Origin of the sequence: Cytobacillus purgationiresistens, from assembly GCF_030813235.1 — a bacterium.
Lineage (GTDB): Bacteria > Bacillota > Bacilli > Bacillales > Cytobacillaceae > Cytobacillus > Cytobacillus purgationiresistens.
Genome location: NZ_JAUSUB010000004.1, coordinates 1 through 115,343, shown reverse-complemented (window position 1 = coordinate 115,343; position 115,343 = coordinate 1). Strand labels below are relative to the sequence as shown.

General features: G+C 39.5%; 117 protein-coding genes, 1 other RNA gene, 1 pseudogene, 1 riboswitch and 2 other annotated features (1 of these 122 running past the window's edge). Of the genes and pseudogenes, 94 read left to right on the top strand and 25 right to left on the bottom strand.

Annotation, left to right across the window (positions count from 1 at the left end; translation table 11 throughout):
- Positions 1–641, top strand: partial view of a patatin-like phospholipase family protein gene (locus J2S17_RS06190; RefSeq protein WP_307472962.1) — the 3' portion only. The gene continues 247 nt to the left of window position 1, outside the view; 641 of the gene's 888 nt are visible here — the last part of the coding sequence; its start codon lies beyond the left edge, outside the window; the stop codon is at positions 639–641.
- 170 nt (positions 642–811) lie between these two features.
- On the opposite strand, the gene J2S17_RS06185 is transcribed toward J2S17_RS06190, so the two are convergent.
- Positions 812–1,198, bottom strand: a complete 387-nt coding sequence (locus J2S17_RS06185) for an SA1362 family protein (protein ID WP_370874965.1) — start codon at positions 1,196–1,198, stop codon at positions 812–814.
- A gap of 361 nt (positions 1,199–1,559) precedes the next feature.
- On the opposite strand from J2S17_RS06185, the gene J2S17_RS06180 reads away from it, so the two are divergent.
- From J2S17_RS06180 to ssrS, 5 genes are all read left to right on the top strand, one after another.
- On the top strand, positions 1,560–2,087 hold the full coding sequence (locus J2S17_RS06180) for a YqhR family membrane protein (protein ID WP_307472959.1): 528 nt from the start codon (positions 1,560–1,562) through the stop codon (positions 2,085–2,087).
- Positions 2,088–2,155: 68 nt separating this feature from the next.
- Positions 2,156–2,584: a type II 3-dehydroquinate dehydratase gene (gene aroQ, locus J2S17_RS06175; RefSeq protein WP_307472958.1), complete on the top strand. Its 429-nt coding sequence runs from the start codon at positions 2,156–2,158 to the stop codon at positions 2,582–2,584.
- Between the two features lie 18 nt (positions 2,585–2,602).
- Positions 2,603–3,664, top strand: a complete 1,062-nt coding sequence (locus J2S17_RS06170) for a M24 family metallopeptidase (RefSeq protein ID WP_307472956.1) — start codon at positions 2,603–2,605, stop codon at positions 3,662–3,664.
- Positions 3,665–3,690: 26 nt separating this feature from the next.
- Complete coding sequence (gene efp, locus J2S17_RS06165; protein ID WP_307472954.1) at positions 3,691–4,248, top strand: elongation factor P; 558 nt, start codon at positions 3,691–3,693, stop codon at positions 4,246–4,248.
- Positions 4,249–4,453: 205 nt separating this feature from the next.
- Positions 4,454–4,635, top strand: a non-coding RNA gene (ssrS, locus tag J2S17_RS06160) — 6S RNA.
- A 77-nt stretch (positions 4,636–4,712) separates the two neighbouring features.
- On the opposite strand, the gene J2S17_RS06155 is transcribed toward ssrS, so the two are convergent.
- Positions 4,713–6,080, bottom strand: a complete 1,368-nt coding sequence (locus J2S17_RS06155) for an alkaline phosphatase (RefSeq protein WP_307472952.1) — start codon at positions 6,078–6,080, stop codon at positions 4,713–4,715.
- Between the two features lie 176 nt (positions 6,081–6,256).
- On the opposite strand from J2S17_RS06155, the gene spoIIIAA reads away from it, so the two are divergent.
- The 22 genes from spoIIIAA to J2S17_RS06045 all read left to right on the top strand — a co-directional run bounded on the left by spoIIIAA (position 6,257) and on the right by J2S17_RS06045 (position 25,756).
- Complete coding sequence (gene spoIIIAA, locus J2S17_RS06150) at positions 6,257–7,180, top strand: stage III sporulation protein AA (protein WP_307472951.1); 924 nt, start codon at positions 6,257–6,259, stop codon at positions 7,178–7,180.
- Complete coding sequence (gene spoIIIAB / locus J2S17_RS06145) at positions 7,181–7,696, top strand: stage III sporulation protein SpoIIIAB (protein ID WP_307472949.1); 516 nt, start codon at positions 7,181–7,183, stop codon at positions 7,694–7,696.
- Between the two features lie 49 nt (positions 7,697–7,745).
- Positions 7,746–7,952: a stage III sporulation protein AC gene (gene spoIIIAC, locus J2S17_RS06140; protein ID WP_066201092.1), complete on the top strand. Its 207-nt coding sequence runs from the start codon at positions 7,746–7,748 to the stop codon at positions 7,950–7,952.
- A 15-nt stretch (positions 7,953–7,967) separates the two neighbouring features.
- Positions 7,968–8,357: a stage III sporulation protein AD gene (spoIIIAD, locus tag J2S17_RS06135; RefSeq protein WP_307473251.1), complete on the top strand. Its 390-nt coding sequence runs from the start codon at positions 7,968–7,970 to the stop codon at positions 8,355–8,357.
- A 68-nt stretch (positions 8,358–8,425) separates the two neighbouring features.
- Positions 8,426–9,652, top strand: a complete 1,227-nt coding sequence (gene spoIIIAE, locus J2S17_RS06130; RefSeq protein WP_307472944.1) for a stage III sporulation protein AE — start codon at positions 8,426–8,428, stop codon at positions 9,650–9,652.
- 12 nt (positions 9,653–9,664) lie between these two features.
- On the top strand, positions 9,665–10,306 hold the full coding sequence (gene spoIIIAF / locus J2S17_RS06125; protein ID WP_307472943.1) for a stage III sporulation protein AF: 642 nt from the start codon (positions 9,665–9,667) through the stop codon (positions 10,304–10,306).
- Positions 10,299–10,967 carry a stage III sporulation protein AG gene (gene spoIIIAG / locus J2S17_RS06120; RefSeq protein ID WP_307472941.1) on the top strand — a complete coding sequence of 223 codons (669 nt, stop codon included), beginning with the start codon at positions 10,299–10,301 and terminating at the stop codon, positions 10,965–10,967. The genes spoIIIAF and spoIIIAG overlap by 8 nt, the downstream gene beginning before the upstream one ends.
- The gene (locus J2S17_RS06115) at positions 10,968–11,498 is read left to right on the top strand and encodes a SpoIIIAH-like family protein (RefSeq protein WP_307472939.1); all 531 of its coding nucleotides are present in this window, start codon (positions 10,968–10,970) and stop codon (positions 11,496–11,498) included.
- Between the two features lie 440 nt (positions 11,499–11,938).
- On the top strand, positions 11,939–12,445 hold the full coding sequence (accB, locus tag J2S17_RS06110) for an acetyl-CoA carboxylase biotin carboxyl carrier protein (protein WP_307472936.1): 507 nt from the start codon (positions 11,939–11,941) through the stop codon (positions 12,443–12,445).
- Between the two features lie 17 nt (positions 12,446–12,462).
- Positions 12,463–13,818, top strand: a complete 1,356-nt coding sequence (gene accC, locus J2S17_RS06105; RefSeq protein ID WP_307472935.1) for an acetyl-CoA carboxylase biotin carboxylase subunit — start codon at positions 12,463–12,465, stop codon at positions 13,816–13,818.
- Positions 13,819–13,835: 17 nt separating this feature from the next.
- The gene (locus J2S17_RS06100; RefSeq protein WP_307472933.1) at positions 13,836–14,243 is read left to right on the top strand and encodes an Asp23/Gls24 family envelope stress response protein; all 408 of its coding nucleotides are present in this window, start codon (positions 13,836–13,838) and stop codon (positions 14,241–14,243) included.
- A 304-nt stretch (positions 14,244–14,547) separates the two neighbouring features.
- Entirely contained in the window at positions 14,548–14,934 is a 387-nt protein-coding gene (gene nusB / locus J2S17_RS06095; RefSeq protein ID WP_307472931.1) for a transcription antitermination factor NusB, read from the top strand.
- 217 nt (positions 14,935–15,151) lie between these two features.
- A complete protein-coding gene (xseA, locus tag J2S17_RS06090; RefSeq protein WP_307472930.1) occupies positions 15,152–16,492 on the top strand; it encodes an exodeoxyribonuclease VII large subunit in 1,341 nt (446 codons plus the stop codon).
- Positions 16,493–16,499: 7 nt separating this feature from the next.
- Complete coding sequence (locus tag J2S17_RS06085; RefSeq protein WP_307472928.1) at positions 16,500–16,733, top strand: exodeoxyribonuclease VII small subunit; 234 nt, start codon at positions 16,500–16,502, stop codon at positions 16,731–16,733.
- A gap of 4 nt (positions 16,734–16,737) precedes the next feature.
- Complete coding sequence (locus J2S17_RS06080) at positions 16,738–17,628, top strand: polyprenyl synthetase family protein (protein WP_307472926.1); 891 nt, start codon at positions 16,738–16,740, stop codon at positions 17,626–17,628.
- Positions 17,629–17,769: 141 nt separating this feature from the next.
- Positions 17,770–19,662 (top strand): 1-deoxy-D-xylulose-5-phosphate synthase, encoded by a 1,893-nt coding sequence (gene dxs, locus J2S17_RS06075; RefSeq protein ID WP_307472924.1) that lies wholly within the window; start codon positions 17,770–17,772, stop codon positions 19,660–19,662.
- 3 nt (positions 19,663–19,665) lie between these two features.
- A complete protein-coding gene (locus J2S17_RS06070) occupies positions 19,666–20,511 on the top strand; it encodes a TlyA family RNA methyltransferase (RefSeq protein WP_307472922.1) in 846 nt (281 codons plus the stop codon).
- 230 nt (positions 20,512–20,741) lie between these two features.
- Complete coding sequence (gene ahrC, locus J2S17_RS06065; RefSeq protein ID WP_307472920.1) at positions 20,742–21,191, top strand: transcriptional regulator AhrC/ArgR; 450 nt, start codon at positions 20,742–20,744, stop codon at positions 21,189–21,191.
- 17 nt (positions 21,192–21,208) lie between these two features.
- The gene (recN, locus tag J2S17_RS06060; protein ID WP_307472918.1) at positions 21,209–22,897 is read left to right on the top strand and encodes a DNA repair protein RecN; all 1,689 of its coding nucleotides are present in this window, start codon (positions 21,209–21,211) and stop codon (positions 22,895–22,897) included.
- Positions 22,898–23,008: 111 nt separating this feature from the next.
- Entirely contained in the window at positions 23,009–24,295 is a 1,287-nt protein-coding gene (gene spoIVB / locus J2S17_RS06055; protein WP_307473249.1) for a SpoIVB peptidase, read from the top strand.
- Between the two features lie 265 nt (positions 24,296–24,560).
- A complete protein-coding gene (gene spo0A, locus J2S17_RS06050; RefSeq protein WP_307472916.1) occupies positions 24,561–25,349 on the top strand; it encodes a sporulation transcription factor Spo0A in 789 nt (262 codons plus the stop codon).
- Positions 25,350–25,552: 203 nt separating this feature from the next.
- The gene (locus J2S17_RS06045; protein ID WP_307472915.1) at positions 25,553–25,756 is read left to right on the top strand and encodes a hypothetical protein; all 204 of its coding nucleotides are present in this window, start codon (positions 25,553–25,555) and stop codon (positions 25,754–25,756) included.
- Between the two features lie 162 nt (positions 25,757–25,918).
- Here the strand turns inward: J2S17_RS06045 and J2S17_RS06040 are convergent, their stop codons facing one another.
- Positions 25,919–26,155, bottom strand: coding sequence for a DUF2627 domain-containing protein (locus tag J2S17_RS06040; protein WP_307472914.1), 237 nt, complete (start codon positions 26,153–26,155; stop codon positions 25,919–25,921).
- A 170-nt stretch (positions 26,156–26,325) separates the two neighbouring features.
- Here J2S17_RS06040 and J2S17_RS06035 point away from each other — a divergent pair, with 170 nt between their 5' ends.
- The 18 genes from J2S17_RS06035 (at position 26,326) to J2S17_RS05950 (ending at position 47,735) form a co-directional block, all read left to right on the top strand.
- Positions 26,326–28,395 carry a sigma-54 interaction domain-containing protein gene (locus J2S17_RS06035; RefSeq protein WP_307472912.1) on the top strand — a complete coding sequence of 690 codons (2,070 nt, stop codon included), beginning with the start codon at positions 26,326–26,328 and terminating at the stop codon, positions 28,393–28,395.
- 161 nt (positions 28,396–28,556) lie between these two features.
- Positions 28,557–29,462, top strand: a complete 906-nt coding sequence (gene yqiS, locus J2S17_RS06030; RefSeq protein ID WP_307472910.1) for a phosphate butyryltransferase — start codon at positions 28,557–28,559, stop codon at positions 29,460–29,462.
- Between the two features lie 28 nt (positions 29,463–29,490).
- The gene (bcd, locus tag J2S17_RS06025) at positions 29,491–30,588 is read left to right on the top strand and encodes a branched-chain amino acid dehydrogenase (RefSeq protein WP_307472908.1); all 1,098 of its coding nucleotides are present in this window, start codon (positions 29,491–29,493) and stop codon (positions 30,586–30,588) included.
- A 119-nt stretch (positions 30,589–30,707) separates the two neighbouring features.
- Positions 30,708–31,817, top strand: coding sequence for a butyrate kinase (gene buk, locus J2S17_RS06020; protein ID WP_307472906.1), 1,110 nt, complete (start codon positions 30,708–30,710; stop codon positions 31,815–31,817).
- Positions 31,818–31,831: 14 nt separating this feature from the next.
- Positions 31,832–33,250 carry a dihydrolipoyl dehydrogenase gene (lpdA, locus tag J2S17_RS06015; RefSeq protein ID WP_307472904.1) on the top strand — a complete coding sequence of 473 codons (1,419 nt, stop codon included), beginning with the start codon at positions 31,832–31,834 and terminating at the stop codon, positions 33,248–33,250.
- A gap of 132 nt (positions 33,251–33,382) precedes the next feature.
- Positions 33,383–34,375, top strand: a complete 993-nt coding sequence (locus J2S17_RS06010) for a thiamine pyrophosphate-dependent dehydrogenase E1 component subunit alpha (RefSeq protein WP_307472902.1) — start codon at positions 33,383–33,385, stop codon at positions 34,373–34,375.
- A 16-nt stretch (positions 34,376–34,391) separates the two neighbouring features.
- Positions 34,392–35,375 (top strand): alpha-ketoacid dehydrogenase subunit beta, encoded by a 984-nt coding sequence (locus tag J2S17_RS06005; protein WP_307472901.1) that lies wholly within the window; start codon positions 34,392–34,394, stop codon positions 35,373–35,375.
- A 128-nt stretch (positions 35,376–35,503) separates the two neighbouring features.
- Entirely contained in the window at positions 35,504–36,856 is a 1,353-nt protein-coding gene (locus J2S17_RS06000) for a dihydrolipoamide acetyltransferase family protein (protein ID WP_307472899.1), read from the top strand.
- 168 nt (positions 36,857–37,024) lie between these two features.
- Positions 37,025–37,489: a hypothetical protein gene (locus J2S17_RS05995; protein WP_307472897.1), complete on the top strand. Its 465-nt coding sequence runs from the start codon at positions 37,025–37,027 to the stop codon at positions 37,487–37,489.
- A 212-nt stretch (positions 37,490–37,701) separates the two neighbouring features.
- Positions 37,702–39,546, top strand: a complete 1,845-nt coding sequence (locus J2S17_RS05990; RefSeq protein WP_307472895.1) for a methylmalonyl-CoA mutase subunit beta — start codon at positions 37,702–37,704, stop codon at positions 39,544–39,546.
- The gene (scpA, locus tag J2S17_RS05985) at positions 39,539–41,707 is read left to right on the top strand and encodes a methylmalonyl-CoA mutase (RefSeq protein WP_307472893.1); all 2,169 of its coding nucleotides are present in this window, start codon (positions 39,539–39,541) and stop codon (positions 41,705–41,707) included. Before J2S17_RS05990 ends, scpA begins: the two co-directional genes overlap by 8 nt.
- On the top strand, positions 41,708–42,829 hold the full coding sequence (meaB, locus tag J2S17_RS05980) for a methylmalonyl Co-A mutase-associated GTPase MeaB (RefSeq protein WP_307472891.1): 1,122 nt from the start codon (positions 41,708–41,710) through the stop codon (positions 42,827–42,829). It abuts the gene before it with no gap.
- A gap of 208 nt (positions 42,830–43,037) precedes the next feature.
- Entirely contained in the window at positions 43,038–43,475 is a 438-nt protein-coding gene (locus J2S17_RS05975; RefSeq protein ID WP_307472889.1) for a BrxA/BrxB family bacilliredoxin, read from the top strand.
- Positions 43,476–43,738: 263 nt separating this feature from the next.
- Positions 43,739–44,524 carry a transporter substrate-binding domain-containing protein gene (locus J2S17_RS05970; protein ID WP_307472887.1) on the top strand — a complete coding sequence of 262 codons (786 nt, stop codon included), beginning with the start codon at positions 43,739–43,741 and terminating at the stop codon, positions 44,522–44,524.
- 136 nt (positions 44,525–44,660) lie between these two features.
- Complete coding sequence (locus tag J2S17_RS05965; RefSeq protein ID WP_307473247.1) at positions 44,661–45,320, top strand: amino acid ABC transporter permease; 660 nt, start codon at positions 44,661–44,663, stop codon at positions 45,318–45,320.
- Positions 45,313–46,035, top strand: a complete 723-nt coding sequence (locus tag J2S17_RS05960; protein ID WP_307472885.1) for an amino acid ABC transporter ATP-binding protein — start codon at positions 45,313–45,315, stop codon at positions 46,033–46,035. Before J2S17_RS05965 ends, J2S17_RS05960 begins: the two co-directional genes overlap by 8 nt.
- 163 nt (positions 46,036–46,198) lie before the next feature.
- Complete coding sequence (locus tag J2S17_RS05955) at positions 46,199–47,191, top strand: aromatic acid exporter family protein (RefSeq protein ID WP_307472883.1); 993 nt, start codon at positions 46,199–46,201, stop codon at positions 47,189–47,191.
- Positions 47,192–47,222: 31 nt separating this feature from the next.
- The gene (locus tag J2S17_RS05950) at positions 47,223–47,735 is read left to right on the top strand and encodes a L,D-transpeptidase (RefSeq protein WP_307472882.1); all 513 of its coding nucleotides are present in this window, start codon (positions 47,223–47,225) and stop codon (positions 47,733–47,735) included.
- Positions 47,736–47,795: 60 nt separating this feature from the next.
- Here J2S17_RS05950 and prli42 read toward each other — a convergent pair whose 3' ends face one another.
- Positions 47,796–47,888, bottom strand: coding sequence for a stressosome-associated protein Prli42 (gene prli42, locus J2S17_RS05945; RefSeq protein WP_307472879.1), 93 nt, complete (start codon positions 47,886–47,888; stop codon positions 47,796–47,798).
- A 171-nt stretch (positions 47,889–48,059) separates the two neighbouring features.
- Between prli42 and mce the strand changes: the two genes are divergently transcribed.
- The 5 genes from mce to J2S17_RS05920 all read left to right on the top strand — a co-directional run bounded on the left by mce (position 48,060) and on the right by J2S17_RS05920 (position 53,280).
- Positions 48,060–48,473, top strand: coding sequence for a methylmalonyl-CoA epimerase (mce, locus tag J2S17_RS05940; protein WP_307473245.1), 414 nt, complete (start codon positions 48,060–48,062; stop codon positions 48,471–48,473).
- 3 nt (positions 48,474–48,476) lie between these two features.
- Positions 48,477–50,027: an acyl-CoA carboxylase subunit beta gene (locus tag J2S17_RS05935; RefSeq protein ID WP_307472877.1), complete on the top strand. Its 1,551-nt coding sequence runs from the start codon at positions 48,477–48,479 to the stop codon at positions 50,025–50,027.
- Between the two features lie 109 nt (positions 50,028–50,136).
- Positions 50,137–51,255: a tripeptidase T gene (locus J2S17_RS05930; RefSeq protein ID WP_307472875.1), complete on the top strand. Its 1,119-nt coding sequence runs from the start codon at positions 50,137–50,139 to the stop codon at positions 51,253–51,255.
- A gap of 199 nt (positions 51,256–51,454) precedes the next feature.
- The gene (locus J2S17_RS05925) at positions 51,455–51,946 is read left to right on the top strand and encodes a chemotaxis protein CheW (protein WP_307472873.1); all 492 of its coding nucleotides are present in this window, start codon (positions 51,455–51,457) and stop codon (positions 51,944–51,946) included.
- Positions 51,947–51,999: 53 nt separating this feature from the next.
- Positions 52,000–53,280: a DNA polymerase IV gene (locus tag J2S17_RS05920; RefSeq protein ID WP_307472871.1), complete on the top strand. Its 1,281-nt coding sequence runs from the start codon at positions 52,000–52,002 to the stop codon at positions 53,278–53,280.
- A gap of 108 nt (positions 53,281–53,388) precedes the next feature.
- Here the strand turns inward: J2S17_RS05920 and zwf are convergent, their stop codons facing one another.
- Positions 53,389–54,882 carry a glucose-6-phosphate dehydrogenase gene (gene zwf, locus J2S17_RS05915; RefSeq protein WP_307472869.1) on the bottom strand — a complete coding sequence of 498 codons (1,494 nt, stop codon included), beginning with the start codon at positions 54,880–54,882 and terminating at the stop codon, positions 53,389–53,391.
- Positions 54,883–55,112: 230 nt separating this feature from the next.
- On the opposite strand from zwf, the gene rnz reads away from it, so the two are divergent.
- Together rnz and J2S17_RS05905 are read left to right on the top strand one after the other, a co-directional pair.
- Positions 55,113–56,036 (top strand): ribonuclease Z, encoded by a 924-nt coding sequence (gene rnz / locus J2S17_RS05910; protein ID WP_307472868.1) that lies wholly within the window; start codon positions 55,113–55,115, stop codon positions 56,034–56,036.
- A gap of 128 nt (positions 56,037–56,164) precedes the next feature.
- Positions 56,165–56,392, top strand: a binding site (T-box leader).
- A gap of 171 nt (positions 56,393–56,563) precedes the next feature.
- Entirely contained in the window at positions 56,564–57,913 is a 1,350-nt protein-coding gene (locus J2S17_RS05905) for a sodium-dependent transporter (RefSeq protein ID WP_307472866.1), read from the top strand.
- Between the two features lie 208 nt (positions 57,914–58,121).
- Here J2S17_RS05905 and namA read toward each other — a convergent pair whose 3' ends face one another.
- Positions 58,122–59,141 (bottom strand): NADPH dehydrogenase NamA, encoded by a 1,020-nt coding sequence (gene namA / locus J2S17_RS05900; RefSeq protein WP_307472864.1) that lies wholly within the window; start codon positions 59,139–59,141, stop codon positions 58,122–58,124.
- A gap of 82 nt (positions 59,142–59,223) precedes the next feature.
- Positions 59,224–60,054, bottom strand: a complete 831-nt coding sequence (gene proC, locus J2S17_RS05895; protein WP_307472862.1) for a pyrroline-5-carboxylate reductase — start codon at positions 60,052–60,054, stop codon at positions 59,224–59,226.
- Positions 60,055–60,147: 93 nt separating this feature from the next.
- Positions 60,148–60,370, bottom strand: a binding site (T-box leader).
- Between the two features lie 211 nt (positions 60,371–60,581).
- On the opposite strand from proC, the gene J2S17_RS05890 reads away from it, so the two are divergent.
- The 3 genes from J2S17_RS05890 (at position 60,582) to J2S17_RS05880 (ending at position 62,612) form a co-directional block, all read left to right on the top strand.
- Entirely contained in the window at positions 60,582–61,547 is a 966-nt protein-coding gene (locus tag J2S17_RS05890; protein WP_307472860.1) for an MBL fold metallo-hydrolase, read from the top strand.
- Positions 61,548–61,565: 18 nt separating this feature from the next.
- Positions 61,566–62,360, top strand: a complete 795-nt coding sequence (locus tag J2S17_RS05885; RefSeq protein ID WP_307472858.1) for an SDR family NAD(P)-dependent oxidoreductase — start codon at positions 61,566–61,568, stop codon at positions 62,358–62,360.
- A 129-nt stretch (positions 62,361–62,489) separates the two neighbouring features.
- On the top strand, positions 62,490–62,612 hold the full coding sequence (locus J2S17_RS05880) for a hypothetical protein (RefSeq protein ID WP_307472856.1): 123 nt from the start codon (positions 62,490–62,492) through the stop codon (positions 62,610–62,612).
- 20 nt (positions 62,613–62,632) lie between these two features.
- On the opposite strand, the gene pdxT is transcribed toward J2S17_RS05880, so the two are convergent.
- Positions 62,633–63,217, bottom strand: a complete 585-nt coding sequence (gene pdxT, locus J2S17_RS05875; protein ID WP_307472855.1) for a pyridoxal 5'-phosphate synthase glutaminase subunit PdxT — start codon at positions 63,215–63,217, stop codon at positions 62,633–62,635.
- 1 nt (position 63,218) lies between these two features.
- Complete coding sequence (gene pdxS / locus J2S17_RS05870; protein WP_307472853.1) at positions 63,219–64,106, bottom strand: pyridoxal 5'-phosphate synthase lyase subunit PdxS; 888 nt, start codon at positions 64,104–64,106, stop codon at positions 63,219–63,221.
- Between the two features lie 124 nt (positions 64,107–64,230).
- Here pdxS and pdxR point away from each other — a divergent pair, with 124 nt between their 5' ends.
- Positions 64,231–65,634, top strand: a complete 1,404-nt coding sequence (gene pdxR, locus J2S17_RS05865; RefSeq protein ID WP_307472851.1) for a MocR-like pyridoxine biosynthesis transcription factor PdxR — start codon at positions 64,231–64,233, stop codon at positions 65,632–65,634.
- Between the two features lie 521 nt (positions 65,635–66,155).
- Positions 66,156–66,866, top strand: a complete 711-nt coding sequence (locus tag J2S17_RS05860; protein WP_307472848.1) for a response regulator transcription factor — start codon at positions 66,156–66,158, stop codon at positions 66,864–66,866.
- On the opposite strand, the gene sinI is transcribed toward J2S17_RS05860, so the two are convergent.
- Positions 66,843–67,013: a DNA-binding anti-repressor SinI gene (gene sinI / locus J2S17_RS05855; protein WP_307472846.1), complete on the bottom strand. Its 171-nt coding sequence runs from the start codon at positions 67,011–67,013 to the stop codon at positions 66,843–66,845. The two genes, J2S17_RS05860 and sinI, sit on opposite strands and share 24 nt — an antisense overlap.
- A 105-nt stretch (positions 67,014–67,118) precedes the next feature.
- Between sinI and J2S17_RS05850 the strand changes: the two genes are divergently transcribed.
- Positions 67,119–72,329 carry an ATP-binding sensor histidine kinase gene (locus tag J2S17_RS05850; protein ID WP_307472845.1) on the top strand — a complete coding sequence of 1,737 codons (5,211 nt, stop codon included), beginning with the start codon at positions 67,119–67,121 and terminating at the stop codon, positions 72,327–72,329.
- Positions 72,330–72,400: 71 nt separating this feature from the next.
- Here J2S17_RS05850 and J2S17_RS05845 read toward each other — a convergent pair whose 3' ends face one another.
- From J2S17_RS05845 to J2S17_RS05825, 5 genes are all read right to left on the bottom strand, one after another.
- Positions 72,401–73,183, bottom strand: a complete 783-nt coding sequence (locus tag J2S17_RS05845; RefSeq protein ID WP_307472843.1) for an energy-coupling factor transporter transmembrane component T family protein — start codon at positions 73,181–73,183, stop codon at positions 72,401–72,403.
- Entirely contained in the window at positions 73,180–74,850 is a 1,671-nt protein-coding gene (locus J2S17_RS05840) for an ABC transporter ATP-binding protein (RefSeq protein ID WP_307472841.1), read from the bottom strand. Before J2S17_RS05840 ends, J2S17_RS05845 begins: the two co-directional genes overlap by 4 nt.
- The gene (locus J2S17_RS05835; protein ID WP_307472839.1) at positions 74,831–75,439 is read right to left on the bottom strand and encodes an ECF transporter S component; all 609 of its coding nucleotides are present in this window, start codon (positions 75,437–75,439) and stop codon (positions 74,831–74,833) included. The genes J2S17_RS05840 and J2S17_RS05835 overlap by 20 nt, the downstream gene beginning before the upstream one ends.
- Before the next feature lie 6 nt (positions 75,440–75,445).
- Complete coding sequence (tenA, locus tag J2S17_RS05830; RefSeq protein ID WP_307472837.1) at positions 75,446–76,138, bottom strand: thiaminase II; 693 nt, start codon at positions 76,136–76,138, stop codon at positions 75,446–75,448.
- Positions 76,139–76,294: 156 nt separating this feature from the next.
- Positions 76,295–76,396: riboswitch (TPP riboswitch) on the bottom strand.
- A gap of 238 nt (positions 76,397–76,634) precedes the next feature.
- Positions 76,635–76,841: a YqzH family protein gene (locus J2S17_RS05825; RefSeq protein WP_307472835.1), complete on the bottom strand. Its 207-nt coding sequence runs from the start codon at positions 76,839–76,841 to the stop codon at positions 76,635–76,637.
- A gap of 313 nt (positions 76,842–77,154) precedes the next feature.
- Between J2S17_RS05825 and J2S17_RS05820 the strand changes: the two genes are divergently transcribed.
- Together J2S17_RS05820 and J2S17_RS05815 are read left to right on the top strand one after the other, a co-directional pair.
- Complete coding sequence (locus J2S17_RS05820) at positions 77,155–78,414, top strand: Y-family DNA polymerase (protein WP_307472834.1); 1,260 nt, start codon at positions 77,155–77,157, stop codon at positions 78,412–78,414.
- A 489-nt stretch (positions 78,415–78,903) separates the two neighbouring features.
- Complete coding sequence (locus J2S17_RS05815; RefSeq protein WP_307472831.1) at positions 78,904–79,239, top strand: YolD-like family protein; 336 nt, start codon at positions 78,904–78,906, stop codon at positions 79,237–79,239.
- Positions 79,240–79,263: 24 nt separating this feature from the next.
- On the opposite strand, the gene J2S17_RS05810 is transcribed toward J2S17_RS05815, so the two are convergent.
- Together J2S17_RS05810 and J2S17_RS05805 are read right to left on the bottom strand one after the other, a co-directional pair.
- A complete protein-coding gene (locus J2S17_RS05810; protein ID WP_307472830.1) occupies positions 79,264–80,088 on the bottom strand; it encodes a LysR family transcriptional regulator in 825 nt (274 codons plus the stop codon).
- A gap of 87 nt (positions 80,089–80,175) precedes the next feature.
- The gene (locus J2S17_RS05805) at positions 80,176–80,394 is read right to left on the bottom strand and encodes a CDGSH iron-sulfur domain-containing protein (RefSeq protein ID WP_307472827.1); all 219 of its coding nucleotides are present in this window, start codon (positions 80,392–80,394) and stop codon (positions 80,176–80,178) included.
- Between the two features lie 76 nt (positions 80,395–80,470).
- On the opposite strand from J2S17_RS05805, the gene J2S17_RS05800 reads away from it, so the two are divergent.
- Positions 80,471–80,800 carry an iron-sulfur cluster biosynthesis family protein gene (locus J2S17_RS05800; protein ID WP_307472825.1) on the top strand — a complete coding sequence of 110 codons (330 nt, stop codon included), beginning with the start codon at positions 80,471–80,473 and terminating at the stop codon, positions 80,798–80,800.
- 59 nt (positions 80,801–80,859) lie between these two features.
- Here J2S17_RS05800 and J2S17_RS05795 read toward each other — a convergent pair whose 3' ends face one another.
- Positions 80,860–81,774, bottom strand: a complete 915-nt coding sequence (locus J2S17_RS05795; protein ID WP_307472824.1) for an alpha/beta hydrolase — start codon at positions 81,772–81,774, stop codon at positions 80,860–80,862.
- 216 nt (positions 81,775–81,990) lie between these two features.
- Positions 81,991–82,896 (bottom strand): hydroxymethylglutaryl-CoA lyase, encoded by a 906-nt coding sequence (locus J2S17_RS05790; protein WP_307472822.1) that lies wholly within the window; start codon positions 82,894–82,896, stop codon positions 81,991–81,993.
- A gap of 154 nt (positions 82,897–83,050) precedes the next feature.
- Here J2S17_RS05790 and J2S17_RS05785 point away from each other — a divergent pair, with 154 nt between their 5' ends.
- The 5 genes and pseudogenes from J2S17_RS05785 to J2S17_RS05765 all read left to right on the top strand — a co-directional run bounded on the left by J2S17_RS05785 (position 83,051) and on the right by J2S17_RS05765 (position 87,078).
- Positions 83,051–84,256, top strand: coding sequence for an acetyl-CoA C-acetyltransferase (locus J2S17_RS05785; RefSeq protein WP_307472821.1), 1,206 nt, complete (start codon positions 83,051–83,053; stop codon positions 84,254–84,256).
- Between the two features lie 28 nt (positions 84,257–84,284).
- A complete protein-coding gene (locus J2S17_RS05780) occupies positions 84,285–84,974 on the top strand; it encodes a CoA transferase subunit A (protein ID WP_307472819.1) in 690 nt (229 codons plus the stop codon).
- A 20-nt stretch (positions 84,975–84,994) separates the two neighbouring features.
- Entirely contained in the window at positions 84,995–85,663 is a 669-nt protein-coding gene (locus J2S17_RS05775; protein WP_307472814.1) for a CoA transferase subunit B, read from the top strand.
- A 217-nt stretch (positions 85,664–85,880) separates the two neighbouring features.
- Positions 85,881–86,674 (top strand): annotated as a pseudogene (locus J2S17_RS05770) (carbon-nitrogen hydrolase family protein); the annotation flags it as partial.
- 158 nt (positions 86,675–86,832) lie between these two features.
- Positions 86,833–87,078: a YqkE family protein gene (locus J2S17_RS05765; protein ID WP_307472812.1), complete on the top strand. Its 246-nt coding sequence runs from the start codon at positions 86,833–86,835 to the stop codon at positions 87,076–87,078.
- 57 nt (positions 87,079–87,135) lie between these two features.
- On the opposite strand, the gene J2S17_RS05760 is transcribed toward J2S17_RS05765, so the two are convergent.
- The 3 genes from J2S17_RS05760 to mciZ all read right to left on the bottom strand — a co-directional run bounded on the left by J2S17_RS05760 (position 87,136) and on the right by mciZ (position 89,262).
- Complete coding sequence (locus tag J2S17_RS05760) at positions 87,136–87,693, bottom strand: GNAT family N-acetyltransferase (RefSeq protein WP_307472810.1); 558 nt, start codon at positions 87,691–87,693, stop codon at positions 87,136–87,138.
- Positions 87,694–88,133: 440 nt separating this feature from the next.
- Positions 88,134–89,045: an aldo/keto reductase gene (locus J2S17_RS05755; protein WP_307472808.1), complete on the bottom strand. Its 912-nt coding sequence runs from the start codon at positions 89,043–89,045 to the stop codon at positions 88,134–88,136.
- 61 nt (positions 89,046–89,106) lie between these two features.
- Positions 89,107–89,262, bottom strand: coding sequence for a Z-ring formation inhibitor MciZ (gene mciZ, locus J2S17_RS05750; protein ID WP_307472806.1), 156 nt, complete (start codon positions 89,260–89,262; stop codon positions 89,107–89,109).
- Between the two features lie 76 nt (positions 89,263–89,338).
- On the opposite strand from mciZ, the gene J2S17_RS05745 reads away from it, so the two are divergent.
- Positions 89,339–89,890: an NUDIX hydrolase gene (locus J2S17_RS05745; protein ID WP_307472804.1), complete on the top strand. Its 552-nt coding sequence runs from the start codon at positions 89,339–89,341 to the stop codon at positions 89,888–89,890.
- Complete coding sequence (locus J2S17_RS05740) at positions 89,890–91,056, top strand: endonuclease Q family protein (RefSeq protein ID WP_307472802.1); 1,167 nt, start codon at positions 89,890–89,892, stop codon at positions 91,054–91,056. Before J2S17_RS05745 ends, J2S17_RS05740 begins: the two co-directional genes overlap by 1 nt.
- A 66-nt stretch (positions 91,057–91,122) precedes the next feature.
- On the opposite strand, the gene J2S17_RS05735 is transcribed toward J2S17_RS05740, so the two are convergent.
- The gene (locus J2S17_RS05735) at positions 91,123–91,689 is read right to left on the bottom strand and encodes a GNAT family N-acetyltransferase (protein WP_307472800.1); all 567 of its coding nucleotides are present in this window, start codon (positions 91,687–91,689) and stop codon (positions 91,123–91,125) included.
- A 157-nt stretch (positions 91,690–91,846) separates the two neighbouring features.
- On the opposite strand from J2S17_RS05735, the gene spoIIM reads away from it, so the two are divergent.
- The 17 genes from spoIIM (at position 91,847) to J2S17_RS05650 (ending at position 107,584) form a co-directional block, all read left to right on the top strand.
- Positions 91,847–92,488, top strand: coding sequence for a stage II sporulation protein M (gene spoIIM / locus J2S17_RS05730; protein ID WP_307472799.1), 642 nt, complete (start codon positions 91,847–91,849; stop codon positions 92,486–92,488).
- A 508-nt stretch (positions 92,489–92,996) separates the two neighbouring features.
- On the top strand, positions 92,997–93,461 hold the full coding sequence (fur, locus tag J2S17_RS05725; protein WP_307472797.1) for a ferric iron uptake transcriptional regulator: 465 nt from the start codon (positions 92,997–92,999) through the stop codon (positions 93,459–93,461).
- Between the two features lie 334 nt (positions 93,462–93,795).
- A complete protein-coding gene (locus J2S17_RS05720; RefSeq protein WP_307472795.1) occupies positions 93,796–94,023 on the top strand; it encodes a YqzK family protein in 228 nt (75 codons plus the stop codon).
- 13 nt (positions 94,024–94,036) lie between these two features.
- Positions 94,037–94,930, top strand: coding sequence for a site-specific tyrosine recombinase XerD (gene xerD / locus J2S17_RS05715; protein ID WP_307473243.1), 894 nt, complete (start codon positions 94,037–94,039; stop codon positions 94,928–94,930).
- 295 nt (positions 94,931–95,225) lie between these two features.
- The gene (gene deoB, locus J2S17_RS05710; protein WP_307472793.1) at positions 95,226–96,410 is read left to right on the top strand and encodes a phosphopentomutase; all 1,185 of its coding nucleotides are present in this window, start codon (positions 95,226–95,228) and stop codon (positions 96,408–96,410) included.
- Positions 96,411–96,436: 26 nt separating this feature from the next.
- Positions 96,437–97,255, top strand: a complete 819-nt coding sequence (locus J2S17_RS05705) for a purine-nucleoside phosphorylase (protein ID WP_307472791.1) — start codon at positions 96,437–96,439, stop codon at positions 97,253–97,255.
- Between the two features lie 28 nt (positions 97,256–97,283).
- Positions 97,284–98,588, top strand: a complete 1,305-nt coding sequence (locus J2S17_RS05700) for a pyrimidine-nucleoside phosphorylase (protein WP_307472789.1) — start codon at positions 97,284–97,286, stop codon at positions 98,586–98,588.
- A 165-nt stretch (positions 98,589–98,753) separates the two neighbouring features.
- Positions 98,754–99,923, top strand: coding sequence for a D-alanyl-D-alanine carboxypeptidase family protein (locus J2S17_RS05695; RefSeq protein WP_307472787.1), 1,170 nt, complete (start codon positions 98,754–98,756; stop codon positions 99,921–99,923).
- 195 nt (positions 99,924–100,118) lie between these two features.
- Positions 100,119–100,469 (top strand): anti-sigma F factor antagonist, encoded by a 351-nt coding sequence (gene spoIIAA, locus J2S17_RS05690; protein WP_307472785.1) that lies wholly within the window; start codon positions 100,119–100,121, stop codon positions 100,467–100,469.
- The gene (spoIIAB, locus tag J2S17_RS05685) at positions 100,470–100,910 is read left to right on the top strand and encodes an anti-sigma F factor (protein WP_307472783.1); all 441 of its coding nucleotides are present in this window, start codon (positions 100,470–100,472) and stop codon (positions 100,908–100,910) included. It begins immediately after the preceding gene.
- Positions 100,911–100,921: 11 nt separating this feature from the next.
- The gene (gene sigF / locus J2S17_RS05680) at positions 100,922–101,680 is read left to right on the top strand and encodes an RNA polymerase sporulation sigma factor SigF (protein ID WP_307472781.1); all 759 of its coding nucleotides are present in this window, start codon (positions 100,922–100,924) and stop codon (positions 101,678–101,680) included.
- Positions 101,681–102,026: 346 nt separating this feature from the next.
- Positions 102,027–102,647 (top strand): stage V sporulation protein AA, encoded by a 621-nt coding sequence (locus J2S17_RS05675; RefSeq protein WP_307472778.1) that lies wholly within the window; start codon positions 102,027–102,029, stop codon positions 102,645–102,647.
- A complete protein-coding gene (locus J2S17_RS05670) occupies positions 102,637–103,059 on the top strand; it encodes a stage V sporulation protein AB (protein WP_307473240.1) in 423 nt (140 codons plus the stop codon). The genes J2S17_RS05675 and J2S17_RS05670 overlap by 11 nt, the downstream gene beginning before the upstream one ends.
- 63 nt (positions 103,060–103,122) lie before the next feature.
- The gene (spoVAEA, locus tag J2S17_RS05665; protein ID WP_307472776.1) at positions 103,123–103,707 is read left to right on the top strand and encodes a stage V sporulation protein SpoVABEA; all 585 of its coding nucleotides are present in this window, start codon (positions 103,123–103,125) and stop codon (positions 103,705–103,707) included.
- 44 nt (positions 103,708–103,751) lie between these two features.
- Positions 103,752–105,173 (top strand): spore germination protein, encoded by a 1,422-nt coding sequence (locus tag J2S17_RS05660; protein WP_307473238.1) that lies wholly within the window; start codon positions 103,752–103,754, stop codon positions 105,171–105,173.
- A 150-nt stretch (positions 105,174–105,323) separates the two neighbouring features.
- Positions 105,324–106,643: a diaminopimelate decarboxylase gene (gene lysA, locus J2S17_RS05655; RefSeq protein ID WP_307472775.1), complete on the top strand. Its 1,320-nt coding sequence runs from the start codon at positions 105,324–105,326 to the stop codon at positions 106,641–106,643.
- A 578-nt stretch (positions 106,644–107,221) separates the two neighbouring features.
- Positions 107,222–107,584, top strand: a complete 363-nt coding sequence (locus J2S17_RS05650; protein WP_307472773.1) for a GNAT family N-acetyltransferase — start codon at positions 107,222–107,224, stop codon at positions 107,582–107,584.
- A 53-nt stretch (positions 107,585–107,637) separates the two neighbouring features.
- Here J2S17_RS05650 and J2S17_RS05645 read toward each other — a convergent pair whose 3' ends face one another.
- Entirely contained in the window at positions 107,638–108,177 is a 540-nt protein-coding gene (locus tag J2S17_RS05645) for a DUF309 domain-containing protein (protein WP_307472771.1), read from the bottom strand.
- 238 nt (positions 108,178–108,415) lie between these two features.
- Positions 108,416–108,535, bottom strand: coding sequence for a YjcZ family sporulation protein (locus tag J2S17_RS05640; RefSeq protein ID WP_307472769.1), 120 nt, complete (start codon positions 108,533–108,535; stop codon positions 108,416–108,418).
- Between the two features lie 210 nt (positions 108,536–108,745).
- Between J2S17_RS05640 and J2S17_RS05635 the strand changes: the two genes are divergently transcribed.
- From J2S17_RS05635 to J2S17_RS05600, 8 genes are all read left to right on the top strand, one after another.
- Positions 108,746–109,498 carry a segregation/condensation protein A gene (locus J2S17_RS05635; RefSeq protein WP_307472767.1) on the top strand — a complete coding sequence of 251 codons (753 nt, stop codon included), beginning with the start codon at positions 108,746–108,748 and terminating at the stop codon, positions 109,496–109,498.
- A gap of 4 nt (positions 109,499–109,502) precedes the next feature.
- Positions 109,503–110,093 (top strand): SMC-Scp complex subunit ScpB, encoded by a 591-nt coding sequence (gene scpB, locus J2S17_RS05630; protein ID WP_307472765.1) that lies wholly within the window; start codon positions 109,503–109,505, stop codon positions 110,091–110,093.
- A gap of 193 nt (positions 110,094–110,286) precedes the next feature.
- Positions 110,287–110,676, top strand: a complete 390-nt coding sequence (locus tag J2S17_RS05625) for a hypothetical protein (RefSeq protein WP_307472764.1) — start codon at positions 110,287–110,289, stop codon at positions 110,674–110,676.
- Between the two features lie 103 nt (positions 110,677–110,779).
- Positions 110,780–111,268: a YpuI family protein gene (locus J2S17_RS05620; protein WP_307472762.1), complete on the top strand. Its 489-nt coding sequence runs from the start codon at positions 110,780–110,782 to the stop codon at positions 111,266–111,268.
- A gap of 267 nt (positions 111,269–111,535) precedes the next feature.
- Positions 111,536–112,426 carry a superoxide dismutase gene (locus J2S17_RS05615; protein ID WP_307472760.1) on the top strand — a complete coding sequence of 297 codons (891 nt, stop codon included), beginning with the start codon at positions 111,536–111,538 and terminating at the stop codon, positions 112,424–112,426.
- Between the two features lie 164 nt (positions 112,427–112,590).
- Positions 112,591–113,742 (top strand): D-alanyl-D-alanine carboxypeptidase family protein, encoded by a 1,152-nt coding sequence (locus J2S17_RS05610; protein WP_307472759.1) that lies wholly within the window; start codon positions 112,591–112,593, stop codon positions 113,740–113,742.
- Entirely contained in the window at positions 113,735–114,322 is a 588-nt protein-coding gene (locus tag J2S17_RS05605) for a nucleoside recognition domain-containing protein (RefSeq protein ID WP_307472757.1), read from the top strand. The genes J2S17_RS05610 and J2S17_RS05605 overlap by 8 nt, the downstream gene beginning before the upstream one ends.
- Before the next feature lie 6 nt (positions 114,323–114,328).
- Positions 114,329–114,862 carry a spore maturation protein gene (locus J2S17_RS05600; RefSeq protein WP_307472755.1) on the top strand — a complete coding sequence of 178 codons (534 nt, stop codon included), beginning with the start codon at positions 114,329–114,331 and terminating at the stop codon, positions 114,860–114,862.
- The last annotated feature ends 481 nt before the right edge of the window (positions 114,863–115,343 follow it).

Below are 115,343 nucleotides of genomic sequence, written 5' to 3'. Positions count from 1 at the left end.
GGCTCTTTCTCTATTGGAGTCTGGGCCTATATAAGGGAAATGAACTTGAAAAGTGGATTGAAGATAAGCTTGCGGCACGAGGGATAAGAACATTCGCAGATATACCGCCGCAATCATTACGTATTGTTGCTTCTGATTTAACGAATGGACGCTTAGTCATATTGCCAGATGATTTACCCAATTATCAAATTGATCCGGGCACTTTCTCAGTAGCAAAGGCAGTTAGGATGAGCTGCAGTCTCCCTTATTTTTTTGAACCGGTCAAATTGCATGGCCCTGGTCACACAACAAGTATTATCGTAGATGGAGGTGTTCTTAGTAACTTTCCAATGTGGTTATTTGATAAGGAGAATGTCAAAAAAACACGCCCGGTAATAGGGGTTAAATTGAGCCATAAAATAAATGAGCGGCCATCTATGAAAATAAAAAATGCGATTCAAATGTTTGAAGCCCTTTTTGAAACAATGAAGGATGCACATGATGCCCGCTACATCTCTAGGAGTCATGAGCAGAATATTATCTTTATTCCAACTGATGGTGTATTAGCAACTGAGTTCGAATTATCTCCTCAAGGAAAAACAGATCTATTATCCTTGGGAAGGGAATGTGCAAACGAATTTTTATCAAAATGGACGTACTAAGAAAAGCGCAGGCCCCTTTCTCAGCCAAGGCATAGCATAAGACGAGCCTCGCGGAAAGGTGTGCTTTACCTTTCTGGGTGGATTGGCCATAGACCATCGAGGGGCAGGCTGCTTGCGCCAGACATTTTTCTAACTTAAAAAATTTACTTTCTCATAAAAAAATCGGACTTCTATAGAGAAGCCCGATTTTTCTTTTTGCCTTTTTTGCCCTCAATCACAGTTAAATGTGTAGAAGAGTTTCTTTTTGTTTTCTTTATGGATGTTAGAGAGCCTGCTTTTGCTTTTCGGCTGCTGGCAGGACCTTGCTCGTTATTTTTAAACCGTCTTTTTGATTTTTTTGCTGCTTGTGCAAATGCTCGGTGCTCACGTTTACTGGGATTAGCTCGTGTCACTCGCTGCACGACGAAGTAAATAACAGCTGCGATAATAGCGATGATTGCTATGCTTTGGAAAAGACCGGTCGGGTTAGTAATAAGCTGAACGCCTAGTCCAAGGAATGCAAGCGTGATTAGTCCTAAGACAATATAAAAAGAAATCCGATTTTTCAAGAAAGCCACCTCCCTATGAGCATGATGAGCATTTTGTTCTGCTTTTAAACTTCCTTTTTAAAAAAATGATAAGCTTTCTCGTCTACTCTTCAGAGGTATCTTACCCAATTTTTTTAAAAAAAAGCAATAATTACTTAAGAAAAATATTATTCTAACATCCCTTGTACTATCAATATTAAAAAAAAAATAAAAAAGTGTGGATGAATGAAATCATTTTAAGTCATTTATTCAATTAAATTCTACCTTAAAGTCTTTAACACCTCCAAAATCATTAAAAAATGAAAGAAATAGAAGCCGGAAAATTAAATTTTTGTGAAAGATGCAATGGTTTGTTTGGCTTTGGACATAATAAAAGCGGAGGTGGATTAAAATGGGAGAAGAACATCAAGAATTAGAACAAAATGAACGAGAAAAACCGATGTCATTAATGACATTAACCGTATTAACTGGTTTCATAGGCGGGATATTATGGAGCGGTGTCGGTTATTTGTCTTATGTTCTTAATTTTACAGAAATCAGTCCAAGAGTGATTTTAGAACCGTGGACAATCGGAGAATGGAAAGATAGCTGGCTTGGAACAGTGATTGCAATTGGGTTGATGGGTGTTATTTCTATTGTTGCAGCATTGATTTATTATGTTACCTTGCGCAGGTTTACAAATATGTGGATAGGTGCGGGCTACGGCATTGTTATTTTTCTTCTCGTTTTCTTCGTTTTAAATCCAATTTTTCCAGGGATTTCAGCCTTTAGTGAGCTTAGTCGCGATACCATTATGACATCCGTTTGCCTTTATCTTTTATATGGTATTTTCGTCGGTTACTCTATCTCATATGAAACGAATGAGTTAAAAAAACAAAAAAAGATGGAGAAACAGACACAAACTGATACGCAATCGTAGTGAGTAAGAATTATTTTGTGATAGAATGTTCTTATTGAACATTCTTTTTTCACGGGAGTTAAAACAATATGAAAAAAATCTTGCTTTTAAACGGACCTAATCTAAACTTATTAGGTCAGCGCGAGCCAGGTATATATGGCTCTGAGACGCTGGAAGTGTTAGAGAGTCATGTGAAAAAAATAGGCAATACAAATGGTATTGAAGTGACATGTTTTCAATCGAATCATGAAGGAGCTTTAATAGATCAGCTGCATGAAGCGAATGCGCTTCGATTCGATGGTGTCATTTTAAATCCAGGTGCTTTTACGCATTATAGCTATGCGATCCGAGATGCGATTGCAGCGATAGATGTGCCGGTTATTGAAGTACATATTTCAAATGTTCATGCACGAGAAGAGTTTCGCCATCATTCTGTCATTTCTGCAGTGACGAGAGGCCAAATTGTTGGTTTGGGGATACGCGGTTATGAATTGGCCGTGTATGCATTAAAAGATTGATAAAGGGAGAGGATTTTAATGACAAAAATACAAAAACTACGATCAAATTTCGCAAAACTTGGAATTGACGGATTCCTTATTACGAGCCCTTATAATCGTCGCTATATGTCGGGCTTTACAGGTTCTTCAGGTGTCGTGTTAATCAGTGAAGAAAAAGCATTATTCATTACTGATTTCCGCTATACTGAGCAAGCGGCCAAGCAATGTGAAGGATACGAGATTGTTAAACATACTGGTTCAATCCCTGATGAGGTTGGTAAGGTTGTTAAGCAGCTTGGAATTAAAAAATTAGCTTTTGAGCAGGATCATGTAACTTTTTCGGCTCATCAAACTTTTAATAATGCAATTGCGGCAGAATTGGTACCAGTTTCAGGTGTGATAGAAAACTTACGCTTGATTAAGGATGAATCAGAGATTAAGATATTAAAGGAAGCAGCGAGGATTGCAGATGCTGCATATACTCACATTCTTGACTTTATACAACCGGGTAAAACGGAAATTGAAGTTGCGAATGAACTTGAATTCTTTATGAGAAAAGCTGGTGCTACATCATCTTCTTTTGATATGATCGTCGCTTCTGGCCATCGAGGTGCGCTTCCGCATGGTGTAGCAAGTGAGAAAGTCATCGAAAAAGGTGAGTTAGTCACATTGGATTTCGGAGCTTATTATGATGGATATGTTTCCGATATCACAAGAACACTTGCTGTAGGAAAACCTAATCCGAAGATGAAGGAAATCTATGACATTGTCCTAGAGGCTCAACTTAGGGGAATGAAAGGGATTAAGCCAGGCATCACAGGTAAAGAAGCTGATGCATTAACTAGAGATTATATCACTGAAAAGGGATATGGAGAGCATTTTGGCCATTCAACTGGTCATGGTATAGGTCTTGAAGTGCATGAAGGGCCTGGGCTTTCTTCGAAGTCTGATATCGTACTTGAGCCTGGCATGGTTGTCACTTGTGAACCGGGTATTTATGTCCCTGGCTTAGGCGGCGTGCGGATTGAAGATGATACGATCATAACAAAAGATCATAATGAATCACTAAATGATTCTACAAAAGAATTAATTATTCTTTGATGATTGATAATTAGGAGGATTTTTGCATGATTTCAGTAAACGATTTTCGAACAGGATTAACAATTGAAGTGGATAATGGCATTTGGCGTGTCATTGATTTCCAACACGTAAAGCCTGGTAAAGGTGCTGCATTCGTACGTTCAAAACTGCGTAATCTACGTACAGGCGCCATTCAAGAAAAGACTTTCCGTGCAGGTGAAAAAGTAGGGAAAGCTCAGATTGACAACCGTAAAATGCAATATTTATATGCAAATGGTGATCAGCACGTATTCATGGATACAGAATCATATGATCAAATTGAACTTCCTGCAACATCGATTGAATATGAATTAAAGTTCTTAAAAGAAAACATGGAAGTTTCCATCATGCTTTATCAAAGTGAAACTTTAGGTGTTGAGCTTCCCAATTCAGTAGAGCTTGAGGTTACTGAAACAGAGCCGGGTATTAAAGGAGATACTGCTTCAGGCGGAACGAAGCCTGCTATCCTTGAAACAGGTTTAAGTGTTCAAGTTCCTTTCTTTATTAACCAAGGTGATGTTCTTATCATCAATACAACTGATAGCTCTTATGTTTCACGTGCATAATAGCTAACGAAAGATCCCGGAAGCAGAAGCTTTCGGGATCTTTCACGTTTACTAGAAATCAATGGTTTAGCACCAAAACGAGATCTAACAACAAAAGGCATAAATATAATGCCTAAGAGGTGATGGACTTGCTAGTGAAACTTGAGTTCACTGAATGATATAATTCACTTGTCTTTCTGCTCATGTTATTGTAAGATAATAAACATCAAGGCTGCGTTGTTCGTTTGTATATGAAGTTTCACCTTTACGTATTTTTTGGGAGTTCGACATCATTGCTGGATTAACATGCCTGCTTCGTTCAGGACGCTTAGGATAGCAATTGAGAGCACCCACCTGGTGGAGCAGGTCTGAAACTCCATATAAATCGGCGGCAACAGCGGCTTACATACTTGATCAAAAAACATGCTCCGACCTAATGGTTGGCATGTTTTTTTTATTTGCGAATTTAGATAGCAGCTACGCCATTAAAGTTCATATCCCATCAATAGAGCGATTTTTTTTGGTATATCTGTATTATCAAGCACTCCGTGAAACTCTTCCTCACCTTTGCCGTAGGCCATGAGAATAATTGGGTTTCCTGTATGCCCTCCGGCTGAGCTTAGTGTTCGAATCTTACTTGTTACAATTCCTGCGTGATTCTTCTCTGCAATTAAGCTTCCAATTTCCCATGCTGCTTTGTTTTGTGGATAAACTTTTCCTCTCGAACTCATTATTCGATCATGTACATCCTTTAATTCTTCGTCTGTTAAGTCGATTCCCGCATATTCTTTCATTACGGTATGCATGGATGTCAAGTCATACCCCGTGCCATTTTTATCTTTCTTAAATTGCGAAACGATATATTCCGTTGAAGCCTTTATTGACTTTAAGGCTTTTATATTAAGCGGCTCTGTTCCGGATAAGCCCATCGTTTCATGATCAGCCAGGACGATAACCAATGTATTTTTGTCCTTTTCTGCCCAGTTTTTGGTATACTTGACTGCTTCGTCAAATTCGATTGTCTCCTTCCATACCCCTGCTATGTCAGCAGCGTGTGCAGCATGATCTATTCTTGCGCCCTCTATCATTAAAAAAAAGCCATCCTGTTTATTTAATAATTCAATTGCTTTTTTTGACATTAATTTTAAGGAGGGTTCTGAGCTTTGTATGTGTTTGCGGTCGGCCTTGAAGCTCATATGAATAGGGGCGAATAACCCGAGAAGCCTATCTCCCTTCATATTCACGAGTTCATTTTTACTTCTCACAAGCTTATAGCCATTCTTTCTAGCCTTTGCTAATAAATCTTCTTGAAAATAACTTTGTCCGCCGCCTAAGACAACATCAACCCCATTTTCAATTTGCTGTCTGGCAATATCTGCTTGGTTGGCCCAGCGATCAATTGCACTTGCTGTAAAGGCAGCAGGCGTTGCATCTGTTACTGAGTTTGTTGAAATAACCCCTGTTTTTTTGCCATCTTTCCTAAACAAATCTAAAATGCTATCGACTTCTTTTCCATTAGGATTGATGCCAATCATCCCGTTATTTGTTTTCTTTCCAGTAGCTAAAGCAGTCCCGGCAGCCGCAGAATCAGTTACGATTCCGTTGGCGGAATAGGTATGGACGAGTGCAGTCTGCGGGAGCGTTTCTAAAAACAATCGTCCGTTTTTGCCGTACTCCAGTTGTCTTGCGATTTCAATTTGACCTACTCCCATACCATCACCAATCATGAGAATCACATTTTTGGGCCCATTCACCTCCGCGGATGCTAAAGCTTGTGTTTCTGATAAACAGCTGTTTTCAACTAAAAAAACACAAAAAATTGTAATCAACACATAAAAGATTTTTACTTTCATCTTCCAATCCCTCCGTTATATCTATTTACGTTTATTGTTCCTTCTCTTGTTAGGATTATTTGAAAAAGAAATCAAAGTCATAATGTCGCAAAGTGGGCATACATTTTAATACAGGAGATGCTAGTCCTATATTGATGCTAACATCTAATCATTTTTTTAAAGGAGGAACTTTCGAGTTGGAACCCATTCTAACTTTTTTGCCGAAATCCATAACTGAAGTAATCATGCAACTGCCTTCTCGACAGTTAAGCAGTTTAGAAGAGATACGCGTGCGCATTAACCGACCATTGGAAATCGCTGATAAAGGAAAATACGTACTTTTGCCATATGTAGTCACGGCGGATGATGCTATTCATTTATTAAATAAAATTAGTCATTTTTCGATATATACACTCGAAGAAGAGTTGCGAAGAGGATATATCACTATAGAAGGTGGGCATCGTGTAGGGCTGGCAGGAAAGGTCATTCTTGAAGAAGGAAAGGTTAAAGCAATTAGGGATGTTTCATCCTTTAATATAAGGATCGCTAAAGAGAAAATTGGGATTGCTGAAAAACTTGTTCCGAATATTTATAGAGGTGACTGGCTTCATACAATGATCATTGGTGCTCCACAAACAGGAAAAACGACATTACTGCGTGATATCGCCAGAATCGTTTCTACAGGAGATGAGCATCATCATTTTCCAGCAAAGAAAGTGGGCATTGTCGATGAACGTTCAGAGATTGCAGGCAGTGTCGGCGGTATTCCGCAAATGACCTTTGGAGCAAGGGTGGACGTGCTTGATTCCTGTCCGAAGGCAGAAGGAATGATGATGATGATTCGCTCGATGAGTCCGGAAATTTTAGTAGTGGATGAACTTGGCAGCAAGGAGGACGTAGAGGCAGTCATGGAGGCTGTCAATGCAGGAATCAAGCTGATCACAACCACTCATGGCTATTCATATGCAGACATAAAAAAGCGGCCTATTCTGGAACCGCTACTGAACTTAGGGATTTTTGAGCGGTTTGTCGAGTTAAATCGGCGTGCCGGGCCCGGAAGTGTACAAGCAATCAGAAATGCTGATGGTAAAGAAGTTCTTCAACAAGTGAGGGTGCCATAAATGATTAAATTATTCGGTGCGGTGTTAATCATTGTTGCAACGACTTTAGTTGGATTTGAGTTTTCAAGGCATTTAAGTGAACGTCCGCGTCAGCTTCGATTATTAAAGTCAGCCCTGCAATCATTGGAGGCTGAAATCATGTATGGGCACACCCCCTTGCATGAGGCATCAAGGAGATTGGCGGCCCAGCTGGCTAAGCCCCTTTCAACATTCTTTCATTCTTTCTCTAAAAAGTTAACGGATACGGAAACAACGGTGAATGAAGCATGGGAGAAAAGTTTAAAAGAAATATGGAAATCAACTGCTTTAAAGCGTGGAGAATACGAGATTATGAAGCAGTTTGGCGAGACATTAGGAAGACATGACCGCATATCGCAGCAAAAGCAAATTCAGTTGACCCTGGCCCATCTAGAAAGAGAAGAAGCAGATGCATATGACAAGCAGGCCAAATATGAAAGGATGGCGAAAAGTCTCGGATTCTTATCAGGTCTTTTGCTCATCATTTTATTGATTTGAAACGAATAAAGCATTTCCCAAGGATGGAGAAGCTTAGGAGGAGAGAAGAATGGGCTTAGACGTAGATATAATCTTTAAGATAGCGGGTGTGGGCATTGTCGTTGCTTTCTTGCATACGATTTTAGATCAAGTAGGCAAGAAAGAATATGCCCAATGGGTCACATTATTTGGCTTTATTTATATTTTATTTATGGTTGCTTCCGTAGTGGATAACCTATTTCAGAAAATCAAATCCGTCTTTCTATTCCAGGGCTAAAAGGGGGGGTTCGCCATTGATATTCTAAAAATAGTCGGGATTGCTCTGATCGCTACCTTTCTCGCCTTAGTTGTCAAGGAACAGAAGCCTAACTTTGCCTTCCTGCTTGTTGTATTTGTGGGCTGCACTATTTTTTTATACTTGATTGATCAAATTTATATGATCATTCATATGATTGAAAAATTAGCTGTGAATGCCAACGTTAATATGGTGTATTTAGAAACCATTTTAAAAATTATCGGGATTGCTTATATTGCGGAGTTTGCCTCGCAAATCACCAAGGATGCCGGGCAAGGAGCCATTGCTGCAAAAATTGAAATGGCAGGAAAGATATTCATCTTGGCAATGGCTATTCCAATTTTGACCGTACTGATAGAAACAATCATTCAAATGATACCAAGTTGAACAATGTAATGCTGCTTAGTATAAAACCTCGATAGCCGCCTTTCTCATTTCAGTAAAGAGGTGTAAAGATGAAGCAAAATATCCGGAAAATACTGTTGTTATATTCGCTGTTCTTTTTCTTGTTTGTTGCAAATGTCCAAGCTGCAGAGGGCTCGAATGAACAAGGAGACATCACCGGGAAAGAGGATGCCACTGAAGTTTTTAGTCCGCAGGAAATAGTTGATTCCCAAATAGATACGCTTCATTTAGATGAATTGAAACAGTTTTGGGAGGATATTAGTAACGAATACGGCGGATTTTTACCAGAAAGTCAAAAAGGGAGTCTTTACGACTTTATAAAAGGTGAAAAAGAATTCTCTTTTAAACAATGGTCTACAGGGGCATTGAAATTTGCCTTTCATGAATTCATTGTTAACGGCAAACTGCTGGGTATGCTCATCCTTTTAACGATTTTCAGCATGTTTTTACAATCGCTTCAAAATTCATTTGAATCTAGCACTGTCAGTAAAGCAGCGTATGCCATCGTTTTTATGGTTTTAATGATCATTGCCCTTAATAGCTTTCATGTGGCCATGGAGTATTCGCAAGAAGCAATCCACAAGATGATTTCATTCATCATGGCATTGATTCCACTCCTATTAGCACTCATAGCTTCATCTGGTGGAATTATATCAGCGGCATTTTTTCATCCGGTTATCTTATTTTTGATGAATACGAGCGGGCTTTTGATTCAATATGTTGTTTTGCCTTTATTGTTCCTGTCCACCTTATTGCATATTGTCAGTGCCCTGTCCGATCAATATAAGGTAACTCAGCTGGCTAATCTGCTGCGAAACTGGAGCATCGGGCTGCTTGGGATGTTTCTAACGGTCTTTCTAGCAGTTATTTCTGTACAAGGTGCTTCCACTGCGATTACAGATGGTGTGACGCTTAGGACGGCTAAATTTATTACGGGCAATTTCATTCCTGTAATCGGTCGAATGTTTACAGATGCAACCGATACAGTTGTCAGTGCATCCGTTCTTTTGAAAAACACTGTCGGTATAGCAGGTGTCGCTATTCTTATGATTATAGTCGCTTTTCCTGCAATCAAAATTTTAATGATTGCGTTTATATATAAATTTGCGGCTGCCGTTTTACAACCATTAGGCGGAGGCCCGATTATTTCCTGCCTCGACATCATTAGCAAAAGTGTCATTTATATTTTTGCGGCGCTGGCGATTGTTTCTCTCATGTTTTTTCTTAGCATTACAGTCATCATCGCAGCAGGGAATTTAACGATGATGGTCAGGTAGGGAGGTGCTTAAATGGATTTTATAAAAGAGTGGATCACCAACATTATTCTATTTGTACTTTTAGCTACAGTGATCGATTTGCTATTGCCAAATTCAGCTTTGCAGAAGTATACGAAAATGGTAACAGGGCTCTTGCTCATAGCTATCATATTAACACCGATTTTTAAACTAGTATCGACTGACTTTGAAGCGGCCTTGTCATCTGCATCTGTTCCTACTTTAAAAGCATCTGGAGAAAAAAATATAGAAAATTCAATAGAATTGCAGAAAAAAGAAATACAAGCCTCACAGCATGCATATGCTTTAGAAGACATAACTAAAAGCCTTGAATTACAAGCGGAAGAGGAGTTGATGGAACAGTACGGATTAGAGATTACTAAGATTAAATTTATAGTAGATGAAAGGGCCAAAGCTGAATTCCCTGATAACCTTCAAAAGTTACTGGTAGAAGTGCGATCGATAGATGAGGAGAAAGAAGCTGAGGTAGTAGAAGTCGTACAAAGAGTAGAAGTGAATACTGGTAAACCTCTAACAACAAACGAAGTAAAGGATGCACCAAAGGAAGTTGCTTCTCTTCTTTCAAAGAGCTGGGAAATCGATGAGCAAAACATTGAAGTATTTACAGAAGGGGGGATTGCAAAAAAGGATGGATAAGGATAAAGGACCAATAACATGGATTAAAAATTGGCTTTCAAAGACTAACCAATCTGAAAAAAAGCCAGCTAAATACCAATACTTGTTGATCGTTCTCCTCTTTGGCGCTGCCATCATGCTAATCAGCAATCTCATGTTTAAAGATGATACTAAGCCGAATGACCTCTCCGTTTTTAATGGAGAGGAAAATAAAAATACAGAGGAAAAAGAAGTGTTTGGTCAAGGGGGATCTTCAGGGAATGGAACGATAGATGATTATGAAAAGGCGTATGTGGCTCAAATTAAAGACGCGCTTGATGCGATTGTTGGAGTAGAAGATGTAACAGTTGTTGTCAACGTAGATGCAACAGAGAAAAAGGTCTTAGAGAAAAATAAAACGACACAATCGCAAACGACCGATGAAATAGATCGTGAAGGCGGTAAAAGAGTCGTTGAGGACCAGTCAAAAGATGAGCAGCTTGTAATTATAAGAGATGGGGAAAAAGAGGTTCCTATAGTACTAGAGACAAAAAAACCTGTCATTAGAGGTGTGCTTGTCGTAGCAAAGGGAGCTGAAAATGTACAAGTTAAATCTTGGATCATTGAGGCTGTATCAAGAGTGCTTGACGTTCCGAGTCATAGAGTATCTGTTATGCCTAAAAAAACTAAGGGGGATTCATAGATGTTATTAAAGAAGCAAACAGTTTGGCTGTTGACAATGTTAAGTTTAGTGGTTGTTTTGTCTGTTTATTACGTGACATCGGATGGGAAGTCAAATTTAGCAACAACTGATCAGGAAGAAAGTAAAGCAGGCGAGGAAACAGCAAAAGGTGACGAGGATATCATTTCAAGTGTATCTGGAGATGAAGCCTTCGAAGAGAAAAGACTAACTCAAATGGATGAAAGAAGCAAGATGAGAGAAGATTTGACAGAAGTAGCAGGTTCAACTGACCTTCCAGCTGAGGAAATTAGTGCTGCTAAAGACCAACTAGATCAACTGGATGAAATTGCTCAAAAAGAAGAATTACTTGAAACAATGATTAAGGCGATGGACTATGAGGATGTCTTAGTGCAAGCGGATGGAAATAATGTGAAAATCACTGTCAAGGCAGATGAGCCTTCCAGAACACAAGCCAATAAAATCATACAAGAAGTGAAAAATGAGTTAGGCAAGTTAGAAGCCGTTGCAGTAGAATTTCAAGTGAAAAAATAAGGTGAAATGGTGAGCCAGATAGGTAGGGCTCACCATTTTTTTGGTTCTCTCGCTCATTCATCTTAAGTGAGCAAACGACAAAAATAGTTAGCAGAAATCGCTGGTAAACAGCATTCAGTTTGTACAAATCACCCCCATTTTATATGAATAAATGATAAAAATAAACAGTGGTATTTGCTGCATGCCAGGTAAGGTCATGCTTTATTTTGCTTTCGCAGTCTGAAAAATGATATTATAAGAATAATATTTCAAAACAATTAGAAAAATATTAAAATAATTATTATCTGATATAGAAAATATTGTGAGTCAATAAGATACTGTTGAACTTACATAAGGTCTTATCGTATGATTATAGTAGCTAGTCCTAAAATATAATTTATCGTACATACTAGCTTCACCGCCATTGGTGAATAGATGTAAAAGAGAACAGGGGTGTAAGGATGTTAAAAGTCCAAGAAATTCGAGAGCTGATTAAACTTGTCGATCAGTCAAATATTGAAGAATTTGTTTACGAACACGAAGGATCAAAAGTTGAAATGAAGAAAAAAGCAGGGATTGCAGTACCGGTTGCGGTCTCGCCATCCGTTCAACCAGTCGTGCAAGAGGTTGTACATATGGAGCAAAAGCCTGTGCAGACAGCAGCATTGCAAACGGAAACGAAACAAGAGCCGGCAGCTGCTGAAGCTGAGCAAATTGACACATCCAATTTGCATCAGGTGGTTTCTCCAATGGTTGGTACATTCTATCAGTCTCCTTCACCAGAAACTGACGCTTATGTTAAACAGGGGTCTAAGGTAACCAAGGACTCCATTTTATGTATCGTTGAAGCAATGAAGCTATTCAATGAAATTGAAGCTGAGGTTGAAGGTGAAATTGTAGAAATTTTAGTTAAAGATGGACAATTAGTAGAATACGGGCAACCATTATTTTTAGTAAAGCCTGAATAAGGAGGGCTTCTTCAATCATGATAAAGAAAGTTTTAATTGCAAATAGAGGAGAAATCGCAGTACGCATCATTCGGGCCTGCCGTGAAATGGGGATTGAGTCTGTTGCAGTTTATTCAGAGGGTGATAAGGAATCACTCCATGTGCAGCTCGCGGACGAAGCCTATTGCATCGGTCCAGTATCATCGAAAGATAGCTATCTGAACTTTACTAACATCATTAGTGTGGCTAAGCTAACAGATTGTGATGGGATTCATCCCGGTTACGGCTTTTTAGCGGAGAATGCAGACTTTGCCGAGCTATGCAGAGAATGTCATATTACCTTTATTGGCCCTACGCCGGAAGCGATTACAAAAATGGGGACAAAGGATATTGCCCGTGAGACAATGAAAGAAGCGGGTGTCCCGATTGTACCGGGCTCTAGCGGAATCATTAAGAATACTGAAGATGCGCTTGAACTCGTGAAAAAAATCGAATATCCTGTTATTATTAAAGCAACTGCTGGAGGCGGCGGAAAAGGAATTCGCGTCGCACGTAATGAAGAGGAATTGGTAAAAGGCATCAACATTACTCAGCAGGAAGCTTTAACTGCATTTGGAAATGCTGGTGTATATATTGAAAAGTACATTGAGGATTTCCGTCATGTAGAAATACAAGTGCTTGCTGATTCATTTGGTAATACGGTTCATCTTGGTGAAAGGGACTGTTCAATCCAAAGGCGTCTTCAAAAGCTTCTTGAAGAAACTCCATCACCTGCGTTAGATGGGGAAATTAGAGAAGAAATGGGCAACGCCGCAGTAAAAGCAGCAAAAGCAGTTGATTATACAGGTGCAGGCACGATAGAATTTATATATGATTATCATAACCGTAAATTTTATTTCATGGAAATGAATACTCGCATTCAAGTGGAGCATCCTGTTACAGAGATGGTAACAGGAGTGGATCTAATTAAGGAGCAAATTAAAGTAGCTTCTGGAGAGCGCTTAAACTTCAACCAACAGGATGTTACATATTCGGGCTGGGCAATGGAGTGCAGGATTAATGCAGAGAATCCAGAAAAAAACTTTATGCCATCAGCAGGTAAAATTACAATGTATCTACCTCCAGGAGGTCTAGGTGTTCGTGTAGATTCTGCTGCATATCCAGGATATACAATCCCGCCATATTACGATTCCATGATTGCGAAGGTCATCACTTATGGAGCGACTCGTGAGGAAACGATTTCAAGGATGAAGCGAGCTTTAAGCGAGTTTGTCATTGAAGGAATTCATACAACGATTCCGTTCCATTTGAAGCTTCTTAGTCATGAGAAGTTTGTAGAAGGTCAGTTTAATACAAAATTCCTGGAATTAAATGACGTTATGAAATCTGAATAAGAACTGGAGGTTTCTATATGAGCGATCAAAACATTCTTGAAATGAACCAAGAGGAAACTGGTTTAGGTAAGGTGGAAATTGCTCCTGAAGTCATTGAAGTCATTGCTGGAATTGCTTCCTCAGAAGTGGATGGAGTCGCGCAAATGCGCGGAAACTTTGCTACTGGAGTAGTAGAAAAACTCGGCAAGAAGAATCATGGTAAAGGTGTAAAAGTTGAACTAACAGATGAGGGTATAAAGGTTGATGTGTATTGCTTAATGAAATTTGGTATTTCTATACCGACGGTTGCACAGAAAATCCAAGACAATATTCGTCAAACTTTATTAAATATGACTGCTTTGGATACAAAAGAGATTAATATTCATGTAGTTGGCGTCCTATTTGAAAATCAAAAACATGAAATCGAGTATGACCAAGAAATTTAACTGAACTGACAAGCAGGCCAAAGACAACACCGTCTTTGGCCTGCTTTCATTTGTTTGGTATGGAAGAAATGTTTAAGAGTGGTTGCCTAGCCCCGAAGAGCCTCATCGCACCTGTCCACCTCCTGAGAATATCCATAAACTGACCAGTTAGCTGCAAAAAAATTGAGTATACAGTGCGAATCGTTAAGAGATATGCTATTATCTTCTTATGTGTTTTTTTATGAAGAAACGAAAAGGATTCAAATGATGAATCTATATTATAGATCATAAATGAAATTTCCTTATAAAGGAGTTAATGGATAAGATGAAAAGAAGAACAGCAAGAGAGAAAGCGTTACAAGCACTATTTCAAATAGACGTTAGTCAAACAGACATCGATGAAGCAATTGAACACGTATTAGAGGAACAGCCAAGCGATGATTATTTAAATCGACTCGTTAACGGCGTAATTGAACAGAAAGATGACATTGATCCAATGATTAGAAAACATTTGGAAAAATGGACATTAGAGCGTTTGGCAACAGTGGATAGGAACCTTTTGCGTTTAGCAATTTATGAGTTAAAGTATTGTGGTGAAGAGGTTCCGGCAAATGTTGTTATCGATGAAGCGATTGAAATCGCCAAACTATATGGAGATGACCACTCCAGCAAATTTATTAATGCTGTGCTGTCAAAAATAAAACAGCAATAATACAATGCTCATACAAGAATATCCAGAAAGGCAAAGCGTTTTTCTGGGATACATATATGCCTTATCCATTTTTAGCAAAGCTTACTTTACGTCGTTATACGTGACGAAAAGATGATCTAAACTTATAATGGAAGGGCAGTTTTTATGTTTTATGACAATAAACTTATGAGCAACAATAAAACGGCGAACATACCAGTGTGAAGAGAAGGAGATTGGGATGGAAGAAAAACGCTACTTATCAGTAAATGCTCTAACAAAATACATCAAGCGAAAATTCGATGCCGATCCTCACCTTCAAAATGTAATGGTAAAAGGAGAAATATCCAACTTTAAGCGGCATTCAAGCGGTCATATGTATTTTACATTGAAGGATGAGAAAGCACGCATATTGGCGGTCATGTTTTCAAGATATAATCAATCAATGAAATTCACACCTGAGAATGGAATGAAGGTTTTAGTTAGTGGGGATTTGACTGTATATGAGCCAAGCGGCCAATATCAAATCTACATTAAAGAGATGAAGCCTGACGGAATTGGTGATTTATACTTAGCCTATGAACAGTTAAAAGCAAAGCTTGAGAAGGAAGGGATATTTTCCGCCCAATCGAAAAAGGCAATTCCGAAGTTTCCGAAGACGATTGGATTAATTACTTCTCCAACAGGGGCGGCCATTAGGGATATGATTACTACCGTCAAAAGGCGATATCCAATTGCAAACATACTTATTTTTCCTGCGTTAGTTCAAGGAAACCAAGCGGCACCTTCGATAGTCAAAAGAATTACTGAAGCGAATACCGCAGACGAGGTCGACGTTTTAATCGTTGGTAGGGGCGGGGGCTCAATCGAGGAGCTCTGGGCTTTTAATGAAGAGGCAGTCGCACGAGCTATTTTTGCTTCGCATATTCCGGTGATTTCAGCAGTCGGACATGAGACGGACTTTACGATCGCTGATTTTGCAGCTGATCTGCGCGCGCCGACACCCACTGGCGCAGCTGAAATGGCCGTTCCTCATATTGAAGATTTGAGTGAAAGAATCTTCAATCGGCAATCCCAATTAATTCGTGCCATGAAGGAAAGGACGAGCTTTCAGAAGGAGAGACTTGTAAGGATTGAGAAATCTTATGCCTTCCGATATCCTCATAAGCTATATGAGCAGAAGCTTGAGCAAGTAGATAAAAGAACAGAACAGCTCGTTAAAGGAGCAAATCGTCTCCTGAAAAATAAACTAGAACAAACCGCGGAACTTCAAAAGCGGCTCAAGAGAAATCACCCTGAAGGCTTGCTTAAAGACGCTAAGCAAAATCATAGCAAAGTAAATAAGGAATTAAATAAAATGATTAAAGCGATTGCTGACGCTAAGCAAAAGGACTTCTCACACAAGATTTCCAAGCTTGAGGCATTGAGTCCATTAAAGATAATGGACCGGGGATATAGCATTATTTATTCTGCAGATGACAAAATGATTAAGACAGTGAAGCAAGTTGAAAAGGATGACGAGTTAAAAATAAACGTTACAGATGGAACGGTATACTGTCGGGTAACGGATGTAGAAAGGTGAGCCGAATATGTCATCAGATAAAAAGTTAACTTTTGAAGAAGCGATGGACCAACTTGAACTGATAGTGGAAAAACTTGAAGAAGGGGACGTCCCTCTTGAAGAAGCAATCAATATTTATAAAAATGGGATGGAGCTATCTAAACTTTGCCATGATAAATTAAAAAATGTTGAAGAACAGCTTACGCAAATCATAACAGAAGATGGTGGTAAAGAACCCTTCGCCGTCCTTGAGGAGGAATAGCATAATGCAGGAATCATTAAACTCGTTCACAGAAATGCATAAGCAGTTGCTAGTAGAAAAGATGAGTGAGAGTGTGAATCGGCTGGAAGCACCATCTGTAATAAAGGAATCTATGCTATATTCTCTAGAAGCAGGTGGAAAGAGGATTCGCCCGCTACTACTATTTGCTACCATAGCTGCTTTTGGACAAGAAACAAAAAAAGGTCTGAATACTGCGGCAGCACTTGAGATGGTACATACTTATTCACTTATCCATGATGATCTTCCAAGCATGGATGATGATGACTTAAGAAGAGGGAAACCAACAAATCATAAAGTGTTTGGCGAGGCGTATGCAGTCCTTGCTGGCGATGCACTATTGACATATAGCTTTCAGCTGATTGCTGATACAGACAGCAATCATGCTTCACCTGAAGTAAAACTTGCCTTAATTCAAGAGTTTTCTAAAGCGGCAGGAGCCGAAGGTATGGTTGGCGGTCAAGTAGCTGATATCGCTGGGGAAGAAAAGCAATTATCATTGCCTGAGCTTGAATATATTCATATAAATAAGACAGGAAAGCTACTTGCATTTAGCGTCATAGCTGGAGCAATTCTCTCCGGAGCTGATGAAGAGCGGAAAAAAAGTTTGACAGAATTTGCTACACACCTTGGACTTGCTTTTCAAATTAGAGATGACATTTTAGATCTTGAAGGTTCGGAAGAAATGATTGGCAAGCGAGTTGGAAGTGATGAGGTAAATAAAAAGAGTACATATCCCTCATTGCTGACAATGGCAGGAGCGAAGAAAGCATTAGAAGAACATACTAATCTTGCGAAGGAAAAGCTTGCAGAGACTGGTTTAGACACCTTCTTCTTAGGGGAAATTACAGATATGCTAGCAGTGAGAGACCATTGATAAATTATAACATTTGGCTTATCTCTGCTTTTAAGGTAATCTAGACATAATAACCTAAAAGTTTGAGGAACTTTTACAGATTGTTATAATTGATTCAATTAACATCAGATGAATAAGATACGAAAGTGAGTGGTCCTCCAAATGGATCTATTATCAATTAAAGACCCTACCTTTCTGAAGGGACTTTCTAATGAACAGCTTGAAGAGCTTGCACAGGAGGTTAGAAATTTTCTAATCGAAAAGCTATCAGCAACAGGTGGACATATTGGTCCAAACCTTGGCGTGGTAGAACTGACAATTGCCCTTCATAAATCTTTTGATAGCCCAACGGATAAACTTCTATGGGATGTTGGACATCAATCGTATGTCCATAAGATTTTGACAGGAAGAGCCGATCAATTTGACTCTTTACGACAATACAAAGGACTTTGCGGTTTTCCAAAAATGATCGAGAGTCCACATGATGTCTGGGAGACAGGCCATAGTTCAACTTCCCTATCTGCTGCAATGGGAATGGCCATTGCTAGAGACCTGAAGAAAGAAAAATCTCATGTCGTTCCTGTAATAGGTGACGGCGCATTAACAGGCGGTATGGCTCTTGAGGCGTTAAATCATATCGGACATGAACAAAAAAATATGATTGTCATTTTAAATGATAATGAAATGTCTATCGCGCCAAATGTTGGTGCTCTTCACAATGTCCTTGGGAGATTAAGAACGGCAGGAAAATATCAATGGGTAAAAGACGAGCTTGAAGCATTCTTGAAGAAAATTCCTGCGGTTGGCGGGAAAATTGCCTCAACTGCTGAGCGATTAAAAGATAGCTTGAAATATTTATTTGTCTCAGGCATGTTTTTTGAAGAGCTTGGTTTTACGTATTTAGGACCAATTGATGGTCATAATTATGATGAATTATTTGAGAATATTAATTATGCCAAGAAGATTGAAGGTCCAGTCCTTTTACACGTTATCACAAAAAAAGGAAAAGGTTATGAGCCAGCTGAAAAGGATACAGTAGGAACATGGCACGGTACTGGCCCATATAAAATGGAGACTGGGGATTTCTTAAAGCCAGTCATTACAGCCCCTGCATGGAGTAAATTAGTGAGTGAGACTGTTCGTGAACTTGCACGTGAAGATGAACGCATCGTCGCTATTACACCTGCAATGCCAGTTGGATCTAAGCTGGAAGGGTTTGCTAGTGAATTCCCAGAGAGAATGTACGATGTGGGTATTGCTGAGCAGCATGCCGCAACAGTAGCTGCAGGCCTTGCTACGCAAAACATGAAGCCGTTTCTTGCAATCTATTCTACATTCCTGCAAAGGGCATATGATCAACTTGTCCATGATATCGCAAGGCAAAATTTAAATGTTTTCATTGGTGTGGATCGTGCAGGGCTTGTCGGTGCAGATGGAGAAACGCATCAAGGTGTATTCGATATCGCTTTCTTAAGACATTTGCCGAACATGGTTGTAATGATGCCTAAAGATGAAAACGAAGGCCAGCATATGGTGAATACAGCTGTGAAATATGATGATGGTCCAATTGTAATGAGATTCCCTCGTGGCAACGGTTTAGGTGTACCGATGGATGAATCGCTTAAAACCATTCCAATTGGAACATGGGAAGTGCTGAAAGAAGGGCGAGATGCAGCAATCTTAACCTTTGGTACAACCATTCCGATGGCGATGGAATCAGCAATGTTGTTAGAAAAACAAGGTTATTCAGTTAAGGTCGTTAATGCTAGGTTTATCAAACCGCTAGATGAAGCAATGCTTGTTGAATTGCTGGGTGTGAATATGCCGATTTTAACGATTGAAGAAGCGGTTCTACAAGGCGGATTTGGCAGTGCGGTCCTAGAGTTTGCCCATGACCACGGTTTCCACCATGCGAAAATCGATCGTATGGGCATTCCTGATCATTTTATTGAGCATGGAAGTGTGAATGAATTATTGAAGGAAATCGGCATGACGACGGAAAATGTTGTAGAACGCATCAACCTCCTTGCTGAAAAAAAACAAAAAAGGGCTTAGATGATGAAGACAAAAAAAGAACGGGTAGATGTTCTTCTCGTAGAAAGAGGCTTGGCAGAAACGAGGGAAAAAGCGAAACGGGCGGTAATGGCAGGCCTCGTTTTCAGCAATGAAACCCGACTGGATAAGCCAGGTGAAAAAATTAATAGCGATATACCTTTAACGCTTAAAGGCAAAATGATGCCATATGTCAGTCGAGGCGGACTGAAGCTTGAAAAAGCATTGAAGGAATTTGATTTAGAAGTAAACGGAAAGGTCTTGCTTGATATCGGTGCATCAACTGGCGGTTTTACAGACTGTGCATTACAAAATGGAGCAAAAATGTCCTATGCACTTGATGTAGGCTATAACCAGCTTGCGTGGAAGCTAAGGCAGGATGAGCGTGTGGTTGTGATGGAAAGAACTAATTTCCGCTATGTAACATCGGTGGACTTGAGTGCGGATCTTCCTAACCTGGCATCCATCGATGTTTCGTTTATTTCACTTAAATTAATCCTGCCGGTATTAAAAACACTGCTGGTTGCAAATAGTGATGTTATTGCACTGATCAAGCCACAATTCGAAGCTGGTCGTGAGCAGGTAGGAAAAAAGGGAATTGTTCGTGATCCAAAGGTTCATAAACAAGTCGTTGATAAAATGATTGAGTTTTCCCTTGCCCAAGGTTATGATGTGAAGAATCTCTCTTTCTCACCAATCACGGGCGGCGATGGCAACATCGAGTTCCTTGTTCATTTATATTGGACTGGTGAATCTGAGCTGGGTAAGCTTGAATTGCAGAAAACATCAGAGCAAGTTGTAAATGAGGCACATAAAGAATTAAAATCAAACCGGACGAGTGAGGAGGAATAAGCATATGCTTGTTCCTTTTTTCTATTGAATGGACAAAGGGCTTTAATGTTATAGAATAATTAATGCTCGAATCGGGAAAATAATTGAAGATTATTGTAAAAATTTCTCGTTTTTGCTAGAAAAAAATTGTACAATATTGCAAAAATCAGCTAACATAATGATAGAAGATAAAAGGATAGCAAGGCGTCGTTTTAATGGGTGCTTTTGCTTTTTAACATGAGGTGAGGAAATTGAATAAAGGCCAACGACATATAAAAATTCGCGATTTAATTACTAATAATGATATTGAAACTCAAGACGAACTTGTAGATGAGTTAAGGAATGCAGGATTCAATGTAACTCAAGCAACCGTTTCAAGGGACATTAAGGAACTGCATCTTGTTAAGGTTCCTTTGCTTGATGGACGCTATAAATACAGTCTTCCGGCAGATCAACGGTTCAATCCTTTGCAAAAATTAAAGAGAAACTTAATGGATGCATTTGTACGCCTTGATGCGGCTGGGCATCTTCTTGTAATGAAGGTGCTGCCAGGAAATGCAATGGCAATTGGTGTGTTAATGGACAACCTTGATTGGGATGAAATTTTAGGAACCATTTGCGGAGATGATACTTGCCTGATCATTTGTAGAACACCTGATGAAGCTAAAGTGATTTCAGAACGATTTTTAGAAATGCTATAAGCTGAGGTGAACTGATTGTGTTAAATGAAATTTCGATTAGTAATTTTGCGATTATAGAAGCCCTTTCGATTTCTTTTGAAAAGGGCTTAACAGTGTTGTCTGGTGAAACTGGCGCCGGGAAATCAATTATTATTGATGCAGTCCATCTTTTGGTTGGTGGGAGAGGATCTGCTGAATTTGTCAGACATGGGGAAGATAAAGCAGAGATTGAAGGGCTTTTTCAGCTTGATGATTTAAACCATCCATGCTATAAAAAAACTCATGAGTTTGGTATTGAAATCGAAGACGGAATGATTGTTCTGAGAAGAGATATTAACAAAAATGGGAAAAGTGTGTGCAGAATAAATGGCAAGCTGGTTACGATTTCCACATTAAGAGAGATTGGCGGCACCTTGGTTGATATCCATGGTCAACATGAACATCAGGAATTAATGGATGATACCATGCATTTATCTCTGCTTGATCAATTTGGCGGAGAGAAAATCGCATTAAGTTTGAGTGAATATGAAATGATTTATCGCTCCTATGATCAAACAATGAAAAAGATAAAAAATCTTAGCGAAAATGAACAACAAATCGCTCATAGATTGGATTTAATTCAATTTCAGCTAGATGAAATAAGGTCAGCTGATTTAAAAATGAACGAAGACGAATTGCTTTTAGAAGAAAAAAGAAAACTTGGCAATTATGAAAAAATCTTTGATTCTTTGCAAACCAGCTATAGCGCATTGCAGGGGGAACAAAAGGGGCTGGACTGGATTGGCCTAGTCATGAATCATGTTCAAAGTGCAGCGGAGTTAGACTCGAATTATAAAGACCTATCAGAAATAATATCTACCAGCTTTTATCAGTTAGAAGATGCAATGCATACATTGCGAAACGAATTAGATTTTATGGAGTACGACCCAAGGCGGTTAAATGAAATAGAAGATCGTTTAAATGAAATCAACCAATTGAAAAGAAAGTATGGCCATTCAATTGAGGCCATTTTAGAATATGCTTCAAAGATTGAAGAGGAAATTGAAACGCTTTTAAATAAGGAAACACATATTGATCATTTGCAAAAAGAAGCCGCTTCCTTAAGAGAGGATTTACTTATTGAAGGACAGGAGTTAAGTAAGCTAAGGAAAAAAACAGCCATTAATTTAACAAAATTGATTCTAAAAGAATTAAAAGAGCTATATATGGAGAAGACTGTATTTGAAGTGAATTTTACAATGAAACATGATACATTTATGAAAAATGGCATGGATACAGTTGAGTTTTATATGTCTACCAATCCTGGTGAGCCTCTTAAACCACTTTCGAAAATTGCTTCTGGTGGTGAGCTTTCCAGAATAATGCTGGCTTTAAAAAGTATTTTTTCAAAACATCAAGGTGTTACCTCGATCATTTTTGATGAAGTGGATACGGGTGTGAGCGGACGAGTGGCTCAAGCAATCGCCGAAAAAATTCATCAAGTGGCAAAGGATTCCCAAGTTCTATGTATTTCCCATCTTCCCCAGGTGGCTGCGATGGCAGACACACATTTATTTATTTCCAAGAATACGAAGGCTGGAAGAACGAAAACACGGGTCAAACCTTTGAATGACGAAGAAAAAATTAAAGAAATAGGCCGAATGATATCTGGAGTGGAAATCACTGATTTAACTAGAGAACATGCTAAAGAACTCCTTCAAATGGCCAAACAAGTAAAGATACCTTGAAAAGCTATCCAAAGAAGGATAGCTTTTTTTATTGTGTTAGAGGTTATAAATGCTCCTGAAGCAGGCAAAATTATATATGTAGCCACGACAAGAAGCGAGGAGAGTGAAAAGATGACATATGACACAATACGCAAAATAATTGGTGGAATTCTCCTTGTTTCATTAATTGTAATTGGATTCTCAAAACCTTTTCAGGAGTATGTAAATACTCCTCATCATATTACAGTTTTTGAAGGGCAGCAGCTTGATTTTGCAAAGGCAGAGCCTGTAACGGCAACACTAAATTCTAACAACGACAATATGGCGATTAAACAGGATGCACATTCCGTTTCACTTACAGCTATGGAGCAGGGGAAAAGTGAAATGTTCTTAGAGCTTGCGGGTTTTCCAATAAAAAAAGTGGATGTGAATGTACTTAAGGATTTTAAAGTGATTCCTGGCGGTCAATCAATTGGTGTAAAATTAAATACTGTTGGCGTATTGGTGGTTGGCCACCATCAAGTAAATACCACAGAAGGCAAAGCATCTCCTGGCGATTTGGCCGGAGTAAAAGTTGGGGACATTATTACAGAAATCAATGGAAAGACAATAGAAAAGATGTCAGATGTCGCCCCTTTTGTTCAAGAATCAGGTAATAGTGGGAAACCGCTTAAGATTTCTTTAACGAGAGAAGAAGGAAAAATTGAAACAGAATTAACACCCTTGAAAGAAAAAGGGGAAGCAAACTTTAAGCTTGGTCTTTATATTCGAGATTCAGCAGCGGGCATTGGAACGATGACTTTTTATCATCCGGAAACAAAAAAGTATGGTGCTTTAGGTCACGTAATTTCAGATATGGATACAAAACGACCAATTGTTGTAGATGATGGACAAATTGTTCGATCAACGGTTACCTCAATAGAAAAAGGCAGCAATGGAAATCCCGGAGAAAAATTAGCGCGTTTTTCAAATGATAAAGAAGTCATTGGTAATATTGTTAGAAATAGTCCCTTTGGAATATTTGGCGAATTAAATCATGGCATCAAAAATGGCCTTTTTGACAAGCCGATGCCAATTGCACTTTCTCACCAAGTAAAAGAAGGACCAGCTCAGATATTAACAGTTGTTGAAGATGATGAAGTTCAATTATTCGATATAGAAATAGTAAGTACAATTCCACAAAAATTTCCTGCTACAAAAGGAATGGTCATCAAAGTAGTTGATCAAAAGCTGTTAGATAAAACTGGTGGCATTGTACAAGGTATGAGTGGAAGCCCCATCATACAGGACGGTAAGGTAATTGGAGCGGTGACGCATGTTTTTGTCAATGACCCTACAAGCGGATATGGTGTCCATATTGAGTGGATGCTAAATGAGGCGGGAATTGATATTTATGAATCAGAAGAAAAAGCGTCGTAATTTGGAAAAAGCGGGAAATTCCCGCTTTTTTTTTGTTTTTATGTTAAAGTATATACATAAAGATTATTCGACAAATGAAGAATAAAAAATCGAACATAGTCGAAAATGAGAGAAAATGAAAGAAAATAAAAGATTTTATAAGATTTTATAAGAAAAATATAAAAAGTAAAAGGGTTTTCAATTCCTTTGTCGAATTTGTCATTTAGAAAATAGAGATATCGATCAAAAAAAAGAGACCAACATTGCATTGAGGAGGAAAGTTCAATTGAAAAAGATTAAAGTATGCGTGGTAGACGATAATCGGGAGCTTGTGGCTCTATTAGAAGAGTATATTTCATCACAAGAAGACATGGAAGTGGTAGGATTAGCTCATAACGGTCAAGATTGTTTAAATATCATTGAGGACATTGAAACGGATGTTCTCGTATTAGATATTATTATGCCGCATTTAGATGGTCTTGCTGTTCTTGAAAAGATGAGGGAAATGAATAAAACTTCAGTTCCGAGTGTAATTATGCTAACTGCATTTGGTCAAGAAGATGTGACGAAAAAGGCTGTTGATTTAGGTGCCTCATATTTTATTCTTAAACCGTTTGATATGGATAACTTAGCAAGTCATATTCGCCAAGTAAGCGGGAAATCAAGCCCAATTATGCGTAAGCCGAACTCAAGCTACCGATCCCAAATGGAATCCAAGCCAAGGAACCTTGACGCCAGCATTACAAGCATCATTCATGAAATAGGTGTGCCTGCGCATATTAAAGGTTATTTGTATTTGAGAGAAGCGATTTCGATGGTATATAATGACATTGAGTTGTTAGGATCCATTACGAAAGTGTTATATCCTGATATTGCTAAGAAGTATAATACGACAGCGAGCCGGGTCGAGCGTGCAATTCGCCATGCAATTGAAGTAGCGTGGAGCAGAGGGAATATCGATTCAATCTCCTCGTTATTCGGTTATACTGTAAGCATGACAAAAGCCAAACCGACAAACAGCGAATTTATTGCAATGGTTGCTGATAAGCTGCGCTTGGAGCATAAAGCTTCTTGAAAGGGTTAGGCCGCAGTTGATTCCGATAAAAATCAATACAGAATGGACACCCAATCGTCAGCCTTATAATGGTCGGCGATTTTTTTTAATTTCATCGAGTTGATTGACTAAAAAGAAATGGACTAACGCCGGACCGCCATACAAGTTTTTTCTCTCATGAAAAATCGGTTATGAACGTAAGTATGTAATGGGGAGGGGCAGATATGAAGAGTAAGAAGTTTTCATGGCAATATGGTCTTTCATCACAAATAAATGAAGAAATAAAACGTTCATTATTTTCATCACATGAGAGAAATCAGGACAGAATTTATCGCTGTACTGACTGTGGAAACAGATTGACCAATCATCTGTGCATGATTCATAATCATTTCATCTATTGTGAAAAGTGCGGACTGAATAAACATTAAAAAAGCGATGTGAAGATATTCTTCACATCGCTTTTTAAGAAAAAAACATGAATCTTAAGGAGATGCTGCTTCACGTGAATTGGAACCGTGCGAACATCCCGCCACAATCACTTTTTACTTTATAAGCTGAAGCTGCAGGAGGCACTACTATACGCTATTGGTTCAGTTGCTTTTAAATTTGTCTTGGACTTTGTTTCTTTTACGATCGCGGTGTAAAATAAATCCTGCGATGAAGCCTATGCCAAGCATGACGAATAGCAGTCCGCAAACAAATTGAAGCCAAAGGTATGGAAAAGGGCTTTGTAAAATCCCGAAAACCATATCTCTCATTAATTTAATCCCATAAACAGCAAGGATACCGGGAATGACTAAGATGGATAATGCAATTATTCTAATCATGATATTCCTTTCATTTCACTCTTATTAGAAATTGTATCTGATATAGCTATTATATATGAAAAAAGTCAATCAGCGAAGATATTTGTAAATCGCATCGTTTTTCGGTTTAATAATAGTATGAAATGATTTGCATACATAAATTGAAAGAAAATTCAGGGTAGGGTGAAAATATGCAAAAAGTTGTTATAATTGGTGCCGGAACTGGCGGGACTGCCATCTTTAAATTGCTCAAAGAAGCAACAATGCTTCAAGTAGAAGCGATGGTGGATAAATATGAACAAGCCCCAGGGCTTGCTTTAGCCAAAAAAGAAGGAATAAGAACGGGTTCTGATTGGCGCCTATTCCTAACTGAAGAGATAGATATCATTATTGAAGTGACAGGTGATGAGTCAGTTTGTAAGGAGATTCGCGCTGTACTGAATGATCGGGTAATTTTTATACCTGGCAGTGTAGCTTATTTAATGGCGAAGCTCTTGGAACAAAAGGAAGATTTGATTGCAAAACTAAGAAATCAAACTTACAAATTTGATCTGATCTTCAACTCAACGGATGACGGTATGATTGTAATAAATCAAGATGAGGACATTATTTTATTTAATCGCAGTGCTGAATCAATGACAGGGGTCTCGAAAAAAGCGGCTTTAGGTAATAGAGTTGGTGACGTCATTACTGGCAGCTTGCTTCCTCGTGTCCTGGAAACCAAAAGAATTGAAATCAATCAAGAGTTTGTGTTGAATAGCGGAATAAAAATCATTACAACCAGAATACCTGTTATTGGAGATAATCAGCAAATTATTGGCGCTGTTTCTATTTTTAAAGATATAACAGAGGTCGTGAATTTAGCAGAGGAATTGACGGATTTAAAGGAAATAAAAACGATGCTTCAAGCAATCATTCACTCAAGTGATGAGGCGATTTCTGTTGTTGATGAACATGGCAGGGGGCTTTTAATCAATCCTGCCTATTCTAGAATTACCGGACTTTCAGAAGGAGAAGTCATTGGTATGCCAGCTACTGCTGACATATCAGAAGGCGAAAGTGTTCATATGAAAGTACTGAATACTAGACGGGCTGTGCGGGGCGTACCTATGAGAGTGGGCCCGAAGAAGAAGGAAGTCATTGTGAATGTTGCGCCAGTAATTGTTGATGGCAAGCTGAAAGGAAGCGTTGGCGTTCTTCATGATGTGACTGACTTGCAAAATGTGAGCAGAGAATTAAATCGAGCGAGACAAATAATAAGAAATCTCGAAGCGAAGTATACATTCCAAGATATTATCGGCCAAACCGAAGAAATGACGATTCCGATAGAACAGGCAAAGCTAGGGGCGAAAACCCCTGCAACTGTACTCCTGCGTGGAGAATCAGGAACAGGCAAGGAATTATTTGCCCATGCCATTCATAATGCTAGTGACCGGAAATATAACAAATTTATCAGAGTAAACTGTGCTGCTTTAGCAGAATCCTTGCTTGAAAGTGAGCTTTTTGGATATGAAGAAGGAGCATTCTCAGGTGCGAAAAGAGGCGGGAAACGAGGGCTTTTTGAAGAGGCGAATAAAGGAAGCATCTTCTTGGATGAAATTGGCGAGTTAACTGCTAATACTCAGGCAAAACTACTAAGGGTGCTGCAAGAGGGAGAAATTACACGAGTAGGCGGTACAAAGCCACTTCAAATTAGTGTAAGGGTGATTGCGGCAACTAATGTGAACCTTGAAAAGGCCATTGCGAATGGGACATTTAGAGAAGATCTTTATTATCGACTCAACAGAATGCCGATTCATATTCCCCCACTTCGCAGAAGGAAAGAAGATATCCCTATGCTCAGTGAGCGTCTTATTGAAAAAATCAATCAGGAATATGGACGAAATGTTGAAGGAATCACTGAAGAAGCGATGGAAGCACTAATGGCATATGATTGGCCAGGAAATGTGAGAGAATTGGACAATATTATCGGTAGAGCTATGATTTTCATGGGCTACCAAACAAAAATCGATAAAGAACATATTCCGGGATTAATCAATCAAGAAACTACATCAAAGCATCAGGATAGATTTTATATTGAAAGTGAAAGCGAACAGCCACTCAATCATCAACTTGAGGAATTCGAGAAAACAGTGATTATTCAAACCTTGAAAAAAATGAATGGAAATAAAACAACAACAGCAAAACAACTTGGATTGTCGGTAAGAAATTTATATTACAAGCTTGAGAAATACAAAATTGCAAATGATAGCATGCAATAATTTTCGCACTGTGAAAAAAGTTGCACGCTTTATTATGATGAATAAAGCGTTTTCAAGGAATTGAAAGTTGGCACACTACTTGCATATATAAATAGTGGGTGTAGCAAAAGAAGATTTTCTTAAATTTGCACAGCACTTTTTTAGTAAAGGGGTTGAGACAGATGAAATTGGATTCGCTTATAGAGAAAGCAACCCAATACGAAGAAAGCACGGTAGCGGTAGCTGCAGCTGAAGATGAAGAAGTTCTTGAAGCTGTTGCTGAAGCGGTCAAACGAAATATGGCAAGCTTCCTATTGTTTGGAGACAAGGAAAAAATCCTTCAAATAATAAATGCGCACCATGCTGAGATAGCAAAAAGCGATAAGCTAAACATTATACATGCAGATTCTAGTGCTGCTGCTGCTGAAATGGCAGTTAAAGCTGTTAAGGAAAAGAAAGCCACTGTATTAATGAAAGGTAATATCCCAACTGCGGTTATTTTAAAAGCTGTATTGAATAAAGAATACGGTCTTCGCACTGGAAATGTATTATCTCATGTGGCAGTCTTTGAAGTTCCTGACTTTGACAGATTTACAATTGTCACAGATGCAGCGATGAACATTGAGCCAGATCTTAATCAAAAAGCTCAAATCGCTAAAAACGCTGTTGGAATTGCACAAGGTATTGGTATTGAAACACCGCGTGTAGCGCCGATTGCAGCAGTTGAAGTTGTTAATCCAGCAATGCAAGCAACATTGGATGCAGCTGCATTAACACAAATGAACAAGCGCGGCCAAATTACTGGCTGTATTGTCGATGGACCATTGGCTTTAGACAATGCCGTATCTGCGATTGCAGCAGAACATAAAGGCATTAAAAGCGAGGTTGCTGGACAAGCTGATATTTTATTAGTACCAACAATTGAAGTTGGGAATACTCTTTATAAATCTTTGATTTATTTTGCAAAGGCGAAAGTAGGAGCAGTAATTGCTGGAGCCAAAGCACCGATCGTATTAACATCCAGAGCCGATTCTGCTGAAAGCAAGCTATATTCTCTTGCATTAGCAATTTGCTCTGCTTCAAAATAATTCACGCAACTCAGGGAGGAAAATTAAAATGGAAATCTTTAAATACCTAGAAAAATATGACTATGAGCAAGTAGTAATTTGCCAAGATAAAGAATCAGGATTAAAAGCAATCATCGCTATCCATGATACAACTTTAGGACCTGCATTAGGTGGAACTCGTATGTGGACATATGCTTCTGAAGAAGCAGCAATTGAAGATGCACTTCGCCTTGCTAAAGGTATGACATACAAAAATGCTGCAGCTGGCTTAAACCTTGGTGGCGGTAAAACTGTTATCATCGGTGACCCACGCAAAGATAAAAATGAAGAATTGTTCCGCGCATTTGGCCGTTATGTTCAAGGATTAAACGGACGTTATATCACTGCAGAGGACGTAGGAACAACTGTTGCTGACATGGATCTTATTCACGAAGAAACTGATTATGTAACTGGTATTTCTCCGGCATTCGGTTCTTCAGGTAACCCATCTCCTGTAACTGCTTATGGTGTATATGTTGGTATGAAAGCTGCTGCTAAAGAAGCGTTCGGTACTGATTCATTAGAAGGTAAAGTTGTTGCAGTTCAAGGTGTAGGTAACGTTGCTTACCACCTATGCAAACATTTACACGAAGAAGGCGCGCAACTAATCGTTACTGATATCAACAAAGAAGCTGTACAACGTGCGGTTGATGATTTCGGTGCGAAAGCTGTAGATCCTGATGAAATTTATGGTGTTGAATGTGACATCTATGCTCCATGTGCACTTGGTGCAACAGTAAATGATGACACAATTCCACAACTTAAAGCAAAAGTAATCGCTGGTTCTGCGAACAACCAATTGAAAGAAGAGCGCCATGGTGATCAAATTCACGAAATGGGTATCGTTTATGCTCCTGACTATGTAATCAATGCTGGAGGAGTAATTAACGTAGCTGACGAATTATATGGTTACAATGCAGAACGCGCTATGAAAAAAGTTGAAGGTCTTTACGATACGATTGCAAAGGTTATGGAAATCTCAAAACGTGACGGAATTCCAACTTACAAAGCAGCTGATCGTATGGCTGAAGAAAGAATTGCTAAAATGCAAAAATCTCGCAGTCAATTCCTTCAAAACGGACATCACATCTTAAGCCGTCGCAAGTAAGGCTATGAAAAGAAGCAAGCGCCGAGTTTTTTCGGCGCCTGCTACACATTTTTATTTGAACAAAGAGGCTAATGGTTAGTGCGAGTTATTGACTAATCATTTTTAATGGAGGTTTAGTTGTGCAAGAACAAATTAATCGAATTCTCGTAATCAACCCAGGTTCAACTTCGACGAAAATCGGTGTTTTCGATAATGATAGCTCTGTTTTTGAGAAAACTCTAAGACATGATACAGATGTAATCAATACTTTTGACAACATTATCGATCAATACGAATTCCGTAAAAATGCCATTCTAGAAACTTTAGATGCAGAAGGCATCAATATTTCAAAACTTAATGCAGTATGTGGCCGCGGTGGGCTTTTAAGACCAATCGAAGGTGGCACATATGCGGTCAATGATGCAATGCTAGAAGATCTTAAAGTTGGTTTTTCTGGACAGCATGCATCGAATCTTGGCGGGATTATTGCGTATGAAATTGCTACAGGCTTAAATATTCCTTCCTTTATCGTTGATCCGGTAGTAGTTGATGAATTGGCCCCGATTGCCCGCATCTCAGGATTCCCGCAAATTGAAAGAACAAGCATCTTCCATGCATTAAATCAAAAAGCAGTGGCGCGCAGAGTTGCAAAAGATTTAGGTAAGAAATATGAAGACCTAAACCTTATTGTTACTCATATGGGTGGCGGTGTTTCAATTGGTGCACATGAAAAAGGAAGAGTAATTGATGTTAACAACGCACTTCATGGCGAAGGTCCATTCAGTCCTGAACGTGCTGGTACAGTTCCTGCAGGCGAACTTATTTCTTTATGCTACTCTGGTGATTACTACCGTGAGGAAGTAATGAAGATGCTAGTTGGCGGAGGCGGACTTGTTGGATATTTAGGAACAAACGATGCAGTGAAAGTAGAACAAATGGTTGCTGACGGCGATGAAAAAGCAACATTAGTCTACAATGCTATGGCTTATCAAATTGCCAAAGAAATTGGCTCTGCAAGTGCAGTATTAAAAGGCAAAGTAGATGCGATCGTTCTTACAGGCGGACTAGCTTATGGCAAGGACTTTGTAAATGATATCTCTAGTTATATCAACTGGATTGCCGATGTCATTGTCCAACCAGGTGAAAATGAACTACAAGCATTAGCTGAAGGCGCTCTACGCGTATTGCGCGGCGAAGAGGCTGAAAAAGTTTATTCAGGGAACGAAAATACAACAGCATCAGTTAATTGATTGGAGGAAATAACATGGCACAAGAATATGATTTAGTCATTCTTGGCGGAGGCACAGGCGGATATGTCGCAGCGATTCGTGCTTCGCAAGCAGGCTTAAAAACAGCATTAGTTGAAAAAGGAAATTTAGGCGGTACATGCCTTCATAAAGGTTGTATTCCAAGTAAAGCACTTTTAAGAAGTGCAGAAGTATTTGCAACAGCAAAGAAAAGTGAAGAATTCGGAGTTATTACTAAAGATGTTTCTGTAAACTTCGCTAAAGTTCAAGAAAGAAAAAGTAAAATCGTTGATCAATTGCATAAAGGTGTTCAACATTTGATGAAACAAGGTAAAATTGATGTATATGAAGGACTTGGCCGTATTTTAGGACCTTCTATTTTCTCTCCTACTGCTGGTACAATCTCTGTTGAGTTAAACAGCGGTGAAGAAAATGAAATGTTAATACCTAAAAACGTAATCATTGCAACTGGTTCACGTCCAAGAACATTGCCTGGCTTAGAAATTGGCGGTAATGTGATGACTTCAGATGAAGCATTATCAATGGAAGAGATTCCTAAATCCATTATTATTGTGGGTGGCGGAGTAATCGGTATCGAGTGGGCTTCAATGCTTTCAGACTTTGGTGCAGATGTAACTGTACTAGAATTTGCAGATCGCATTATTCCTACTGAAGATAAAGATATTTCTAAAGAAATGCAGCGCCTAATGAAGAAGAGAGGCGTAAACATCGTAACAAATGCAAAAGTGCTTCCTGAAACACTTGCTCAAGGTGAAGGTGTAACCATTTCTGCAGAAGTAAAAGGAAAACAAAAAGAATTCAAAGCTGAAAAAATTCTTGTTTCAGTTGGCCGTCAAGCAAATACTGAAGGTATTGGTCTTGAGAACACAGATATTCAAGTAGAAAAAGGTCATATCGTTGTAAACGAGAACCTCCAAACAAAAGAATCTCATATTTATGCAATCGGTGATGTAATTGGTGGACTGCAATTAGCTCATGTTGCATCTCATGAAGGTATTCATGCAGTTGAGCATATCAGTAATGAAAACCCATCTCCAATTGATTACGATCTTGTGTCTAAATGCATTTACTCATCTCCAGAAGCAGCGAGTGTTGGTATCACAGAAGATCAAGCAAAAGAACAAGGACATAAAGTAAAAATCGGTAAGTTCTCTTTCCGTGCAATCGGAAAAGCATTAGTATTCGGTGAATCTGATGGCTTCGTGAAAATTGTAGCAGATGAGGAAACAGATGATATTCTTGGCGTTCATATGATTGGACCACACGTAACAGATATGATTTCTGAAGCGGGTCTTGCGAAAGTTCTTGATGCAACACCTTGGGAAATTGGACATACAATTCACCCGCACCCAACATTGTCTGAAGCGATCGGAGAAGCTGCATTAGCAGTGGACGGCAAAGCAATTCACGGGTAATTAACAAGCATTTTCCAGGTGTTCTATGCTTGCTAGAATAAGCGGAGAGCGCTTGGTCAACTTCTTGTAAAAAAGGTTTAAATTAGAGATTGCTATAAAGCTCTTCTCTATATATTTTTAGGAGGTTTTGAAATGGGTAAAAATCGTCATAAAGCTTTAGGTTTAAGTGATGAAAAAGTATTGGAAATGTATGAAACAATGCTTTTAGCTCGCCGTATTGACGAGCGTATGTGGCTTTTAAACCGTGCAGGTAAAATTCCTTTTGTTATCTCATGTCAAGGACAAGAAGCAGCTCAAGTTGGTGCTGCATTTGCTCTAGATCGTGAAAAGGACTATGCTCTTCCATACTATCGTGATATGGGGGTAGTATTGGCATTTGGTATGACACCAAAAGAATTAATGCTTTCTGCATTTGCAAAAGCAGCAGATCCAAACTCTGGCGGACGTCAAATGCCAGGTCACTTCGGACAAAAATCCAACCGTATCGTAACTGGTTCATCTCCTGTTACTACACAAGTACCACACGCTGTTGGTGTTGCTTTAGCGGGTAAAATGGAAGGTAAAGATTTATGTACGTTTGTTACTTTCGGTGAAGGTTCATCTAACCAAGGTGACTTCCATGAAGGTGCTAACTTTGCAGGAGTTCATAAACTTCCAGTTATCTTTATGTGTGAAAACAACAAATATGCGATTTCTGTGCCAATTGAAAAGCAATTAGCATGTGAAAAAGTATCTGATCGTGCAATCGGTTATGGTATGCCAGGTGTGACTGTTGATGGTAATGACCCACTTGCAGTATATGAAGCAGTTAAAGAAGCTGCCGATAGAGGCCGTGCTGGCAAAGGTCCAACACTTGTTGAAACAGTTTCTTACCGCTTAACTCCGCACTCTTCTGATGATGATGATAGAAGCTATCGTGACCGTGAGGAAGTAGCAGAAGCGAAGAAAAATGATTCCATCATTACATTTGCAGCTTACCTTAAAGAAAATAAAATCTTTGATGATGCGAAAGAAAAAGAAATGAACGATCGCATTATGGCAATTGTTAACGAAGCAACTGATTTCGCGGAAGCTGCACCTTATGCGGATGCAGAATCTGCAATGAAATACGTTTATGCAGAATAAGTAAGGGGGAACAAACATGGCAGTAATTTCTTATATTGATGCGATCACTATGGCGATGCGCGAAGAAATGGAAAGAGACCCAAAAGTATTTGTACTAGGTGAAGACGTAGGACGTAAAGGTGGCGTATTTAAAGCTACTAACGGCTTATATGAAAAATTTGGAGAAGACCGTGTTCTTGATACTCCACTTGCAGAATCAGCAATTGCCGGCGTAGGTATCGGTGCAGCAATGTACGGTTTACGTCCAATTGCAGAAATGCAATTCGCTGATTTCATTATGCCTGCAGTAAACCAAATTATTTCTGAGGCAGCAAAAATCCGCTACCGTTCTAACAACGATTGGAGCGTTCCAATGGTTATCCGTGCCCCTTATGGCGGCGGTGTTCATGGTGCGTTATACCACTCGCAATCTGTTGAAGCAGTATTCGCTAATCAACCTGGATTAAAAATCGTAATGCCGTCTACTCCATATGACGCCAAAGGCTTGTTAAAAGCAGCTATTCGCGATGAAGATCCGGTAATGTTCTTTGAACATAAGCGTGCTTATCGTTTAATTAAAGGCGAAGTGCCTGATGATGATTATGTACTTCCAATCGGCAAGGCAGATGTGAAACGCGAAGGTGAAGATCTTACAGTTATCACTTACGGACTATGTGTTCACTTTGCACTTCAAGCTGCAGAAAAATTAGCTAAAGACGGAATCTCCACACATGTTCTTGACTTGAGAACTGTATATCCGTTAGATAAAGAAGCAATCATTGAAGCTGCTTCTAAAACTGGTAAAGTCCTTCTATTAACAGAAGATAATAAAGAAGGAAGCATCATGGGTGAAGTTGGTTCAATCATCGCTGAAAACTGCCTGTTTGATCTTGACGCACCAATCATGCGTCTTGCAGGTCCAGATGTTCCAGCAATGCCTTATGCACCAACTATGGAGAAATACTTCATGGTTAACCCGGATAAAGTAGAAAAAGCTATGAGAGAACTAGCTGAATTTTAATATAAAATATGCGCTAATTAGAAGAAGCGGGAGAATCTTATCCCAAGCTCTCCCTGCATCTTCTCCGATATAAAGAGAGAACGCAGAGCTGCTAATATACAGCTAAATGTAATAAGGAGGTTAACCCATTGGCTATTGAACAAATTAAAATGCCTCAATTAGGTGAAAGTGTAACAGAAGGTACGATTAGTAAATGGTTAGTATCTGTAGGTGACAAAGTTAATAAATATGATCCACTAGCAGAAGTAATGACTGATAAAGTTAACGCTGAGGTTCCTTCATCATTTGACGGCGTAATTAAAGAATTAATTGCTGAAGAAGATGGAACATACGAAGTAGGGGAAGTTATTTTAACAATTGAAACTGAAGGTGGCGGAAGTTCTGACGCTGATTCAGCACCTGCTGAATCAAAATCTGAGCCAGCTAAAGAAGAAGCACCTGTAGCTGAAAATAAAGCAGCAGCTTCTACACCACAAGCTGACGTACCAAGAGGGCGTTTCTCACCAGCAGTGCTAAAACTTTCTCAAGAGCATGGCATTGACTTGAACCAAGTAACTGGTACAGGTACAGGTGGAAGAATCACTCGCAAAGATCTTAACAAGATTATCGACTCTGGTGAAATCCCAACTGCCGCTTCAGCACCAAAAGCAGAAGCGCCAAAAGCAGCAGAAGCTCCTAAACAAGAAGCACCAAAAGCAGCAGAAGCTCCTAAACAAGAAGCACCAAAAGCAGCTTCTAAGCCAGCTAAAGCAGCTGCAACAAATGTACCAGTTGTACCAGGCGATGAAGAAATCCCTGTTACTGGTATCCGTAAAGCGATTGCGGCTAACATGCTTAAGAGCAAGCACGAAGCACCACATGCTTGGACAATGATGGAAATTGACGTAACCAACCTTGTTGATTACCGTAATTCTATCAAGGGAGAATTCAAGAAAAAAGAAGGCTTCAACCTTACATTCTTCGCTTTCTTCGTAAAAGCAGTTGCACAAGCGCTTAAAGAATACCCGCAAATCAACTCTATGTGGGCTGGCGATAAAATTGTACGCAAAAAAGACATCAATCTTAATATCGCTGTTGCGACAGATGATGCTCTTTACACTCCAGTTATTAAAAATGCTGATGAAAAAACAATCAAAGGCATTGCGCGTGAAATTGGCGAGCTAGCTGGAAAAGTACGTGCTGGTAAATTAACTGGTGCTGAAATGTCTGGCGGCACATTCACTGTAAATAACACAGGTTCATTCGGATCTGTTCAGTCTATGGGTATCATCAACCACCCGCAAGCTGCGATTTTACAAGTTGAATCAATCGTTAAACGCCCAGTTGTTATGGACAACGGCATGATCGGTGTTCGTGATATGGTTAACCTATGTATGTCTCTAGATCACCGCGTACTAGACGGACTTGTTTGTGGACAATTCCTAAAACGCGTGAAAGAAATTCTTGAGAACATTTCTAAAGAAAACACTTCTGTTTATTAATCAGAAGAATCATACCCACTGCGCTTACTGCGCAGTGGGTTTTTATTTGCAGTGACTTTATAGTGGAGAAAGGAATGTGTGTGCTGTGCTGTTTTATAACCATTTTATGAAGGAAGATGGGATATTCATGTTCTAATCCAATTATTAGAACATCTTTTTGAAGGAAAAGTGAATTTTCATGTTCTAATCCAATTATTAGAACATCTTTTTAAAGGAAAAGCGGAATTTCATGTTCTAATCCAATTATTAGAACTTCTTTTTAAAGGAAAAACGGATTATCATGTTCTAATCCAACTATTAGAACATCTTTTTAAAGGAAAAGCAGAATTTCATGTTCTAATCCAATTATTAGAACATCTTTTTAAAGGAAAAGCGGAATTTCATGTTCTAATCCAATTATTAGAACATCTTTTTAAAGGGAAAGCGAATTTTCATGTTCTAATCCAATTATTAGAACATCTATTTGAAGGAAAAACGGATTATCATGTTCTAATCCAACTATTAGAACATCTTTTTAAAGGGAAAGCGAATTTTCATGTTCTAATCCAATTATTTACACATCTTTTTAAAGGAAAAACGGATTTACATGTCGATCTAATCCAAATACTAAGAACCATCCACTTTCAATCATAAGTAATTTGATTCTACTATGTCACAAAGAATCACCTCGCATTCATTCACCCACTGCTCGCCCCTTACATATTGCTTGTTTTCTTCAGGTATACTACAATTAGACATATATATTTAGAATTTTAGTAAAATTACAAAGGCATTTTTTATCTTTGTTTATAATGATGTGATTAGGTGAGGGGAGGGAAGGCTGTCTAACTATAGGCAGTGAAATTATGGCATTAGATCATATGAAAAATGAATCTTTCAAACCGCAAAGCATAGAAGATTGGAAGCTAAAAGCCGAGGATACTCTCAAGGGCAAATCCATCGATGCATTATCAAGAAATACATATGAAAACATAAAATTGAAACCGCTTTACACGAATGAGGACCTGCATCAAGATGTGTCGCAATATCCAGGTGAAGGTGACTTTAGAAGAGGAATGGACTCATTAGGATATGTTGAGAGGGATTGGAATATCTCCCAAAAGATGACTGAAACAGATCCCCAGATATTGCGAGAAAAGCTTTTGCAAGCATTTAAAACAGGACAAACCGCAATTGCTTTCAATATCGATGCAATGGCAGCAACCGGGCTCGTCCAGATTGTTGAAGGACTGCATGAACAATATCCATTTAGCATCGTAACTGAAAAATCATTAAAGCCGATTTTTGACCAATTACAGACTTTAAATAAAAGCGAAGAAATAGAAGGATATATTGCAATGGATCCTCTAGCAGTGACAGCTAAGACCGGAGCAAGCATAGATACCAGCTATTCAGGCTGGGCAGAGGCAGTTTCCTCAGCAGACAAGCATTTACCGAAACTTCAAACTGTAATAGTAGATTCATCTGTTTATCATAACGGTGGTGCCAATGCAGTCCAAGAACTGGCTGTATCCGTTGCTGTAGGAGTGAATCATATTGAGCGCTTGCTCAACCAGGGCATGAGCATTGAAAAAATAGTACAAAAAATTGTATTCAAATACGCAACGGGTGCAAACTTTTTTATGGAGATCGCCAAGCTTCGAGCTGCAAGACTATTATGGAATAAAGTAACGGAGGCTTATGGCGTTGCTGTTGTGGACAGAAGAATGGTCATCGCTGTCGAGACCTCATCGTTTACACAAACGGCCTATGACCCATATGTTAATATGCTTAGGTCAGGCAATGAGGCATTTGCTGCCGTGCTTGGCGGTATTCAATACTTGCACGTTGCTCCTTACAATGCACCTGAAGGCGCATCTTCAAACTTTTCCGATAGAATTGCCCGTAACACACAGCTCATTTTAAGAGAAGAAGCTCATTTGAAAAAGGTCATTGATCCTGCTGGAGGGTCATGGTATATCGAGCATCTAACCAAGGAATTGGCGGAACAGGCATGGGCTTTCTTCCTTCAGATTGACGAGAGAGATGGGATGGAAGCGGTTTTGAAATCGGGCTGGATTCAAGAACAGGTTGCGGCTATTCGTTCTAAAAGGCAAGAAGATACATTTGTAAGGAAGCAAAGCATGATTGGTACAAATATCTATGCTAATCTCCAGGACAAGCCATTGACTGAGAGACAGAATGATTTGAATTTAAGGAACACTGAAATTCAGATCATACCGCAATCACGGTTATCAGAACCCTTCGAGCATTTGCGCAGAAAAGCAGAGGGTTTAAAGGGAACAGGTATTCAGCCAGAGGCAGGGTTGATTTGCCTTGGACCGTTGAAGGCTCATAAAGCTAGAATGGATTTTATCACAGGTTTCCTTGCACCTGGTGGAATCGAGCCAGTTAAAAGTACAGAAATTGACGATACGGAAGCGGCCTTAGATTTTGTAAAACAATCAAGTTTAAAGCATTACTTTATATGCGGATCGAATGATCAATATGATGAGACCGTTGTTGACCTTGTGCAATCGGTAAAGACCAATAATCCGAGTGTACAGTTTTACCTTGCGGGTCTGCCTGCGAAAGACGAGCAGAATCAGTGGGAACAAGCAGGGGTTAAAGGATTCATTCATATGAGAAGCAATTGTTATGAAACTCTTCTCTCCATATTAAATGATCTGGAGGATGAAAATAATGAGTAACAAACCGGATTTTTCTAAAGTTGTTTTATTCGATGAAACATCACAATTAAATGATGAACCAGTAAATAAACAAGCTGACATTTCGTTTGAAACGAATGAGCAAATAGATGTGAAACCATTATATTCTGAGGGTGACCTTGAAGGGATGGAGCATCTGGATGATAAACCTGGGCTTGCTCCTTTCACAAGAGGCCCCTATCCGACGATGTACGTCAATCGTCCTTGGACGGTTAGACAGTATGCAGGATTCTCTACAGCTGAGGAAAGTAATGCTTTCTATAGGAGAAACCTTGCCATGGGTCAAAAAGGTCTATCTGTTGCGTTTGATTTAGCTACGCATAGAGGTTATGACTCTGATCACCCACGCGTTGTAGGGGATGTGGGAAAAGCTGGGGTTGCGATTGACTCTATCCTGGATATGAAAACGCTATTTGATGGCATTCCACTTGATCAAATGTCAGTATCAATGACAATGAACGGCGCAGTTCTTCCGATAATGGCTTTTTATATTGTGACAGCAGAGGAGCAGGGAGTTAGCCAGGAGAAGCTTTCTGGAACGATTCAAAATGACATTCTTAAAGAGTATATGGTGCGTAATACATATATTTATCCTCCTGAGATGTCGATGAAAATTATAGCTGATATTTTTGAATATACTTCCAAGTATATGCCGAAGTTCAACAGCATCAGCATTTCCGGCTATCATATGCAGGAAGCGGGTGCACCTGCTGATATCGAGCTTGCATATACATTGGCTGATGGCCTTGAGTATGTGAGAACAGGCTTGAAGGCTGGTATTGATATTGATTCCTTTGCACCGCGATTATCCTTCTTCTGGGCAATTGGCATGAATTATTTTATGGAAGTGGCTAAAATGCGTGCTGCCAGACTCATTTGGGCAAAAATGATGAAAACATTTGAGCCAAAAAACCCAAAAACAATGGCATTGCGTACCCATTCCCAAACATCGGGATGGAGCTTAACTGAACAAGATCCTTTTAATAATGTGACGAGGACTTTGATTGAAGCACATGCGGCAGCGATGGGACATACGCAATCACTGCACACAAATGCGCTGGACGAGGCGATTGCTTTGCCCACAGATTTTTCAGCAAGGATTGCGCGGAATACACAGTTGTTTCTTCAAGAGGAATCAGGTGTTACCAATGTAATTGACCCTTGGGGCGGCTCTTACTATGTGGAAACACTAACAAATCAGCTAGTGGAGCGAGCATGGGAGCATATAGAAGAGATAGAAGAGCTTGGAGGTATGGCAAAAGCGATTGAAACCGGCTTGCCGAAGATGAAAATTGAAGAAGCAGCGGCAAGAAGACAAGCGCAAATCGACTCAGGCAAAGAAACTATTATCGGAGTAAATAAATACCGCCTTGATCAGGAAGAACCAATTGAAATTCTGGATATTGATAATACGGCAGTGCGTTTAAAACAGCTTGAAAAGCTAAAGCGCTTAAAAGGTGGAAGAGATGATGCAAAGGTGCGTGAAGCCTTATCAGCAATTACGCTGGCTGCGGATACAGGTCAAGGCAATTTGCTCGAACTTGCTGTCCAAGCAGCGCGAGTCAGAGCAACCTTAGGGGAAATTTCCGACGCGATTGTAGTAGTGGCAAGGCGCCATAAAGCGATGATTCGTTCCATAAGTGGTGTATATAGTGCTGCTTTCTCAAATGAAGAAGAGATTAATGAAGTAAAAGCAATGACAGATGAGTTCTTAGAGAACGAAGGAAGAAGACCGCGGATTCTGATCGCTAAAATGGGCCAGGATGGTCATGATAGAGGAGCAAAGGTCATATCGACTGCTTTTGCTGATCTTGGATTTGACGTTGACATTGGACCACTATTCCAAACGCCTGAGGAGACAGCTGTTCAGGCAGTGGAGAATGACGTTCACGTAGTAGGCTTTAGTTCTCTTGCAGCCGGTCATAAAACACTTCTTCCACAACTTATTGCGGAATTAAGAAAGCTAGGCAGAGAGGATATCCTAGTGGTTATTGGAGGGGTTATCCCAGCTCAAGATTACTCCTTCCTTACTGAAAATGGGGCGGCTGCTATTTTTGGGCCAGGAACGGTCATCCCGGTTGCAGCTCAGAAAGTCGTTCGTGAAATCTATAGCCGCCTAGGATATGAGGAAGTGGCGAAATAGATGGCGCCTTTTAAAAAGCCTGAATGGCATCAAAATGAAAGAAATAGTGATGAGTTTACTACTTCTGTTGTGAGCGGTGTTCATGCTGAGCCTTCTATGCCTCAGTCAAAAAAAGGACGTTTTCAGAAAAGAAACCCGTCTATCCCAGACATTGAGCAGTTAGAACAAGACTTGCTTAAAGGTGAGCGGAGCGCTCTTGCCCGCTCGATTACATTAATTGAAAGCAATGCAGAGCACCACTTCCGCCCTGCGCAGGTATTGCTGCATAAGCTCCTTTCCCATTCAGGGAAGTCAATAAGGATTGGGATTACAGGCGTTCCAGGTGCCGGGAAGAGCACTTTTATCGAAACCTTTGGCACCTATTTATGCGATGATTTAGGTCTAAATGTTGCTGTATTGGCTGTCGATCCAAGCTCCAAAGTAAGCGGTGGGAGCATTCTTGGGGATAAAACGAGAATGGAGCAGCTTTCTCGCAATCCGAGAGCGTTTATCCGGCCTTCACCCTCATCAGGGAAGTTGGGCGGTGTGCACAGGAAAACAAGGGAAACGATGCTTTTATGTGAGGCAGCTGGATTTGATGTCATTTTAGTCGAAACGGTTGGCGTCGGTCAAAGCGAAGTCATCGTAAGAGATATGGTAGACTTCTTTATGCTCCTTGCTTTAACAGGGGCAGGAGATGAGCTACAGGGAATGAAAAAAGGCATAATGGAATTGGCAGATACAGTCATCGTAAATAAAGCAGATGGTGCGAATAAGCAGATGGCTCTAAGAACAAAAGCTGAGTATGATAAAATCCTGCATTTTTTACAGCCAGCTACGAAAGGCTGGGGGTCAAGAGCATTTACGTGTTCGGCTATGTATAATGAAGGCATTGCTGATATTTGGCAGGTCATTGAAAAATTTACAGAAGTGACACAGCAATCAGGCGTGTTTGAAGAGCGGAGAAGATTGCAAACGAAGGAATGGATTTATTCGATGATCATGGACCAGCTGCAGTTTAGTTTTTTTCAGCAGCCTGAAATTAAAGTGATGCTTCCTAAAATAGAGAATGATGTGATTGCGGGAGATCGAACAGTTACTTCAGCTGTTGAAGAGCTCTTCTCCCTGTATTCCAAGCAATAAAAATAAGCTGCCCTTTTAAAGGGCAGCTTATTAGATGATTTTAAGCCTGTTGATTAGAACAGGCACACCCAGGGGGAGAGGGTTATAATAAGTTATACCCAATATATTCTTTCTTAACCTTTTAATTGAGAAGTTTCTTCATTGTAAAAAGTGGTTTCAAATTGGTATGATAGGTACATACCATATTTGAATAGGAGGAGAAATTTTAATGAATATGGATTTTAACTTATTTATGAATGATGTTGTACAGCAGGCGCGGAAGGAAATCGTGTCTGCAGGATATACAGAGCTCAGAACAGCAGAAGATGTGAAGGATGCATTTGCTAAGGAAGGTACCACACTTGTGATGGTCAATTCCGTCTGTGGTTGTGCAGGTGGTATCGCTCGTCCAGCAGCCGCTCATTCCCTTCATTATGATAAGCGTCCGGATCACTTAGTCACTGTATTTGCTGGTCAAGATAAAGAAGCAACTGCTGAAGCGCGGTCATTCTTTACTGGATATCCGCCATCTTCACCCTCTTTTGCCTTATTAAAAGACGGAAAAATCATTAAGATGGTTGAGCGTCATGAAATAGAAGGCCATGAGCCAATGGCAGTTGTTCAACAGCTGCAAGAATCTTTTGAAGATAATTGTAAAGAACTTTAAAATTTCAGATGGTTTAAGCATAGGTGCTTACAGAAAAAAGTCTCCAAATTCTTGGAGGCTTTTTTTGATATTTACAAAAGTTTCCTATATAATAAATTAAAGTTTGAAAAATCAAACTTTTTCATGCGAGAGAATTATCAAAATATAATATTGCATATCCACTCATATGTGTTAAAATACAACTAGATGAATATTTATTAGATATTATATACAAAAAAAGGATATTAATAATTTTCTAGTATAAGATTTTGGGAGGAGAAAAAATGAAAAAGAAGTGGTTATCATTACTAGTGATGTTTGTTCTATTGGCGGGTGTATTAGCAGCATGTGGGACAAGTGAGAGCAGCTCCAACGGTTCAGGAGAAGGCGAGTCTAAGAAAAAATTAATTATGGGTACTTCAGCAGATTACCCGCCCTTTGAATTTATTGATACGGCAAAGGGCGATGAAATTATTGGGGTGGATCCTGACATTGCGCATGCTGTGGCAAAAAAACTAGGTTATGAAGTTGAAATAAGAGACATGGATTTCGGCGGATTGATCCAAGCACTGCAATCTGGACAAGTTGACTTTGTCCTATCAGCGATGAGTGCAACAGAAGATAGAAAGAAGAATGTTGATTTCAGTGAAATCTATTATACATCCAAACATATGATCGTTACGAAAAAAGGAAGCGATATTGCTTCAATTGATGATCTTGAGGGTAAAACTGTTGGTACTCAATTAGGCTCCATTCAAGAAACGAAAGCGAAGGATTTAGCTAAAGAAATGGATATGAAAGTGGAAAATCGCAATCGTATTCCAGAACTAATCCAGGAGATTAAAGCTGGCCGTCTTGATGCAGCGATCATTGAGGATACAGTTGCTCAAGGATTCTTTGAAAAGGACGAAGAACTAGACGGTTTTACAATTGAAGATGCAGATGGCGGTTATGCCATTGCATTGCCAAAAAACAGTGAATTAACAGAAGAATTTAATGAAGCATTAAAAGAAATGATCGACAATGGAGAAGTGGACGAAATCATTAAAAAATGGTTCTCCAAGGAATAAATGATTTAATAGGCGTTCAGAAGATTTCTTTCTGGGCGTCTTTTCCCTTAATGAAGAAACTCACATCAATTGCCGGGCATTCCCGAATAGAAGAGTTAAGGGAGCAATAAAAAAATTCGAGAGGAAATATTTGACAATGAACTTAGACTTTACTTCAGTCCACCCTTCTCTGCCCTTCATATTACAAGGTATTGGCGTAACACTGCAAATTGTATGTCTGGCAGGAATATTAGGGTTTTTATTCGGTGTCATTTTATCATTATGTAAAATTAGTTCTATTAAAGTACTAAACTGGATTGCAGATGCCTATACATCTATTTTCCGTGGAACACCTCTTATTTTACAGCTTATGATTATTTACTACGGCTCTCCGCAGATTTTAGGATATCAAATTGAACCAGTGGCTGCTGCAGTATTAGCTTTTGCTTTAAATTCAGCTGCCTATATCTCTGAGATTATTCGCGCTGGGATTCTTGCAGTGGATAAGGGTCAAAAAGAGGCAGCAATGGCCTTAGGTGTGCCGTATCGACCGATGATGCTGAACATTATTCTGCCGCAGGCAATGAAGAATATTTTACCTGCGTTAATGAATGAATTTATCACGCTTACGAAGGAATCCGCGATTGTGACAACAATCGGTGTTATGGATATTATGCGTCGCGCTTATCAGGTAGGAGCGGATCAATTTAAATTCATTGAACCTTTACTATTAGCGGGGATTATTTATTATCTTATGGTAACGGTACTGACATTCCTCGGTAAAATAGTGGAAAGGAGAATGAGAAGCAGTGATTAAAATCGAAAATCTCCATAAATCATTTGGAAGCAACGAAGTATTAACTGGAATCTCGACAACAATCAAAGAGGGTGAGGTCGTGGCTATCATCGGTCCTTCGGGCTCAGGCAAATCTACCTTCCTCCGCTGCATTAACAAACTTGAGGATCCTACAAAAGGGCATATTTGGATCAATGAACAAGATATAACGAATAATAAAACAGATATTATGAAGGTAAGACAAAATGTTGGCATGGTATTTCAGCATTTTCATTTATTCCCTCATAAGACAGTTATGGAGAATCTAACATATGCACCGATGAAGGTAAAAGGCCTGTCAAAACAGGAGGCAGAGAAAATCGGACAAGATCTGCTAGAAAAAGTGGGCTTATCTGTGAAAGCACAAGAGTATCCAAATAAGCTCTCAGGAGGACAGAAACAGCGTGTGGCCATTGCAAGAGCACTCGCGATGGAACCTGAAGTAATGCTTTTCGATGAGCCAACGTCCGCACTTGATCCAGAAATGGTAAAAGAAGTGCTGGATGTTATGAAGAGTTTAGCCCATACAGGAATGACAATGGCGATTGTTACGCATGAAATGGGCTTTGCCCGCGAGGTAGCAGACCGCGTGTTGTTTTTAGACGACGGTGTGCTTGTGGAAGATGCATCACCGGTGGCATTTTTTAATCAACCAAAATCAAATAGAGCGAAAGATTTCTTGCAAAAAATGCTCTAAAAGAGATATGCTATTAAAGATGATCAGGAAAATTGATCATCTTTTCTTTATGTTCTTGAACAATCGTCTTACCGAGAATAAATTGCCGAGCATAGGCCGAGCATATGAACATATAATGCAATTAAATAAAATACACGTATAGACAGTCATGAGGAGTTAAATCATGAAATTTAGAATAGGCTACCGTACAGTAAAGACAGCACTAGGTGCATCAATCGCAATCATGATTGCACAAATGGCAGGATTAGATAATTATGTGTCAGCTGGTATATTGACAATCCTTTGTGTAAAAGTAACAAAGAAAAAGTCATTAAGAGCATCATGGGACCGCATTTTTGCTTGCATAATTGCTATTTTAATCTCTTCCATATTATTTGAATTGTTTTCCTATCATCCATTAATTATTGGGTTAGTTCTATTGGTATTTATACCTACAGCGGTAATGGTTAATGCAAGTGATGGAATTGTAACAAGCGCAGTAATCATTTTACATATTTATTCAGCAGAGCAAGTGACATTTGAGCTGATATTAAATGAATTAGGCATTATTCTGATTGGTATTGGGGTCGCCCTTTTGGCTAATCTTTATATGCCAAGCTTGGATGCCAAGCTAAAGGATTATCAGTTAGAAATCGAACAAAATTTTAAACGGATTTTCGATGAAATTGTGATTTATTTGCGTACAAATGAAAGCAGCTGGGATGGAAGAGAGATCACTGAAACCTACCGTTTGATTGAAGAAGCAAAAGCATTGGCTTTTCGAGAAGTTGAAAACCATTTTCTTCGCAATGAAAGTTTATTTTATAGCTACTTTAAGATGAGAGAAAAGCAATTTGAAATTATTGAGCATGTATTGCCGATTGTGACTTCGATTGATCAATATGTTGACCAGGCAGAGATGATTGCAGATTTTATTGACGAGCTCTCAGATAACATACACCCTGGCAATACAGCATCGATTTTTATCACAAAGCTGCATGAGATGAAAGATGAATTTGAAAAAATGGAGCTTCCTAAAACACGCGAAGAGTTCGAAGCGCGTGCAGACCTGCTCTATTTCACAAAAGAAATGGAAGAATATTTAATCATAAAAAGTAATTTCATCGGATTAAAGGGTGCTCGCAAATTGAATCAAACGACAGCGACAGGAGAATAATAAGGGAAACTGACAAGTGGAGTGTGATCCTATGCTTAATCTTGTATATTCTCTTCTCCTTGCCTTTACACTTTCACCGATTTGGCCGCTTGGACCTAATCCACTGCCTGGGGATCCATTGGTAATAGTGAACAAAATGAATAATGAGGTTGCTTTTATAAATGAAAACAAGGTTCAATCCGTTCAGTCTGCAGCGACTGGGAAGAAGGAGGAACTCACCCCGGAAGGATTTTTCACGATAACTGTGAAGGCAGAAGAGCCTTATTATCGAAGGAAGGATATAGAAGGCGGAGATCCTAAGAATCCGCTCGGAACTAGGTGGATTGGCTTCGATGCAAAGGATACAGACGGGAGAATCTACGGTATTCATGGGACGAATAACCCGAATTCGATTGGGCATTATGTTTCAAATGGCTGCATCCGCCTTCAGAATACGGGTGTCGAAACCTTATATGACAGCGTACCGCTTGGTTCAAAAGTTTTAATCCTTTCGACAAATAAAAGCTTTGAACAGCTTGGCAGAGAATATGGAGCAATACAATAAGAAAAAGGGACAGATAAGCATTCCGTTTGCGAGAGTGCTTATCTGTCCCTTTTATGTTTATTAAAACAGCATCGTTAAGCCAACAAGCAGAGATGATGCGAGCATAGCAAAGATCATTAAATAGACGACAATCTTTCTTGTTTTTTTTGACAAATTAAATCCAACCTTTCTGTGAAATAGTCCTTATATGTATTTTACTAGGAAATAGATGATTGAACAACCGCTCGCAATAAAATAGAGGGTATTCGACATATTAAGAGAATATTATTATAATTATATATAGTGAGAATATAAGCAACGTTTTGCTAGTACTAGGGGGGGAAGATATTGATTAAAAAAATCGATCATATTGGTATTGCTGTTCGTTCTTTGGACGAGACTTTACCCTTTTATACGGACATATTGCAGCTGCCTTTACTGGGCATCGAAGAAGTGGAAAGCGAAGGCATAAGGGTAGCCTTCTTAAAGGCTGGAGAAACAAAGCTTGAGCTTTTAGAACCTCAGCATGACCAGAGTGCGGTAGCTAAATTTATAGAAAAGCGCGGAGAAGGTCTGCACCATGTTGCTTTAGGTGTGGATTCGATACAAGAGCGCATTGATGAAATGAAAACTCATGGTATTAGAATGATTCAAGATGAGCCTAAAATTGGCGCTGGCGGCGCACATGTGGCCTTCATGCATCCAAAATCCACAGGCAGCATTTTATACGAACTATGTGAAAAGAAAGGGTTGAAATAAGTAATGGCAGACATCTATGAGAAGATTAACGAACTGTATGACCGCCGCAGGGAAGTAGAGCTAGGCGGAGGAGACGAGCGCATTGAGAAGCAGCACGAGAAGGGCAAGCTGACAGCGAGAGAGCGTATTGATCTCTTAGTTGATGCTGGTACATTCGTAGAATTAAATCCGTTTATTGAACATCGAAGCACCGATTTTGGTCTTGATAAGCAAAAAGGACCGGGAGATGGCGTGGTTACGGGATACGGAAAAGTAAACGGCAGGCCGATTTTCTTGTTTTCGCAGGACTTCACAGTCTTTGGGGGTGCATTGGGCGAGATGCACGCGAAGAAGATTGCCAATGTCATGGATTTAGCAGCTGAAAATGGAGCGCCTTTCATTGGTCTGAATGATTCGGGGGGAGCTAGAATTCAAGAAGGTGTCGTTTCTCTGGACGGCTATGGCCATATTTTCTATCGCAATTCCATCTATTCAGGTGTGATCCCGCAAATCTCTGTAATTATGGGACCATGTGCTGGAGGCGCTGTATATTCCCCTGCCATCACTGACTTTGTGTTTATGGTTGAAAAAACAAGTCAAATGTTCATTACAGGACCAAAAGTAATTGAAACTGTAACTGGGGAAAAAATCTCACCGGAGGATTTAGGTGGAGCTAAAGTACATAATACAATTAGTGGGAATGCCCATTTTAAAGGGGAGACAGAGGCAGAGGTGATTGAGCAGGTACGTCATCTTTTAAGCTATCTCCCGCAAAATAATGAGGAAAAAGCACCGATTAATGATGTGGAGGAAAAAGATGATTATCGGCCAGACTTAACCGATATCATTCCTTTTGATGCGATCCGGCCATACGATGTCCGGAAGGTGATTGAGCAGGTTGTCGATACGGATTCCTTCATGGAAGTACAGCCCGATTTTGCAAAAAATATTGTTGTAGGACTTGCGCGAATCAAAGGTGAGTCTGTCGGGCTAGTTTGCAATCAGCCCAAAGTGATGGCTGGCGGACTTGATATCGATTCTTCTGATAAAGCTGCAAGATTCATCCGATTCTGTGACTCATTTAATATTCCGCTGATTACATTTGAAGATGTTACCGGATTCTTCCCGGGTGTTAAACAGGAACATGGAGGAATTATTCGTCATGGTGCAAAGATTTTGTATGCGTATTCAGAGGCGACTGTTCCTAAGCTTACAGTGATTTTACGAAAAGCATTTGGCGGTGCATATGTGGCTTTAAACAGTAAATCGATTGGTGCAGATTTAGTTTTTGCGTGGCCTAATGCTGAAGTTGCTGTTATGGGACCACAAGGTGCGGCCAATATCATTTTTGCAAAAGAAATAGCAAACAGCGACAATCCAGAAGCGACAAGAGCGCAAAAAATTGAAGAATATAGAGAAAAGTTTGCCAACCCATACGTAGCAGCAAGCAGAGGGATGGTGGATGATGTTATTGATCCTCGTGAAACGAGAATCAAAATCATTCAAGCACTTGAAATGCTTAGAAATAAAAAAGAATCTAGACCGCATAAAAAACATGGAAATATCCCACTATAATTCTCATTTGCTGATAAAATCTCTTAGGAGTATACTTATAATGATAAAAGGAGATCTTGGGACCAAACGTTTCAAGATATTTCCTTAAAAATTTGGGGGTCTATACTTAATGATTAATGAAGAAAGACTATTGAATGAATTTCTAGAGCTTGTACAAATTGATTCAGAAACAAAGTATGAAACACAAATTGCAAAAGTATTAAAGAAAAAGTTTCGTGATTTAGGTGTGGAAGTGTACGAGGATGATACAACTGAGCAGACAGGTCATGGAGCTGGCAATCTAATCTGTACACTTAATGCGACAAAAGAGGGTGTTGATCCCATCTACTTTACTTCTCATATGGATACAGTTGTCCCTGGGATTGGTGTGAAGCCTTCAATTAAGGATGGCTATGTTGTAACGGACGGCACAACGATTCTAGGTGCGGATGATAAAGCAGGCTTAGCTGTAATGCTTGAGGTTGTTAAGATACTGAAGGAAAAAAATATTCCTCATGGTATGATTCAATTCGTCATCACAGTTGGTGAGGAGTCAGGTTTAGTGGGTGCGAAAGTACTTGACCAATCATTGATGAAAGCTAAGTTCGGCTATGCACTTGATAGTGATGGAAAAGTTGGAAACATTATTGTTGCGGCGCCTACACAAGCAAAAGTAAGAGCAACAATAATTGGAAAGACTGCTCATGCGGGTGTTGCACCAGAAAAGGGCGTTTCTGCTATAACAATGGCATCCAAAGCGATTGCAAGAATGCCTCTTGGCCGCATTGATTCAGAAACAACAGCAAATATCGGCCGTTTCGAAGGTGGCAAGCAAACGAATATCGTCTGTGACCATGTTGAGATACTAGCTGAAGCACGTTCTCTTATCAATGAAAAAATGGAGCAGCAAGTGAGCAAGATGAAGGAAGCTTTTGAAAGTGCTGCAGAGGAAATGGGAGGAAAAGCTGAGGTAGAAATTGAAGTGATGTACCCTGGCTTTAAATATGGAGAAGGCGACCATGTCGTTGAATTAGCTAAAAAAGCTGCAAAGAAAATTGGTAGACCAAGTGAATTGCTGCACAGTGGCGGCGGCAGTGATGCCAATGTGATTGCGGGCTTTAACATCCCTACGGTAAATTTAGCCGTAGGTTATGAAGAAATTCATACTACGAATGAACGCATGTCTATTGAAGAGCTAAATAAACTAGCTGAAATGGTTATCGCAATTATAGAAGAAGTAACAGAATAACATAATCTTAAAAGAGGTAGCGTGAAAGCTATCTCTTTTTTTGTTTCCGTTATTGTGAAATGAGCTTGAAAAATCACTTGCTTATTTTCATATATCCCTCATATTTTATGGGTATAAAGACTTAAATATTAATCTAGTTCATTCCGATTATATATGTTATATTTTACTATAACTGATGTGTTGGGGAGGGCTTTTTATTTTGAATGAAGAGAGAAAGTTTGTTGTTTTTCAAGTGAGAACAGAGGAATATGCAATTCCAATCAGCCATGTAATATCTATTGAAAAAGTGGAAGAAATCAATAGGATTCCTCAGCTGCCAAGCTATGTAATAGGGGTTGTTAAATCCAGAGGTCACCTCATTCCGGTGATTGACATCGAGAACACTTTTTATCAAGGAGCATTACTGATAGATGAGACCGTTCGTATATTGGTTTTAAGGGGAAAGAGCTTTGAGTTTGGCTTAATCGTAGCTGATGCGAAAGAGATTATTGAAATAGCTGAAGAAAAAATCGAAAAAATAGGTCTATTCTCTCATTATGGATTATCGTATATGTCAGGTATAGCTAATCTTCACTCAAGACTGATCACTGTTATCAATCCAAACTCCTTTATTGAATCCTTGGAGGGAGTAGAAAGAATTGACGATTACATTAAAGAAGCAGTGGAATTGAAGGAACCTTCAGCGCAATAGAGCATCTTTTCTGGTACAATATATGTAAAAGAACGAAATGGGAAGTGCTTTGAATGAAGCAAATGTATCCTAAAAACGGCCGAGTAATTTTACATGTTGATATGAATAGTTTTTATGCATCAGTTGAGATGGCTTATGACCCGTCCTTGAAGGGAAAGCCGCTTGCGATTGCTGGAAACCCGGAAGAACGCAGGGGGATCATTGTCACATGCAGCTATGAAGCGAGAAGCTTTGGTGTGAAAACGACGATGCCGTTATGGGAAGCAAAAAAGCTCTGTCCACAGCTGATTGTAAAGACGCCAAATTTTGACCGGTATCGAGCAGCCTCTATCGGTATGTTTGAGATTCTACAAGGCTATGCAGACCTGGTTGAGCCAGTTTCCATAGATGAAGGGTATATGGACATTACAAATAGCCATGATTATGGTTCGCCACTTGAAATTGCCGAAATCATCCAAAAGAGGGTGAAGGAGCAGCTTGATTTACCGTGCAGTATTGGCATAGCTCCAAATAAATTTCTCGCTAAAATGGCTTCAGATATGAAAAAGCCAATGGGCATTACGGTTCTGAGAAAGCGTGATGTACCAAAAGTTTTATGGCCTTTAAATGTTGAAGAAATGCACGGTGTTGGTAAGAAAACAGGTGAAAAGCTGCGGAACATGGATGTTCAAACGATCGGAGAATTAGCAAAAGCCAACGATATAAAATTAAAAGCTGTGCTCGGTATCAATGGGCTGCGTTTAAAGGAAAAGGCAAATGGTGTAGACAATAGACAGGTTGATCCCGAGTCGGCAGCAGAATTCAAAAGTGTTGGAAACTCAACCACGCTGCCACGTGATGTCGTAAATCAGCAGGAGTTAAATAAAGTGCTGGCAAGCCTCTCTTTGAAAGTGTCTGTCCGCTTGAAAAGGAAAAAAGTACTCGCGACAGGATTAGGGATTACGATAAGATATAAGGATAGAAAAACAATCACTAGAAGTAAAAAATTGAATAATCCAATTCAATCTGAGGAAGAAATCCTTACGATAGCCAAACAGCTTTTTCATAAGCATTGGAATGGTAATGCTGTGAGGCTGCTTGGTGTCACGGGAATAGAAGTGGTCGAACAAGATCATGCAGTAAAACAGCTTAACCTATTCAATTATGAAAAAGAAGCAAAGAAAGAGCCTCTCTATAAAACAGTGGATCAACTTAGGGAGAAGTATGGTTCACGCATCATTGACCATGCCGCTTCACTGTCCGATACAAAAAAGAAACAGGAGAATATCGGGACAAGCACGAGCTTCAGCAAGGATTTTCTACAGATGTATAAACGGGAAAACGAAAAAGAATAAAGAACGGGCAGAAGGCTGTATTTTCTGCTCGTTCTTTATTTTATTAAAGTCATCACATCGCATAAAAAGAATGCCCAAATGATATTTGGACATTGCTTTTATTTCATCTTATTTGTACTTTAGATGGTCTACAGGCCACCAGAAGAAGCCGTCTTTTTCTAGCAGCTCGTCTGCTTTGCGTGGTCCCATTGAACCAGCTTCGTAATTGGGGAAATTCTCTGCTTTTGTGTTTTCCCATACCTCAGAGATTTTATCAACAAAACTCCAAGAGAGGGAAACTTCATCCCAATGAGTAAAGTTAGTTGCATCACCGCGCATGCAATCATATAATAATCTTTCATAAGCTTCGGGTGTATTCCCATCAATACCTGAGTTAGCGAAATTGAGCTTAACAGGCGTTGTCTCCACGTTTTCACCTGCTTTTTGTGCGTTTAAATAAAGGGTGATGCCTTCTTCAGGCTGAATATGGATCACAAGCAAATTCGGGTTTAATGTTTTTTCTGTTTGATAGTAGAGGTTCATCGGAATGTCTTTAAATTGAATGACAATCTTTGTTGATTTAGCGGCCATTTTTTTCCCAGTACGGATATAAAATGGCACACCCTTCCAGCGGAACGTATCAATCGATAGTTTCCCAGCAACAAATGTTTCTGTATTGGATTCAGGGTTAACCATTTGCTCCTCTCGATAAGCAGGAACATCCACTCCATCCACTGTTCCTCTTCCATATTGACCCCGTACAAAATTTTCTTTAACTGCTTCGCCTTCCAGCATATTCATTGCTCGGAATACTTTTACTTTCTCCGCTCGGATTTCTTCCGTATTGAGGCGGATAGGCGGTTCCATCGCTAGAAGTGCAACCATTTGCAGCATATGGTTCTGCACCATATCTCGAAGAGCCCCGCTTGTTTCGTAGTAGCGACCGCGTTCTTCTACACCCAACACCTCACTGGATGTAATTTGAATATTAGAGATATACCGGTTATTCCATAATGGTTCGAAAATCGCATTAGCAAAACGAATCACTTCTATGTTTTGGACCATTTCTTTTCCTAAGTAATGATCAATACGATAGACTTCATCTTCTGAGAATGCTTGGCGAAGCTGATTGTTAAGCTCTTTTGCCGATTCTAAATCATGGCCAAAAGGTTTTTCAATGACAAGGCGCTTGAAGCCTGATACCTCTGTTAATCCGTCTGACTTTAGATGCTCGGCAATGGTTCCGAAAAACTCTGGTGCCATCGCTAAATAAAAGATTCTATTTCCGTCAAGCTGATAGTGTTGATCTAAATCATTAGCCATTGTTTTTAATGATAAGTAAGAGCTTGAATCTGTAACATCGTGAGAATGGTAATAAAAATGGGAAACAAATGAATCGAGGTCATCACAATCTTTGATAGCTGCTTGAATGGAAGTTTTAACACTCTTCTGGAAAGCATCATTTGTCAGTTCTCTTCTAGCTACACCGATGATGGCATAGCGGTCAGATAGCTTTCCTCTTTTATAGAGTCGATAAAGAGAGGGGAATAGTTTGCGTTTGGCTAAATCCCCAGTTGCTCCAAAAATCATGATTAAGGCGGTTGGTTTTTCAGTATAGTTCAATTGAATATTCCTTTCTTCATAAAAAATTCATATGATAAACTAGCTCTGTTTTAGGTTCATCACAGATACATTATATATACCCACTCAAGTATTAAATTTTATCCTTTTCAAGTTAAAACAGCAACCCCTTAGACGTGCTTTTATATTGTTTTATCGATCGATGGGGCCAGGAGACTGGAAATATAGTATGATGGTAACAATGAGATTGAAGAGAAAGGAAGTCAGTGTAAGTGGATGTTTATTTCTTAGGTACGGGGGCAGGCATACCTGCAAAGCAAAGAAATGTGACTAGCATCGCATTTAAGCTTCTTGAAGAAAGAGGCGCGATCTGGTTATTTGACTGCGGGGAGGCTACTCAGCACCAAATTTTACATACAAGCATTAAACCGAGAAGAGTTGAAAAGGTTTTTATTACACATCTTCATGGTGATCATATATACGGCTTGCCCGGCTTTTTATCCAGCCGATCTTTTCAAGGTGGCAACTCAGAACTAACGGTTTATGGACCAAAAGGGATAAAAGAGTATATCGAGGTTTCTTTAGCTGTCAGTCAAACTTATTTAAAATACCCGCTGAAGATTGTCGAGATTACAGAAGGTCTTGTTTATGAGGATGAACAATACCTTATAGAAACCAAGCTACTTGAGCATGGGATACCTTCCTATGGCTATCGGGTAGTTGAAAAGGACCTTCCAGGAACTCTGCTGGCTGAGAAATTAATTGCAGAGGGAGTTCAGCCGGGTCCGGTTTTTAAAAAGATTAAAGCAGGCGAATCTGTCACACTTGAAGACGGAAGAATTCTTGATTCTGCTCAATTTGTGGGGCCGGATCAAAAGGGAAGAGTTGTAGCCATCCTGGGTGATACGAGAATGTGCAAAGCGGCTCTAGACTTGGCGCAGGATGCGGATCTGCTCATACATGAGGCTACATTTTCACAAGGAGAGGAGCAGCTTGCCTTTGAATATTTTCATTCAACTACGCTGCAAGCTGCAGAAGTAGCTAAGGGAGCCAATGCGATTAAACTTTGCATCACTCATATCAGTTCACGCTATGATCGATCAGAGTGGCTGCAGCTTGCTGCAGAAGCGCAGGAGATTTTCTCTAATACAGAAATTGCTGAGGATTTTAAAGAAATTAATATTCCTTTTAGATAATCTTGAAGAACATAAAACAATTAAGTCTTTTTACAATGATTGAATATGAATTCTTATTTTTTTTAAAACTTTCATTGACTCTCATCCAGCGGCATACTATAATCACATTTATACAAAAAAATTATATTTAAAAAGCTATGAAGAGAATCTATTAAGTCTTATTTCCCTGTTGGATAGAGAGTCAGTATATGGTGAGAGCTGACACAAAGATAAGATGAATTTCAATCTTGGAGCTTTTTCTTTACTGTAAACATCGGCCGATATGGCAGTAGAGACGGTTTCTTGCCGTTATAAATTTGAGTGGAAAGTCGTATGCTTTCAAAAAGGGTGGTACCGCGTGATCACACGTCCCTTTTGAATGATACGGCTTTTTTGTATTTTAAAAAAATGATTTGAACAAAATTCTTCGATGTAGCTGGATAATACCATCAAGAAAAGCAAGTGCGCTGCTGCACGTTTTCAATGTTTATTTCTCCATGCATCACAGGATAAATAAGCATTCTACATGGGAAAAAGGAGGAACAGTTATGCAAAACGATCAATGGTCTTCAAAGGTTGGCTTCATATTGGCTTCAGCTGGTTCGGCAATTGGACTTGGCGCCATTTGGAAGCTGCCTTATATAACAGGTACTAGCGGTGGGGGAGCTTTCATCTTTTTATTTCTCCTTTTTTCACTATTTATTGGTTTTCCGCTGTTGCTCGCTGAGTTTGTTATTGGGCGCAGTACAGGAAAAGAAGCAATTTCCGCTTATAAAGAAATTGCGCCAAAGACGAAATGGCATTGGATTGGTTATTTGGGGGTCATTACCGCTGTTATCCTATTATCTTTTTATAGTGTCATTGGCGGATGGGTGATTCAATACTTATTCTATGGTATTACGGGATTAACCGCAGAGGGGACAAGCGGATACGAAGGTTTATTTAATCAATCTGTTTCAAGTCCAATAGCATCTGTTGCTGCACAGGGGTTATTCTTATTTATTACCATTGCAGTTGTTGCAAAAGGCATTCAGCAAGGCATTGAAAAAGTCAGCAAAATTATGATGCCTGCCTTATTCATCTTATTCATTATTTTAATTATCAGGTCGCTTACTTTAGATAATGCAATGGAAGGGGTTAAGTTCTTTTTACAGCCTGATTTCTCTAAGATAACTTCTGAAAGTGTCCTTTATGCACTCGGACAATCTTTCTTCTCACTAAGCGTTGGTATTTCCGTAATGGTCACATACAGCTCATATTTAGCGAAAAAAGAAAGTCTCATGCAACCAGCAATCTCAGTGGTTATAATGAACCTATTTATTTCAATTTTAGCTGGACTCGCGATTTTTCCTGCCGTGTTTTCTTTAGGTTATCAGCCTGAAGCAGGACCTGGTCTGTTATTTATCGTATTGCCTGCTGTATTTGATCAAATCATTTTCGGAAAGGTATTTTTATTCCTATTCCTTGCTTTGTTCTTATTTGCAACCTTGACATCTGCTTTCTCGATGCTTGAGATTGTTGTCGCATCTGTCACGAAAGGAAAAAGCAATGGCAGAGCCCTTATCTCTTGGATAGTCGGAATTGGCATATTTGCTTTAGGTGTACCTTCAGCGTTATCCTATAGCGTACTTTCAGATATCACCATTTTCGGAAAATCAATCTTCGACAGTGCAGATTTCCTTGTGAGCAATATCCTAATGCCGTTCGGTGCTTTACTCATATCCATCTTCGTTTCATATAAAATGAAAAAAGATCTTTTAAAAAGCGAATTGATTATGGATTCAAAATCCTTAAACGGTGTTTTCACTGTTTGGTACTTCTTGATGAGATATATTGTACCGCTTGTGATTATCGCAGTATTTCTAGATTCATCAGGTTTGCTTAAATTATTTAAATAGAAGAAAGAGGGATGGTGGACCATCCCTCTTTCTTATTTGTGAAGCTGAACGCGTGCACTCCTGAACGAGCCGCCTTCACTTTTTGAGTAGTCCAGCTGCGCTAGGAGCTCGAGGTCTTAAGTCAAGCCCCTCAGAAAGGAAAGACCACCTTTCTAAGAGCCTCGTCTTAAGCTTGTCGCTCCTGAACGAGCCGCCTTCACTTTTTGGGTTAAATCCAGCCTCTAGTGTATTGTTTTGGTGGTGCAATCTCTGTTCTAAGTTCTTTTGCTGCAGTCCTCGGCCAATAGGGATCTCTTAGAAGCTCGCGGGCGATGAAGATGAGGTCTGCACGTTCATTCTGCAAGATATCCTCTGCTTGAATGCCAGTGGTAATTAAGCCAACTGCCCCGGTAGGGATTTGTGCTCCTCCTTTGATTTCCTCAGCAAACCTTACTTGGTAGCCTGGATATGCGTGAATTCTTGCCGGGACAACACCGCCTGAGCTTACATCAATTAAGTCAACGCCTTGTTCCTTCATCCATTTACTGATTTGCACATAGTCTTTAGCGATTAATCCATCTTCGTTATAATCATTTGCCGATACCCTTACAAATAATGGTCCATCCCAAACAGAGGAAGTGGCATCAATGATTTCCTTTAAGAAACGATAGCGATTCTCTACAGATCCTCCATATTCATCGGTTCGGGTATTTGTGAGCGGTGATAGGAATTCATTAATTAAATAGCCGTGGGCTCCATGAATCTCGATTACTTCAAAGCCCGCTTTTTTTGCACGAATAGCGGCTTGCTTAAATGCTTGGATTGTTTCGGTGATTTCCTGCAATGTCATTTCCTTTGGCTGTTTGTGGTTTTCATCGAATGCAAAGGCAGAGGGAGCAATGATTTCACCATCTAATACTGCTTTTCTCCCTGCATGTGCAAGCTGGATTCCTGGAGCAGATCCATTTGCTTTTAACTGGTCAGTCAGGTCTTTTAAGCCTTCGATTTGCTCATCATTCCATATCCCTAAATCCCTCGGTGAAATGCGGCCTTGAGGAGTTACGGACGTGGCTTCAATAATAATCAGCCCTACTTGACCAATCGCTCTGCTCAAATAGTGAGTAAGATGCCAATTGGTTATTTTTCCATCTTCTTTATAGCTTGAATACATGCACATTGGTGCCATAACAATTCTATTCTTTAAGGTTAAATCTTTAATTTTATAGGGTGAGAATAGCTTCTTTTCCATTAAATAGCCTCCTAGAAATTTTGGTAGTAATAACAGTATAACAAGTACAAGTTTTGATGAAAAAGAAACTAGCTCACAGGAACTATACTTTCATGCTTTTATTGAAATTCAATCCCAGCTTCTTTGATTGGGCTGTGGCTTCTTTAATGCAATCAATGACTGCTTGCTGAACAGCATGTTCGTCTAAAACTTTTAATCCAGCTTCAGTTGTGCCGCCTGGACTTGTCACGTCTTTTCTAAGCTGCTCAGATTCTTTAGGAGATTTGTCAAGCATCTCTGCCGCCCCGATTAATGTCTGGATAATAAACTTCTTAGCCATGCCCTTTTCAAGCCCGATTTCTTCTGCGCTTTTTTCCATCGCTTCAGCCAAATAATAAATATAGGCAGGACCGCTGCCAGACAACCCTGTAACAGCATCCAGCTGATCTTCTCTTACAGTTGTTGCGAGGCCGACCGTTTCAAATATTTGCTGAACAAGCTTCATTTGTTCAGCTGTTACTCGGTTATTGATAGAAAGAGCGCTTGCCGACCTTCCGACTGTCGCCGATGTATTCGGCATTGCGCGAACGATTGCCAGTTCTTCCTCGGCAAGCGACTCAATACTATTGATGGATACTCCGGCGAGCACAGAGATAATCAGCATGTCTTTCTTCAAATATGCTTTAATTTTATGAACAGCCTCAGCGACATCCTTCGGTTTCATTGCTAAAAAGACAATGTTTGTCTCTTTGAATAAAGACTGTAGGTCGTAAGTGATTTGTACATGATATTGCGCTTGTAATTGATTGAGTTTTTCATGGTTGCATTTATTTGTTACCCATATATGGTCTCCATCTATCAGGTTGTTTTTAATCATCCCAGAAATTAAAGCCTCCGCCATAGATCCGGCTCCAATGAATGCTATTTTTTTCATCGTGTCTCCCCCTTGAAAATGTTGATAGTTAGTGAAGTTTCGCAAATTCTGTCGAGGCTACAAGAACAAAATACAAAAAAACCCTCTCATCCTGTAAAGGACGAAAGGGTTTGCTTCCGTGGTACCACCTTCATTTACCTTCCATTTTAACGCTAGGGAAGGCAACTTAACTCCGTTAACGCCGGATATACGTTTAGGTTTACCTAACAGCTCATAAGGTAGGTTCAATGGACAAGTGGACTGTGAAGCCTTTCAGCCGGTGAGCTTCACTCTCTTTCGCCTTCGTTCATCTACTATTCTTAGTCATTGCCTTAGACGTTCAATTTTATTGTGATTATGCTTGATAAACAGCTTGTTTGTCAAGTGTGTTTCTGTTTATTTTGAATTATTTATGAATAAAGTTATGTGAAAATAATGACATTTTCTTATAATAAAGCTACACTTACTTATATATATGAAAGATGCAAATGAAGTGCTATTGTCTTTTTATTTAAATATAATGATTTTATTGGAAGGGATTGAAATCAATGGCAGTTTGGACCAACAATATAGCAAAATTAGTCATCCCGACACCTTTTCCGGTTGGCGATGTGAATTTGTACTTAATCAGTGGAGAACGATTGACGCTCATTGATGCAGGTCCGAAGACGGATGAGGCTTGGGCAGCATTACATAGTGAACTCAAGGATTTAGGATTGACTATCAATGATATAGAACAAATAATATTGACTCATCATCATCCTGATCATGTGGGGCTGCTTGACTATTTTCCAAAAGAGATGAAGGTTTATGGGCATCCTTTAAATGAGCGGTGGCTCAATCGTACAGAAGATTTCTTGCAGGAGAATAATCAATTCTATCGGAAAATACTCCCGGAATTTGGGTTAGTTAATATATTCGAGAAGTTTACTCATATGCTTACAAGTGAGCTTCGTTTTTTCTGCAGCCGTTCTCTTACAGGTGTTTTGACTGAAGGAGATGCTCCCATTGGGCTTAATGGCTGGAAGGTGATAGAAACCCCAGGTCACGCACAAAGTCATATAGGGTTATTAAGAGAAAGTGATGGCGTTTATATTGGCGGAGATCATTTGCTTGCCCATATATCGCCTAATCCCTTAATGGAACCCCCGCTGCCTGGTGAAACGGAACGTCCTAAATCTTTATTGCAATATAATGAAGCACTGGATAAGCTTAAGCGCTTGCCGATTACAACCTTTTATGCCGGTCATGGAAAAGATTTTACCAATGTGAACGAGTTAATTGATAAAAGGCGCAAAAGTCAGCATGATCGCGCAATGAAGGTAAGAGGCTGGCTAGTAGAAGAACCGATGACTGTATTTGATATATGCAAAAGGCTTTTCCCGAAAGTATATCAGCGTGAACTGCCATTAACCATTTCTGAAACAGTGGCTCAGCTTGACTATTTACTCGCATTAGGAGAGATTAGTAAATATAAAGAAGGAAGCGCTTTTCTTTATTCTGCAGATAAATAGAAGCAAGGGGGGATCCTTTTGGCGCAATGCCTGCAAAGCAAAAATATTATTATCACCGGGGCTTCCGGTGGAATCGGAGAAAGAATGGCTTATCTTTGTGCAGAACGTGGAGCTAATCTTGTACTCATTGCTAGAAACATTGAGAAATTACAGATATTGCAAGCAGAGCTGAAGCGCCGTTTTTCAGGAGATTTTCATATTTTTCAATTAGATGTCTCAGATACGGATAAAGTGGCCACTGTGTTTGCACAGGTGCAGAGGGTATTTAAAGAGGTGCATGTGCTCGTCAATAATGCTGGATTTGGTGTCTTTAGCTATGCGAATGAAGCAGAAATGGCTGAAGTAAAAGCGATGTTTGATGTGAATGTTATTGGCTTAATTTCTTGCACGAAAATGGTGCTCCCGCAAATGTTGGACCAAAAGCATGGGCATATCATTAATATCGCTTCACAGGCTGGAAAAATCGCTACACCAAAATCCAGTGCCTATTCCGCCACAAAGCATGCAGTATTAGGCTATACAAATAGCTTGCGTATGGAGCTTCACAAGCACCGAATTAAAGTGACTGCAGTGAACCCGGGTCCGATTGAAACCAATTTTTTTAATATAGCCGACAAAGAGGGCACATATGTAGAGAATGTAAAAAAATATATGCTCGATCCGGAAGCAGTAGCGAAAAAAGTTGTCGATAGTATGCTCACTTCAACAAGGGAAATCAATTTACCTCGCTGGATGAATATGGGGAGTATTATTTTTGCTCTTTTTCCGCGGTTATTTGAGCGTGTGGGCAGCAATGTATTTAATAAAAAATAAGGTGATTCTTCAATTGGCTTTTTCTGTTAGGAAGGATTGCAGCAGCGAGAAAGATGCTTATTTTTGAGGCATCTTTTTTCTTTTCAATTTAAAATCCAGTCCGTCTATCTCAAGCTAAGGAGTGAAAGTATGGATTCTGGACAATCTCTGCTAAAAAAGAAGGAAAGAAAAAATAGAATACTAGACAATCGCTGTCCAAAAAGAAGAAAAAGGGCGGCAAGACTCAATCCTGCTGCCCAATCCTCATACTAGAATTACCCTCTATAGCTCTATTAAGCTATTTTCTGCGCATCCTTGATCATTTCAATAAAAATACCAAGGATTTGTGTATCCTCCGTCAATTCCGGATGGAAGGAGCACACGAGCACATTTCCCTGTCGAGCGGCAACAATACTTTGCTCATGGCTTGCGAGTACTTCAACCTCTTCGCCAGCTTCTTCAATTATAGGCGCACGAATAAATACTGCAGGAATGGTTTGAACCAATCCGTGCATATTCAAAGTCGTTTCGAAACTATCGCGCTGCCGGCCAAAAGCATTTCTCGTAACAGTTATGTCGATTAAACCTAAGTGTGCTTCCTCGGATCCCGATAGTTTTTTTGCCAGTAAAACCATACCGGCACATGTTCCGAAAATCGGTTTATTTTCATTTGCAAATTTTTTGAGCGGCCCTATGAATCCATATCGATCCATCAATTTTCTCATGGTTGTACTTTCACCGCCGGGAATAATCAGACCATCAATGTCAGTTAACTGCTCGGGCTGTTTGATTTCTATTGCGCGAGCGCCAAGCCTTTCAATTTGAAGAAAATGTTCAGCTACTGCACCTTGAAGACTTAATACACCGATCGTAAGCATATTACCAGCCACGCTCCTGCATTCTTTCCTCAAGTGATAATTTGGATATGTCGATTCCTTTCATGGCACTTCCCAGCTCTTTTGATAAACGTCCGATTAAATCGTAATCTGTATAATAAGTGGTCGCTTGCACGATGGCACTTGCGAACTTTTCTGGATTTTCCGATTTGAATATGCCTGATCCAACAAACACTCCGTCAGATCCTAGCTCCATCATCAGAGCAGCATCTGCAGGAGTCGCGATTCCGCCTGCTGCAAAATTCACCACTGGCAGTTTTCCAGCCTTTTTGATTTCTCGTAAAATTTCAAATGGAGCACCAAGATTTTTTGCTTCAGTCATTAGTTCATCATCGCTCATTACAGTAATCTTGCGAATTTGAGCTTGAACCTTGCGCATATGACGAACAGCTTCAACAATATTGCCTGTTCCAGGCTCGCCTTTTGTGCGCAGCATGGATGCGCCTTCGCCAATTCTGCGGGCAGCTTCGCCCAAATCGCGGCATCCGCAAACAAATGGCACAGTGAAATCGCTTTTTAAAATATGGTACTCTTCGTCTGCAGGCGTTAATACTTCACTTTCGTCAAGATAATCGACTCCCATTGCCTCAAGAACTCTAGCTTCGACAATGTGTCCAATTCTTGCTTTAGCCATGACAGGAATTGTAACAGCATTCATTACCTCCTCGATAATGCGAGGATCAGCCATTCTTGCGACGCCACCTGCTGCTCGTATATCAGAAGGCACTCTTTCTAGTGCCATAACTGCAACAGCACCCGCAGCCTCTGCGACCTTTGCTTGCTCCGCATTCACAACATCCATGATCACTCCGCCCTTTTGCATTTGGGCCATACCTCTTTTTACAGTCTCAGTGCCTACTAATTTGCTCATATCTTATATCTCCTCCTGATTGCTTTTATTGGATTTGTTTACTAGTATAGAAAGTATCTGATTGTATTAAAAGTATCAGTTTTTATAAAAGTAATGAGGTCAGAGGAAAACGGAGTGATTATATATGGAAATGCTATCGTGTGAATTAAATCGAAATAGTTCTGTTCCTTTGTACGAACAATTATATTTATATATTAAAAAAGAAATAACACAAGGCAGACTTGTCTATGGAACAAAGCTTCCATCAAAGCGGAAATTGGCTAATTTTCTGGAAATAAGTCAAAATACCGTTGAAACATCCTATGATCAATTAACTGCAGAAGGTTACGTAGAAGTTATTGCAAGAAAAGGTTATTATGTTCAAACCTACGAGGATTTAGAATATATCGCATCAACGGATCAGAGTGTGAAAGTAGACCAACAAAATTATGATGATATTCGTTATAATTTTCATCCGAGCCATATTGATACGGTGAATTTCCCTTTTGAAAAATGGCGAAAGTATTTTAAGAATACAATGGATAGAGCCAATCACAAGCTTCTTTTGTTAGGAGATAATCAGGGAGAATATGATTTTCGCTGTGAAATTGCCCACTATTTATATCATTCCCGCGGTGTAAGATGTACACCTGATCAGATTATCATCGGAGCGGGGGTTGAAACCCTACTGCAGCAGCTTGTTCTTTTATGGGGAGAAAAAACGGTTTATGGAGTGGAAGATCCCGGTTATCACTTGATGCTACAAATATTGAAGAATTATCCTAACAAGGTTTTTCCACTCGATGTTGATGAAGAGGGAGTGGACGTGGAGGAAATCACCAACTCTAATATAGATGTTGTGTATGCGACCCCGTCACACCATTTTCCATATGGGACAGTACTATCAATTAATCGCCGACAAAAATTATTAAATTGGGCGAATGATGATGAAAACCGATTTATTATTGAAGATGATTATGACAGTGAATTTCGATACAATGGCAAAACAATTCCCTCGCTGCAAAGTATGGATTTTGGCGAAAAGGTCATTTATTTGGGCGCTTTTTCTAAATCGCTTATGCCTTCTGTTAGAATTAGTTATATGGTATTGCCCACAACATTAATGGATATTTATCGAAATAAACTTTCCTTTTACCACTCCACTGTATCGCGGATTGATCAAAAGGTATTGACAGAATTCATGAAACAAGGGGACTTTGAAAAGCATTTGAACAGGATGAGGAAGGTTTATCGGCGCAAATTGGATCGGGTGCTCGGTTTAATAAAGCCTTATGAAGATGAATTATCGATTATTGGGGAACGTTCAGGCTTGCACATTGTGCTTGTTGTAAAGAATGGGATGGACGAAACGACGCTGGTTCAAAAAGCTCTGAATGCACGGTTGAAAATTTATCCGCTATCAGGTTACTCAATAGAGGTCAATCATGAACTCCCACCGAGAATATTGTTGGGGTTTGCCGGGATACCTGAGGAAGAATTAGAAATAGCTATTATGACTTTATTGAGTGCCTGGGGATATAAGCAATAAAGTCATTTTAATCGTGGTTATTTTTTGTGCTTTTTGAAGAAGGGCATGAAAATGAATATTAAGACAATAAAACCAAATAAAAATAAAAAAGGATTAAAAATATTAAAAAGGTCTGCAAACATCGTCTTCAAAGGTTCGTAGTCAAATACCTTGGCAAATAAGAATAAAAATACAAGTATGATTAATAGATTTCTCATTAAATCCTCCATCTTTGTGTTCTTTCAGCATCTTAAATAGTATCAATCTCATGATATAATAAAAATGTATATACAAATCATACCATATCTTAACAAGGTGCCGCATTGGTGCCTTGTTTTTAAAATGATTACCAGACAAAAAAAATTTAGCCTAATTGAGCCATATCATTAACCTATAGTTTCCTCAGACATCCAAATAAACGATATCCTCTTCGTCTAAGCAAATATATAAGGCTATCCCCATTAATTTAATATATAATATGGTAAATGAAGGATGACATGGATAAATCTAAGAGAGGGTCATAAAGGAAGGAGCGCAATGATATGGCTAAGGAAACGATTTTGCTCGTTGATGATGATCAGGATATACAGGAAATCCAGAAGATATATTTAGAGAAGGAAGGCTTTCAACTAGTATTTGCTGGAGATGGACAAACCGCCATTATGCTCACTGAGCAAGTGAAGCCGGACCTTATTATCTTGGATGTGAACCTGCCTGATATGGACGGCTTTGAGGTGTGTCAAAGCCTGCGCAGGCTGACAAATGTCCCGATTTTATTTTTAAGCGGCAGAGAGGATGATTCCGAACAGATTCTCGGCCATCGAATTGGTGGGGACGATTATATAACCAAGCCGTTTAGTCCCGGTGTTCTAGTGGCAAAGGTAAAAGCGCATATACGCCGTTACCGCGATCTAACCATTCATGCCGGGACTGTAGATATTGCAGCTGATCCAAAGAGATTGACGTTCGGGAACATTAGGATTGAGAAAGAGGAATGTGTAGTGAAAAAGAATGGAGTACCACTCTCTTTATCAACAAAAGAGTTTTTGTTGCTTTGTTTTTTTGCTGAACATCCTAATCGGGTATTCAGTCTGGATCAAATTTTCAACCGCATATGGGGAGAAGACAGCCTTGGCGATAATCGCACGGTAATGGTTCATATTAGCAATTTGCGCAAGAAAATCGAAGCTGACCCTGCTAAACCTGCTTTCATTTTAACAGTTAGAGGGTTAGGTTATAAGTTTAGCATTTAATATTTTGGAGTTTTGATAGTTTTTGAAAAACAAGCGAACTTCATCGGTTGTCAGACCAATTTCTTTTGCTTCCGCGATGAGGAGCAGCCATTCTTCAAAATATTGTACGTCTTCAATATCACGAATATTCTCACTAGTATTTTTCATGTTTCGCCTCCGTCAGCATTTTCAATATATCTAGATTATAAAGTGGAAAGTTAAAGTTTAGCTAAAGTCATGCTAAAGATTACTTTAAAGATAGAGGTGGATGAAATGAGCCCAATAATGAACCTGCCTGGATTTAGGGTGCTTGGTATCGAAACTGAAAATGCCAGCATTCAGTTTTACAAAGCCTATTCTATCGAGACAGGCAAGCAAGTATTGATTAAAGCTGGGAAAAGCAAGGAGCCATCGATACAGGACAATACTTCCTCAATCCATGAATTCCATATGAGCAGCCAGCTTAAATCAGACGATATTCTGCAGCCGATTAAAATGGTTCAGCACTTAAATAAATATTATTTTGTTTATGAATATTTTTCCGGTATAACACTAGAGTCGTTTCTTAACAATCATCAGCTGCTCAATATAGGCGATGGCTTGAGGCTTGCGAAAAACTTGGCTACTGCGCTTTCATCCCTTCACCAGCAGCAGATTATTCATAAGAATATTAACCCTGAAAATATTCTCCTATCTAAAAGTACATATGATGTCAAAATAACTGGATTCAACCATTCCACATTATTATTGCGGGAAAACTATTCAGCATCGATTCGTCCGAACGAGATAGATGGGCAATTAAATTATATTTCTCCGGAGCAGACAGGACGAATGAATCGATCCATCGATTACAGAACTGATCTGTATTCTCTTGGAGTGACCTTATACCGAGTGTTTACCGGAATACTGCCTTTTCTTTATAATGACCCTGTGCAATTGGTGCATGCCCACTTGGCAAAAACGCCAATGAAGCCAGTAGAAATGAGAAAGGATCTTCCTAACCAAATTTCAGAAGTGATTATGAAATTGCTTGAGAAACCTCCGGAATCCAGGTATAAAAGCGCGTGGGGTGTACGCGAAGATTTAGGCAGTTGTTTAAGTCAATATTATGCGTTGAACGAGATTAAAGCGTTTCCACTTGGTGAGCGTGATCAATGGAACATATTTGAGACAGCTCGCAGAATCTATGGACGCGAAGGTGAAATTTCAACGATTCAAGCTGTTTTTTCCAAAGTGAGCAGCGGAGACCTTGGCATCGTCTTTATTCCCGGACAAGCAGGCATCGGCAAAACAGCACTTGTTAATGAAATTCATAAACCGTTAATCAAAGAAAAAGGCTATTTCATATCAGGGAAGTTTGATCAATTGCAAAGGCAAATTCCTTTCGCACCGATTATCTCCGCTTTTCAATCTTTAATTAGGCAGATCATGACGGAGAGCCCGGAACAAATTGCCCGTTGGAAGCAAAAGCTGGAAGAAGAGCTTTCCGTACACAATGATGTCATTGTCTCTATTATTCCTGAGCTCAAATGGCTCATAGGTGATGAGCAAATAAACATTCAAGAAGGCTCGTCTGTCGATACACAGCGGCGATTTTTGTTTATATTCCAAAAGTTTATTCAAGTCTTTGCTGCTAAGGAGCATCCCCTCGTCTTGTTTTTGGATGATTTGCAATGGGCGGATATCGCCTCTCTCGAAATGCTTGAGTATCTTTTGACACAAGCAAATAGTCAATACTTAATGGTAATTGGCGCTTACCGGCATAATGAAATCAATGATCAGCATCCCTTGAAGAAAACAATCAAGACCTTAAGGGAGGAGGACGTGCCGTTTGTTGAGATTCCATTAACCAATCTCTCAAAAGCAACAATTTATGATTGGCTTGGCGATTCATTGCTTGATAGTGGCAAGCAGACAGAAGAGCTCTCTTTTTTCATGCACAGAATTACTCAAGGGAATCCTTTTTATACGAAACAGTTATTGCAGTCTTTTTACGAGGATGGACATATTGTTTTGCTGCCGGAAGAGCGGAGATGGGCGGTGCAGTATAATACGATTATTGAAAGTCCGATTAATGAAGATATCATCAACTTTATTGTTGGCAGAATTCGTTTGCTTCCTCAAGAAACTCAGAATGTCCTAAAACTTGCCTCGTGCATTGGAAATTTATTTGACCTGAAGACTTTATCAATCATCTCCCAGAAGCCCATAAAGGAAACCGCCAATCATTTATGGGCCGCTTTGGAAGCAGGTTTAATCTTGCCGAATGATGGGTGGTACAAATGGGTTTATCCTGATGAAGAAGCAGGGCTGCTTGAGAATCGGCCTCCCGCTTATATTTTTCTGCATGATCGGGTCCAGCAAGCTGTGTATTCGACAATGACAGAGGAGGAACAGGAGCTAGCGCATGTGATGATCGGCCGTCTCCTCGTAAAGTTCTCGAATCAAGTTGAAAATCAATTATTTACTATCGTCAGTCATTTCAATCGAAGCAAGCAGCATTTATCGAGTGAGGAAACGTTCAAACTGACTAAGTGGAATATTTTGGCGGGGGAAAAAGCAAGAGCTTCGGCAGCCTTTATAGAAGCCCTTAAATACTTTAAAACAGCCAGTGACTTAATGGGACCGCGGTGGGAGGAGCAATATGACCTTACTTTGCGATTAATGTATAGGCTGGGGGAATGCCAGTACGTAACCGGACAGTTTGCAGAGGCGGAAAAGACGTTTGACACTATCCTGCAGAATTCGCGTTCGCAAGCGGATAAACTTGATATTTATACGATGAAAATGACCCTTTATACGCATATGCATCGAGTGGAAGAGGCTGTTCAATCAGGTATCAGAGGTTTGGAATTGTATGGAATGAAATTTCCGAAACAAACAACTAAATTAGATGTAGCCCGTGAGTTTATACTTGTGAAACAAGCGCTCTTACGAAAAGGAAAAAATGGAATAGAGAACTTGCCCGAGTTAGTTGATAAAGATAAAAAGAATATATTGAATACGATGATTTCAATGAATGCCTCTACTTATCATATAGATCAAAATCTGGCTACCTTGCTCATGCTAAGAGCTTTGAGATTTACTTTGAAGCATGGAATAACCGATATCAGCGCACTGGTCATGAATAACTACTCTCTCATTCTAAGCGCTGGATTCAGTGATTTCAAAGGCAGTCATGAGTTTGGCAAACTGGCATTGAGCCTTTCAGAAAAGTTTGGCCATATAGGGATAAAAGGGAGAGTGCAGTTTGTTTATGGGAGCTTTGTGAACCATTGGGCAGGACCGATCAGTAGTACGCTCGAATATCTTGAAAAATCGCAGCGCTACTGTCTTGATGCTGGCAATATTCATCTTGCTGGCGCTAACAGCTCTTTTATCGTTATTACCTTGCTGATGAAGGGGACGCAAATTGAGCAAGCCCTTGATGGTTTGCGGAACCAAATCCAATTTGTCAATCAAATTCAGTATCAAATATCAAGAGGATTTCTTGATGAGGTTCAACAGTGGCTCGAATTTCTTATTGGCATAAGACCCAGCCATAGCTGGGAAATGAAACCGGTTATGAATGATGATTCTGCTAAAATCATCCATTATACCATCAGGCTGCAGATGTCATTTATCTTTAATAAGAGTGATTACGCTCAGGAGATATTGGAGAGTCTTGCTCCGATGATTAATAAGCGCCTTACCCTGGTAATTGTCCCTGAGTATTATTTTTACCATTCGCTCTGGCTAGCTCGTTTTTATGAAGAAACAGAGGAAGCAATTGAGAAAAGAAGAATCTATCAAACATTAAAAAGGTTTATAAAAAAACTAAAGAAGTGGGCGGACCTCTCGCCTGTAAATTATCAGCATAAATATCTATTGCTTAAAGCTGAAATGCTGCGTTTAACCAATAAAAAGCCAAATGAAAAAGAGATTCTTACTCTTTATTCCGATAGCATTCGATTTGCCGAAGAAAATGGTTTTATTCAGGATGCGGCCATCTGCAATGAATGTGCAGGAAGATATTTTGCTCATTTAGGTTTTTCAAGGCTTTCCCACTCGTTTTTGATGGAGGCTTATCATGCCTATCAAAAATGGGGAGCAAAGGCCAAAACTGAACAGATGCTGCAGGCAGATGAAAACTTGTCTATGAGGACCATTTCAGCTTTTGGAGACAGTTCTTTTTTTGATACACATGCGGCGCTCGAAGCTACTCAAAGCATTACGAAAGAAATAATTCTCGATAAATTATCGGACAGATTAATGCAGATTACCATGGAATATGGCGGTGCAGACCGCGGGATACTTTTATTTAAGAAGGGTAGCGAGTTTATCCTGAGTGAGCATAAAAGCGTTGATGAATATGAAGCAGGCCTGTTAAAGTACAAGCCAATTGTGGGGAGCGGGCTGATATCCGATAAGATTGTCCATTTTGTAGATACAAGCAGGGAGGCGGTCGTGCTTGATAACGCAGCAGCCATCGGAATGTTTACAGACGATCCCTATGTAGCAGAAAGAAAAACAAAATCCCTCTTATGTCTGCCTATTTTAAATAAGGGGAAAGTAAACGGCATTTTGTATTTGGAAAATAATAAAGCGACACATGCTTTTACGGAGGAAAAGATTCAATTCCTGACCTTCCTTTCGACGCAAGCCGCGATATCGATTGAAAATGCTTATTTATATGAACAAATGGAGCATACCGTTGCGAAGCGGACGGCTGAATTGCATGAGGCAAATCTCAATCTTGAGAAGCTTAATCAAAGGCTTGAGGGCGCTGAGCATTCGCGCAAGCATTTCCTTGAGAATATATCCCATGATCTTCGAGCTCCTGTAAGCTCGGTCAATGGATATTTGGAGGCTGTTTTGGATGGGCTAGCTGTCAATGATGCTGAAAAGACCCGTTATTTAATTAAAGCGCATGAACGGCTGCAGGATCTTCAAATATTGATCCATGATCTATTCGAGCTTTCCCAATTGGAATCGGGCCAGCTGAATTTCACGAGCGACTATATTTCTCTCGACCAGTTTATCAATCATATATATCACAAATATGATGATGAAATTGAACAGCATGGTCTCTCTTTCAAGCTGGTCAATCAGCTTCAGGCTCAGGACATCCAGTTGTTCATGATTGAGTTGGACCTTGAACGAATTGAACAAGTGTTTACCAATCTGGTTGCGAATGCATTAAACCATACTCAACATGGAGAAATAAGCATAACTTTTGGGAAAGCAAGCAATTCTGAACAGGTTATCATCCAGATTCGCGATACGGGGAATGGCATACGACCATCAGAGCTTCCTTACATTTTTGATCGGAATTTTACGAAGCAAGGCTCGTATGCGAAGAAAAAGGGGCATGGGCTGGGACTATCCATCTGCCGGGAAATCATTGCCTATCATAAAGGAGAAATTTGGGTGGAAAGCGAGGAGGGTGTGGGAACCACTTTCTTCATCACCTTGCCGCTTTTCCAATATGCTGAAGAGGTCTAAGCTTTGAATTTGTGAATAAAGGTGCTCTAGAAAGCCGGGTAATTGACTTTCTAGAGCACCTTTATTTGGTTTCATAAAAGGAAGTAGCTTTTCCTCAATAGTAGTAACCCACTAAATAATATGATTAAACCAGTGCTAAAAAGGAGATCTTTACTTGTCCATTTAATGATGGTGTAGTAGCTCCGCTGCCTGCTGCCGTCAAAGCCTTTTGACTCCATAGCAATAGCGATGCGCTCTGCTTTTCGAATCGCACTCGCTAATAGAGGGATCAGGTATCTTTTGATTTCATACACTCGATCTGTGAAGCCTTTTGGCTCCCCTAAGCCACGGATGCGATGTGCTGCACGGACTTGATTTAATTCCTCTTGAAATAATGGGAGAAAGCGATAGGCAGCCATCATCCCATATCCAAGACGGGGAGGGAGTCGACAATGTTGGATCAAGCTCAACATAAACTTCGTAGGTTCCGTTGTTAAGACAAATAATAACGACCATGAAGCAAAAATAAGTGAGCGCAGTCCTAATGATATGCCAGTTTTGATATTTTCAAGCGCCACTGGCATACTGCCGATTGTAAAAAGAATCGTTTCCCCTCGTTCGCTCGGAAAAACGACATTGATCCAAACAAAACTAAAAGCGAATAAACTTAAGGGAGCCAGGAACTTGAATAAAAAACGCAATGATACTCCTCCCAAAACCTTAATGGCATTGATTGTGAGAAGAAGGAAAACAAAAGGCGTCCAAGGATCAAAAATGGGCATCATGAAAAAAATAACGGTCAAAATACTAATTAGCTTTAAAGTCGGGTTTACTTGCTGCAAAAAGTGATTGCTTTTTTGATGATTTTCTATCATAAAATTGCCGCCTCCTTCCCAACCTTAGCTAAATTTTGCAGCGAATAGGAAAAAGGCACTTTAAGTGAGGCCTTATGAAGCAATTCTTCTTTCTTAAAGAAAGAAATTACATCACCTTGATAAGCAATTTCTCTATCATGCAACAGAATGACCTTATTTGCGTACTCGGAAACGAGCTCCATATCGTGAGTAACCATCAAAATGGTTTTTCCATTTTGATTTAATTCCTTTAATAGATTCATAATGACTTTCATATTTGCATAATCTTGGCCAAATGTAGGCTCATCGAGAATAAGAAGCTGTTGATCATTCGTAAGCATAGTCGCAACAGACAAACGGCGTTTTTGCCCTTGACTTAATGAAAAGGGATTATTTTGCCTTTGTGCAGTTAAGTGAAATTGCGCTAAAAGTTCATTCAGACCGGGTTGCCACTTTTCTTTCCTCCAGCCACGAATTTTAAACCCATAGCTTAATTCCTGCTCTACTGTATCACAGATGAATTGATGCTCAGGATTTTGAAAAACAAAGCCAACCTTTTGCATATGCTCATAAGCTTTTAATCTGCTTAAGGGTTTATTATCCAAGTAAATTTCCCCTTTTTCAGGCTTTAATAGTTTCATTAAAGTCTTGGATAAGGTACTTTTCCCAGCCCCATTTGAACCGAGGAGCGCTACAAAATCACCGTTTGAGATTGAAAAGCTAATGTTCTGTAATACAGGCTGTTTTTGATAAGAAAAAGATACATTTTCCACTTGGAGAAGGGGGGTTTTATTGTTGCTAAGTACTTGCTTCTTTTGCATTTGAGGTACTTGGAAAGCGCCTGCTTCAGATTCTAATTCCCTTTTCCACTCTTCTATTGTGAGCGGGAAATGACGCCATTTCATTCCCTGTTTCTCCATGTTCTTTGCATATCTGCATATTTGCGGAACCCAAATTCCTTCCTCAATCAAAGTGGGAAAGCGATGATTGAAGATGTCGCGCGGTGCGCCATCGGCGATCACTTTTCCTTCCTGCCCAAGCACTATGACTCTTTCTAAGTAAGGCAAAAGGTAATCGAGTTTATGCTCAATAAAAATTAAGGTTTTGTTTAGCTTTTCGGAAAGGGCGATGAATAATTGAAAGATTTCATCCGTGCTAGCTGGATCTAAATTCGCTGTTGGCTCATCCAAAATAAACACTTCAGGATCCATGGAGAGCAAACATGCAAGGGCAAGCTTTTGCTTCATTCCACCGGAGAGCTCTCTTATTTGCGCCTTCCTCCAATTTGTCAGCCCAACGATGTCTAAACTTTTTTCCAGTCTTGCTTTCATTTCCATTCTTGAAAAACGAAGATTTTCTAAACCGAAAAGAATTTCATCTTCCACCGTTAACATACAGAATTGTGTTTCAGGATCTTGAAACAAGATCCCTAGGCGTTCACTTATTTCACGAAAACTTAATTCCTGCGGATTTTCCCCATCTACCATAATTGTACCCGTCATCTCAGCTTCAATTGATTTCGGAATGATTCCATTTAACGTCAGTGCTAATGTGCTTTTTCCGCCGCCGCTTGGACCAAGAATGAGTACTTTCTCCCCTTTGCTAATTTGGATATTTACCCCCTTCAACACAGGCTGTTGCTGAAAGGGGTAGCTCACGTTTAAATCTTCAATGGTGAGGTAGGTCATCTTTTTTCACTCTCTTTTGGCGATTTATTTTACCTAAGGCAAAGTTATCTAAAACGCCTGTGCGACCTAAGGCATCCGCAATACTTTTACTGCCCCATCCAGCGAGGATCGCCCCGCTAACGAGCATTGCAACGAGCATGAAGGTCGTTATAATTGATGAGTATTGACTATAGCCATACATGAAATAAATCGTGATAAAGTTAGCAAGTGTTCCGAACATTCCAGCTAGCATTAAAACAGGTAAACGGTAGCTGCGGTATAAAAATAATGCGAGAGCAAGTTCAGCCCCAAATCCTTGTGTCAAGCCGAGAATCAGAACAGCACCTGCATTGACAGAACCGGCAAGTATTTCTGTTCCAGCCGCAACTAATTCAGCGATCAAAGCAACACCCGGCTTGCGAATAATGTAGGCACAAACAATCGGCGCCATGATCCAAAAACCTGAAATCAACCCATGGCCAACTGGCCCAAAAATGCCTTGAATTAATTGGCCGAAGAAAACCCATAGAAGATAGAGAACCCCAAAGACTGCAGAAATTGAAGCAATGACAACAATTTCTCTCAAGTTTAAAGGTTTTGTATTTTTCATGGCGAGCTACTCTGCAACAGCACTAGCTTCTTTTTGAACAGGCCAGTCTTCCAACTTATAAGCCATATCAAAGAACATATATTCAAGCTGACAGCTTAACATAAAGTGCTCTTTCATTTTATTTCTTTCCTTCTCTGGGGCCTGCTCAGCAAGCTGATCGAATCTTTTTAAACTGAAATTTAAGCGTTCATGTTCCTTTCCTCCATAAAATGAAATCCAATCATAGAAAGGATGGGAGCGATTAGGCTTGTAGTCTTCCATTATCCGATCGCCAATATAGGCATAAATATAAGGGCAAGGCAGGGTCACTGCAATGATCTCTTCGACCGATCCAGAGCGGCCGACATTCAGCATATGCCTTGTATAATGCTGTGCAGCTGGAGCTAGGTGATGTCCTTGCAAATCCTCATATTTCACATCTGCTATTTGACAAAAGTTGTTATGGGGGTGAAGCTCACTATTTAACACAAAGGAAATACTCGTATTAAACATTGCCATCTCTTCACGATTTGTAGCTTTAGAGATTCCTAACGCATAGGTTTGCACAATTGCATTTAAATATTCGAAGTCTTGTTTCACGTAATGAATTAATTGTTCCTTCCCTAACTTTCCTTCTGCAATGCCTTTAACAAATAGGTGATTGTAGCAAGCTTCGAAAATGTAATTGGCTTCTTGACGCAATTCTTGTGAAAAACTCAAATCAATTCCTCCTTTTTTGATAAAAAAGGAAGTCGAGCGGCAGGGCTTAACCATAAAAAAAAGCCGCTCCGAAATGGAGCGACTTTACCTTAATAAACATAGTCCTATCCTTCTTTTGCACAAAGAAAAAGGATATTTCATAAAGTTAATAGGATTGTTAAGTCGACTCCACTTCCCTACGCTAGTATTAACTAGATCAGGTTCAAAGGGATTAAGATCACTCTTATCTCAGCCAAAATGGCACCCCTAGTGGACTTCCTTATTTAATTGATTAAAACTTAGCATAGGTTTCCAAAATTGTCAAAACAAAATTGTTAGGTTGATACGATTTATTTATGCATCCAAACCATAAAAAGCACGCCAAGAGACATGCTGTCCAATATGATGTGGAAGACAGAGGCAGCATGTGAAAAGTTGTATTTATCACATTTTTTCAAAGCCCTTCTAAGTTAGCCTATTTCCCTATTTTTTCACTTCTTGCAATCAAGCAGGACTTTTAAAAATATGGAGAATCCGTTATATATCCATACACTACATCATTTATAATCTCATTTAAGTCACTTTTGTCATCTTTCTTATGACAGTCAATTATTTTTTCATACATCTCCGTGAACGCTTCGCTTTCTGCTTTTATACTGCTCGGTTCTTCCATATATTGCTTGAGACAGTTTTGCACCATTTTATAAATGAACCGTTTTTCCATTGACCTCACCCCATGCAAAGATTATATCGCTTTTTCGCCTATTGGGAAAATTGTCGAATATAAGAAATTCGTCGTAAAATTTCCATTGATGCAGAACGTATATTCGATTAATATAATGGGTATATATAATTAGAACATTTGTTCTTTTTTAAAGTATAAATTTTATAGGTTAGGAAAATGTCTAGCGTAAGCGTCCTACTCCCTCGATAAGTCTAGGGGAAGCCTCCCAGAAAGGTAAAGAACACCTTTCCGAGAGTTATGCTATGCCTGAGGGTGAGCAGGCGCCCAGTTTCTCTAGAAGGAAGGCTGCTATATGATGGATTACACCATGATGCCACATCAACAAATTTTATGCGTGGATATGAAGAGTTTTTATGCAAGCTGCACAGCGGTAATGCTTGGACTCGACCCTTTAGACTGCTACCTTGTCATTGCGGGCAATCATGATCGAAAGGGGAGTGTGGTGCTTGCTGCTTCTCCCCGTATGAAAAAGGAGTTTGGCATCAAAACAGGTTCACGATTATTTGAAGTGCCGGATGATCCGCGCATTCTCGTAGAAGAGCCTGAAATGGCGACCTATTTAAGAATTTCCACAGAAATTACGCGCGTCTTCCATCGTTATGTACCAAAGGAGGCGATTCATACCTACAGCGTGGATGAAAGCTTTGTAAAAGTAGATGGCGCGCTCCGTCTTTGGGGAGATGCCCGTACAATCGCTGAAAAAATTAGAGATGATATTGAGCGGGAGTTTCAGCTTCCATCTGCGATTGGCATCGGCCCCAATATGCTGATGGCAAAGCTATGTCTTGATTTAGAGGCAAAAAGTAAAGGGATAGCAGAATGGAGCTATGAGGATGTCAAATCAAAGTTATGGGAGGTATCGCCTTTAAGCGAGATGTGGGGGATTGGCCGCAGAATGGAGAAAAACTTGACTGGCATGGGGATCTTCACTGTCGGCCAGCTTGCCCGCTATGATTTGGAGAAGCTGGAAAAGAAGTTTGGGGTCATGGGCAACCAGCTTTATTACCATGCATGGGGCGTGGATTTATCTGAAATTGGTGCACCAATTCTGCAAGGGCAAATCAGCTTCGGTAAAAGCCAAATTTTATTGCGGGATTATAAAGAAGAAGAGGAAATTAAGCACGTCATTCTGGAAATGTGCGAGGAGGTAGCCAGGCGAGCGCGAAATCATCGTAAAGTAGCGAGAACGATTAGCTTTGGCCTCGGTTATAGCAAGGATGAGTTCGGCGGCGGCTTCTACCGCTCCAGAACGGTGGAGGAACCGACAAATGTCACAATGGAGATTTACCGCGTTTGCTTAGCGCTTCTCAAAGAGCATTATCGTGGAAAAACCGTTCGGCAAATTTCTATCTCTCTTAGCAATCTCGTGGATGATCATATGTTGCAGCTGAGCCTCTTTGATCCGAATGGGTGGAAGCGGAGGGAGCTTGGCTATACAGTGGATAGCCTTCGCTCTCGCTTTGGTTCAGCTTCGATCTTAAGAGGTGTATCCTATACGAATGCTGGTACAGCGAGGCATAGGGCTACATTGGTTGGAGGGCATAAAAAGTAGTTAAAGGTTAAAACTTGTTTCCCCATTTCATCTTAGCGTATCGATATAACTCCATGTTTTTTTCTATGGCTCTTTTCTAAAAGATTGTTGTTTTTTCATAGGTTTTGATAAGACAAACCATTGATAAAAAAGTTGATTGGAACGGGTGTGTGAGACTCCTGCGGGACAGGTGAGACCTCGCAGGAGTGTAGCGAGGAGGCTCACCGCCCGCTCCGCGGAAAGCGAGCACCTGGAGAGGAAATCAACCACTGATGTGAAAAAGCAACAAAGTATACGAAAACAGCCTTTTCTTTTTACGTTATCGATATTTTTGGTCGAAGCCTATACATGCATAGATCAATGAATTGATAAATAATCATTGCCGCTGACATAAATAGAAATAGGATGACAATTTGTATTTTGGCCACCTCCATATGAATGAAAAGCTATCCCAATGTATGCTTGCTTCGTCTTTTAGAGAACAGAATTTACAGAAAGAAGGAAAACGAGATGATTCGTGATCGAGGGAATAAGAAATGGGTATCAATGATGCTGCCTGAGCATGTGAAAATGCTAAGGGAGTACGACGAGAGCCATAATAAGCTTGCGAAACCGTTTCTTGATGAACAGAAGTATGAACAGTTTGATGAGGTGATTGCCAGGGCGATGGAGAATAATCTTCCTTTACAATTGACTAGTCTGCAGAAGGGCGAAAGGAAACTGTATATTGGCAAGATCCATTATATGGATGAACTAAAGGGGGAATTGCGGATGATTAATCAAGCATCTGAACGTATTTTGCTAAAGCTTGCGGATGTGATTGAAATAGAGGAATATACGGGCTAGTAAAGGGGAACTAGCCCGATGGTATTAAGCGTCACCAAAGCCTTCAGCATTTTTATCATTATAATAAGTAAGGGGAATATGTTTGAAAAATTTAATCGTAAAGTTTCTAAATTCTGTTGATGCTTCGGAAAAGTAGCGTCTTTTATTCCATGCAAGTCCAATTGTCCGTCGGCACATAGGCGTGCTGATTGGAATTTGCACTGTCCGCGGTAGAGACTGATGAAGCAAGGATAGCTGTGGAGTAAAAGAGATGCCCAGCCCTAGTTCAACTAAACGAAGAATCGCCCCCGCCTCTTCAAGCTCGATTGGTGTATTCGCTACAAAGCCTGCCTGCTTGCAAAAATCATCTGTTAAATCCCGAAATTCATAGCCTGATGGCCGATTAATATAAACTTCATGCGCGGCTTCATGCAATTCTATGGATTGGCGATTGGCTAAATAATGATCAGGTGGTACAGATAAGAAGATCTCTTCATTTAATAAAGTCATCCACTCAATATCTTCTCCAAAAATAGGGCTCATGGAAATGCAAAAATCAACCTCGCCATTTTCTAGCTGTTGTTTCATCATGGAGGCAGAACCGCTGTGCTGCTTAATGTGGACGTCTGGGTTCCTCTTCATAAACTCAACGATGAAGAAAGGAAGAATATGGGGAAGAGCAATTGAAACAGAGGTGACCTGATTCTGTTTGCCCATCATATCCTTCAGCTGTCTTTCTCCTTCCTCAATCTCCAAGAAAATCCGATTGACACGTTCAAGATACGCATGGCCAAAATCATTTAACCGTATAGATCTGCCTTCACGATTAAATAAAGCAGCTCCGAGATTCTCCTCTAACCGAGCAATCATTTTACTTTGATCCTATTTATTAATAAAAGAAAAGCACAGCAATAATTCTTTTTGGCTTACTATACTAATAAAGTATAGTAAGCTTTTTTATTCAATCTTATCATTTTGGGATGGAGCTCTGACCACAGATTCAAATTTCCCTTTATGGCTACCATCACAAAACGGTGCATTTTTAGACATGCCGCAGCGGCAAAGCGAAAATGATGGCTTCGTTTGAAAAACATTGCCGTCTTTATCAACCAGCTCTATATCGCCTATTATACGGTAAGAGCCGTTATTATTTACTTTAATTTGTCCCTTTGTCATATGAAATCATCCTCTCATTTTTAAACATTGTAGCCTATGCTAAAATAGACTATGCAAAAAGAAGGGAAGTCGAAACATGAAAATTAAAGTAACAGCTGCTGCAGCTGAAAAAATGAATGAGCGAATAAATGGAAAAAAAGGCTACATGAAGCTTAAATATGATACGAAAGGCTGTGGATGTGTCGTGAGCGGTGTGCCGGCGTTGTGGTTTGTTGACAGACTTGATGAAGAGGATAGGGAAGTGCAAACAACGAGTGGAAGTATTTATGTAGAAAAATCTAAAGAAGTTTTTCTTGATGAAAGCTTGATCATCGATTTTTCTATGAAAGCGAATTGTTTTCAGCTAAAAAGTCCACATGAATATTTAAACCCGAGAATGAGCTTCCTTGATAAGACGAATGAATAGGCAGGGATTGCTGCCTATTTTATGATTAAGCGAATGAACATCCGACTGGGATATTCCACTTACTCCCCTGCCAGACCATATTCCACAAGAAACTCATCTATGACTTGCTCATATTCCTCTCTATTTTCATTATACGATTGTGCATGAAACCCGTTTTCCGCAATGAATAGTTTTTTTGGCCCCCTTTTTCGTTCATATAATGCTTTTGTCATTTCTGGTAAAATAAACCGATCGTTTTTACTGTGAATGAATAGAATCGGTTTTTCAATACTATCAATAACAGCAATAGGCGATACATCCTTGATAGAATACTTGTCGCGAACACGCAAGAATAGATTGCCAACAGGCAAGAGCAGCTTGGGAGGCAGCTTCATGCTTGTTTTTAAATGGTGGGTAAGCTGCTCTCGTAAATCTGAGAAAGGGCAATCAGCAATATAAAAATCGGCTCCATCCTCAACCATGCCGCCATAAAGCAAAGTTGTGACAGCACCCATCGATTCCCCATGGATCCCAATTTGAATGTCCTCACCCTTTAGAGCCCTCAGCCAATCCACAATTACCTTAAGGTCGAATTTCTCATAATATCCATAGCTTGTGGTTTTCCCGCCGGATTCGCCATGGCGACGATGGTCATATATGACGACATTAAATCCGCGCTGAAGGAACATGTTCATATATTTAATTGAATTGGTTTTATTCTCAGTTACACCATGCGCAATAACCATGTATCGTTTGTGTTTATGAGGCTCTGCAAGTACAGTTTTGATCTCATAGCCAAGAGAAGAGGGGAGAAGGAATTCCTCTTTTGACAAGTCCTCGTATGCGATAGCATCAAATCTTCCTGAAGTGCTTTCACGGTCGAAAATCACTTGGTCTCCCTTTTTACGTATATACATGAGCTTATTAGTGAAAAACACACCAATCGAAAGAAGTAAGAGAAGAGGCAGAAAGATATAGCGGCAAAATTTCTTCACAATAACCCTCCAAAGCGTTTTTCTTTATTTTACCATTTATGATGTATTTATATCCATATGAATGATGACGGATCTAGTGCACAGATCTCAAAAATATAGCCAATTTTAAGCGAGTGAATTGTAAAAGGTCACCCGTTTGAAAGACGGATGACCTTTAGTGGACTCAAAAAGAGCTGGTTTCGAGGCCTGTGAAAAAACGATTATTTTCAAAAGGCTCTAATGGGTTTGCGGATGCAATTGGTAATAGCTGCTTTCAATCGGCCGAGTAATATGCGGCTTAACGAGATTAATCGCTTCAATCAACTTTGGTAAGCTGACATTTGTGCGGATGGCCATTCTTTCAAGCATATAAACAACGTCTTCAGTTGCGGCATTCCCTGCGGCACCAGGAGCAAACGGACAGCCACCAAGACCGCCGGCAGATGTATCAAACCGATCGATGCCAGCTTGCATCGCTGCGAAAATATTCGTTAAAGCCATTTGTCTTGTATCATGAAAATGAGCGGTAAGTAGAGTTTCCGGGAATTCTTTTTTTAACAATGAAAATAAAGCGTAAGATTCATGGGGAGCAGCCATACCGATCGTGTCCGCTACACTCAGCTCATCGGCTCCAGCTTCGACAAAGGCTTTGCACAATAGCAGGGTGTCTTCACTTTCGACGGCTCCTTCATATGGGCAATAGAAAGCAGTGGAGATGCATGCGCGTACAAAATATCCTTTTTCCTTTAATTCGCGAATAATGGGTACGATCTCATCAACGCTTTCTTGCGTCGTTTTATTAATGTTTTTTTGATTGAATGTATTGCTGACTCCTACAAATATAGCAACGGCCTTACAGTCAGTCATATAGACGCGGTCAATTCCTTTGCGATTGGGCGCTAAGACGATATCACGCGAGTCCTTAGTGAGTGAATCCGCAACAATTTCCGCAGCGTCGCCCATTTGCGGCACCCATTTAGGGGATACAAAAGAGGTAAGCTCCATTTCTGTTAAACCAGCGGCTTTTAAAGCTTTAATAAATCCTTTTTTTACATCGGTTGGCACAAATGCTTTTTCATTTTGCAGTCCGTCTCTTGGTCCGACTTCAATTATCGTTACTTCAGTTGGCAACTGTAAACTCATCGTATCTCTCCTGACTTTTTTTAGAAAACGTTTTCTTTATTGTATTTCTTTAAGTTTCTGAAATGCAAGAATAATATAAAATATGTCATAATAGAAGGGGTTAGATTTTTTTTGCAGAAATAAATTAATGAAAAGCAATGAAAGGGTGAGTGAAATGGAACAAACTGAAGTGGTAATTGTCAGTGCAGTGAGAACAGCTTTAGGAAGTTTTAATGGCAGTTTAAAAGGTGTATCCGCTCCTGATCTTGGAGCAGTGGTTATAAAAGCGGCAGTGGAGAAGGCGGGAGTAAAGCCTGAAGAAATAGATGAGGTCATTTTAGGTAACGTGCTGCAAGCAGGCTTAGGGCAGAATACAGCAAGACAGGCAGCGATAAAAGCAGGGCTTCCTGAAAGCGTTTCCTCAATGACGATTAATAAAGTATGCGGTTCAGGTCTAAAGGCTGTGCACTTAGCAACACAAGCGATCATTGCAGGCGATGCTGACATCGTGATCGCAGGCGGGATGGAGAATATGAGCCAAGCCCCATACATACTAAAAGGGGCCCGCGAAGGCTTCAAGATGGGAAATACAACGTTATATGATTCATTGGTAGATGATGGTTTGACTTGTGTATTTAATCAATATCATATGGGGGTTACCGCTGAAAATTTATGTGCTAAGTATGAAATCGGCAGAGAGGAGCAGGACGAATTTGCAGCTGCCAGTCAAACAAAAGCAGTGGCTGCGATTGAATCCGGAAAATTCAAAGATGAGATTGTTCCGGTAGAGATCCCGCAAAGAAAAGGGGATCCTGTGATTTTTGACACAGATGAATATCCGAAAAAGGGCACAACTGCTGAGAAGCTAGGTAAATTGCGTGCAGCATTTAAAAAGGATGGCAGTGTCACTGCGGGGAATTCTTCAGGAATCAATGATGGTGCAGCAGCTCTAGTCATTATGAGTAAGAAAAAGGCAGATGAGCTTGGGCTACAGGCGCTTGTAACGATTAAAGGCAATGGAACTGCGGGAGTCGACCCAAGCATCATGGGAATTGGCCCTGTAAAAGCGGTAAAAAAAGCGCTTGATAAAGCAGGGGTATCTATGGAAGAGCTGGAGCTGATCGAAGCAAATGAAGCATTTGCCGCGCAGTCCCTTGCAGTGGATAAAGAGCTGAATTTCAATAAGGAGATTCTCAATGTAAACGGAGGGGCGATTGCACTTGGGCATCCAATTGGCGCAAGCGGGGCACGTATTCTCGTCACTTTGATTCATGAAATGAAGAAACGACAAGCGAAAAAAGGCTTGGCAACGCTTTGCATCGGAGGCGGTCAAGGAGTCGCGACGGTGGTGGAACTGGCTTCAAGCAATAAAGAAGCTTGAAATATTAAGTAGAGAGGGGCGAACGCAGGTGAAAACAATTCATACATCATTTGACGAAGCAGTAAAAGACATACATGATGGAGCTGTCATCATGGTGGGAGGCTTCGGACTATGCGGCATTCCGGAGAACTTGATCATTGCTCTTGTAAACAAGGGTGTAAAGGATCTGACAGTGATATCTAATAATTGTGGAGTGGATGATTGGGGACTTGGTCTTCTTTTGAAAAATAAACAGATTAAGAAGATGATAGGCTCATATGTTGGGGAGAATAAAGAGTTTGAGAGACAAGTACTCTCAGGAGAAATTGATGTAGAACTCATTCCTCAAGGGACCTTAGCTGAAAAAATTAGGGCGGGTGGAGCGGGCATTCCTGCATTTTATACTCCTGCTGGCGTTGGTACGCCAATTGCTGAAGGAAAAGAATCAAAAGTGTTTGATGGAAAGGAATACCTGTTAGAGAAAGCGTTAAAGGCGGACTTTAGCTTAGTAAGAGCATGGAAAGCTGATAAGATGGGGAATCTCGTTTACCACAAAACGGCAAGAAATTTTAATCCGATGATTGCTGCAGCTGGCAAGGTGACAATTGCTGAAGTCGAGCATTTATATGAAATCGGCGAGCTTGATCCAAATGAAATACAGACGCCAAGCATCTATGTTCAGACCATGATTGAAGGAGAACAAGAGAAACGAATTGAAAAACTAACCATTACGAAGTAGACAGGGAAGGAGTGGATGTCATGAGCGTAGATAAAGCGACTGTACGTGAAAAAATTGCAATCCGAGCAGAGAAGGAAATTGAGGACGGCTTTTACGTTAACTTAGGAATTGGTATGCCGACGCTGGTTGCCAATTATATTTCTGATAACAAACAAGTTGTATTGCAATCGGAAAATGGGCTGCTTGGAATAGGGCCATATCCTGAAGAAAAAAATGTCGATCCGGATTTAATTAACGCCGGAAAGGAAACTGTAAGCGTAATTCCCGGTTCTGCTTACTTTGATAGTGCTGAGTCGTTTGCAATGATTCGGGGCGGTCACGTAGACATTGCCATTCTTGGAGGTATGGAAGTTTCTGAAACTGGTGATTTAGCCAACTGGATGATTCCAGGGAAAATGATTAAAGGGATGGGCGGAGCAATGGACCTCGTCCACGGTGCAGGTAGAATCATTGTGATTATGGACCATACCAATAGAGCAGGAGAATCAAAAATATTAAAAGAGTGCAGTCTGCCGTTAACTGGCAAGGGAGTGGTGGATCGCATCATTACGGAGCGTGCAGTGATTGACGTCACAGAAACAGGTTTGAAGCTGGTAGAAGTAGCGAAAGGCTACACTGTTGAAGAAATTATTCAATGTACAGAGCCTACTCTACAAGTGGATGATTCAGTTTTAACGGATGCTTTTTAAAAGAATGACAGATGGGGCTCGCCTCATGGCTAAAAAAGAGGATTAGAACATTCTAATCCTCTTTTTGTATACAGGGAGTTTTTAGAATGACTTTTCTTTTTTCGAAAACTACAAAAGAAGATAAAATCAAATGAAAACGACAAATATTAAGAGGGTGATGTGGGTGGAAAAGGTATCTTAATTTAAAGTAGCAGTCGTTCAAGTTGGTTCTGAAGTAATGAATAAGGAAAAAGGGGTAAAGAAAACAATTAAGCTGTTAGAAGAAGCTGGAGAGCAAAAGGCAAAAGTCATTGTTTTCCCTGAAGCCTTTATACCAGCTTATCCAAGAGGAATGTCTTTTGGAGCCGTAGTGGGAAGTCGATCAGATGAAGGAAGAAAAGACATTCTCAACTTCTTGAAAAATGCTGTCACGGTACCAGGTCCCGAGACAGCAGAAATTGGCAATGCTGCTAAAAGAGCGGAGGCTTATGTCATTATCGGAGTTATCGAAAAAGATAATGAAACTAGTCAAGGAACGCTTTATTGCACCGCATTATTTTTTGGACCTGATGGTGAGCTTTTAGGAAAGCATAGGAAATTGAAGCCGACTGGTTCTGAGAGGCTAATATAGGGTGAAGGAGATGGAAGTACCATGCCCGTTTTCGATACACCTTATGGCAAAATCGGCATTTAATATGCTGGGAGAATTATATGCCCTTAGCAAGAGCTTCAATGTATGCCAAAGGCGTTCAAATTTATATTGCCCCAACAGCAGATGCCCGCGATACGTGGTTTGCCTCGATGAGACATATTGCAGCTGAAGGAAGATGCTTTGTTCTATCTTGTAACCAGTATTCAACCAAAGACATGTATCCACCAGAAATAAATTCAAGAGAAGAATTTAAATCTTTACCAAATGAGCTCACTCGAGGGGGGAGCTGTATTGTTGAACCATTGGGTGAATATATAGCAGAACCAGTATTTGGTGAAGAGAGAATCATTTATGGCGACATCAACCTCGATAAAATAGCAGAAGATGGGAGTAATGGGTGCCTGTCACCTCCAAGATTCGACAAAATTCTCGGTGTGCATTTATTTGGGATTTGATAAGGTTTTCTTTATAAAAGTTTTGATTTAAGTATGTTATAATGTGGTCAAATTCGTGAGATCAATTAGACGAGGGGATTACAATGAAAAAACGTAGACAACCAGCAACTCCTAAGAAGGATGATAAGCCGATAACATTAGGAGATATGCTGAATGAAGAATTAATGGCTCAATTAAAAGGAAAAAAGAATGAACTCAAAGAAGAAGAAACAAAAAGACAAGAAGAAGAAGCGCGTAAAAAACAAGAAGAGCGGCGCTTAAAAGAAAAAAACAAAAGCTTTGAGGAGCTGCTCGGTGAAAGCAGCATGAACTGGAAAGAGTTTAAATAGTGCTGAGTGAAACTAAAAGAGAGGATGCCCGAATGTTGGGCATCCTCTCTTTACTTTCTAATACTCACTCCTCAACAGCGAGAAAACAGCTAAATCAATATATCTTCCCTTTTCAAATTCATGCTGTCTTAAAAGACCTTCTTTCTGAAATCCGAGTTTCTCCATTAGACGAAGGGATGCCGTATTAGCTGGTTCAATTTTTGCTTCTATTTTATTAAGATTCATAGTGGAGAAGCCGAATTGAATAATCGACTTTACTGCTTCCGGCATGAGTCCTCTTCCCCAGTATTCTGGAGAAAGATCATAGCCAATTTCCAAGCGATTATTTGTTCTTTCATAGTTTAAATATCCGCAAGTGCCAATCACTTTTTTAGATTCTCGATCTTGAATCATCCAGCGCAGACCGGTTTGCTCATCGAATATTTGCTGATACCAGTTCATTTCATTTACTGCTTGTTCTACTGAAGTAAATGGGGTGAACGGCATATATTCGACAACCGCTTTAGATGAATAGAGCTCAAAAAGGTCATTGCTATCATTTATGGTTGCGTTTCTTAAAGTAAGCCGTTCTGTTTTTAGCTCGGGGAAATGGGTAAATTTAAATGTTGAAACCATCACTTTGCTCCTTGAAATATGTATTCTATCGATAAAAGCTTATAAGCCTCTTCGGTTAGGGGAAAAAATTATCATAATAGTGATTAATCTAATCTATTTTTTCATAGTTTATATACGACCGTAACTTGATCATCTGTTTGTATGAAAATGGCAATGGACATCAAGGCTCTCTTTGGTTTGTTTGGTCCAATTGTCTGCCATGCTAATTTGATGAAACACTTAATCTGTTAAATTCTCCGTCTCAACAATGATCGGTTTTTTTCAGACTCCGTTTTATGGTTGTTTCAAATATAAAAATCCTCCTAACTCTAAACTTCTTTTATTCTACAAATCATTTAAAAACCCTTTAAAAAACAAAAAAAGCCTAGTAGTCTGTTTTTTATTATTATTACCAATAGAAGAAGAAGCCAAGTTCATCCGACCTGGCTTCATTAAATGGACTATCTATGTGCCTCGTATTTGCTTGCTTTTGTAACTGCTTGAATAAAAGTAATTTCTTCCTTTGAAAGCGGGTTTGCCTGAACAGCAGCAGCGTTTTGTTTCACTTGTGCACCGGATGAGGCTCCTGCAATGATTGAAGATACAGCCTCATTAGCGAGATTATACTGCATCGCTACTTCAGTCATAACTCGTGAATCACTAAATTTCTCTTCAAGCTGTTTTAGCATTGTATGGAGTTCCTCTCCACTGTATTCCAAGTAACCTTTTTCTCCTGCTTTTTCAGCCCACTTTTCGCTCAGCATTCCCTTCGCCAATGGCCCGCGAGTAACAACACCAACTTGATGATCACGAAGGAGAGGCAGGGCTTCCTCTTCAGGTCGTCTATCAAGAATGCTGTACTGCATCATGACAGAAGCGATGGTCGCTTTTTCTACATACTCTCTAATCACATTTGGACGAATGGATGAGATACCATAGGCGCGGATTATTCCTTCTGTTTTCAGCTCCTCGAAAGCTTCAATGGTTTCATCGATTGGATCTTCAATCGTACCGCCATGCAGCTGGTATAAGTCGATATAATCCATCTCAAGGCGATTCAAGCTGTTCTTTACTGCTTCCTTAATATAGGCTTTAGAAGGATCCCACTTCCAATCACTCTTGTTCCTATTCCAGCGGTTTCCAACCTTTGTTGCAACAACAACATCTTCCCGTACATGCTTTAAGGCTTGACCAATCAGCTTTTCATTGACCCCAAAATCATATAAATCAGCGGTATCAAAATAATTGATCCCTTCTTCAAGAGCAGTATCAATCACTTTTCTTGCCTCTTTTTCATCAGTACCTAAAGACATGCATCCAAGTGCCAGTTCACTTACATAAATATCTGAGTTACCAAGCCGTCTCTTTTTCATTACGCACACCACATTTCCTCATTTTCCCCTATTTTACCGATAAAGTTGTATTGCCGACAAATCATCTGTCTTTCTTCATCGCCTTTGTTTCCCCGTCCGCCGATTCGATCCAATCTTTTAACAACGGGTATTGTTTATGATATTCCTTCAACTTCTCACGGATTTCCCAAGCTTTTCCGGCCATAACAATTCCCTTTTCATGTACATATATTTTCATCTCATACTCCTCCAATTAAAGTATGATAAAATGTATGAGCAAACATAATCGGGATAGAACAGGAGTGACGATAAAGATGAGTCATCTAGAAGAAAAAACAATCAAAACAGAGAAAATTTTTTCTGGAAAAGTCATTAGTCTTCAGCTCGAAGATGTGGAATTGCCAAATGGAAAAACCTCTAAACGGGAAGTCATTAAGCACCCTGGGGCAGTGGCAGTATTTGCCATTACAGAGGACAATAAAATAGTAATGGTAGAGCAGTATCGCAAGGCTTTAGAGAAAACAATTGTAGAAATTCCTGCAGGCAAGCTTGAAAAAGGCGAAGATCCAATGGAATGTGCGAGAAGAGAGCTTGAAGAAGAAACAGGATATGGCTGCGATGAGATGGATTGGTTAATTTCCTTTTATACTTCACCAGGATTTGCAGACGAAATCGTCCATTTATATATTGCAAAGGGATTAAAAATTGTAGAAGATGCGGCATCCCCGGATGAAGACGAGTTTGTCAATTTGATGGAAGTCTCAATAGAAGAAGCGTTGATTTTGTTAAAGGAACAGAAAATTTATGATGCAAAAACCGCTTATGCTGTGCAATATCTTCAATTGCAAGAGGCGTTAAAAAAGTAATGAAAAAATATTATGCAGATATGCATATTCATATTGGCCGCACATGGGCTGGTAAACCAGTAAAGATTACTGGTGCGAAGACGCTTACCTTTTCAAATATTATTAAACATGCGCGGAATGAAAAAGGACTGGATATAATCGGGATCATTGATTGTCATTCTCCTGAAGTGATTGCAGAAATTGAACAGCTGCTTGCAAAAGGCACCTTAATACAATCTGAAGAGGGCGGCCTTCAATATGGGGATCTGACGATTATTCCAGGATCTGAATTGGAAATTTATGATGAACATTGTCATGGTCCCATTCATGTACTCTGCTACTTTCCTTCAATGCATGCGATGAAGGAATTTTCATCATGGCTGGCACAGCATCTGAAGAATGTTCAATTAAGCTCCCAGCGAATCTATGCGAGCGGGCGAGAATTGCAGAAAGAAGTAAAAAGTCTCTCGGGGTTGTTTATTCCTGCCCATGTGTTTACTCCTTTTAAAAGTATGTATGGAAAAGGTGTAGTGAAATCCATGACCGAGGTCTTTGATGTCGAAGCCATTGACGCCATCGAACTTGGATTAAGTGCCAATACCGCTATGGCTGACCTAATCTCAGAACTTCATCCATTTACATTTTTAACGAATTCTGACGCTCATTCATTAAAAAAAATTGCGCGAGAGTATCAGTTGATTCAGCTGGAGAAGCCGACCTTTAAAGAATTTGCCAAAGCCTTAAGAAATGAAGACGGCAGGAATGTGAGCGCCAATTATGGACTCGATCCGCTTCTAGGGAAGTATCATCAGACGGTGTGTGCAAAATGCCTGAACTCTTATGATGGACATGCTGCCCAGTGCCGCTATTGCGACAGCAAGAAATGCATTAAAGGTGTGGCAGAACGAATTAAAGAATTAGAGTCAGGGGATAGGAATGCCCATAAACGGCCCCCATATATTCATCAAGTTCCCCTTGAATTCATTCCGGGACTAGGTCCGAAAATGCTTGAGCGATTATTAAATCATTTTGGGACAGAAATGGCGATCTTGCATCAAGTGCCTTACGAATCGATGAAGAGTGTGATTCCGGAATCCATCGCAAAGCAGATCATTGCCGCTAGAGAAGGAAAGCTGAAACTTGATGCCGGTGGTGGAGGGAAGTATGGGAAAATCGCAAAATCTTAAAAATAAAAAAGAGCTTTCTCATCAGGTCATGGGATGACTGAGTGGGAATGCTCTTTTTAGTTAAATTCACTCACCTTTAATCTTTGCAAATACACAAGTATCGCGCAACGTATTCCCATCTGTCCCCAGGCTGTCGCTTCTTAATATTCCCTCAAGTGTGAAGCCGAGACGTTCTGGAATATGCCTGCTATTCAGATTCATAGTATCACATCGAATTTCAACTCGATTCGCCTGCAAATGAGTAAATGTGAAGTCAGTCAGTTTCTCCACGGCTTCTGTTATGTACCCTTTTTTACTTTGACGTGTATCACACCAATAACCAATTTCGAATTTTCGCACATCCCAATTAACACGGTGAAGTCCGATTGAACCGATAAACATTTCGTCCTCTTTACGAAAAATATGCATCCTAAAATCAGTTCGCAAAATGAAGTCTGCATGTGACTGCCGAATACCTGCTTCTACCTCGGAGGCAGACTGTTCTTTTACGGCGAATGGCAGCCACTCACTCAAGCTCTCCCTTGAAGCTGTGATTGATTCTTGTACCACTGCTCCATCACCAGGCAAACAAGGTCGAAAATAGAGCCGCTCTGTTTCTATTCGTTCTGGAAAGTCTATTAAAACTGGCTTCATGGTGAAACCCCCCTGTGAATTTTTTTCAATTATATACGTGAATGGAAACTTAGACAATACAAATAATCTGTATTAATCAATTTTTTTATTCTTTCTGTCATACATAAAAAGGACAAGCATACACTTTAATAAGTAAAAATGTACAGGAGGAAGAGCAATGAAGAAAAAAATATACCAGAACGTCGTCGCAAATCATTTCCGCGAGCATTCCTCAATCTATTTATTTGTAATTGTGCTATTTCTAATGGGTGTTATTTTTGGTGCTGTGGTAGTAAACAGTTTAAGTTTGACTCAGAAAGAAGATTTGTTCTACTATTTAACACAGTTTTTTGGCCAAGTTGCTACAGGGGAAGTAGCTTCTCCAGGGGATCTATTTCAGCAGAGTTTGTTTCATAATAGTAAATTTATCGGTCTGATCTGGCTCCTTGGTATATCAATTATCGGCTTGCCGGTTATTCTTATCCTATTATTTATAAAAGGCATGGTAGTGGGATTTACTGTAGGCTTCTTAGTTAATCAAATGGGATGGCATGGATTTTTATTATCCTTTGTATCTGTTCTTCCACAAAATCTGATTATCATTCCAATTTTTATCGTTGCTGCGACATTGGCTGTCGCCCTTTCGTTAAAAATGATCAAACGGCAGTTTATGAAAAAGATAGGAAGTCCGATATTGCCGCTTTTTGGGGGGTATATGATCGCTTTTGCCGCTGCGATAATATGCTTGGGAGCAGCTGCTGGAGTAGAAGCATTTGTATCACCAACTTTAATGAAAACGGTGATTGAATCCGTTATTTAATATTATTTTTACACTGTGCGGAATCCTCAATGGATTTTTGCACTATTTTTATGTTTAAGAAAAGATGAAGGGGCTGAAAAGAAGGCTGGATAAAAACGGAGTCTGACCTCTTCCAGAAACGAGAAAAATACGCATTCAAAGAACCTCATGCACCTTACACCATACGTAGGAAAACAAAAACATTCAATACAATAATAGCAACTTAAGTTGAAATGCAGTGTTCCTATCTAAAAAACTTAACTCTTCGCTTAGCTTATTTCGTTTAGGGGTAAAAGGTATATATCATTCATCAATAGAAAGCGACTTAGGCTCGATGGTTGAAGTATAAAACAAACACTTCCACTGCTAAAATATGATTCAAATAAGCTCCATTACTAGAATAGTAATATAATGATAATTATTCTTTTTTGATAATTAATATTCACTCTTATTTGTAATAATTTTATTTTGATTCTCATCTGCTATCTGTTATAATGAGAATGTTAGTGGTGAGGGAGGGACTTTCGGTATGGAAAGCAGAATCGATAGAATAAAGAAGCAATTGCATTCATCCAGTTATAAACTAACACCACAGCGTGAAGCAACGGTTCGCGTTTTGTTAGAACATGAAGAGGACCATTTAAGTGCGGAAGATGTATACCTCCTTGTTAAAGAAAAATCGCCTGAAATAGGCTTAGCAACTGTATATAGAACGCTTGAATTACTTACTGAATTGAAAATTGTTGATAAAATTAATTTTGGTGATGGTGTTTCCCGATATGATTTACGTCAAGAAGGCGCAGCCCATTTCCATCATCATCTTGTATGCATAGAATGTGGAGCAGTGGATGAAATTCAAGAAGATCTTCTTGAAGACGTTGAAGAAGTAGTTGAAAGAAGATGGAACTTTAAAATAAAAGATCATCGCTTAACCTTCCACGGCATTTGCTATCGCTGCCTAGATAAGAAAAAAGATGATGAATCGGACGCTTAGTCAAAAACCTTTTCTACAATGGAAAAGGTTTTTATTTTGTTTATCCCCATCCTTATAAACCCGAGAATCATAAGGCAGATATGCCTTCATATACTTTACTGGGCTGACGATTTATTATAAATCTTAGAAAAAATCAAGATATGAAATAGAATATAAAACCTTTTAAAATCAGCTAAAGACTATTGGCTATAACTATTGGAAACCACACAATCATGTTTTACTCCTTTTCTTAGGATTGTTCATGCATTTTCCAGTAACCTTCCCTATTATAGGTATAATTCTTGTCCAAATTGGCATATCTTTTAATAATAAGAACTATTGTGGGGGAGAAGAAATGAAATCCTGGTTTAAAGTAGCTTATCAAACTGTCAAGGTTTTCGTGCTGTTTACTGGATGCACAATCCTTTTTTATTATGGTATTATGTGGTTAAATGAGGAGTATCAAGATTACCATAGATATGATGAACCAAATGGAGCGGCAGTTAAAGTAGTTTCAAGTGGAAATGATACAGATTCTACATGGTTTGATCGCTTAATTCTTTTCTATTTAAATGGGGAGTAATATTATGCAGGTGATGAACGATCAGCTTAAAGATTTTATCCATTATTTAGTGGTTGAAAAAGGTCTTGCAAAAAACACCATTCTTTCATATGAGCGTGATTTAAAAAGCTATATAAAATATGTAGCCAAGGTGGAGAAATTGCCTGAGCTAAACGCAGTCCAACGACTCTATATTGTCCATTTTTTGGCGCATTTGAAAGAGCAGGGCAAGTCTTCGAAAACATTGGCGCGCCACACAGCTTCCATCCGCGCTTTCCATCAGTTTCTTCTTCGTGAAAAAGTGACCGATCACGATCCTTCCGTTCATATTGAATCACCACAGCCAGAGAGAACATTGCCGAAGGTGCTTAGTATGGCGGAAGTGGAAACCTTGCTTGAAACGCCCAAGCTCGTGAATCACTTCGGTCTGCGAAACAAAGCTATGCTTGAGCTATTGTATGCGACAGGAATTAGGGTAAGTGAATTAATCAACCTAGAAATAGGTGATATTCATTTATCTATGGGATTCGTTAGATGTATTGGCAAAGGGAATAAAGAAAGAATCATTCCTTTGGGGAGAACAGCTCAAGGTGCACTTGAGAAGTATATAAATGAAGGAAGACCTCAGTTTGCCAAAAGTAAGCATAAAGTGGATGTCTTGTTTTTAAATCACCATGGTAAAGGGCTAACAAGACAAGGGTTTTGGAAGATTTTGAAACGGCTTGCAGAAGAAGCTGGCATTCAAAAGGAATTAACACCTCATACATTAAGGCACTCCTTTGCCACACATTTGCTTGAGAATGGAGCAGATCTGCGGGCGGTTCAAGAGATGTTGGGTCATGCGGATATTTCAACTACGCAGATTTATACTCATGTATCAAAAGCTAGATTGAAAGATGTATATAGCCAGTTTCATCCACGGGCCTAATCATAGTTTCATATTTTAAGAGCAGCCAAAGAAATTATCTAAAAGGGCTGTTTTTCTTTTTGGAATTCAGTACAATAGAGATGTCAGACTTCCGACATATAGATACATATTGTGTTGATTGGGATATGAACGGGTAATATATGTTTGTGCGAGAGCGGATACTTTATTTTATAATTGCTGGAGCAATGAACCAATTGCATTTTCAAAAGTTTACTTAAGTGAAATGAAAATAGATGATCATCATTTCTTGTTCGCTTAATTGTCATTTTATTCAGATTGAAGGAGGAATAGCATAATGCAAGAATTTACATACAAAAGAGTCTTTTTAATTGTCATGGATTCAGTCGGTATTGGCGAAGCGCCTGATGCGAAGAATTTTGGTGACGAAGGGTCGGATACAATAGGTCATATTGCGGAAAAAATGAACGGACTTCATATGCCAAACATGGGAAGCTTAGGGTTTAGCCATATTCGAGAGATTAAAGGCATTCAAAAAACAGAAAAACCGCTTGCTTATTATACAAAGCTGCAGGAAGCTTCTGTTGGGAAAGATACGATGACCGGTCATTGGGAGATCATGGGCCTTACAGTGGATACACCTTTTCAAGTTTTTCCAAATGGGTTTCCTCCCGAATTGGTTGCGGAACTAGAGGCACGGACTGGCAGGAAGGTAATTGGTAATAAACCGGCAAGTGGAACTGTCATCATGGAAGAGCTCGGTGAAGAGCATATGGCTACTGGTGCGTTAATTGTGTATACCTCAGCAGACTCGGTCTTACAGATTGCCGCACATGAAGGAATCATTCCGATCGAAGAGCAATATAAAATTTGTGAAATTGCAAGAGAATTGACTTTAGATGAAAAATATATGGTGGGACGTGTCATAGCAAGACCGTTCATTGGTTCACCAGGAAGCTTTGCAAGGACTTCGAATCGCCATGATTATGCATTGAAACCGTTTGGGCGTACAGTTATGAATGAAATGCAGGATGAAGGCCTGGACGTAATTGCCATTGGCAAAATTAATGATATCTATGATGGTGAAGGTGTGACTGAGGCGATACGCACCACTTCAAATATGGATGGGATGGACAGGCTGCTGCAAACGTTTGATAAGGACTTCACTGGGTTAAGCTTTTTAAACTTAGTGGATTTTGATGCGTTATTTGGTCATCGTCGTGATCCTGAAGGGTATGGGAGAGCACTTGAAGAATACGATGCGCGCCTTCCTGAGCTCTTTGCGAAAATGTCGGAGGATGACCTGCTCATTATTACAGCTGACCATGGGAATGATCCAATACATCCGGGAACGGATCATACGAGAGAGTATGTGCCTTTGCTTGTATACAATAAACGAATGGCTGAAGGAAAAGCACTTCCAATTGGCGAGACGTTTGCCGATATTGGCGCTACAATTGCAGAGAACTTTAATGTAAAGCTGCCCCAATCGGGAAAAAGCTTTTTACAGTCTTTAAAATAATCAAGCGGTGAAGGGAGTTCATATCATTGAATTATTCAAAAATACAAGAGGCTTCAGCCTTTTTAAAAGGACAATATAGGAAAAAGCCAAAGATCGGCCTTATTCTTGGTTCAGGATTGGGCGTTTTAGCGGATGAAATTGAGAACCCAGTTAAAATTCCGTATGAAGGTATACCTGAGTTTCCAGTTTCGACTGTAGAAGGCCATGCTGGCCAGCTCGTGTTTGGTAGTTTGAATGGAGTGGAAGTTGTTGCCATGCAAGGACGCTTTCATTATTACGAAGGATATTCCTTTGAGACTGTTACATTTCCAGTCAGAGTGATGAAGGAGCTCGGTGTTGAAAAACTCATCGTTACAAATGCTGCTGGAGGAATCAATGAAAGCTTCTCTCCTGGCGATTTAATGCTTATTACGGATCATATAAATAATATGGGTGGAAACCCGCTTATTGGTCGAAACGATAACGCGCTTGGAGTTCGATTCCCTGATATGTCAGAAGCCTATTCCAAATCTTTAACAAAACAAGCGAAGGAAGTGGCAAAGGGCTTAAGTTTAAACATTCAAGAGGGCGTATATGTAGGGAATACAGGCCCTGTATATGAGACGCCTGCCGAGGTCCGGATGTTAAGGACGTTGGGTGGAGACGCCGTTGGCATGTCAACAGTTCCAGAAGTCATTGTAGCTAATCATGCAGGGATGGAAGTACTGGGGATCTCATGTATTTCCAATATGGCTGCAGGGATTTTAGATCAGCCATTGAATCATGAGGAAGTGATCGAAACGACCGAAATGGTGAAGCAGCATTTTCTTTCATATGTAAAAGGCATCGTAAACGCAATCGGTTAACTATAAGCTTAAAGGCAGGGGAACGCATATGAGAATGGTAGATATCATTGAAAACAAACGGAACGGAAAAACCTTATCAACAGAAGAAATCCAATTTTTTGTTCAAGGATACACGAATGATACTATACCTGATTACCAAGTTAGCGCACTGACAATGGCTATCTATTTCAGAGGAATGACAGAAAGAGAAACAGCAGATTTGACGATGGCCATGGTAAAGTCAGGAGATGAAATAGACTTATCGGCAATAAAAGGCATAAAGGTCGATAAGCATTCAACTGGTGGTGTAGGAGATACAACTACGCTCGTACTCGGACCGCTTGTTGCTGCTGTGGGCGTACCTGTTGCGAAAATGTCCGGAAGAGGACTTGGCCACACAGGTGGAACAATTGATAAATTGGAATCAGTTGAAGGGTTTCATGTAGAAATAAAAAATGAGGAATTTATTAGTTTAGTCAATGAGAATAAATTGGCTGTTATCGGACAAAGCGGAAACCTGACACCAGCGGATAAAAAGCTCTATGCATTACGCGATGTAACTGCATCAGTGGATAGTATTCCATTAATCGCAAGTTCAATTATGAGTAAGAAAATCGCCGCAGGTGCTGATGCTATTGTCCTTGATGTGAAGACCGGGGCGGGCGCTTTTATGAAGACAATTGACGATTCAAAAGCACTCGCTCAAGCGATGGTTCGAATTGGACATAATGTCGACAGGCAAACAATGGCGGTTATATCGGATATGAGTCAGCCGCTTGGCTATGCAATTGGCAATGCGCTTGAAGTAAAAGAAGCCATCGATACATTAAAAGGCAAAGGTCCTGAGGACTTAACTGAATTATGTCTCACATTGGGAAGCCATATGGTCTACCTTGCAAATAAAGCAGAGTCTATTGAAATAGCACGTGCAATGCTGGAAAAAGTAATCAACGATGGTTCGGCCATCAATACCTTTAAAACATTTTTACGCGCTCAAGGCGGAGACGAGAGTGTAGTCGATGATCCAACGAAACTTCCGCAAGCCAAATATACATTTGCACTTGAAGCCAAGGAAGATGGCTATTTGACAGAGATGGTAGCAGATGAAATTGGCACAGCTGCTATGCTGTTAGGTGCTGGAAGGGCAACAAAGGAGTCAGAGCTTGATTTAGCTGCTGGGTTGATGCTTCATAAGAAAATTGGCGATGAAGTGAAAAAAGGCGAAGCGCTTCTCACAATTCACAGCAACTTTGAAAATGTTGAAGAAATCAAAGCCCGTCTTTATAAAAATATAAAGCTGTCTGCAAAGCAAGTAGACGCTCCATTATTAATTCATGAAGTCATAACAAAATAAACACAAAGAAAAGGACGAAGAGCACGCATGTGAATGCCTGCTCTTCGTCCTTTTTTATTTTTAAGTTTTTATCGCATAAAAATTCTTAATTGCAAGAAAGAAAATTGGTATAAATTATCTCTAACTGGAAATGATGGAAGCTATAAAGAATGGAGGGTTTATGCGATGAAACGATTTGTCTCATTCAGTATGGTCTTTTTATTATTGCTAACAGGTTTTTCTCCTCAAGCTTTTGCAAGGGAAAGCGGCGGAGAGGAATTAGTTGAAAATGTAAAGTCAGCTATCTTAATCGAAAGAGATACAGGTGCTGTTTTGTATGAAAAAAATAGTAACGAACAATTACCTCCAGCGAGTATGACCAAGATCATGACAATGCTTTTAATAATGGAAGCTCTTGATGAAGGGAAGCTAACTTGGGATGAAAAAATTCGCACGAGCGAGTATGCAGCATCAATGGGCGGTTCGCAAATCTTCTTAGAGCCGGGCGAAGAAATGACTACAAAACAGATGCTTCAAGGGATCGCGATTGGGTCAGGCAATGACGCTTCCGTTGCAGTAGCGGAAAGGTTAGCAGGATCAGTCGATAAGTTTGTCGACAAAATGAATGCGAAAGCAAAAGAATTAGGATTAAAAGATACCGTTTTTAAAAACCCGACAGGTCTGCCTGTTGCTGATCATTACAGTACGGCATATGATATGGGAATGATGGCTAAAGAGTTGTTGAAATATGAAGATATTACGAAGTTTACAGGTACCTATGAGGCGTATTTGCGTGAAAATACTGAAAAAAAATTCTGGTTAGTCAATACAAATAAGCTTGTCCGTTTTTATCCTGGTGTAGATGGGCTTAAAACAGGTTTCACACAAGAAGCAAAATATTGCTTAACCGCTACCGCAGAAAAAAATGGCATGCGTGTGATTGCCGTGGTATTTGGGGCGCCAACTTCAAAGGAAAGAAATGCTGAAGTAACCAAAATGCTTGACTTTGCTTTCAATCAATATGAAACTCACCCAATGTATAAAAGACATCAATCGCTCGCAAAGGTACTGGTAAGTAAAGGCGAGAAAAAACAAATCGAAGCTTTAACAAGTGAACCGATTTCAATACTTACAAAAAAAGGTGAGAATGCTAAAGAGATTAAACAATCAATCAAACTGAAAGAAAATGTGAAAGCTCCCGTTAAAAAAGGCGATGAAATCGGAACGATCACCTTTAAAAAAGATGGAAAAACGGTCGTTGAAAGCCCGCTGATTGCAAAGGAAAACAGTAAGGAAGCAAGCTTCTGGACACTTTTTAAACGATCAATGGGCATCTTTACGAAGGCAAATAATTAAGGTTGATGTCGAATGCTTCGAGAGCGCCACTAATTTTAGCGAATCTGCACTAGTTTTGTCCTGTTGAAGGAAAAGCAAGGCTCCATATAGAAATTGACTCATTATAAAGGCAAAATGTAGCTTAAAATCATTTGACTTAAGCTAGTAAAAGCCTATCCATTAAAAGCAGCTGCATATTAAAGGAGGCTATGGGTAGTGAGTCTATCAATTAATTTAGAGGTTAAGCATGATGTTTTATGTGTTCGATTAAGTGGAGAGCTCGATCATCACTCAGCAGATGAACTGCGTGCACAGGCAACAAAAGCAATCGAGGAGTTTGATATTCACCATATTGTATTGAATCTTGAACAATTATCCTTTATGGACAGTTCAGGTTTAGGTGTCATTTTAGGAAGATATAAACAAGTGAAGCAGATGAATGGCGAAATGGTTGTTTGTGCAATCTCCCCCGCAGTGCAAAGATTATTCGATATGTCTGGATTATTTAAAATCATCCGATTAGAGCCGACAGAAGAATTCGCTTTGCAAAGATTGGGGGTAGCATAAATGAAAAACCAAATGCAAATTCAGTTTAGTGCATTAAGTCAAAATGAATCATTTGCACGTGTTACCGTCGCAGCATTCATCGCTCAATTAGATCCAACTTTGGATGAATTAACTGAAATCAAAACGGTAGTTTCTGAAGCGGTGACCAATTCAATCATTCATGGATATGAAAATGATCCGAACGGCATCGTTTATATTTCTGCCAGTATTGAAGATGGAATGGTTGAATTAACAATCAAAGATACCGGATTAGGCATACTTGATGTAGATGAAGCTCGTCAGCCTTTATATACGACGAAGCCTGACTTGGAAAGATCCGGCATGGGATTTACGATTATGGAAAACTTCATGGATGAAATTACGATTCAATCACACCCCGGAGAAGGCACAGAAGTCCAATTAAAGAAGCATTTATCAAATAGTAAAATGCTATGTAATTAAGGAGTCTTGCTATGGATGTGGAGGTTAAATCAAATAAAGCACAAAACTACTTAAAAGATCACGAAGTCAAGGAACTCATTAAGAAAAGTCAAGATGGTGATCAAGATTCCAGAGACCTTATTGTGCAAAAGAATATGCGCCTTGTATGGTCAGTTGTCCAAAGATTTCTTAATAGAGGATATGAACCAGACGACCTCTTCCAAATCGGCTGCATAGGACTTTTAAAATCAGTAGATAAATTCGATCTAAGCTATGATGTGAAGTTTTCTACTTACGCTGTTCCGATGATTATTGGAGAGATTCAACGATTTATCCGTGATGATGGTACGGTGAAGGTAAGTAGGTCATTGAAGGAATTGGGCAATAAAATCCGTAAAGCAAAGGATGAATTGTCTAAATCTCTTGGCCGCATTCCAACCGTTTCTGAGATATCAGAGTTTCTTGATATCCCATCTGAAGATATCATCCTTGCACAGGATGCTAGCAGGATCCCATCCTCCATTCATGAAACAGTTTATGAAAATGATGGAGATCCTATCACCCTTTTAGATCAAATTGATGATGGCAATGAAGGAAAATGGTTTGATAAAATCGCTTTAAAAGAAGCTATTAGAGAACTCGATGAACGTGAAAGGTTAATTGTGTACCTGCGATATTACAAAGACCAAACACAATCAGAAGTAGCTGAAAGATTAGGGATTTCACAAGTGCAGGTTTCTCGGCTGGAAAAGAAAATTCTACAGCAAATGAAAGAACATATGGATATGTAAACCCATGTATCAAGTGCCGAAAAAAGAACAACAAACAAATTTCAGTGGATTTGGAGCGGCTCGACGCTCGCCACGCGGAAAGCGAGCGGTAAGCTTTGGAAAATCCCGTACTTAAATTTTTCAAAATAATTAAATAAGTTTGTCTGCAGTCTCACACATGGATATGTAAATCCATGTGTTTTTTTATTTTGCAGTCATTCATATTAGTCTTTCCACTCTTTTATAACTGAACTAGTTCGGTATATTTCCATAATGAACCATATTCAACCCAATTATTGGTCTTCATGAAGAAAAAGCTTGTAACTCATACTATATGCAAGGAAATCTTTGTGTGGGAAGTGAAGGGATGGATCATTTAGTTTATATTCGCATGCGACATCGTTTGCAAGTAAAACCGCACGAAACTGTATTTTTAAAAGATGTCGCACAAATCATTTCAGATGAGACCATTTATGAAAAGCTGAGGCAGATTCCAGTTCATTCAGTAACGGATAAGGATCGAAATATTATCGTGATAGATGTGATGAAGATTATCCGTCTGCTGGCTGCTTTTGATCAAACCATTGAGGTACAAACAATTGGACCCCCTCAAATTATTATTGAGGTCATTGCAAAGGGAAAGAAAATATCGATGCCAATGTTTATGTTGATATGGTTCCTTTTGTTCTTTGGCGCTGCTCTTACAATCATGAATTTTCATGAAGATGTAAGTATGCAGGAGGTACAGCAGAAAATTTATACCATCATAACTGGAGAAGTTGATAGTAAGCCGCTAATCTTTCAAATTCCTTATTCACTTGGACTCGGCTTGGGAATGATTATCTTCTTTAATCATGTGTTTAAGAAGAGGTTAAATGAAGAACCAAGTCCGTTAGAGGTTGAGATGTTTAATTATCAGCTTGACCTGGATAGCTATGTATCCATGAATGAGAACAAAGAAAGTATGAAAAATATTGATGATCGTTAAGGTTCTAATTGTGATGTTTATTGGGCTAGCTAGCGGAATTGCAGTAGGTGCAGGGTTTGTCGCTTTCTTATCAGTGCTGGGGATTATCCCCAGGCTTACGCAACTAACGAAGACAATGAAAATGATTCATTATTACGAATGGGCTGCTGTTCTTGGAGTGATAGGCGGCGCGATGGCAGCCTTATGGAATCCAGTCTTCTCGATTAGCCCGTTTGTATTAATTCCAATTGGACTTGCCTGCGGGACATTCGTAGGTATGCTAGCGGCAGCGTTAACAGAGGTGTTAAATGTATTTCCTATTCTTGCAAAAAGAATCGGTGTGGATGGACAAATTACGTATTTACTGATGGCGTTTGTTTTCGGTAAAGTCTTTGGTTCTCTTTTTCAATGGATTTATTTTGTCAGTAAATAAAAGGATACAGTCAATCTAGCGGTTGCCAGTTTTAGGCAGACAGACAGGAAAGGACATCAGAGAATGGGTGACCGGAGGCGTGTCATATTAATAACAGATGGTGATGAATATGCAAAAAAAACGTTGGAGCTGGTTGCGAAAGAGATCGGAGGTAGATGTATCTCCTCATCTCAGGCAAACCCGACAGTGCTATCCGGCTCAGAAATCGTTAAGCTAATAAAAAAAGCAAAATGTGACCCGGTTTATGTCATGTTCGATGATAGTGGATTTGTCGGGGAAGGCACAGGAGAGCTGGCAATGAAGGATGTCGCTAATCATAGGGATATTGAAGTACTCGGAGTCATAGCAGTTGCATCAAGAACCCATCATGAAGAATGGACGAAGGTCGATGTCAGCATAGACCGCTTTGGCGAATTAACCTCATATGGTGTAGATAAATTCGGAATACCTGATATGGATGAAGGAAGAATAACCGGAGATACGGTTTATTGCTTGGATACATTAAATGTTCCGATCATTGTAGGAATCGGTGATATCGGCAAAATGGCAAAAGTCGATCATTATAAAAATGGTTCACCGATTACCAAAAAAGCAGTTGAGCTCATCTTAGAAAGGAGCGGTTTTGATTGGCAGAAAACAAGGAGTTAACTAAAAAGCCAATTCCAAAGTCAGTGAAGGAATTGGAAGAATACATGAAGGACCGAGTTGGACTTGGAGAGAGTTTCGATTTAGGTGTAAGAAAGTTAAAGGTATTAAAAAAAGATATCCATCTTTACTATATAAATGGATTAACGGAAACGCAATTTATCATTGAGATTGTTGAAGAGCTTGTCGCTATTAATGATCATGAAAAATTGTCTACCCACCTGTTTGATATCGTTGAAAACCGTATTGTCCATCAGTCTGTGGATCGCATCAAAACCATTGATGAATTAGTGGATCAAGTGCTTTCAGGACTGATCGTAGTGGTCATGGAAGGTGAAAACACTGGGCTGGTTATTGATGTAAGAAGTTATCCGGGAAGAACACCACAGGAACCAGATACTGAAAAAGTCATCCGTGGCTCAAGAGATGGCTATGTTGAGAATATTATCGTAAATACAGCTCTCACGAGAAGAAGGATTAGAGATGAACGGCTCCGATTTGAAATGATGCATGTCGGGGAGCGCTCCAAGACGGATATCGCTCTTGGCTACATAAAGGATTTAGCTGATTCTGATCTCATTGATATTTTGAGAAAGGAACTTGACGCGATAAAGATTGATGGATTAACAATGGCAGATAAAACGGTTGAAGAATTTATTTTACATCAAAGCTATAATCCGTTTCCACTGGTTAGATATACTGAGAGAGCGGATGTAGCAGCTACTCATTTAATGGAAGGACATGTTGTTATATTTGTTGATACATCACCAAGTGTTATTATTACTCCCACTACTTTATTTCATCATCTGCAACATGTGGAAGAGTATCGACAAGCACCAGCAGTCGGTACATTTGTTCGCTGGTTGAGATTTGTCGGTTTAGCAGCATCATTATTTTTATTACCTTTATGGTTTCTATTTGTAATGGAACCATCCTTATTACCTGAAGCCATTTCTTTTATCGGACCAAATGAAGAAACAAATGTTCCTTTGCTTGTTCAAATATTATTAGCAGATTTAGGGATTGAGTTTCTCAGAATGGCAGCCATTCATACTCCGACCCCATTATCTACTGCCATGGGCTTAATCGCAGCAATATTAATTGGAGATATTGCGATAAAAGTCGGCTTATTTATACCCGAGGTTATCCTCTATGTTTCAGTTGCTGCGATTGGTACATTTGCCACACCGAGTTATGAATTGAGTATTGCAAATAAATTAATTAGGATGTCGTTACTTATTGCTGTAGCCATTTTCCATACCCCAGGATTTGTTGTCGGTGTAACTTTATTTATTATTATACTTGCAAGTATTAAATCATTTAAAACACCCTATTTATGGCCGTTTATCCCGTTTTGTCCTGGGGCGTTTGCTCATATCATATTTAGAAGAGCCATTCCTGGATCGAAAATTCGTCCAAGTATCACTCATGCCAGAAATAGATACAAACAACCAACTAATGATAAATAGTTGAATGGCGATTGCAGGCAACTTCGAATTATGTTAAAGTATTTTCAACTGAATAAAGGATTAAAGGATGACAGAATAGACAGTCTCTTTAGAAACTGTCTATTTTAACATTAAAAGAAATAAGCTTTGTTTATTGAAAGAGGGGGAAACATGTATCTTCACGGGACTTCTAAGGTTAATGAAAAAGGACATCTAGAAATTGGAGGAATGGACACAATTGAGCTAGCCAATAAATTTGGTACGCCTTTATATATTTATGATGTCGATCTCATTCGAAAAAGAGCAAGAGGGTTTAAGGAGACATTTGAACAATTAGGTGTTAAAGCTCAAGTTGCATATGCGAGTAAGGCGTTTTCAACAGTTGCGATGATTCAAATTGTTGAGCAGGAAGGTCTTTCACTTGATGTCGTATCTGGCGGAGAATTGTTTACAGCAATGGCTGCAGACTTCCCTGCGGAACGCATTCATTTCCACGGCAATAATAAAAGTAGAGAAGAACTGGAAATGGCACTCACTCACAATGTCGGTTGCATAGTTGTAGATAACTTTTATGAATTAAATTTACTGCAGGACATTGCTTTATCCTTTGAAAAAAAGGTGAAAATTTTATTGAGAGTGACTCCAGGCATCGAAGCTCATACGCATGATTATATCTTAACAGGTCAAGAAGATTCAAAATTTGGATTTGATTTGCAAAATGGCCAAGCTGAGGAAGCTTTAAAGATAAGTATGGAATCCTCTTGCCTTGATATTCTCGGTATCCATTGTCATATTGGCTCGCAAATCTTTGATACAACCGGATTTATTTTAGCCGCACAAAAGATTTTCACTAAATTATATGACTGGAAGACCCAATTATCATATGAACCGGTTGTCCTTAATTTGGGCGGAGGATTTGGTATTCGCTATACTGAAAATGATGAACCCCTGCCTCCTTCGAAATATGTTAGTGAGATTATTAAAGAAGTGAAAATACAGGCAGAGGAATATGGGATGGAAATGCCGGAAATTTGGATTGAGCCCGGACGCTCGCTCGTTGGAGATTCAGGCACAACCATTTATAAAATAGGATCGAGTAAGGATGTACCGGAAGTAAGGAAATACTTAGCGATTGATGGAGGAATGAGCGATAATATAAGACCTGCACTCTACCAAGCGAATTATGAAGCCGTATTGGCCAATAGAGTGATGGAGCAGCCAGAAGAAACCGTTTCAATTGCAGGTAAATGTTGTGAATCAGGCGATATGCTCATCTGGGATTTACCGTTGCCAAAGGCAGATAGTGACGATCTTTTAGCTGTATTCTGTACAGGTGCATATGGATACTCGATGGCGAATAATTACAATCGTATTCCTCGTCCTCCAGTCGTTTTCGTGGAGCAAGGTGCGTCAACATTGGTTGTCCGTAGGGAGACCTTTGAAGACATGGTCCGTCTTGACTTACCAATGAATGAAAAAGTGAAGTATTAAATAATCTTTAATAAATACGGGGAATAAAACTGCTCCCCGTATTTTCGTTTATTGTCAAAGATTATTCACACTTTTTTTAATGGTTTGGAAGATACCCTAATGATGTGATGTATCAACTTTTAAGCTTGAAATCATTACCATTTAATTCAAGTATGTCTGTTTTTTCAGAGCGTCCTGCTCTTGCTTTTCTCAAAAAAGCTATTGGATTCTATTAGCTTATGGTGTACAATGAGTGTTATCTTATCGTTGGGTTGTAAAAATGGTTTATTTTGGGATATGAAAATGACTCCATGAGGTTATCATTTTGATGATTTATCGTTATAATGGATAAAGGAGCGCTATTGGCACCATGAATAAGAGTAATTTGCTGCTATTCTTTTTTATTTTGGGTATTGGTTTAATTTGGGGCGTTATTTATTGGATATTTATTGCACCAGGGAATTAAATATATATTTTTTATCAAATGAGCAAAAAGGCAAGTACATACATAATATATAGTACCTGAGACAAAGTTTAATTTTTCAACAATATGGAAATAATAGCTAATAAAAGGTTTATTTAAATAATGAGGGATTATAATGCTAATTCGATATAAAAAATCTTTTGAAAAAATTGCTATGGGACTTTTATCTTTTATGCCGAATGAGAAGGACTTGAAAAAGCTTCTCCAGTCGATAAAGGATTATGAAACAGACGAAAACTTGCAATTGTTTTTGTGGAGGGAAGAAGAGGATATTATTGGCCTTGTAGGTGTATCCTTTACAGAAGCAACCCTCGAAGTACAACATATTTCAGTAAATCCTTCTCATAGACATCAGGGGATCGGGAAAGCAATGATCAAAGCTCTGAATGAGATGTATACAGATAAAGAATTAACAGCAAACGAATATACCGAACCATTTTTATTAAAATGTGAGGAAGTTTGTAAAAGCGGCGAATAAAAATTTCGCTGCTTTTTTATTTAACCTCCACTGGACAATATCTTAGTCATTCTTTATATATTATGGTTTCCACGGTCTTCATTTATGCCTTTGTTAAGCGCCAATGACCTCTCTTTTATTACATCTGAGCGATCTCTTCTCACATGTCGATGAATGAGATCCTCGTTGAGTAAGTCACTATCTTGACACCAAATAAACCCTTCTTGTATGCAATTCTGCTTCGCAATTTCAATCAATTGAGGGTCAGAAAAGGGAAAGGTATAACTTTTATACTTTGTTTGAGCGGCAATACCTTGCAGTTGACTATTAAGATCCATTAATAGTTTGATCTCATCTATCCCAAGCTGTTGTATTTCTTTCCTTTTACTCCCTAAGATATTAATTGACTTCTGCATTGTTCTTTCAGCACCTTTAAAGTTTCCTCTTCGGTGATGATAATGAGAAACGGCGAAAAGAATCAATCCAACCCATATTGAGCTTTTATTATTCTTATCAACACTTTTCCAATATTCTTCGAGGATTTCATGGCATTCAAAATAATCTCTATCGCCATGAAAATGAACCAAATAATTGATATAAGCTTGTGGATACATGGGATTACATCTCCTAAAAGGGCGTAGTATGCCTCTGAGTTAGCATCATATTAACATATTTTTTTATTGCAATCTATTAAGACAACAGAAAAATGCTCGGAAAACCCGAGCATAGTTGTGTATGAAAAAACAATTGCTTTTTGATTTCATTCAAACTTGTGACTGAGTGTTCATAGCATAGAAAGATATCACTTTTTTATCTAGCTGGGTATATGAAGCCAAATACTCTCCGCATATGTTAAAATAGCCAAGAAGCTCCAACGATAACTAATAAAATAAACAGGACGACAATTAAGGCAAAACCTGTGCCGAACCCGCAGTTGTCTTCTCTGCATGCTTCATTTTCTTGTCTAGACATTATTACATACCTCCATGATAGCCTATTTGTCATTGCCTTTTTATAGTATGTAGGCACTTTGTGTTTCGTTTGGGCGCTTTTAATGGAAGGAAGAGGTTTTTTGGATTGGACAACCTCTTGTATTCATCTATACTAGAAGATAGCTTATAGGCTAGAACGGTTTAAAACTAAAACTTAAATATTAATTATATAGAAATTTTGGTGGAATATATGCAACATTATAATGTGAAAATTGATGCCTTCGAAGGACCGCTTGATTTGCTTTTACATTTAATCAATCGGTTGGAGATAGATATATATGATATCCCAGTTGCTGAGATCACAGAGCAATATTTAATTTTTATCCATACGATGAAGGAGCTGGAATTAGATATTGCAAGTGAGTATTTAGTAATGGCAGCGACTCTGCTGGCCATAAAAAGTAAAATGCTTCTGCCTAAGCATGAGGAAGAAGCATTTGATGAGGATATGACCTTGGAAATGGAAGAAGATCCTCGGGACGAGCTTGTGGAAAGATTAGTGGAATATCGCAAATTTAAAGAGGCGGCTGAAGATTTGAAGGAACTCGAACATGAGAGAAGCCTGATGTACACAAAACCGCCTAGTGACTTGACAGAAATAACGAAGGAAACAAAGTCTGAAAAGGCGAATTTAGAGGTTTCTCTCTATGATATGTTGGGCGCTTTGCAAAAGCTCATGCGGCGAAAGAAACTGCAAAAACCGCTTTCTACAAGAATTACACGGCAGGAAATCCCAATAGAAATGCGAATAAATGAAATCATGAAAGAGCTGAAAGGATTTAAAGGCAAGAAAAGCTTTAATGACCTGTTCTCAGTCTCTAATCGCGAGCATGTGGTAGTTACCTTTCTTGCCATTTTGGAATTAATCAAAAGAAGGGACATACATGTAACTCAAGAGATGAACTTTTCAGAAATATTTGTAGAAGCTACGGAGGGAATATAAGTTAATGAATATTGTTAATTGGTATGGTATTGTTGAAAGTCTTTTGTTTGCAGCGGGCGATGAAGGACTTTCGTTAAAACAAATCGCATCAGTGCTTGAGGTTGAAGAAATGCAAGCGAAAGAAATGATGGATGGATTGATTGTATCTTTGCAGGAAGATAAGAAAAGAGGAATGACAGTACTTGAAATTGGGGGAACGTATCAGCTCGCAACAAAGAAGGAGAACGCGGTTTATTTAAAAAAATTAGTCGAATCTCCTTCCACTTCAACTTTATCCCAAGCAGCATTGGAAACTTTGGCTGTAATTGCATACAAGCAGCCGATTACTCGCGTTGAAATTGAAGAAATTCGCGGAGTAAAGACAGAGCGTCCGCTGCAGACTTTATCTGCAAAAGCATTGATAAAAGAGGTAGGAAGAGCTGAAGGAAACGGACGAGCCTATTTGTACGGTACAACAAAGGAGTTCCTTGATACATTTGGATTAAAGAATATTGCAGAACTTCCAAAGCTGCCAGAGCAATCAGAGGAAGACGATATTACCCAGAATGAAGCCGATCTCTTTTTTGAAAAATTTCAAGAGTCATTAGAATCGTGATAATTCTGAACACTCCCACAGCGATTTATGTTACTATATACTTAAAAATGAAATTGAAACTGAATTTTTAATCTTTTTTTGCATTGTGCAAATCCATGAATGGGATAAATTTATTATCACAACAGGTTCATTTTTGCTTAAAATGCCCATAAATTCACAATAAACACACCGATATAAATGAGGAGGAGTTTACTTGTTAATTAAGCATTATAAGGGCTGGGAGCTTGAAAAAGAAATGCCTAATACGTTTGAAGATTTCTTTAACAGAAGTGAAGTCGCCTTTGAAGAAGACGGGCTGGAAAAAACATTAACGATTACTTATGTTCAATATTTTGAAGAATTCCTCAGCGAGTTTACTCCCTATGATAAGAATCCATTGTTCATGGCAGGTTCAAGAGAGGTGGAATTTAAGGATATCGTGGCGATTGCCACTTTGTTAAATCAGCCAGCATTAAGCAAAAGGAAACGCATTTTTGTCCGTTCACAATCAGAACTTCAAACTTTATTCAAAGGCTATGACTTTAGCAAACTTCCAGACATTCTTGAATCAATCGAAAATAAATCAGCCCTTCAGCTACCTTAGTTGTTCATGTTTCGGTTTGGTTAAGCATATGTGAAGGTTGACAAAATGAAGGAACTTTCTAATCTTTTTTGTAAAAGTGTACCTTATAAAATAGGAGGAACATATGGGAAATTCAATTGTAGAATCACAAATGAAAGATGTGCAGCATTTCCTCAGTGACACTGTGAATATTTTTGAGGACTTCTTAAATGAAACAACCTTAACCGCCTTGTTAGAGGAAAAGGAAGGCGATAAGGATTATTATAAGCGTATTTTAACGAATATTAGAAAGCTATTAGTATACTGTGAAGAAGGCCACGATGCTTGCCGAATTATATTGATGAGCGATCAGTTCCAACGTGGAGCAGCGGAAAAAACGCTATATCGTCTTTACCATCATTGCATTGAAGAATTCTTTTCCCCAAGAAACGATGCTTGGTTTGAAAATAGCCGTTCTGCTTATACAGGGAAAAACTCCATCCGTTTTCATAAAGAAGTGCCAGATAAAGTATCAAATTTATTCAAAGGTCTTGAAAGTGATTTTCAAAATATTCGCGAGGAACTTGAATATTACGAAACTGACTATCGAACAAAAATGATGCAATCTCAATAATTTTGTAGAAAGGGACAGCCATGAAATGGCTGTCCCTTTTATCTTTCGGAAAAACATAATTACCTTGGTGCCTAGTATGACTCAAGCTCATGCCACTGAATTTTGCAGTTTAGCTATATTTTTATTAAACCCTTCATAGGATGAGAAGTGAGGTATTAACGACTGGGTTTCATTCCTAGCAATCAAAGTCAGTCCCACAAGGTTTAAAAAGCCAAACAGAAACTTATCTTAACCTAATCGTAATTCATTTTCAGAAGGAGTGAGATTGTGAGCAGCATGAACGAGTATCTGAGAGAAGTGTTTAAATGGAATCAGGAAATGCGTGATTTTCTAGAGAGTGAAAATATAGATGGAAATAATGAACTGTGGCAGAAATTGAATTCATTAACGAATGTAATGGACAGAATGGACCAACCTTTAAACACGGATGAATTAGGGTCATTATCAGAAAAGGTGGAAGAAATTCACGAAGAGATGGAAGCGTATTTTAACGAACGATTACAACTCGGAGCAATATATGCAAATGAAACATCAGTGCCTGCAGGTAAGCACGTGTTGCCTCCATTACCATATGGATATAATGCGCTTGAACCTTATATTTCTGAAGAAATTATGAGATTGCATCATGATAAGCATCATAAAGCTTATGTAGATGGTTTAAACAAGGCTGAGGATGCGCTTGAAAGAGCACGTGCAACCGGTGACTTTTCCCTTGTGAAACATTGGTCCAGGGAGCTTGCATTCCATGGTTCAGGTCACTATTTGCATACGATCTTTTGGAATAATATGAGCCCTGAAGGCGGCGGGAAACCATCTGGAGCATTGTTAGCTCAAATCAAAAAATACTTTGGCAGCTATGAGCAGTTCAAAAAGCATTTCACCGAAGCTGCGAAAGAAGTTGAGGGCGTAGGATGGGCGATTCTTGTTTGGTCTCCGCGCTCGCGACATCTAGAAATCCTGCAATCTGAACGACATCAACTATTAACACAATGGGATACCATTCCGCTGCTGGTGCTCGATGTCTGGGAGCATGCCTATTATTTGCAATATCAAAATAAACGGGCCGATTATATTGATAATTGGTGGAAAATTGTTAATTGGAAAGATGTCGAGACAAGATTTCAACATGCTGGAGAATTAAAATGGAAGCCAGTTTAAACTGGAAGAGTCCGACAAATGTCGGTCTCTTTTTTCGTGTTTCATATAGCGGGATTGCAGAATTTTTATTGTTAAAGTGAAAAAAGAATAAAAACGATTTTGTCATAACGATACTTGTCCCGCATAAACTTGTACAAACCAATAAATGAGACGGGGTCTGTACAATGAAAAAATGGAACAAGCTCATTGTTTTTTCATTCATTGCAGCACTATTAATGCTTGCTGCTCCACATAATGCATCGGCAAGTATATCAGTTAGTGCAAGAAATGCAATCATAATTGAGCAGGAATCTGGGCGGATTTTATATGAAAAAGCAGCGAATGATCCACAGCGGATTGCCAGCATCACGAAAATCATGACAGCAATCCTAGCAATAGAATCTGGAAAACTGGATGATATGGTGAAAATAAGTGAAAAAGCAGTTAGAGCTGAAGGATCTTCAATTTATTTGAAGCAAGGGGAAGAGGTAAAGCTTGAGGATTTGGTTTATGGTCTTATGCTCCGCTCTGGAAACGACGCAGCAGTTGCCATTTCTGAGTATGTGGGGGGAAGTCTCGATGGGTTTGTCTATTTGATGAACCAAAAGGCTGAAGAAATCGGCATGACAAGGACGCATTTTGCAAATCCGCACGGATTGGATGATGATGAAAATCACTTGTCAACTGCATTTGATATGGCGATATTGACCCGCTATGCAATGGATAATGAGAAGTACCAAAAAGTCGCCGGAACGGAAGTACATAGGGCGCCGAACCCGACGGAGGCTTGGGATCGTGTTTGGAAAAATAAAAACAGGCTGCTCACAGAACTATATGACAATACAACTGGAGGGAAAACAGGCTATACCAAACGGGCAAAGAGAACACTAGTATCGTCTGCGTCGAAAGGGAACTTAGACTTGATTGCGGTTACTCTAAACGGGCCGGATGACTGGAACGATCATATTCAAATGTTTGAAAACGGCTTTAAGAACTATCAAAACGTAGAAGTGTTAAGTGAAGGGGACATCGAAACAATCAACGATGATTTTTATCATAATAGAGTTTATTTGAATCATAGCTTTAGTTACCCCGTTACAAAGGATGAAAAGAACTCCTTTGAGGTGAAATACAAATTGACGAAGCCTAAGCAGGATTGGAAGGATGAAGAGAATATACCTGAAATTGTTGGAAAAGCGACCATATATTTTGAAAGTGCAGAAGTCAAATCCTTGCCAATCTATTTTAAAAAAGAAGATAAAAAAGAAGAGAAATCCTTTTTTGATTCTTTTCGTAATCTGTTTACAGCCATTGTTGGTGTGAAAATAGATGGTTAATATTATCTGGGCCTTTCTTGCGATAGTGGGAATCGTCTTTGCAATGTTCAATGGGACAATAGGCGAGGTAAATGAGGCGATATTTAAGGGAGCAAAAGAAGCGGTAACTTTATGTATTGGCTTGATCAGTATTCTCGTATTTTGGTTAGGGATGATGAAGATTGCTGAGCATGCGGGCTTGTTAAATAAGCTTGCGCAGTTTTTTAGACCGTTTGTGACCAGACTGTTTCCTGAAATTCCAAAGGATCATCCCGCCATGGGCTATATTTTATCAAATATGATGGCCAATATGTTTGGACTTGGAAATGCAGCCACACCCCTTGGTATTAAAGCGATGGAAGAGCTGAAGGTTTTGAATGGCGGAAGTAGTGAGGCAAGCCGTTCAATGATTACTTTTCTAGCAATTAACACATCAAGTATAACGTTAATTCCCACTACAATCATCGCCATTCGAATGAATTATGGTTCGGCTTCTCCGACAGAAATCGTTGGACCTACACTGATTGCTACAATTTGCTCAACCATTGGAGCAATCTTAATCGACCGCTATTTTTATTATAGAAGAACCCGAAAAGGATGAGGTAATATGGAGATTGTTTCATTAATATCCCTCTGGTTTATTCCTATATTAATAGGATTTATCTTACTATATGGTACTTATAAGAAGGTTCCAACATATGAAAGCTTTGTTGAAGGCGGTAAAGACGGGATCAAAATAGCTGTTTCAATCATCCCTTTTCTCGTGGGAATGCTCGTGGCAATATCAATATTCAGAGCTTCGGGGGCATTGGATTTTTTTATGGATTTCATTCGGCCAGTTTTCGTCGCTATTGGTGTCCCTCCTGATATCGTTCCACTTGCCATCATTCGACCCATCTCTGGTAATGCAGCGCTAGGAATGACCAGTGACTTGATTGCGGAGCATGGTGCGGATTCGCTCATTGGAAGAATGGCGTCTGTCATACAAGGGAGTACAGATACAACCTTTTATGTGCTAACTGTTTACTTTGGCGCAGTCGGCATAAAAAGGATGGGAGATGCATTGAAAGTAGGACTGCTTGCCGATTTAATAGGATTTATCGCAGCCATCTTAGTAGTTTTCTTAGTATTTGGCAGATGATTGATATATGTACATTCGTTCCAGTTTTTCAGTGAGAAACGAAAAGTCGCCGATATAATAAGATTATCGCTGATATAAACGAAAAGTCGCTGATATATTGGAATAATCGCCGACAAATTAAAAAAGTCGCCGATAAAATTTCCAATCAAATAAAAATAAGTGAAATGATCCCTGATGCTGAGCTGAAACAGCAGCACAAGGCAAGCGATTGAGGCGCGTATTGAAAAAACGCCGATAAAATAAGATTATCGCTGATATAAACGAAAAGTCGCTGATATATTGAAATAATCGCCGATATAATTTGAAAAGTCGCCGATATAATCTCCAATCAAAAAAAAATAAGTGAAATGATCCCTGATGCTGAGCTGAAACAGCAGCACAAGGCGAGCGATTGAGGCGCGTATTGAAAAAACGCCGATAAAATAAGATTATCGCTGATATAAACGAAAAGTCGCTGATATATTGAAATAATCGCCGATAT

Coding starts and splice junctions, on each gene's coding strand:
- J2S17_RS05970 (WP_307472887.1), top strand. CDS start 43,739: ATGAAAAAGAAGTGGTTATCATTACTAGTGATGTTTGTTCTATTGGCG.
- sinI (WP_307472846.1), bottom strand. CDS start 67,013: ATGAAAAATACTAGTGAGAATATTCGTGATATTGAAGACGTACAATAT.
- J2S17_RS05930 (WP_307472875.1), top strand. CDS start 50,137: ATGATTAATGAAGAAAGACTATTGAATGAATTTCTAGAGCTTGTACAA.
- J2S17_RS05675 (WP_307472778.1), top strand. CDS start 102,027: ATGGATCATTTAGTTTATATTCGCATGCGACATCGTTTGCAAGTAAAA.
- J2S17_RS05605 (WP_307472757.1), top strand. CDS start 113,735: ATGGTTAATATTATCTGGGCCTTTCTTGCGATAGTGGGAATCGTCTTT.
- J2S17_RS05820 (WP_307472834.1), top strand. CDS start 77,155: ATGATGGATTACACCATGATGCCACATCAACAAATTTTATGCGTGGAT.
- J2S17_RS05610 (WP_307472759.1), top strand. CDS start 112,591: ATGAAAAAATGGAACAAGCTCATTGTTTTTTCATTCATTGCAGCACTA.
- bcd (WP_307472908.1), top strand. CDS start 29,491: ATGGAAATCTTTAAATACCTAGAAAAATATGACTATGAGCAAGTAGTA.
- scpB (WP_307472765.1), top strand. CDS start 109,503: ATGAATATTGTTAATTGGTATGGTATTGTTGAAAGTCTTTTGTTTGCA.
- spoVAEA (WP_307472776.1), top strand. CDS start 103,123: ATGGGTGACCGGAGGCGTGTCATATTAATAACAGATGGTGATGAATAT.
- J2S17_RS05640 (WP_307472769.1), bottom strand. CDS start 108,535: ATGTCTAGACAAGAAAATGAAGCATGCAGAGAAGACAACTGCGGGTTC.
- J2S17_RS05670 (WP_307473240.1), top strand. CDS start 102,637: ATGATCGTTAAGGTTCTAATTGTGATGTTTATTGGGCTAGCTAGCGGA.
- J2S17_RS05850 (WP_307472845.1), top strand. CDS start 67,119: ATGAGCCCAATAATGAACCTGCCTGGATTTAGGGTGCTTGGTATCGAA.
- J2S17_RS05740 (WP_307472802.1), top strand. CDS start 89,890: ATGAAAAAATATTATGCAGATATGCATATTCATATTGGCCGCACATGG.
- spoIIIAB (WP_307472949.1), top strand. CDS start 7,181: ATGATTAAATTATTCGGTGCGGTGTTAATCATTGTTGCAACGACTTTA.
- spoIIIAC (WP_066201092.1), top strand. CDS start 7,746: ATGGGCTTAGACGTAGATATAATCTTTAAGATAGCGGGTGTGGGCATT.
- J2S17_RS05695 (WP_307472787.1), top strand. CDS start 98,754: ATGAAACGATTTGTCTCATTCAGTATGGTCTTTTTATTATTGCTAACA.
- J2S17_RS05955 (WP_307472883.1), top strand. CDS start 46,199: ATGAAATTTAGAATAGGCTACCGTACAGTAAAGACAGCACTAGGTGCA.
- spoIIIAE (WP_307472944.1), top strand. CDS start 8,426: ATGAAGCAAAATATCCGGAAAATACTGTTGTTATATTCGCTGTTCTTT.
- J2S17_RS05700 (WP_307472789.1), top strand. CDS start 97,284: ATGAGAATGGTAGATATCATTGAAAACAAACGGAACGGAAAAACCTTA.
- J2S17_RS05965 (WP_307473247.1), top strand. CDS start 44,661: ATGAACTTAGACTTTACTTCAGTCCACCCTTCTCTGCCCTTCATATTA.
- J2S17_RS05825 (WP_307472835.1), bottom strand. CDS start 76,841: ATGGAAAAACGGTTCATTTATAAAATGGTGCAAAACTGTCTCAAGCAA.
- xseA (WP_307472930.1), top strand. CDS start 15,152: ATGGAAGAAAAACGCTACTTATCAGTAAATGCTCTAACAAAATACATC.
- J2S17_RS05800 (WP_307472825.1), top strand. CDS start 80,471: ATGAAAATTAAAGTAACAGCTGCTGCAGCTGAAAAAATGAATGAGCGA.
- J2S17_RS05620 (WP_307472762.1), top strand. CDS start 110,780: ATGGGAAATTCAATTGTAGAATCACAAATGAAAGATGTGCAGCATTTC.
- J2S17_RS05720 (WP_307472795.1), top strand. CDS start 93,796: ATGAAATCCTGGTTTAAAGTAGCTTATCAAACTGTCAAGGTTTTCGTG.
- pdxT (WP_307472855.1), bottom strand. CDS start 63,217: ATGCTTACGATCGGTGTATTAAGTCTTCAAGGTGCAGTAGCTGAACAT.
- J2S17_RS06035 (WP_307472912.1), top strand. CDS start 26,326: ATGCAAAAAGTTGTTATAATTGGTGCCGGAACTGGCGGGACTGCCATC.
- J2S17_RS05650 (WP_307472773.1), top strand. CDS start 107,222: ATGCTAATTCGATATAAAAAATCTTTTGAAAAAATTGCTATGGGACTT.
- efp (WP_307472954.1), top strand. CDS start 3,691: ATGATTTCAGTAAACGATTTTCGAACAGGATTAACAATTGAAGTGGAT.
- J2S17_RS06080 (WP_307472926.1), top strand. CDS start 16,738: ATGCAGGAATCATTAAACTCGTTCACAGAAATGCATAAGCAGTTGCTA.
- J2S17_RS05660 (WP_307473238.1), top strand. CDS start 103,752: ATGAAGGACCGAGTTGGACTTGGAGAGAGTTTCGATTTAGGTGTAAGA.
- J2S17_RS05890 (WP_307472860.1), top strand. CDS start 60,582: ATGGCAGTTTGGACCAACAATATAGCAAAATTAGTCATCCCGACACCT.
- nusB (WP_307472931.1), top strand. CDS start 14,548: ATGAAAAGAAGAACAGCAAGAGAGAAAGCGTTACAAGCACTATTTCAA.
- accB (WP_307472936.1), top strand. CDS start 11,939: ATGTTAAAAGTCCAAGAAATTCGAGAGCTGATTAAACTTGTCGATCAG.
- J2S17_RS05990 (WP_307472895.1), top strand. CDS start 37,702: ATGGCATTAGATCATATGAAAAATGAATCTTTCAAACCGCAAAGCATA.
- spoIIIAF (WP_307472943.1), top strand. CDS start 9,665: ATGGATTTTATAAAAGAGTGGATCACCAACATTATTCTATTTGTACTT.
- J2S17_RS06040 (WP_307472914.1), bottom strand. CDS start 26,155: ATGATTAGAATAATTGCATTATCCATCTTAGTCATTCCCGGTATCCTT.
- dxs (WP_307472924.1), top strand. CDS start 17,770: ATGGATCTATTATCAATTAAAGACCCTACCTTTCTGAAGGGACTTTCT.
- pdxS (WP_307472853.1), bottom strand. CDS start 64,106: ATGAGCAAATTAGTAGGCACTGAGACTGTAAAAAGAGGTATGGCCCAA.
- spoIIAB (WP_307472783.1), top strand. CDS start 100,470: ATGAAAAACCAAATGCAAATTCAGTTTAGTGCATTAAGTCAAAATGAA.
- deoB (WP_307472793.1), top strand. CDS start 95,226: ATGCAAGAATTTACATACAAAAGAGTCTTTTTAATTGTCATGGATTCA.
- J2S17_RS05745 (WP_307472804.1), top strand. CDS start 89,339: ATGAGTCATCTAGAAGAAAAAACAATCAAAACAGAGAAAATTTTTTCT.
- spoIVB (WP_307473249.1), top strand. CDS start 23,009: ATGACATATGACACAATACGCAAAATAATTGGTGGAATTCTCCTTGTT.
- J2S17_RS05735 (WP_307472800.1), bottom strand. CDS start 91,689: ATGAAGCCAGTTTTAATAGACTTTCCAGAACGAATAGAAACAGAGCGG.
- spoIIM (WP_307472799.1), top strand. CDS start 91,847: ATGAAGAAAAAAATATACCAGAACGTCGTCGCAAATCATTTCCGCGAG.
- J2S17_RS05635 (WP_307472767.1), top strand. CDS start 108,746: ATGCAACATTATAATGTGAAAATTGATGCCTTCGAAGGACCGCTTGAT.
- J2S17_RS05775 (WP_307472814.1), top strand. CDS start 84,995: ATGAGCGTAGATAAAGCGACTGTACGTGAAAAAATTGCAATCCGAGCA.
- J2S17_RS06155 (WP_307472952.1), bottom strand. CDS start 6,080: ATGAAAGTAAAAATCTTTTATGTGTTGATTACAATTTTTTGTGTTTTT.
- J2S17_RS05755 (WP_307472808.1), bottom strand. CDS start 89,045: ATGAAAAAGAGACGGCTTGGTAACTCAGATATTTATGTAAGTGAACTG.
- J2S17_RS05845 (WP_307472843.1), bottom strand. CDS start 73,183: ATGATAGAAAATCATCAAAAAAGCAATCACTTTTTGCAGCAAGTAAAC.
- J2S17_RS05920 (WP_307472871.1), top strand. CDS start 52,000: ATGAAGCAAATGTATCCTAAAAACGGCCGAGTAATTTTACATGTTGAT.
- fur (WP_307472797.1), top strand. CDS start 92,997: ATGGAAAGCAGAATCGATAGAATAAAGAAGCAATTGCATTCATCCAGT.
- J2S17_RS05905 (WP_307472866.1), top strand. CDS start 56,564: ATGCAAAACGATCAATGGTCTTCAAAGGTTGGCTTCATATTGGCTTCA.
- pdxR (WP_307472851.1), top strand. CDS start 64,231: ATGGAAATGCTATCGTGTGAATTAAATCGAAATAGTTCTGTTCCTTTG.
- lpdA (WP_307472904.1), top strand. CDS start 31,832: ATGGCACAAGAATATGATTTAGTCATTCTTGGCGGAGGCACAGGCGGA.
- J2S17_RS05790 (WP_307472822.1), bottom strand. CDS start 82,896: ATGAGTTTACAGTTGCCAACTGAAGTAACGATAATTGAAGTCGGACCA.
- mciZ (WP_307472806.1), bottom strand. CDS start 89,262: ATGAAAATATATGTACATGAAAAGGGAATTGTTATGGCCGGAAAAGCT.
- J2S17_RS05935 (WP_307472877.1), top strand. CDS start 48,477: ATGGCAGACATCTATGAGAAGATTAACGAACTGTATGACCGCCGCAGG.
- aroQ (WP_307472958.1), top strand. CDS start 2,156: ATGAAAAAAATCTTGCTTTTAAACGGACCTAATCTAAACTTATTAGGT.
- J2S17_RS05975 (WP_307472889.1), top strand. CDS start 43,038: ATGAATATGGATTTTAACTTATTTATGAATGATGTTGTACAGCAGGCG.
- J2S17_RS05810 (WP_307472830.1), bottom strand. CDS start 80,088: ATGATTGCTCGGTTAGAGGAGAATCTCGGAGCTGCTTTATTTAATCGT.
- J2S17_RS05600 (WP_307472755.1), top strand. CDS start 114,329: ATGGAGATTGTTTCATTAATATCCCTCTGGTTTATTCCTATATTAATA.
- J2S17_RS05880 (WP_307472856.1), top strand. CDS start 62,490: ATGGATTCTGGACAATCTCTGCTAAAAAAGAAGGAAAGAAAAAATAGA.
- J2S17_RS05815 (WP_307472831.1), top strand. CDS start 78,904: ATGATTCGTGATCGAGGGAATAAGAAATGGGTATCAATGATGCTGCCT.
- J2S17_RS06045 (WP_307472915.1), top strand. CDS start 25,553: ATGAAGAGTAAGAAGTTTTCATGGCAATATGGTCTTTCATCACAAATA.
- lysA (WP_307472775.1), top strand. CDS start 105,324: ATGTATCTTCACGGGACTTCTAAGGTTAATGAAAAAGGACATCTAGAA.
- namA (WP_307472864.1), bottom strand. CDS start 59,141: ATGGAAAAGAAGCTATTCTCACCCTATAAAATTAAAGATTTAACCTTA.
- J2S17_RS06170 (WP_307472956.1), top strand. CDS start 2,603: ATGACAAAAATACAAAAACTACGATCAAATTTCGCAAAACTTGGAATT.
- yqiS (WP_307472910.1), top strand. CDS start 28,557: ATGAAATTGGATTCGCTTATAGAGAAAGCAACCCAATACGAAGAAAGC.
- spoIIIAG (WP_307472941.1), top strand. CDS start 10,299: ATGGATAAGGATAAAGGACCAATAACATGGATTAAAAATTGGCTTTCA.
- sigF (WP_307472781.1), top strand. CDS start 100,922: ATGGATGTGGAGGTTAAATCAAATAAAGCACAAAACTACTTAAAAGAT.
- J2S17_RS06010 (WP_307472902.1), top strand. CDS start 33,383: ATGGGTAAAAATCGTCATAAAGCTTTAGGTTTAAGTGATGAAAAAGTA.
- J2S17_RS06070 (WP_307472922.1), top strand. CDS start 19,666: ATGAAGACAAAAAAAGAACGGGTAGATGTTCTTCTCGTAGAAAGAGGC.
- J2S17_RS05760 (WP_307472810.1), bottom strand. CDS start 87,693: ATGGTTTCAACATTTAAATTTACCCATTTCCCCGAGCTAAAAACAGAA.
- J2S17_RS05835 (WP_307472839.1), bottom strand. CDS start 75,439: ATGAAAAATACAAAACCTTTAAACTTGAGAGAAATTGTTGTCATTGCT.
- scpA (WP_307472893.1), top strand. CDS start 39,539: ATGAGTAACAAACCGGATTTTTCTAAAGTTGTTTTATTCGATGAAACA.
- J2S17_RS05950 (WP_307472882.1), top strand. CDS start 47,223: ATGCTTAATCTTGTATATTCTCTTCTCCTTGCCTTTACACTTTCACCG.
- J2S17_RS05645 (WP_307472771.1), bottom strand. CDS start 108,177: ATGTATCCACAAGCTTATATCAATTATTTGGTTCATTTTCATGGCGAT.
- J2S17_RS06005 (WP_307472901.1), top strand. CDS start 34,392: ATGGCAGTAATTTCTTATATTGATGCGATCACTATGGCGATGCGCGAA.
- meaB (WP_307472891.1), top strand. CDS start 41,708: ATGGCGCCTTTTAAAAAGCCTGAATGGCATCAAAATGAAAGAAATAGT.
- J2S17_RS06180 (WP_307472959.1), top strand. CDS start 1,560: ATGGGAGAAGAACATCAAGAATTAGAACAAAATGAACGAGAAAAACCG.
- J2S17_RS06100 (WP_307472933.1), top strand. CDS start 13,836: ATGAGCGATCAAAACATTCTTGAAATGAACCAAGAGGAAACTGGTTTA.
- accC (WP_307472935.1), top strand. CDS start 12,463: ATGATAAAGAAAGTTTTAATTGCAAATAGAGGAGAAATCGCAGTACGC.
- J2S17_RS05785 (WP_307472821.1), top strand. CDS start 83,051: ATGGAACAAACTGAAGTGGTAATTGTCAGTGCAGTGAGAACAGCTTTA.
- J2S17_RS05860 (WP_307472848.1), top strand. CDS start 66,156: ATGGCTAAGGAAACGATTTTGCTCGTTGATGATGATCAGGATATACAG.
- J2S17_RS05765 (WP_307472812.1), top strand. CDS start 86,833: ATGAAAAAACGTAGACAACCAGCAACTCCTAAGAAGGATGATAAGCCG.
- J2S17_RS05805 (WP_307472827.1), bottom strand. CDS start 80,394: ATGACAAAGGGACAAATTAAAGTAAATAATAACGGCTCTTACCGTATA.
- J2S17_RS06085 (WP_307472928.1), top strand. CDS start 16,500: ATGTCATCAGATAAAAAGTTAACTTTTGAAGAAGCGATGGACCAACTT.
- proC (WP_307472862.1), bottom strand. CDS start 60,054: ATGAAAAAAATAGCATTCATTGGAGCCGGATCTATGGCGGAGGCTTTA.
- J2S17_RS06115 (WP_307472939.1), top strand. CDS start 10,968: ATGTTATTAAAGAAGCAAACAGTTTGGCTGTTGACAATGTTAAGTTTA.
- J2S17_RS05840 (WP_307472841.1), bottom strand. CDS start 74,850: ATGACCTACCTCACCATTGAAGATTTAAACGTGAGCTACCCCTTTCAG.
- xerD (WP_307473243.1), top strand. CDS start 94,037: ATGAACGATCAGCTTAAAGATTTTATCCATTATTTAGTGGTTGAAAAA.